We start from the raw sequence: 111,368 nt of genomic DNA on the forward strand, positions 1-111,368 counted from the left end.
CATGCCGCCATGCTTTTCGCAGGCGCCGCATCGTTGCTGGCGGCACTGTTGCTGCTGTTCCTCGCGCGCGGCGCAAAGAACGTCCTGCACGCCGCATGACTCGCGGATTCCGGCGCGCGGAATTCCATCGGCCGGAATCAAAACAGCCTGTTTTTAAGCGTTGGTAACAAACGCTCGCGCCGTCTTGCGCTTCGGTAAGATCCTCGTCCAATAACAGGTTAACAACCACGAGGAGAGCAAAGCATGCCTTACCGCAAACCCCTGTTCCGCCTGGCCCCGCTGGCGCTCGCCGCCCACCTGCTGATGGCGGGTCCGGCCGCCGCGCAAAGCGCGCCCGGCACGCAAGGCCCGCTGGTCCCCGCGCCCAATCCGGCATTGGCCGCGCAGATCGATCAACGCGCCAAGGCCATCGAAGACAAGCTCATCGCCTGGCGCCGAGATATCCACGAACACCCCGAACTGGGCAACCAGGAAAACCGCACCGCCAAGCTGGTCGCCGATCACCTGCGCGCGCTTGGCATGGAAGTGAAAACCGGCGTTGCCGGCACTGGCGTGGTCGCCGTGCTCAAGGGCGGCAAGCCCGGGCCGGTGGTGGCGCTGCGCGCCGACATGGACGCGCTGCCCGTCAAGGAGCAAGTGGACCTGCCCTTCGCGTCCAAGGCCAAGGGCACCTACCTGGGCAAGGAAGTGGACGTGATGCATGCCTGCGGCCACGACACCCACACCGCCATCCTGATGGCCACGGCCGAAGTCCTGGCCGGCATGAAGGACCAGCTCCCCGGCAGCGTGAAGTTCATCTTCCAGCCCGCCGAGGAAAGCCCCGCCGACTTCGAGCCCGACGGCAAGAAGATCTGGGGCGCCAAGATGATGGTGCAGGAAGGCGTGCTGGAGAATCCCAAGGTGGACGCCATCTTCGGCCTGCACGTGTCCAGCGCCTATCCGGCGGGCAAGCTCAGCTGGCGCAGCGGCCCCGCCATGGCCGCCGCCGACCAGTTCTGGATCGACGTCACCGGCAAGCAGACGCACGGCGCGCGGCCCTGGTCCGGCATCGACCCCATCGTGGTCAGCTCGCAGATCATCCTGGGCCTGCAGACCATCCCCAGCCGCCAGATCAACAGCATGCTGGAGCCGGCGGTCATCACCGTGGGCGCCATCCACGGCGGCAACCGCATGAACATCGTGCCGGACAACGTGGCCATGACCGGCACCATCCGCACGTATGACGAAGGCATGAAGAAGGACATCCACCAACGCATCGCGCGCACCGCGGACATGATCGCGCAGAGCGCGGGCGCCAAGGCGGACGTGCGCGTGGTGGAGCTGTACAACGCCACCGTCAACAATCCCGCGCTGACCGAGCAGATGGGCCCGACGCTGCGGCGGGTGGCGGGCGAAGGCAACTACGGCCTGCAGCCCAAGTCCACCGCGTCGGAGGACTTCTCGTTCTATCAAGAGAAGGTGCCGGGCATGTTCTTCTACCTGGGCGTGACGCCCAAGGGCACCGACGTCGAGAAGGCTGCGCCGAACCATTCGCCGCGCTTCTACGTCGATGAGTCCGGCCTCATCAACGGCGTGCGCGCGCTGTCGAACCTGACCGTGGACTACATGGCGCAGGCGCAGAAAGGCAGCTGATCCGCGCGCCCCGCGCGCGTTTGAAAAATGCCCGCCGCGCGATGCGGCGGGCATAAGCAAACGGCTACAAATTCTTTGTCAGGCCCGGCCCGGCTTTCTACAGTACGCCCCTTTGCCGCCCCCGCGGCAGTCACGTAGAAGCCACGCCATGCCGATCTCCCGTCGAACCTTCATGCTTGCCGGCGCACTGGCGCTGCCGCTGGCGCGGCCGCGCATCGCGCGCGCATCCGCCTGGCCCGAGCGTCCGATCCGGCTCATCGTCACCTTCCCGCCCGGCGGCGCGAGCGACATCGCCGCGCGCCTCATCGCGCCCACGCTGGCCGAACGGCTGGGCCAGCCCATCGTCATCGAAAACAAGCCCGGCGCGGGCTCGACCATAGGCGCGAGCCTGGTCGCGCAGGCGCCCAACGACGGCTACACGCTGCTGATGTCGAACTCGGCGCCGCTGTCCATTTCTCCCGCCCTGATGCCGCAAGGCGGATACGACGCGCTCGCCAGCTTCGACCATATCGCGTACCTGGGCGCGGTGCCCACCGTGTTCGTCGTCCATCCTTCCGTGCCGGTATCCAGCTTTGCGGAGCTGACCGCCTGGATCCGCGCGCAGGACCAGCCGGTGCAGTACGGCAGCGGCGGACTGGCGTCGGTGGGCCAGATCGTGGGCGAGCTGTATGCCCGGCAAACCGGCGCGCGCCTGCAGCACATTCCGTACAAGGGATCTGGCGCCATGCGCAACGATCTGCTGGGCGGCCAGATTCGCTTCGCGGTGGACGCGTTGCCGCAGAACCTGCCGTTCCTGCGATCCGGCCAACTGCGCCTGTTGGCGGTCACCACAAGCAAGCCGGTGCCGCAGGCGCCCGACATCCCCGCAGTGGGCGAGCTGGGCTATCCGGGCCTGATCGCCGAGAACTTCGTCGGCCTGTCCGGTCCCGCCGGCTTGCCGGCCACGGTCTCTCAGCGCTTGAACGAAGCCATCGCGCAGGTGCTGGCCACGGCGGAAATCCGCGGAAAACTGGAAGGACAGGGCTTCGTGCTGGCGCAAAAATCCCCCGCCGAGTTCACCGACTTCGTCCGCCGCCAGGCCGCAGCCTGGGGACCGGTGGTGCGCGCCACGGGAGCCAGCCTGTGAGCGCCCGCCGCGTGCTTGTGCTGTTCGGCCATCCGGGCCGTGGCGGCTTCAACGAAGCGGCCGTGCGTGGCGCGGAACGCGCCGCGCAAGCGGGTCAGCCCTTGCAGCTGGAATGGATCGCCGACCACGACGCCGCCGCGCGCGCCGAACGCCTCGCACAGCTTTGCGCCACCGCTCCCGACCTGGTCATCGTGCATGGCGGCCAGGGCGATGCGCCCGTGGCCGAGGTGGCGCCACGCTATCCGCGCACGCAGTTCGCCATCACGCAGGGGCACCACACCGCCGCCAACGTCGCGTCATACGAGATCCAGCAAGAGCACTCGGCTTTTCTTGCCGGGGTGTTGGCGGGCCTGCGCGCGGCCAACGGGCGGGCCGCCCATCTGTCCGGCGAAAAAGTGCGGCCCGGCCTGAAGGGCCGCGCCGCCTATGCCGATGGCGTGCGGCGCGTCACGGGCCAGGATCCGCTGACCGCCTTCTGCGGCAACCAGCACGATCCGGCGCTGGGCGCGGCCTGGGCCCGCGCGCTGTCCGCACGCGACGCCCGCGTACTGTTTGCCATGATGGACGGCGGCCGCGATGGCGTGACGCGCGTGTGCCGCGAAACGGGCGTGTGGCAGATCGGCAATGTGCTGGACTGGGTGGCGCGCGACCCGCAGGTCTATCTGGCATCGGCGCTGGCCGATTCGGGACTGTGCGTGCAGCGCGCCGCCGCCGACCATGCCGCGGGCGCGCTGGCGGTGAGCCGCGTGACCCGTTACGGCCTGGAGGAAGCCGCGTCGCTGCGGCTGGTGCTGGGCACGAAAGTCGGCGCGGAAGAACGCCGTATTTTGGATGAGTGGGCGGGCCGGCTCGCAGCGGGAACCCTGGACATTGCATCCGACTACGCGGGGCCGGAATTCACGCTGCCGCCCCCTGCCCGCGCCGGCTACGCGGTCGCTTCGAACGCCTGGTGATAGGAAACGTCCCCATGCGCCGCACCCGTGTAGACCTGCGCCATGAAGTACTCCGGCGGCACGCCGGGATACGTCAGCGCGGGCGTCTGCGCAAAACCGAATCGCGTGTAGTACGCCGGATCGCCCATCACCACGCAGCCCGCCGCACCCAATGCCTTCAAGCGCGCCAGACCGTCCCGGATCAAGGCCGCGCCTATGCCCCGGCCTTGCAGTTCCGGCAGCACCGCGACCGGCCCCAGGCCGTACCAGTCCGCCGAACCGTCGCTGATCGTCACCGGAGAAAACGCGACATGGCCCGCGACACGCCCGTCCACCCGCGCCACCAGCGACAGCGTCAGCGCGCCGGCCTCGCGCAGCGCGTTGGTGATGTAGCCCTCGGTCTGCTGGCTGTGGGGATTGTCTTTGAAGGCGGCCTGCGTCAGCGTGAAGATCGCCTCGCGGTCGTCCGGTGTTTCGGGAAGGATGTGCATGCCTCGACTCCTGTAGGCTCAAGCGCAAAGTGTAGCCGGGCATAGTCGCCATTCCGCATTGACGCCTGCCGGCACGGTGGCTACAGTGGCCGGCAGCCCGGCGCCGCGTCATCGCATCGGCGCCCAGCCCCTTTCCGAACCGCCCGCGGCGCGCCGCGGCCCTACTCTGGACCCCTATGAACAGCTACCGTGTCGGCATCGCCGGCTTCGGCGCCATCGGCCAGGCCGTGGCGCAATCCCTGGATGCCGGCGTGCCCGGCCTGACGCTCACCGCCGTCGCGGTGCGCGATCCCAAGGCTCCGCCGGCCTTTGCCTGGACTCAGGCCGCGCCCGCCTACACCACCATAGATGCGCTGCACGAACACTGCGACGTGGTCGTGGAATGCGCCCCCGCCGCGGTGTTCCGCGACATCGCCGAACCCGTGCTGCGCGCCGGCAAGAAGATGGTGGTGCTGAGCTCGGGCGCGCTGCTGCGCCATGACGACCTGATCGAACTGGCCCGCCAGCACCACGGCCAGATCCTGGTGCCCTCGGGCGCCATCCTGGGCCTGGACGCCATCACGGCCGCCGCCGAGGGCGTCATCCATTCCGTCACCATGATCACGCGCAAGCCGGTGCGCGGCCTGCTGGGCGCGCCCTACCTGACGGACAACAACATCGATATCGCGGACATCACCGAGCCACGCCTGATCTTCCGCGGCTCGCCACGGGAAGCGGCGGTGGGCTTTCCGGCCAACCTGAACGTGGCGGTCAGCGTGTCGCTGGCCGGCATCGGCCCGGACAAGACCACGCTGGAAATCTGGGCCGATCCCTCGCTGGAACGCAATCTGCACCGCGTCGAGGTCGTGTCCGACTCGGCCTCGTTTTCGATGGAAATCCAGAACATTCCGTCGGCCAATCCCAAGACCGGCCGCATCACCGCGCAAAGCGTGGTCGCCGCGCTGCGCAAGCTGACCGGTCCGCTGCGCGTGGGTACCTGAATCGCGGCGGGCGCCGCGCTAGGCCGCCGCCCGCCGCGGCCCGTCCACCGGGCGCAAGCGCTCTACCGGAGCGCCCGCCCGCGCCATCGGTCCCGCCCGCCAGTTCCCGGCGCCATCCAGGTCCAGCCTGTGCGTATGGAACACGTCCAGCGTGCTGCGATGTCCCACGCTGACCAGCATGCATGAGGGCAGCGCCTCGCGCAGCAGACTGTACAGCGCATGCTCCAACCCTTCGTCGGTGGCGGACGTGGCCTCGTCCAGGAACACGATGGCGGGCCGGTTGTAGAGCACGCGCGCGAACGCCACGCGCTGCTGTTCGCCGATGGAAAGCATGCGCGACCAATCCGCGACTTCATCCAGGCGCCCGGCCAGATGTCCAAGGTTGACCAGCCGCAGCGCGTCGGCCAGGCGCGCATCGTCCTCGGGCTGCGCCAATCCCGGATACGCGACCGCGCCGCGCAAGTCGCCCAGGGGCAGATAGGGCCGCTGCGACAGGAACAAGGCAGAGGCGCCCTGCGGCCGGCGCACCGCACCCTGCGCATAGGGCCACAGGCCCGCCAGCGCGCGCAGCAAGGTGGTCTTGCCGCTGCCCGACGGTCCCTTGATCAGCAGGGCCTGGCCCGGCCGCAAGTTCAGGTTCAGGTCGCGCAACAGCACCGTGCCGTCGGGGCGCGACACTTGCACGGATTCGATATCCAGGCCGTCCGGCAGGCTCTCCGTCCGCACCGAAGGCAACACGCGCGCAGCTTCGTTGGCGTCCAGAAAGCCGTTCAACCGGTCCAGCGTCGCGCGGTACTGCGCGAAGGTGTCGTAGGAGGTGCGGAAGAACGACAAGGAATCCTGCACCTGCCCGAAGGCCTGCGAAGTCTGGATCACGTCGCCCAGCTTGATCGCGCCGCTGAAAAAGCGCGGCGCCTGCAGGATGAATGGGAACACCACGGCCACCTGGCTCACCGACAGGTTGAAGCCGTCGAACTTCAGCCCCCGGTACACGCGCGCCCACAAGTTGGCGATGTAGGCCGAGAAACGCGTCCACAAGGTGGCACGCTCCACGTTCTCACCCTGATAGAACGCCACGTTCTCGGCGTTCTCGCGCAGGCGCACCAGCGCGTAGCGGAAGTTCGCCGTCAGGCGCTCGGACAGGAAATTCAGCTTGATCAACGGACGCCCGATCTTGAACGCGAACAGCGTCGCCACGATCACATACAGGTACACCATGAACACCATGGCGCGCGGGATCTCCACGCCCGCCACCGTCAAGGCGCCGGACAGGCCCCACAGGATGGACGTGAACGCCACCAGCGAGACGACCGCGCTCAGCGCGCCGATCGCCAGCGTGCGCGACCCCGTCACGAACATGGCGATGTCCTGTTCGATGCGCTGATCGGGGTTGTCGACCGGAGAGTCGACGAAATGGCCGCGGTAGTAGGCGCCCGCGCCCAGCCAGTCGCGGGTCAGCCTGTCGTTGAGCCACACGCGCCAACGGATGTCGAAAGCCTGCCCGGCATAACTGTCGGCCAGGGTGCGCATCACGTGCACACAGGCCAGCACCGAGAAGATGCCCAAAAAGCGCCAGAAGGCGCTCTGATCCAATGCCTGCAACGCGCTGTAGAAGCCGTTGTACCAAAACGAAAACAACACCGTCATGCGCACGGCGAACATCGCCAGGAACAACAGCAGCGCCAGCGTCAACAAGGGCCGCCAGCTGCGCCTGGGATCGAGATACGGCCGCGCCAACCGCCAGAACTTGCGTCCCCAGTCCGTGTAGCGCGCAAGCAAGCCCCCGACCAGCACCAGCGCGACGGCCGAAATGCCGAACGCGCGCGCCAACCAGAGCCCGCTTTCCGCCAGTTGCTGCTGCCAGTTCAGGTCCATGAGTCGATTGCCCTCCGATACGCGTTTCTGGTTAGACGAGACGCACGCATCGAGTTCCGGCGCAGGAGCCGTTTTAAGCCTGGCTTAAGCGTTCCGGCGGGGCGATCGAAAGCCGTCTGACAGCAAGACGGGCCACGGCGGCTATCATGAGCGCCTGAGCAGCAATACCGGCAGGTAAGGAACCATGGACAAGATCCGGCTAGACAAGTGGCTATGGGCCGCGCGCTTCTACAAGACGCGCAGCCTGGCCGTGCAGGAAATCGGCAAGGGCCGGGTGTTGGTGAACGACCAGCCCGCCAAGCCCGCGCGCGAAGTCGCGCCAGGCGATCTGGTCACAGTGCGCAAGGAGGACCCGGCGCTGCATGTACGGGTGATGGCCGTCAGCGGCGTGCGCGGCCCCGCCCCCGTCGCGCGCCAGCTCTACGAGGAAACGCCCGAAAGCGTGTCGGCGCGTGAGCGCGCAGCGGAAATGCGCCGCCTGGCGCCCGAGCCCGCGCTGGGCATAGAAGCCGGACGCCCGACCAAGCGCGACCGGCGGCTGATAGACCAGATGCGGGGCAAGTAAGTCCCCGGGCGCCGCCGGAACGCGTACGCATGTCCCGGCCGTCTTCCACGGCGCTCAAGCAGCCTCGTCCCCCAACACCGCCACTGTCTGCACGCTGGTGTACTCCAGCAGCCCTTCCAGCCCATTCTCCACGCCCAACCCGGACTGCTTGCGCCCGCCGAACGGCACGTCCGGCGACATGGCGTGGATATGGTTGATCCATACCGTGCCGGTTTCTAGGCGCCGCGCGATGGACCGCGCCAGCGCCAGGTCCTTGGACCACACCGACCCGCCCAGTCCATAGTCTGTGTCATTGGCGCGTTGGACGACCTCGTCGATGTCCCGGTATTTCAGCAAGGGCAGCACCGGTCCGAACGCCTCTTCCACCACGCTGCGCGCATCGTCCGGCGGATTGTCCAGAATGGCGACCGGCACGAAATAGCCCTTGCCTTGCGGAATGTCGCCACCGGCCAGAAAGCGCACGCCGTTGCGATGCGCATCCGCGATGAGATCCTTGACCCGCTCGTACTGCGGGCGGTTCTGGATCGGCCCCAGGCCAGTCCCCGGCTGCGCGCCATCTCCCATGACGACGCCCCGGGCGTGTTCCACCAACGCCGCGGCGAACTCGTCATAGATGGATTCATGCACATACAGCCGTTTGGTGGCCAGGCAAAACTGCGACGAATTTCGGAACGCTCCCCAGAACAGCTTGGCGGCCGTCTCGCGCACGTCCACGTCCGGCAGCACGATGGCGGCATCGTTGCCGCCCAGTTCCAGCGTGATGCGTTTGAGCCTGCCGGATGCGCTCTGCATGACGCGCCTGCCCGTCGCGGTCGAGCCGGTAAAGGCGATCTTGTCGATGCCCGGATGCTCGGTCAGCCAGGGCCCCAGCCGGTCTCCGCCGCACACCACGTTCAGCACGCCTGGCGGCAGCAGGTCGCGAAACAGTTCGCCCATCTTGAGCGAAGTCAGCGGCGTGAATGGCGACGGCTTCAACACGACGGTGTTGCCCGCCAGCAAGGCCGGGGCGATCTTCCAGATGGCCAGCGTCATCGGAAAATTCCAAGGCGCGATCGCCGCCACCACGCCGATAGGCACATGGCGAGTCTCGAACACGCGGCCGGTGCCGTCGTCCAGCCGCGTGGCGGGCAGATCGCGCGCCGCGGTCGCGCGCAGCCAGGCGACGCAACGGCCGACCTCGGCGCGCGCGTCGGCGTGAGGCTTGCCCTGCTCGCGCGTGAGCAGGCGCATGAAGCCTTCGGTGTATTCCTCCAGTCTGTCAGCCATGGCAAGAAGCGCTGCCTGGCGCCGTTCCAAGGCCGTCTCGCTCCATTGCGCAAATGCGCGCGTCGCGGCCGCGACTGCTTCGTTCAACTGCGCCAGCGACGCGTCCGGCACGGTGGCAATGCGTTCCTCCGTGGCGGGATTGAGCACATCGAAGGTTTGCACCGACGTTTCCGCGCGGCCATCCACCGTCATGGTGTAACCGGAATCCAGATTCAGCTGCATGGTTCTATGCCTGTTTCGCGTTGGGTTGTTCGGGACAAAGGACCTGGCGCCCCACCACGCGGCCAGCCGCCAGATCGAGTAGCGCTGCCTGGGCGTCCTGCAGGCAACGGCAGGAAATCGGAATGGCGCGCGGCCCGCGTTCCCGCACCAAGGTCATGAGTTCCTGCAATTCGGCCAGCGTGCCGATGTAGGATCCTTCGATGCTGATGGCGCGCATGGGCACCAAGGCCGGCGACAGCGGCAATTCCCCGCCGAACAGCCCGATCAAAATCAATTGCCCGCCTTTGGCCAGCAGATCCATGCCCTGCTTCACCGTGCCCGCCGCGCCCACGCAATCGATCACCGCCCAGATCTCGCCCGCGGCGCGTCGAACCTCGTCCAGCGCGTTTGCGGCATGCGCGTCCACGGCAAGGCTGGCGCCGGCGGCCAGCGCGGCGCCCCGGCGCGCCCCATCGGGTTCCAGCACGATCACCTGCGGACACCCCAAGGCGCGCAGCAAGCTCACGCACATGAGGCCCAGGCCGCCTGCGCCGACCACTACGACAGTTTCCGCCTGCAGCACCTCCGGCGCAATCTTGCGGATGGCGCTGTAGGACGTCAGGCCCGAGCATGCGTAGGGCGCGGCCTGCTCTGGTCGCAGGTCGCCGATATCGATCAGGTAGCGGGCGTCCGGCACCAGAATATGGTCGCTATAGCCGCCCGGCCGAAAGATCCCCAGGAAGCGCGGTGCGGCGCACAGGTTTTCGCGACCGCGCCGGCAGACCTTGCAGTCGCCGCAACCGATCCATGGATACACCAGAAAGCGCTGTCCCGCGACAACCCCATTTGCGTCTGGCCCGGCGGCGACCACCACGCCCGCTGTCTCATGGCCCAGAGTCAACGGCAGCGTGACGCCGCGCTGCTCCACGCGCAGGCGCTTGTCGCCGCCCAGATCGTAGTAGCCCTCCCACGTATGCACGTCGGTATGGCATACGCCCGCGGCAAGCACCCGCAGCAACACCTGCGCGCCCTGCGGTTCGGGCGCCGGGCGCTCGATGGGAACCAGCGGCTGACCAAATTCGGTTACGTCATAGCTGATCATCGCATCGCCTGCTTGATCAATGGGCAGCCGCCGCGGTCTTCGGGCCGGAATGCGACGTCGCCCGGGATGACCGCCACCTGTTTGTACAGATCCCACTCGCCGCGGGATTCCTCCGGCTTCTTCACTTCGAACAGATACATGTCGCGCACCACCCGCCCGTCCGCGCGCAGTCGTCCGTTGCGCGTCATGAAATCGTTGATGGGCGTCTCCCGCATCTTGGCCATCACGGCGTCGGCGTCCTTGGTGCCGGCCGCCTTGACCGCGTTCAAATAATGCAGCACCGCGCCGTAGGTACCGGCCTGGGTCATGGTCGGCTTGCGCCCGACCTTGTCCTGGAAGCGTTGCGACCAGGCCCGCGTGGCGTCGTTCTGGTCCCAATAGAACGCCTCGGTCAACAGCAGCCCCTGGCCCAGGGGCAGTCCGATGGACTTCACGTCCGAGAGGAACGCCAGCAGCGCCACCAGCTTCTGCTGGCCGCCCGGCCGGCCGATACCGAAGTCCGCCGCCTGCTTGATCGCGCTGATCACGTCGTTGCCGCCCAGCGCCAGGCCGATGATGCCCGCTTTGGAAGTCTGCGCCTGCAGCAGATAGGAACTGAAGTCCGGCGTATTCAGGGGCGAACGCACAGCCCCCAGCACCTTGCCGCCGTTCTTCTCGATGACCGCGGAGGCGTCGGCCTGCAGCGCGTAGCCGAACGAGTAATCCGCAGTCATGAAATACCATTCCTTGCCGCCCTGTGCGGACACCGCCGCGCCCGTACCGTTGGCCAGCGCGTAGGTATCGTAGGTCCAATGGACGGTGTAGGGCGAACACGCCTTGGCGGTCAATTCCGAGGTCGACGCGCTCGTCACCATGACGATCTTTTTCTTTTCGCGGCCGAGTTCGCTGATGGCCAGCGCCAGCGCCGACGTGGGCAAGTCGGTGACCATGTCCACGCCATCCTGGTCGAACCAGCGCCGCGTCGCCGCGCTGGCGACGTCGACCTTGTTCTGGCCATCGGTGTACACCAGCTCGACCGGCTGGCCCAACACGCTGCCGCCGAAATCCTGCACCGCCATGCGCGCGGCCTCTACCAGTCCCTTGCCGCCGATGTCGGAATACGCCGAGCTCATGTCCGCCATTACGCCGATCTTCACTGGGCCGCCGGCTGGCTGCGCTTGTGCGCCTGCCGCAACGATAGCGGCGCCCGCCAACGCGTACACCGTTTTCACGATTGCCATCGATATGTCTCCGTTATGAGTAAACGCCATTTGCGCAGCAACTGGCCTATTGCCCCGGCCCGAGTCCTTTTGTATCGTAGGCACGCATTTTTCAGCTTCGTCCAAAGCGACGATTTTCGTGTTGCTTGCGGGTTTCCCCCGAGCCGGCGCGCAGTCGTTCCTCACCCAACAGGCAGATCATGCGCCCTCTGTTTTCGCCCGGACATGCGCTGGCCAGCGGCAAGCTCGGCATCCCCGCTGCCCACGCCGACCACATCCCGCGTGAATCGCTGTGTGCACTGGTCTGTGCGCCCGGCAGTCCCAAGATCGTCCTCGCGCGCGGCCCCGCCGGCTATGGCAAGACCACGCTGCTAGCCCAGTGCCTGGCCCGCTTGAGCGCGCAATCCGTGCGCGGTGCGTGGCTGACGCTGGACCGCGGCGATAACGATCTGCCGCGCTTTCTGCGATGCCTGACCGCCGCGCTGGAACCCTTGGCCGCACCGCCCGGGGCGCTGGCGAACATGGAGGCCGACGACGCGCTGGCGCTCGCCCTCATCGAAGCCATCGCTACGCAAACCGCCCCCTTTGCGCTGGTGCTGGACGAGTTCGAGTCCATCGTCGCGCCAGGCGTGCTGGACTTCGTGCAGAACCTGATCAACCGCCTGCCGCCACAGGGCCGGCTGCTGATCGGGTCGCGTCACGCCACCGGCCTGGAACTGGGACGCTTGCGGGCCGACGGCCGGCTGCTCGAAATCGACGCCGCCCAGCTTTGCTTTTCGCTGGACGAGACCACCCTGTTCTTCGCCCGGCGCAACCCTGCGATCACGCGCGCCGAAATCGGCCAGCTTCATCACAAGACCGAAGGCTGGATCGCCGCGCTCTGGCTGGCCTGCGCCTCGCTGGCGCGACAGGACTCCGCCTCGGCGTTCATCGAACGCTTTTCGGGCAGCGACCAGTCCGTCTCCGACTATCTGGCCCAGGATGTGCTCGCCGGACAGACGCCCGAGTTGCGGCGCTTTCTGTTGCGCACCAGCATCCTGAAGCAACTGAACGCGGCGCTATGCCAGGCTTTGCTGCCGGACCTGGACTGCGGCAGCATCCTGCGCGAACTCGAAGACGGGCAGATCCTGCTGTCGCGCTCCTCCGCGGATGCGGCTCAATACCGTTACCACGGCCTGTTCGCGAGCTATCTGCAATCCAGACTGCGGCAGCAGGATCCAGCGGACATTCCCGCGCTGCATCTGGCGGCCTCCCGCTGGTACGCCGAGCAGGGCCGTCCTGTTCCTGCCATCGATCATGCCATCGAAGGCGGCGACTTCGATCAGGCCCTCGCCTTGCTGGCGACACACGCGGAAGCGCTGCTGGCCGAGGGGCGCATGCGGCTGCTCTCCCGCTGGTTCACGCAATTGCCCGCGGCCGTCCTGGCCCGCCGCCCGGCGCTGCAGGCGGTGCAGGTGTGGGCAACCTGTTTTACGCGGGGCGCCAGCGAGGCATCGCTGCAGATGGACGAGCTGAGGCTGGCTTGCAGCCCCGATCCCGACGTCCGCGCGCACGTGCAGGCCCTGCGGCCCTTGCTGCTCTCCATGACCGATCGCCACGAAGAGGCCTACGCGCTCGGCATGCCCGGCATCGCCGCCGCGGCGAACGCATCCACCTTCGCCGCGACTGCCTTGGCCAATGCCATGGCCAACGTCGCAGCCGTGCTTGGCCGCTACCAGGAAGCGCAACAACTGCTGGATGCCGCCCGCCGCGCGCAGAGCCTGGCCGCCAGCGCCTTCAATCAGATGTATTCCGAAGCGGTGGAGGGCATCATCGACCTGCAGGAGGGCCGCATGCGTCAGGCTGGCGCGCATTTCCGCATGGCGGTCCACTCCACCCGCAAAGGCGCGTACGGCCAGGCCAACGGCAACGCCTGGGCCGGCGTGCTGTACGCGGCCGGGGTATACGAAGCCGGCGATCTGGAGCAGGCTGCCCGGCTGTTGCGCGTCTACGTGCCGCTGGGGCGGGACACGGGACACCCGGACCATCTGATACTCGGTTATGTGATGCTGGCGCGCATCGCCTTTCTGTCGGGCGACATCGTGCAGACCTTTTATCTGCTGGGCGAACTGGAGTACCTCGGCCATCAACGCCGCCTGCCCCGGATTGCAGGCAGCGCTCGCGTGGAGCGCGCGCGCGTGCTGCTGCTGCAAGGACACCCGCAGGCCGCGCACGACGAGCTCAGGCGCGCGGAAGACGACGATCTGTGGGCTCGCATCGAAACGCTGCGCCTGCCTTCCAACGACTTGCTGTACCCGCGGCTGGGGATGCTGCGCGTGCAGTCCTACACGGGCAGGCCCGGGGATGCGTTGCGCCAGCTGGATGCGGACATTGCGCGCGCCGTATCGGCCCGCCGCGTCCGGCGCGCCTACAAGTTGGGGATATTCCGCGCCGTCGCCCTGGCGCGCGCGGGCGATGAAGCGCAAGCCCACCAGCAGCTGACAACCTTGCTGGACACGGCGCAGCGCGAGGGACTATGCCGCGTGCTGGCTGACGAAGGCAGCGCCTTCCTCTCGCTATTGCCGCGCTTTTTCTCCTCGCCAGTCGGCTGCGCATGGTTGAATGGCTGCGCGTCAGCCCAGGCCTGGTTCAACCGTTTCCAACGCCATGCCTGGATGCCCGTGGACGCCAGCCCGGCCGCGCCAGCCGCCGAGCGCGCGCCGGCCGACGCCTTGACGGCCAAGGAACTGAACGTGCTGCGCCTGGTCGCGGACGGCCATTCCAACAACGCCATCGCCCAGCGCCTGTTCGTATCCGAAAGCACCGTGCGCACCCATCTGCGCAACCTGAACGTAAAACTGTGCGCCGACAGCCGCACCCGCGCCGTGGCCCTGGCGCGCGAAGCCGGTCTGCTGTAAGGCCGGGACTGGCTGGCCTGCCGGCGATTAAGATAGGGACTTTTGCGCGTGTCCATCATGAAAAGCAGTTCTACAGGCGGCCTGGTCTATTCCACCGACGGCGGCCGCATGTGCCCCGAATGCCGCAAGCCGCTGGCGCAGTGCCTGTGCAAACAGGCACAGACGATTCCCGCCGGCGATGGCGTGGCCCGCGTGTCGCGCGAAACCAAGGGGCGCGGCGGCAAGAGCGTCACCGTGATCAAGGGCCTGGCACTGGACGGCGCGGCGCTGAATGCGCTGGGCAAACAGCTGCGCAACGCCTGCGGCTCCGGCGGAACGGTAAAGGACGGCGTGATCGAAATCCAGGGCGACCACTGCGAGCGCGTCATGGAATCCCTGCAAAAACAAGGCATCCGCGCCAAGCGCGCGGGCGGCTGACACCGACGGAGCACCAGCGATGACCGAACCCCAAACCAGCGCCGTCGCCAGTTGGCACGCCCATGTCTATTTCGACGCCGCCAGCCGCGACGCCGCCCACGCCCTGCGCGAACGGATCGCCGCGCGCTTCGCCGGCCAGATGGAGCTGGGGCGCTTCCATGAGCGCCCCGTCGGCCCGCATCCCCAGTGGAGCTACCAGATTGCCTTCACGCCCGAGCGCTTCGCGGAGATCGCCACCTGGCTGACGCTGCACCACGGGGCGCTGGATGTCTTCATGCATCCCAACACAGGCGACTCCCTGCGCGACCACCGCGACTGCGCGGTGTGGATCGGACGCAGCTACACGCTGAACCTGCAGGCGCTGGGCGCCTGAGCAGCTACAGCGCGCGGCCCACGATCAGCGAATCCAGCGCCATCATGGGATCGCTGCTCTTGCCTTCGTACGGCAGGCGGCTGAGCACGTAGCGCATCGCGTTGATACGCGCGCGCTTCTTGCAGTCGGACTTGACCACCACCCAGGGCGCATCGGCCGTGTCGGTGTGCGCGAACATCGCCTCCTTGGCCCGGGTGTAGTCGTCCCATTTGTCCAGCGAGGCCAGGTCCACCGGGCTGAGCTTCCACTGCTTGAGCGGATGCACCTTGCGCTGCAGGAAACGGCGGCGCTGCTCTTCCTGGCTGACCGAGAACCAGAACTTGATCAGGTGAATGCCGCTGCTGACCAGATGGCGCTCGAAATCCGGCACCTGGCGCAGAAAGTCCAGGTATTCGTTCTGGGTGCAGAAGCCCATTACGCGCTCCACGCCGGCGCGGTTGTACCAGGAGCGGTCGAACATGACGATCTCGCCCGCGGTGGGCAGATGCTGCACGTAGCGCTGGAAGTACCACTGGCCCTTTTCCGTATCGGAGGGCTTCTCCAATGCGACCACGCGCGCGCCGCGCGGGTTCAGGTGTTCCATCATGCGCTTGATGGTGCCGCCCTTGCCGGCGGCGTCGCGGCCTTCGAACAGGATCACGACGCGCTGGCCGGTGGCCTTGACCCAGGCCTGCAGCTTCAGCAGTTCGACCTGCAGGTTGTACTTCTGCTTTTCGTAGTTACGGCGCAGCATGCGGTGGCGATAGGGATAGATGCCTTCGCGCCAGTCCGCGGCCAGTTCATCGTCAGGATTGCGGCGCGTGCGCGGCGCTGCCGAATTGGCTTCCAGCAGCGCGCGATGCACGGCCTGCGCGTCGTCCGGCGACAGTTCCTCGATGACCGAGCGCAGCGCCTCGCGCGCCTGGGCCGGTGCGCTGACGTTGTAGCGACGGGCGATATCGGCCAGCACGGCCACCGTCTCCTGACGCGCGGCGTCCTGGCGCGCGACGACGCGCTTGCGCACATCGAGAGCCGGCTCGGCGGCGGCCGCGGCCGACACGGCGTCGCCCGCCGCGGGCGTCTTGGCCGCGCGCGGCTTGCGGCTGGTGGTCACTGGCGTGACGACGGTCTTGACTACCGTCTTGACGGCCGGCTTGGTGACCGCCCTGGTGTCAGCGCCTGCGGTCCGCTTGGCCGCGCGCTTGCGCGGCGTCTCGGCTACGGCTTGTTCGGTGGCTGGCGTTGTCTTGTCTGTCATCGATCCTGTCCTCGCTACGCTGATCGTCCTGCCCGCGCCTGTCAGGCTTGCGCCTGGGGCCGCTGTCGGGAAAAGCGCAAACGCTACTCCGAGCCCAGCCCTGCGGATTTGACTTCGATCAAACGTTGTAACATTTTTGCAGAGCGCAAGGCCGCTACACTGGCCTCCCGTCACCCGCCCCTGCGCCATGTGGTCATTCATCAAACGGCTATTAGCTGGCCCGACCCCGCCCCAAGATCCCCTGCGCGAAACCCTGAGCTTCGATGAAGCCGGCTTCACGCGCAGCAGCGAACTGGCGCGCGCGCTGGGCCAGCGGGAATTCTGGCCCTGGAGCGAGATCCATGAATTCGGCTTCCGCTATACGCAGGCCGTCTTTCCCGACCCCTGGTCGGGCGACTACATGGAAGGCCTGTGGTTCCTGCGCGTGCCCAGCGACGGCGGCGGGCTGATGGCCATGGAGTTCGACGAGGCCACGCTGGACGCCGAACGGCTGCCTCCCGCCCTGCAACGGAACATGCCCGGGCTGGACATGAACGCACTGCGCGCGGGGCTGGCCGCCGCCGCGCGCGGGCCACGCAACTTCGAGGACAGTGGGGAATGGGTGGCGTGGCGGCGCGCAGCCGCTACACCCGGTCCAGGCCCTGCTTGAGATCGGCCAGGATGTCCTCGGGCGTCTCCAGGCCCACCGACAGCCGCAGCAAGCCCTCCGACAGCCCGTAGCGTTCGCGATCCTCGGCCGAGTAGCTGGCATGCGTCATGGACGCGGGATGCTGGATCAGGGTTTCGGGATCGCCCAGGCTGACCGCGATGCGCGCGAGCTTCAGGTTGTTGAGCAGCGCGCGCCCCGCCGCCAGTCCGCCCTTGAGTTCGAACGCGACCAGGCCGCCGCCGGCCGATTGCTGGCGACGCGCGATCTCCGCGCCCGCCGTATCCGCCAGGCCGGGATAGAACACGTCGGCCACCGCGGAATGCTCGCGCAACAGCCTGGCCACCTTCAAGGCGGATTCGCTGTGGCGCGCCACGCGCAGCTCCAGCGTCTTGATGCCGCGCAGCACCAGGAAGGCGGTGAACGGCGACAAGGTGGCGCCCGTGAAGTAGCGCAGCCCTTGCAGCCGGATGGCGTCGATGTGTTCCTTGCGCCCCAGCACGGCGCCGGCCAGCAGGTCGCCGTGGCCGCCCAGGTACTTGGTGGCCGAATGCAGCACAATGTCGGCGCCATGCTCCAGCGGACGCTGCAGCACCGGCGTCGCGAAGGTGTTGTCGACGATGGTCAGCAGCCCCTTGCCGCGGGCAATGGCGGACACCGCCGCGATATCCACCAGGCGCAGGTTGGGATTGGCCGGCGTCTCGAAATAGACCGCGCGTGTCTTGGGACCGATGGCCGCGGCTACGGTCTCGGGGCGGGTGAAGTCGGCGAATACCGCGCGCACGCCAAAGCGCGCCAGTCCCTGCGTGAACAGGGTGAAGGCGGTGCCGTACACAATCTGGTCCACGACGATTTCATCGCCGCTTTGCAATAGCGAGAACAGGGTCGCCGAAATCGCCGCCATGCCGGACGCGGTCACCACGCCGGCTTCGGCGCCTTCCAGCGAAGCCAGGCGCTCTTCCAGCAGCGCCTGCGTCGGATTGCGGGTGCGGCCGTAGACGTAACCCTGCTTTTCGCCCAGGCGGATCTGGTCGAAGGACTCGATGCCGTCCTGGGTGTATGTGGAAGTCAGGTAGAGGGGCGGAGACAAGGCGCCCTGCTCGTCCAGCGGGTCATAGCCCAGGTGGATCGCGCGCGTGGCAAAACCGTGTTGCGGGGACTCGGACATTTCAGCGTTCCTGTATGTTCGGGTAAGGCCGGGGCGCACAGCCCCGGCGCGGAATCAGCGTTTGTGGTCGGCGCGGCGCGACAGCCATTCACCGGTGAATTGCACGATGGAGACCAGCGCGATCAGGATCACGATCACCTCGAACATCACGCGCGTCTCGTAGCGTTCGTAGCCATAGCGGATCGCCAGATCGCCCAGGCCGCCGGCGCCTACGGCGCCTGCCATGGCCGAGGCGTTGATCATTGCGATGACGCTGACGGTCATGCCGCCGATGATGCCCGGCAAGGCTTCCGGCAATAGCACGTGGCGCACGATGTGCCAGCGACGGCACCCCATGGCCCTGGCGGCCTCCACCAACCCGTGGTCCACGTCGTTCAGGCTGACCTGGGCGATGCGCGCGAAGAACGGCACCAGATTGGCCGACAGCGGCACGATGGCGGCCCACGTGCCCAGCGTGGTACCCACCAGGAAGCGCGTGAACGGCAGCATCGCCACCAGCAGGATGATGAAGGGGATGGCGCGGAAGGTATTGACCGTCACCGACAGGACCTTGTTGAAGCGCGGCCTGGGATAGAGATTGCCCGGCGCGGTGACGGTCAGCACCACAGCCAGCGCCAGGCCCAAAACGATGGCGATGACGGCAGAGACGCTCACCATCGCCAGGGTCTGCAGGAACGCCTGCAGGTATTTATCAAGCATCGGCAGCGACATAACCCAGCACCTTGATCTGATCGGCCACCAGCGCGGCGCGCGCGGCCTCTTCCTGTAATGCGTCCGCAGGCACGGACACCAGCAGGCTGCCCTGCGCATGGCCGCGCAAGCGGTCCAGTCCGCCATGCAGCAGCGTCGCACCGGCGCCGAGCGCGGCCAACGCCTGCAGGGACACGCCATCCGGACGCCCCTGCCCCGTAAAGCGCAGCCGCAGCACCGCTATGCCCGCGCGGCCCTGCAGGTCGGGCACCAGCCTGCCGGCAAGATCGGCGGGCAAGTCGTGCTGCAAGGGCCGCAGCAAGGCCCGCGTGGCATCGGCCTGGGGATTGCCGAACACGCGCCAGACCTCGCCTTCCTCGACCTTGCGGCCGCCATCCAGCACCAGCACCCTGTGGCAGACCTCGCGGATCACCGCCATGTCGTGCGTGATCAGCACCACCGTCAGGCCCAGCTTGCGGTTGATGTCCAGCAACAAGGCCAGGATCGACTGCGTGGTTTCCGGGTCCAGCGCCGACGTGGCTTCGTCGCACAGCAGGATCTCCGGTTCATGCACCAGCGCGCGGGCGATGCCCACCCGCTGCTTCTGGCCGCCGGACAGCTTGGCCGGATAGACATCGGCCTTGTCGCGCAGCCCCACCAGTTCCAGCAGTTCCTCCACCCGAGCCCGCGCCGCGGCGGGCCTGACGCCCGCCACGCGCAAAGGCAAGGCCACGTTCTCGGCCACGGTCTTGGCCGACAGCAGGTTGAAGTGCTGGAAGATCATGCCGATGCGACGGCGCAGCCCCACCAGCGCGTTCTCGTCCAGGCCGCCCACATCCACGCCGTCCACCCGCACCCGGCCGGCGCTGGGCCGCTCCAGCATGTTGATGGAACGCAGCAGCGTGGACTTGCCTGCGCCGCTGCGTCCGATGATGCCGAAGACCTCGCCGCGGGCGATGGAAAACGACACGTCGGACAGCGCGGCCACCGGCCCCTGCGCGCCCTCGTAGCGCTTCTGCAGCCCTTCGAACACGACGTGCGCATCAACGGCCTGCGGTCGCGGTGCGGCGTCGGCCAGCTCGGCCATGGAGAATTCGTGTTGCATCATTGCCCGATTCCGATCTCAGAAAACCGGAATCACCGAGCCTTCGTACTTGCTCAGGATGAACTGGCGCACTTCCTCGGAGTGATAGGCCTTGACCAGTTCAGGCACCCAGGGCGCGTTCTTGTCCTGTTCGCGAACCGCGATGATGTTCACGTAGGGGTTGTTTTCCTTCTTCTCCACCGCGATGCCGTCGCGCGTGGCGATCAGCCCGGCCTGATAGGCGAAGCTGTTGACGATGGCCGCGGTGTCCACGTCCGGCAGCGAGCGCGCCAGCACCACGGAGGCGCTTTCCACGAAATTGAGCTTCTTGGGGTTGGAGGTCACGTCCGCCAAGGTCGCCGTGCCGGTGGCCGGATCGAAACCGTCCTTCAACGTGATCAGGCCCTGGTCGCGCAGGATGACCAGCGCGCGCGTCTGGTTGCTGGGGTCGTTGGGAATGCCGACGCGGGCGCCTTCGGGCAGCTCATTGAGCGACTTGTACTTCCTGGAGTAGAACGCGATGGGCGAGATCAGCGTGTTGGCCACGGATACGAGCTTGTAGCCGCGCTGCTTGATCTGGTCGTTCAGGAAGGGGATGTGCTGGAAGGCGTTGGCGTTCAGGTCGCCATTGTTGAGCGCCTCGTTCGGACTGGCGGTGCCTGTGATCACCACGGGCTCCACGGCCAGGCCGTTCTTCTTGGCGACCTGGGCCACCACCTCCCAGATCTGCTCGTCGACGCCACCGCGCACGCCCACCTTCAGGGGTTTGGGATCGGCCGAGAAAGCCGGGCCATGGAACATTGCCGCCGAAGCCAGCACCGCGCCCAGCAGGCGCTTGAAGAAACGGGAAGTCATGTTGGAATCGCCTCTCAGGCTATGCGGTTATGAGAGAAACGATTCTAGGGAGGGGGACGGACCCCGCGAACGAATAGTTCGTTGAGTCCTTATTACAGGGGCGTTTGGTTATGGCGGCTGGGCATATGGTCCCGGCACATGCGCCGCCGCGCAGATCAGAAGGGTTTGACGACCACCAGCGTCACGATGGCCGCGGAAGCGATGACGGTGAAAGGCGCGTACAGATCCACCAGCGGCGGACGCTTGGCGCTGCCATTGGCCATGCGCCGCAATGCCGCGCTCTGGATGCCGAGCAGCGCCGACAGCGCCAGCGCGAAGCCAACCTTGATCCAGATCCAAGTCATCGCGAACCAGCCGAAAGTCAAGGCCAGGTGCAGGCCGACCAGCCAGGTCAGCACCATGGCCGGCGTGGTCACGTAGAGCGTCCAACGGCGCAAGGCGCCCAGCATCTTGCGTTCTTTGGGCGCTTCTTCGCTGTCCTGCGGCTGCGAGGACAACAGGAACAAGGACACGAACAGCGATCCGCCCAGCCAGGCGACCACGGCCGCCACGTGGAGCATTTTCAGGAGTTGATAGGTCATGATGCCCGCGATTATCGCCGGATGCGGACCGCGCCGCGAGTCGGCGCGGCGCATCCGTTTGCGCTACGGCAAGCGGTGCCCCGCAAGGCTGCCTTACTTGGCCGCCTCGGGGCTGGCCGGGGCGGCCGCGCCGGATGCAGGGGCCGACGCCGGAGCGGGAGCGGTCGAAGCGGGCGCGGCGGATGTCGGCGCGGCGGATGTCGGCGCGGCGCTTGCCGGCGCGGCGCTTGCCGGAGCGGCGGACGCGGGCCCACCAGGTGCAGGCGCTTTTGGAGATTCGCTACCGCCGTTGGCCGCGGCCGGATTCAGGGTATCGGCTGGCTTGTCCGGAGATTCCGCGGGCTCGGCCGGCGCGGCCTTGGGCTGCGCCTTGGCACGGCTCGCGGGCGGATGAGGCGCGGCGGCCGCCTGCGCGTCCGGCAGGAAACGCTGCAGCAACTGGAAGAAACCTTCGTAGAACTTGGGTCGTGCAACCGTCTGGCTGCCCGTCTTCACCAGCGAATCGTCGCTGGAGCCGAACGGCATGGACACCTGCCCCAGCACGCTCACCCCCACACTGGCCGAGCTGTTGGTTCGCTTGATCGAATAGCGGTCCTGCACCGCGTTGGCGAACACCGTGGCGCGCTCGTTCGCGCTGCCGTCGGAGGCGCATTCGATGTTGAAGGCGATCTGCGTATGCTGGCCGTTCTCGTCCTGGAAATTCTTGTGCCCCGTGACCCGCGAACCCTCGAACTTGTCGATGTTGTAGCCCTGGCTCAGCAAGGCGCGGCGGCCCGCGTCGCAGGCGGCGACGTTACTTGCTTCGACGGTGCGCGAGTAGGTGTTGTTCTGGGTGAAGTCTTCTTTTTCGAACTCTGGCTTGGGGGATGAGCATCCCGCCAGGACGCCCACCAGGGCAACGGACAGGGCCAGCGACGAACTGCGGGAAAAACGGGGCATGAATTGGAGGAACAGTAATGCGTCAAGCGTCCGTTATAGCGCATCCCCGGCACCATTTCTTTTACGAGGAATGTGCAGTTCAACGGAGAGGTAACAGAGTTCAAAAAAGGGCCGCATCGCGACCCGGGCAGCCGCGTTCAGGGCGACACGCGCGCCGGCGCAAGCGGCGGCGCCTCCTGCGCCTCCAGGTTCAGGCTGCGCCGGTAGTGCTTGCAGCCAGCGGCGAGCAGGCCGATGCACAACACCGCGGCCACGCCAATCAGGACCGAGATGGATTGCCCGACTGCCGCCGGGTTCTTGAACAACCGATCAGTCAGCATGGCCACGGCGGTGGTGCCCAGGCCCAGCCCGATCAGGTTCGAGATCAGCAGGAATAGCGCCGACACCTGGGCGCGCAGCTGATTGGGGGGCAGGATCTGCATCGCAGCCGTCGAGGTCGGCATGGGGAACGAGGCGAAGAACATGGCCGGCAGCAGCAAGCCCACCGACCACCACAGGGAATCGACCTGGGTGAAGATCACCGCCGGCAAGGCCATGCCGGCCGCGCCGATCACGCCGGCGCGCAGCGGCGCATCGCTGTAGCCGCGCTTGGCCAGCCAGTCCATCAGCCAGCCGCCGCAGAACACCCCGGCGGTGTTGGCGACGAGCACCACCACGCCCAGCATGTAGCCGGCTTCCGAAGGCGACATGCCGAACTTGCGCATGTAGAACGCGGGCGTCCAGCCCAGCAGCGCGAACAGCACCATCGCATAGAACGAGAAGCCCAGGTAGTGGCAGAAAAAGGTGCTGCGGTGGCGGCCCAGGAAGCGGAAAGTATCTTTCATGGCGGGCTTCTGCACCTGCCCCGAGGCATTGCGCCGCAAGCCCAGCCGCTGCGGATCTCGCACCGTCAGCAGGATCAGCAGCGCGATCAGCAGGCCTGGCAATCCCACAATGAAGAAGGTCACCTGCCAGGGCCGCATCGCGCCTATCCAGGGCAAGGCAACGGTATCCACGCTCTTGAGCAGGTTGATGACGTAGCCGCCGATCAGGAATGCCATGCCGCCGCCGATGAACGAGCCGATCGAATATATCCCGACTGCGCGCCCCAGCTTTTCACGCGGAAACATGTCGCTGAGCATGGAGTACGTGGCAGGCGACAGCGCCGCCTCGCCCACGCCCACGCCGATCCGCGCAAGAAACATCTGCGCGAAATTGCGCGACAGGCCACAGGCCGCCGTGGCCAGGCTCCAGAATGCGACGCCGATCGCGATGATCTTGGGCCGCGAATAGCGATCCGCCAGCAAGGCGATCGGTATGCCCATGAAGGCGTAGAACAAGGAAAACGCCAGGCCGTGCAGCAAGCTGAATTGCGTGTCGGACAGCTGCAGGTCGTGCTTGATGGGCTCGATCATCAGCGCCAGGATCTGCCTGTCGACGAAGGAAAATATGTACGCTAGCATGCATATCACCACGACATACCACTCGTAGGCGTAGCTAGGTTTTGATCCGTGCCGCGGGCTGCCGTCAGTCATGGTTTGTTTCCCTTGTATGGTGGTGAGATCTGCCCATGCCCAAGGACCGGGTCGCGTCTCACTTGCTTGCAGGCCCATCTTTTGTAGGTCTTTGCGCAGCCAGCCTCTATACGCCTGACGCAATGACTGTTCCCGCTGCGCAGGAAAGCATGTTCAACGACACCAATCCGCTGGACCGCCATTGCTTGCTGGACTCGGGCAACATCGCCGAGATCAAGGACCAGGTCAGCCAGCACCTCTGGTCGCACCGCATGTGCGTCCCCCCGGGAAAACCCCTGCAATCCCGCCTGTACGGCGTCTTCTTCGGCAATGCGGCCTTGTTCGATCTGCACTATGGCGCGGAAGTCGAGATCGACGCCGGCGATATCGCCAGCTACTACCTGATCCGAATCACGCTGCAAGGCTCCGGGCTGATCACGCTGGGCAAGCGCAGCGCGTCGATGAGCGCGGGCAGCTTGACCATTTCCTCGCCGTCCGAGCGCAGCGTGATCCGCATCGGCCGCGACTGCCGCAACCTGATCCTGCGCATCGAGCGCGAGGCGCTGGAGCGCCAGCTGCAGCGGCTGCTTGAACGCCCTATCAAGCAGGCGCTGGTGTTCGACCTGCAAATGGATGCCGACGCTTCCGGACCGGTGGCGGTGCGCGAAACGCTGGACTATCTGTGCCGGCTGTACCGCCATCCCGCCATTGAAGGCGTCACGCAAACGCTGGCCGCCGGCTTTTCAGACTACCTGCTGACGCTGCTGCTGACCCAGCTGCCGCACAACTACTCCGAGGCCTTGCAGGCAGACCGCCGCCAGCCGTTGCCGCTGCACGTGCGGCGCGCGCGCGATTACATAGAAAGCCATCTGGACCAGCCGCTATCGCTGATGGACCTGGCGGCCTACTGCGGCGTCTCCGTGCGCACGCTGCAAAACGGCTTTTCGCAGTTCCTGAAGCAGAGTCCCAGCGACTACGTGCGCAACCAGCGGCTGGCCCAGGTGCACGCGGCGCTTGCGCAAGCCGGCGAAGGCGATAGCGTCACCGACATCCTGCTGCGGCACGGCATTTCCAGCTTCGGGCATTTCGCCACCCACTACCGCAAGCGCTACGGCTGCCTGCCGTCGGACACCCTGCGCCAAAGCAGGCATTAGGCGTCGGACGGCAGCGCCAGATTCGCTTGCCGGATCGGAACGCCGCTTGCGCGTTCGGCGCAGCCCCGCCTGCGCGCCGCCGCTAGGATCAAGGCTCCATCTGACGGAGCTTGACCATGAGAATCAGCGTCATAGGCGGCGGCCACGGCTGCTACGCGGCAGCGGCCGAGCTGTTTGAGAAAGGCCATCACGTGCATTGGTGGCGCAGGGACTGGTCGGCCTTCCAGGGCTTGCGGGATGCGGGCGCGCTGACGGTCACCGACTATCGCGGCAGCCGCCAGGTTCCGCTGGGCGACGGACCGCGGCAGTTGCAGCTGGTGCGCGACCTGGCCACAGCCGTGGAGCATGCGGAGCTGCTGGTCATTCCCCTGCCTTCCACCACCCACGAAGCGCTGGCGCGGGAATTGGCGCCGCTGCTGCGCGACGGCCAGGTCGTGTTCCTGCCGCCTGGCACCTTCGGCTGCTACGTCTTCGCCCACGCCATGAAAGACGCGGGAAACGTCGCGGATACGGCCTTCGCCGAAACCGGCACCCTGCCCTATCTGGCCCGCAAGCATGGCGAAAAGGTCGTGATCAGCGGCTACGCCACCCGTCTGCCCACCGGCGTCTTTCCGCGGCGGCTGTCGAAGCAGGCGCTGGCCGTGGTCCAGCGCGCCTACCCCAGCATCGAACCGATAGAGGACGGACTTTCGGGCGCACTGATGAACGCCGGCCCCATCATCCATCCGCCGCTCATCATGATGAATGCAGGGCCGCTGGAACACTTCGACAAATGGGACATCCACAACGAAGGCACCCAGGCCTCCATACGGCGCGTGACCGACGCGCTGGACGCGGAGCGCATCGCCATCCGTGTGGCCCTGGGCTATGCCGCGCCCCACTTCCCGTTGGCCGACCACTATGCCGCCGAAGGCGATGAATGGATGTACGGCCGCGGCGCCCATGGCAAGCTCACCGACAGCGGCGACTGGCGCGAGGACATAGACCTGCACACGCACCGCTACATGCTCGAAGACACGCGGCTCGGCCTGTCATTCCTGGTGTCCGCCGGCCGCTGGGCGGGCGTGCCGACGCCGGTCGCGCAAGGCCTGCTGAGCCTGGCCAGCGCGGTCACCGGCCGCGACCTCTACGCGGAAGGACGCACATTCGAACGCCTGGGCCTGGACCGCCTGTCGCACGCGGACATGCGCCAGCTTCTGGCCGAAGGCTGCTGACACGGAGATACAAGCCATGAATGAAAAAATGTGCGTAGTCGGCGCCGGCCGCATGGGCGTGGGCATCACGCTGTCATACATCCATGCGGGACTGGACGTCACGCTGATAGACATCAAATCGCGCACGTCCGCCGAGCAGGCCGGGTACTTCGCCCGTGTGCGGGACGATCTGCGCCGCGAGCTCGGCATCCTGTGCAGGCTGGGCTTGCTCGACGCCGCGCAGGCGGAGGTTGCGCTGGCGCGCGTGCGCCTATGCACGCGCGAGGATGCGGAGGCAGACCTGCGGCAGGCGCGCGTGGTGTTCGAAGCCGTGCCTGAACGCCTGGACGCCAAGCGCGATGCCTTTGTATGGCTGGGAGCGGCCTGCGCGCCGGACAGCATCATCGCGTCCACCACGTCCACCTTTCTGGTCACCGAGCTGGCGGAACTGGTGCAAAACCCGCAGCGCTTCCTGAACGCGCACTGGCTCAACCCCGCCTACCTGATACCGCTGGTGGAAGTGAGCCGCGGCCCGCAGACCAGCGAGGCCGCGACGCAAGGGCTGCTGGCAGCGCTGCGCCTGGCGGGCAAGAAGCCCGTGCAGTGCGCCCCCGCCGCGGGCTACATCGTGCCCCGCATCCAGGCCCTGGCCATGAACGAAGCGGCCCGCATGGTGGAGGAAGGCGTGGCCAGCGCCGAAGACATCGACACGGCCGTGCGCCTGGGCTTCGGCCTGCGTTTTTCGGTTCTGGGGCTGCTGGAGTTCATCGACTGGGGCGGCGGCGACATCCTCTACTACGCCTCGCGCTACCTCGCCGATGCCATCGATCCGCGCTTCGCCTCGCCTGCGGTCATCGCCCGCAATATGGAACAAGGGCGCAACGGGCTGCGCGACGGCCAGGGCTTCTATGACTACGCCGGCATGGACGTGAATGCCTACAAGATGGAGCGGCTGGCGCAATTGTGCAAGCGCCTGGAAGTGATGGACCTGCTGCCCCGCTACGGCGCGGCGAGGCAGCCGCCCGCGCGATAGCGGGCCTATTGCTCCAGCTCGCCCAGGATCCGGTACGCCAGCCGGACCCTGGCCTCGTTGGGATAATTCCGGTTGGCCAGTATCACGATGCCCAGCTTCTTCGACGGCACGAACGCCACATAACCGCCGAAGCCATTGGTCGAACCCGTCTTGTTGATCCACACGGTCTCCTGCGGCGGCAGCGGCGGGTTCAACGCCGCCACAGGCTGGCTCTGGCTGTTGTAGTTGCCGGCATTGGCCGTCAACAGCGCGTCCAGCGTTGCCGGATAGCGCAATTGCTCCCAGGCCAGGTCCTGGGTCATGTCGCCCAGCTGGTAATAGCCGACGTGTGTCTGCGCGATTGCGCCGCGCAGTTCGGCATCCGCGAGGTTCAAGCCCATGTTCGCGTCGACGAAACGGATCAGGTCGCGTGCGCTGGTCTTCACGCCGTAGGCTTCGTCGGCCAGCACGCCGGGATTCACGCGCACGGGCGCATTCTGCTTGTTGTAGCCCTGCGCGTAGTCCGCCATCCTGGCGGCGGGCACGTCGATGTAGGTGCTGGTCAGGCCCAGCTTGGGAAACAGGTCCCGCTCCATGGCCGCCTTGAACGGCCGGTTCAGGCTCTTGGCCGCCACCATGCCCAGCATGCCGATACTGGGGTTGGCGTAGGTGCGATACGTGCCAGCGGCATGCTCGGGCTTCCAGGCCTTGAGATAGGCCATCAGCTGCGCCTGGGTCTTGATCGCGTCGGGCACCTGCAAGGGGAAGCCGCCGGTCGTGTGCGTCCCCAGGTTGATCAGGCTCAGCTTGGCGAAGTCGCTGCCGGCGAGCTCCGGCAGGTACTTGGCCGGACTGTCGCTCAAGGCCAGGCGGCCGCGCACCTGTGCATAGGCTGCCAGGGTTGCCGTGTAGGTCTTGCTGATGGAGCCGATCTCGTACAGCGTATCGCTGCCGGCCGGCCTGCCGGTCTGCCTGGACGCCACGCCATAGTTGTAGAAATGCTGTGCCCCGTTGCGGGTCACGGCGATCGACATGCCCGCAATGCCGTGTTCGCGCATGACGGCCTGGACCGCCTCGTCGACCTTGCGGTCCGTCTCTGCCTGGCCGGCCTGCGCCAGCGCGCAGCCTGCGGCCATCAGCGCAAACAATCCCGTGCGCAGCATGCTGTTCAAGCGCATTCTCGTCATTCCCTGTCGTGTCGGATCCGTGGCGCCGCGACGGCGGCGCGCATGCATCGTAGCGCGATGCGACGCCTTATTGGTACTAACCCTTGGTCTCATCCCAGGGGAATTTGGCTATTCTCGCCTCGTCGATCCAAAACCCCGCAGAAGAGACCTGCCCCCGCGGCAGGCGCCGACGGAGCAACCGCCCCGGAAACTCTCAGGCAAACAGGACTGCGCGGTCTAGACAATCTGGAGAGAGGCGCCAAGCGCGCCCACCGAAGGGGAACCCGCCGCCGTCTGCGCCGCGGGTGAAGCTCTCAGGTACAGAGACAGATGGGGTGCTGCGGCCGGGTGGCCGCGGCCACTCAATCTGGAGCCATCATGCCCCGCATCGCCATCATTGGCGCCGGTATCACCGGCGTCACGTCCGCCTATGCCTTGAGCAAACTGGGATATCACGTCACTGTCTATGACCGCCAGCGCTATCCGGCCATGGAGACCTCCTACGCCAACGGCGGCCAGTTGTCGGCCAGCAACGCCGAGGTCTGGAACAGCACCGCCACCATCATGAAAGGCCTGCGCTGGCTCGGCCGCCACAACGCGCCGCTGCTGCTCAATCCCCGCTTCAGCTGGCACAAGTACTCCTGGCTGGCGCAGTTCATCGGACAGATCCGCAACTACCGCCGCAACACGATCGAGACCACCCGGCTGGCCATCGCCGCGCGCCAGCATCTGTACGCCATGGCGGAAGAAGAAGGCATAGATTTCGACCTGGAGCGCCGCGGCATCCTGCACATCTACCACGACGCCGCCAGCTTCGAGACCGCGCGCCGCGCCAATGCCCTGCTGCAGGAAGGCGGGCTGGAGCGCTACGCGGTGTCGCCCGAGGAAGCGCGCAGCATCGAGCCCACGCTGCAAACCGCCTGCCATGGCGGCTTCTACACGCCTTCGGACGCCACCGGCGACATCCACAAGTTCACCAGCGGCCTGGCCCGCGCCTGCGAACGCCGCGGCGTGCGCTTCGCGCAGGACGCGGACATCCGCAACATCAGCCTGGACGGCGCGCCCTACGTGCTCGACGTCGTACGCGAAGGCGGCACGCGCCGCGAACAGCACGAGGCCGACGCCATCGTCGTCTGCGCCGGCGCCGTCAGCCGGCAGTTCGCCAGGCAGCTGGGCGACACGCTCAACATCTACCCGGTCAAGGGCTACTCCATCAGCGTGCATCTGGACGACGCCGCCAGCCAGGCGGCCGCGCCGCGCGTCAGCCTGCTGGACGAAGCCGCCAAGATCGTCACCAGCCGCCTCGGCGACCGCTTCCGCGTGGCCGGCACGGCGGAGTTCAATGGCTTCAACATGGACATCCGCGCGGAGCGCGTGCAGCCCCTGGTGGACTGGACCCGCAAGCACTTCCCCGGCATCCGAACTTCGCGCGTGGTGCCGTGGTGCGGGCTGCGGCCCATGACTCCGAGCATGATGCCCCGCGTCGGCCCGGGCAGGCGGCCCGGCGTGTTTTACAACACGGGGCATGGGCACCTGGGCTGGACCTTGTCGGCGGCGACGGCGCAGATGCTGGCAGCTAGCGTGAGGGAGGGGGTGGGAGAGGCTTGAGCGGGTGAACGCGGCGCCTGGAAAGGCGCCGCCAGACTCACAACACCAGCGCAGCTTCCCTGCCCGCCTCGGCACGCAGCGGCTCCGCATCCAACCCCTGCCGGGAAATGTCCTTACACACCTCCCCATCCTTCATCACCAGCAAGATCCGCTCCGGATCCACCAGCAACGACAGATCCTTCAGCGGATCCCCATCGACCATGACCACGTCCGCCAGATAGCCAGGGCGCAGCATGCCCAATTCGTGCGGACGTTGCATGATCTCGCCGCCCAGCCGGGTGGCGGACACGAGCGCTTCGGTCGGGGTCATGCCGATGTAGTCCACGAAGTACTGGAGGTCTCGGGCGTTGGTGCCGTGGGGCATCCAGGCAAAACCGTAGTCGCCGCCGGGCAGGATGCGGATGCCGCGCTTGTGCATCTTGCGCAGCGACTCCGAGGCGATTTCCAGCTCGCGCTTGTAGCCCATCTGTTCGGCGATGGCGGGCGTGATGCCGTACTCGGACGCGTTGAAGGCGGTGCGGATCAGCCAGCCTATGCCGGGCGCAACGAAATGGCGGTCCTTGTTGGCTTCCAGCATGTCGAGCGCCTCTTCGTCGGCGAAGCTGGCGTGGTAGATCATCTCGATGCCATGGCGCACGCATTGCTTGACTGACTCGCTGGAGCGCGCGTGCGCCGCGACCCGCTTGCCATAGCGCTTGGCCTCGTTCGCCAGCATGGCGATCTCGTCTTCGGCGAAGGGCGACATCTCGGCCGGCAGGCCGGCGATGTACTCGCCCGACAGGTTGATCTTCAGGTGGTCGACGCCGTACTTGATGAAGGTGCGCGCCGAGCGCCGGATCTCTTCGGGGCCACAGCACACGCTGCCGAAGCTCAGTTCGTCGAACGGCATGTGCGGCAGCGAGTTGTCGCCCAGCGCGCCTATGGTGGTGATCTCCTGGCTGCCCGCCAGGTAGCGCGGCCCCGGGCATTCGCCGGCATTGATGGCATTGCGCAGCACCACGTCCAGGCGCGGCTTGGCCGCGGCCGCGCCGATGGCCGAGGTCCAGCCCATTTCCAGATAGCGTTTGGCCACGCGCACGCACCAGAGTATGTGCTCTTCCGGCGGCATGAACTGGATCGCGGCCAGCGTGGGCTGGTCGTTCCAGGAAAAATGCGTATGCGCTTCCGTCATGCCCGGCATCAGGAAGCGGCCGCGCCCATCGATGATGCGCGCGCCCTCCCGGCTCACCTGCTCGGGCGTGCGCGCGACCTGCGAAATGCGCGCGCCGTCGATCAGCACCTCGCCTTGAAAAGGCTGCTTGCCGCTGCCATCGAAGATGACGACGTTGGTAATGGCAATTCTGGACATGACAGGTCTCCTCCGGCCCGCGTTTGGGGGCCGATTTCTTATGTTGAAACGCCAGGAAAACGTGGCTTAGCGCAGCGCCGCGTGGAACTCCCGCAGGGCCTCGGTGCAGGCCTGGGGCTTTTCGTAAGTGGTCCAGTGGCCGCATCCGTCCAGCACGATGCGGCGGCTGCCTGCCATGCGCGCGGCCAGGGCTTCGACATTGCCGGGCGGCGCCACGCCGTCCTGATCGCCGGTGACCAGCAGGGCCGGTGCGCCGATAGTCTCGACGGCGGCCGGCTGCGCATCCGCCAGCGCCTCGCAGCTCTGCGCATAGCCTTGCGGCGGTTGGCGCATCACGCTCTCGCGCACGAGCGCCAGCACGGCGGGTTGATCCTGCTTGGTCTGGGCGCTGGTCGCGCCTTTGACGATGGCGTCGGCGATCTCCTGCATGGCCGCGTCGCCGCCGCGCGCCAGCTCCGCACGCGCGCGGATGCCGGGCCGGCCCGCGTCGGGCGGAGCGGCCAGCGGGCCGAACAGGGCCAGCGACTTGACCCTGCCCGGATGCGCCACGGCAAGATGCTGGGCCACGACGGTTCCGAGCGAATGGGCGGCGACATGCGCCACATCGATATCCAATGCGTCCAGCAGTCCGACCAACGCGTCCACGTAGGTAGCGATGGACAGGCGCTTTTCGCCCAGCGGCGAACGAGCGCTGCCCGGTAGATCAGGACGGATCACGCGGAAACCGTCGAAGGCGCCCATGACGGGCGTCCAGGTATTCGAGGAACCGCCCAGGCCGTGTATGCACAACAGTGCCGGCCCCTCGCCGTCGATTTCCACGGCCATGCCGTTGACGTGTTGCGTGCTCATGCTGCCGCCTCCCTTTATCTGAACAGTCGCTGTTTGCATCGGCACCGCGCCGGCAATTTTTCAGGACTGTATCGGCGCAGGCGGTGGCGCGCTTATCGCTGCGTGCGCGGACTTATCGCAGAGTCAGATTTTGTGCCTAGTGAATACACCTAGCGCGGACAAACGCGTAAACGCCCATAAAATTCCCTGAGCGCCGCACCCGCCCGCACGCAGGCCCAGGCTTGCGCGACGAGGCGATAAGAAAAACGGGAGACAGACATGCAGGAGACCTACGCCTTGCACGAAGGCGCGTTCGGCCGCGCCGTCGTGCTGGAACTGCGCGACGACCTGATCGCGCACGCGCATGCGGAAGTGCAGCTGGCCCTGTGGCTGGGCGGCGCGCGCGTGCTGGGGCATGTCGGCCAGACTCCGGTCCCCTACAGCGAACACCTGGCGCTAGGCACCAATACGTACGAATCGCACGACGCCAGGCTGCTCGAACGGTCGGGCCCGGCCATCTTCCTGGTGCTCTACATCGCCAAGCCCTGGCTGGACGAACGGCGGGCCGCCACGGGGCGGCCATTCCACTTCGCCGCGCCGGGCGTGCCCATCGACGCGGCGGTGCGCCAGGGCTGTTGGCGCTTGCTGGACAAGATCGTGGCGCCGCAGGACCACCCCGGCGCGGACCTGGATGCCGAAGTCGAGGCCTTGCTGCAAGCGGCAATCGAATCGTCGATCGAACCGGAGCGCCCACGCAACCAGATGCCCGCGACGCCGGCGCTGGACCGCCGGCTGCGCGCGGCGATCGCCTACATGCGCGAGCACGCCCATGAACCCATCACGGCCGAAGAAGTCGCCAGCCGCGTGGGCCTGTCGCGCGGCCATTTCTTCGCGCTGTTCCGCGATCAGCTCAACACCACGCCGCAAGTTTTCTGGAGCGCCGTGCGCGTCGAAGAAGCCGTGCGCCTGCTGGTACACCAGGAGCAGCCCCTGACCTCCGTAGCGCTGGACCTGGGCTTCTCCACGCCCGGCAATTTCTCCCGCTTCTTCCGCGAGCACATGGGCGTTTCGCCGTCGCGTTTCAGGCGCGCGGCGACGGGCGCCGCGCAGCATCTGCTGACCGGGGTTTCCTGAGCCGCTGGCCGGCCGGACACTGCCCTGCCCGCGCCTAGGCGGTTGCGGCAGGCGCGCGCAGCCGCAAATCCACGGCGTCCTGGCCCGGACGATCGCGGTTGAAATGCGCCCCGCGGCTTTCACCCCGCGCACTCGCCGCCCGCACGATGAGATCAGCCGCCAGAGCCAGGTTGCGCAGCTCCAGCAGTTCCAGGCTCAAGCCCTCGCGCAACAGCCGCGCTTCCGTCTGTGCTCGCAGCGGACCAATGAAGGCCGCCGCACGCGCCAGCGATGCATCGCTGCGCAGCACGCCCACGTCCCGGCTCATCAGTTGTCGCAGGTCGCGCCGCAGCCGCGCCAGATCGGGCGACGCCGGCACGGCGATTGCGTCGGGTGCCGGAGTTCTGCGGGAAACATCGGCCCGCTTCTGCCCGAGTATGTCTTGCGCCGCAGCCCGCCCCGTCACCACGCATTCCAGCAACGAATTGCTGGCCAGGCGGTTGGCGCCATGCAGCCCGGTGCAGGCGGCCTCGCCCACCGCGTACAGGCCGGGCAGGTTGCTGCGCCCGGCCATGTCGGCGGCGATGCCGCCGCAGGTGTAATGCGCGGCGGGCGCAACCGGGATGGAAGCCGTCGTGATGTCGATGCCCAGCGCCAGGCAGCGCGCCTGGATGGTGGGAAAGTGTTCCCGCAGGAATTGCGGCGATTGGTGGCTGATGTCCAGCTGCACGCATTCCAACCCATGGCGTTCCATTTCGCCCTGGATCGCGCGGGCCACGATGTCGCGCGGCGCCAGTTCGGCGCGCGCATCGTGCGCCGGCATGAAGCGCGCGCCGTTGGGCAGGCGTAGCACACCGCCCTCGCCGCGCACGGCCTCGGAGATGAGGAATCCGCCCGCCTGCGCGTGGTGCAGGCCGGTAGGATGGAATTGCGTGAACTCCATGTTGGCGATCTGGCAGCCCGCGCGCCAGGCCATGGCGATGCCGTCGCCGGTCGCGGCCGGCGGCGCGGTCGTCGTCTGGTATGCCTGCCCCGCGCCGCCCGTGGCCAGCACGACATGGCCGGCCGTTGCGTCGAAGATCCGCCCGCTGCGCAGGTCCAGCAGGCGCACGCCGCGGCAGCGCGCCGCGGCCGTACCCGCGGCGCCGTCCAGAATCAGGTCCACGGCGCAATGCGCCTGCAGCAGCGTGATGCCGGATTGCCGCCGCACTCGGTCCTCCAGCGCCGCGACGATGGCGCTGCCGGTCGCGTCCGCCGCGTGCGCGATGCGGCGCAGGCCGTGCCCGCCTTCGCGCGTCAGATGCAAGCCGCCTTGCTCCAGGGTAAACGCGACGCCCTGCTCCTGCAGCCAGGCGATCGCGCCGCAGGCCCGGGAGATGATGTGCCGCGTGGCCGGCAAGTCGCACAGGCCTGCGCCCGCGACCAGGGTGTCGCTGACATGCGCCTCGATGCTGTCGTCCGCGCCCAGCGGCGCGGCGATGCCGCCCTGGGCGCGGTTGCTGGCGCTGTCACGCAACTCGCCCTTCGACACGAGGGCGACCCGCCTGCGCGGGGCCAGTTCCAGCGCCGCGGCCATGCCGGCCAGCCCGCTGCCGATGATGATGACGTCGAATTCCATGAGCGGACCTCCGGTAGTCCTTAGGCCGGCCCGACGCTGGCGTATAGCGCCGTGTCGCGTGCGAAGTCGCCGCTGGCCTGCACGCGGCGCTTGCGTTGTTCCGCGAAGTCCAGCATGCGGTCGATCGGCGCCTTGGCGCGCAGGCCCAGCGCGGGGTCCAGCGTGATCTCGTTGCGGCCGTGCTCCAGTGTCTCGGCAAGGTTGCCCAAGGCGTTCATCGCCATCCAGGGGCAATGCGCGCAGCTCTTGCAGCTGGCGCTGTTGCCCGCGGTGGGCGCGGCCAGGAAGGTCTTGCCGGGCGCCTGCGCGCGCATCTTGTGCAGGATGCCCTGGTCGGTCGCGACGATCAGCAGCCCGGCGTCGAACTTGCGCGCGGCCTCGATCAGCTGGGTGGTCGAGCCCACCACGTCCGCCTGCGCCAGCACCGCCGCGGGAGATTCCGGATGCGCCAGCACCTTGGCCTGGGGATGCTCGGCGCGCAGCAGCTCCAGTTCGGTGCCCTTGAACTCGTCATGCACCAGGCAGGACCCCTGCCACAGCAGCATGTCGGCGCCGGTCTGGCGTTGCACGTAGTCGCCCAGATGGCGGTCCGGCGCCCAAAGGATTTTCTCGCCGCGCGCATGCAGGTCGGCGATCACGTCGAGCGCGATCGACGAGGTGACGACCCAGTCCGCGCGCGCCTTCACCTCTGCGCTGGTATTGGCGTAGACCACCACCGTCCGGTCCGGATGGGCATCGCACCAGGCGGCGAAATCGGCGGCCGGACAGCCCAGGTCCAACGAGCAGGTGGCGTCCAGGTCCGGCATCAGGATGCGCTTGTCCGGGCTCAGGATCTTGGCGGTCTCGCCCATGAAGCGCACGCCGGCCACCACCAGCGTGCGGGCCTCGTGGTCGCGGCCGAAGCGAGCCATTTCCAGCGAGTCGCCGACGCAGCCGCCGGTCTGTTCGGCCAGCTCCTGCAACTCCGCATCGACGTAATAGTGGGCGACCAGCACGGCGCGTTCACGCGCCAGCAGTTCGCGTATGCGCGCCACGCAGGCGGCGCGTTCATTGGCTGGCAAGGGTTCGGGCACGCGGGCCCAGGCCTGGCCGACGGCGCTGGGGCAGCTAGTCGTGGCAGGCAGATCGAATTCGACGTACCGGCGGTTGGGGGTGTCCATGGACGCGTCTCCTCGCGAAATATTATGCTCATGTTGAGCATTTAATGGTCAAAAAAAGAGCACGGTTTATGCTAGTGTTGAGCATAAACCGTGTCAATGTCTCTTTTGTTACGCCGCCGCGCGCCTGCGCCGCGGCCCGTCAGGCTTCAGATGAAGATCGAGCCGCGCAGGTACAACGCCGCCTGGCCGCTGATGATCACCCGGCCGTTATCCAGCACCTCGCATTGCAACTGGCCCTTGCGCGCCCCGCCCTGCTGCGCGCTCAGGCTGCGCTTGCCCAGGCGCTGGGCCCAGTACGGCGCCAGCGAGGTGTGCGCCGATCCAGTCACCGGATCCTCGTTCACGCCCACCCGCGGCCCGAACCAGCGCGTCACGAAATCGAATTGCGCCGACGGCGCCGTCACCGCCACGCCGCGCGTCTCGAAAGCCGCCAGCGCGGCGAAGTCCGGCTTCAAGGCATCGATCCGCGTTTCATCGTCGATCACCACCAGATAGTCGTCCGTCTTGTAGAACGCCTGCGCGCCCGGCAGGCCCAGCGCCTGCAGCAGACCCGGCGGGATCTCCTGCGCTTCGGGCCGCTTGGCCGGAAAATCCATCGCCAGCCGGTCGCTTGCACGGCGCACCTGCAGTTCGCCGCTGCGCGTGGCAAAGCGCAGCACGTCTTCCGTTGCGCCCAGCTGTTCGAACAGCACCCAGGCCGACGCCAGCGTGGCATGGCCGCACAGGTCCACCTCCACCGCGGGCGTGAACCAGCGCAGCTCGTAGACATCGCCCTTGCGCACGAAGTAGGCGGTTTCGGACAGGTTGTTTTCTTCCGCGATGCGTTGCAGCGTTTCGTCCGGCAGCCATGCCTGCAGCGGCACGACCGCCGCCGGATTGCCGCCAAAGGGCGCGGCGGTGAAAGCGTCTACCTGATAGATGTCGAGTTGCGGCATGGCGGATCCTGGTTGATGGCTGAGGTTACGCGTCGGAACGCAAGCCGGCATTTTCCTATGAAAACGCCGGCTCCGGCCGTGGCGGCCCGCCCGCTACACCGTCCGCACGAACAGGCCGCGCAGCTTGCTCCAGAAATCCCCGCCCAGCACGAAGAAGCTGGCGATCAGCATGATGTCTCCGACCAGCTGGGCCTGCCACAGATTGGGCCGCAGGCCCGGCCACATTTCGTCGATGTAGGGTTCCAGCACCGAGGTCAGGATGGGCAGGAAGAACATGACCAGGCCGATGGCATGGCGCACGGGGCCGACCTTCTGCACGGGCGCCAGCTTCTTGGCATGGCCGAACACGATGGACTTCAGCCGCTGAAAGCCTTCCTTGCCCATGACGGCGATGCAGCTCAGCAGCAGCACCTTGTTGGCGATGAAGATGGTGCCGGTCAGCGCGGCGATGCGCGGGCCTGGCACGTCCAGGTAGCCTGCCACCGGGATGAGGAACCACAGGGCGAAGGCGATGATGAACAAACCTATCCCGCATTTGAAGCGCCAGCCCGCTGCGGGCGCGGGTTGGACCGGTTCGTCTGGCAATGGCATGGCTGCCTCCTGGTCAAGCGTTTGAAGGGACTGCGGTTGAAGGATTCGCTCCAGGCTTCGGGCTGCCCGACGCCCGCGATTCGAGCAGGCGCAGCATCAGGCAGGCGTAGAGCGTGACGCCGATGAACAAGCCCACGCGCACCGCGAACGCGGTATAGACGTCCTTGCCGGCGGCGCTGTCCTGCACCGACTGGCCCAGCAGGATGATGAGCGTCACCAGCGTGTTCAGCCAGAAGCTGGGCGGATGGCGGGTCGGACTCAGCCGGTAGAGCTTGCGCGCGGCGATGAGGCCGAACAGCAGCATCCAGAGAAAGAACATCCAGAGGTTCACGAACAGGCTGAGGGCGCACCAGAAAGCCACTGCCAGCGCGCCGCCCAGCAGGGTCGAGCCCAGCAGTTCGCGGGCCGCGCCCTGCGCGGCGGTGACGCAGCTCTGCCGCCCCAGGCTGACCGATTTCAGGATGATGGGCATGTAGCCCAGCGGGTCGGTCAGCGCCAGCAGGAACGCCGGCATCACAACGAGCGAGGCGCGCAAGGCCAGGCGGCTGGCCTGGTCGGGCGGCAGCACGGGCGCCGCCGGCGGCGCGGGCGCGGCCGCCGGCTCGGGAAACAGCAGGTGGCAGCCGCCCAACACCAGGACCGCGACCAGCAACCCTTTGCCCAGCGCCTCGATCACCAGGGAAGCCAAGGCGAAGTCGACGGTGCCGGCGGCGGAGATCATGGTCAGCCCGATGATGAGGAAGGTCGACAACAAGCCATTGCCGCCGCGCAGCCCGTGGCGAAAAGCGAAAAAAAGGCAAAGGGCGATGAGCAGCACGCCGCTCAAGGGGTAGTAGCGCAGCAAGGGACTCAGCAGCAATCCGATCGCGGTGGTAAGAAGCGCCATCAGCATCAGGCCCAGCCCGCTCCTGAACGAGAGGGGCCGGTTCATCGACGCCAGCAACATGACGCCCAGCACCGGCGCGACCATGGCGATGGGCAGGTCCAGGCCATAGCTGATGGCCGTGCAGAAAGCCGCGCCCGCGCCCACACGCAGCGCGCGGCGTCCGCGAGGATCGGGATCAGTACGCATAGGAAAGCCAGCTCATCAGCCGCATGTACGCGCGGCCCAGCAGGTTGAGCGGATTGCCGGAGCTGGGAAACGCCATGACCTCGGCCTGGCCGCCCACGCGCACGCCGCTCAAGGCCGGCAGGTCGTCGCGATCGAATTCCACGATCACGGGAAAGCGCTGCGCGGGCCGCAGCCAGTCGCGGCTGTTCTGCACCGTGGGCAAGGCGCCGGGCGGCGTGCCCGGTCCCACATTGACGCCATACCCGACGCTGCGCACGCGGCCCTTGAAGATCTGCCCGGGCAGCGCGTCCAGGATGATGGACACCGGCGTGCCGGGCTCTACGTGGCCCAGGTTGTTCTCGGTCATTTCAGCGCTGATCCAGACGTCGTGGATCGCGATCAGCGTCATGACGGGGTTGCCGGCGGCCGCGAACTGCCCGGTGTCGGTGCGCAGGTCGGTGATCAGGCCCGCCGAACGCGCCCGCACCTGCGTGTTGGCCAGGTCCAGCTCGGCCTTTTCCAGGGCAGCGGCGGCGCTGCGCAGCTTGGCGTTGTCTTCCTCGCTGCCGCCTTCCTGTTCGCGCGCGCGCTGCACCTCGGCGCGCGCGGCCGCGACCTGGCTGATGGCCTGCGTCAGATTCGCCCGCGCGATTTCCAGCCGCCGCAGCGATACGGTGCCCTGGTCCTCGCGGTACAGCCGTTCGAGCCGCGTGCTGTCCTGGCGGGCCTTCAGCTCATTGGCCTGCGCCGCGCGCAAGGAAGCCTGTGCCGAATCGATGCCCGCCGTGCCGGCGCCGATCTGCCGGCGCGTGGACTCCAGGTCGGCGCGGGCGCGATCCACGGCGATGCGGTAGTGCTCCGGGTCGACGTCGAACAGCGCCGCGCCGGCCTCGACATCCTGGTTGTTGCGCACGTACACCCGGGTCACGCGCCCCGATACCTCGGAAGCCACCGGCACGACAAAGGCCTGCACCCGCGCCTGCTGCGTGTAAGGCGTATAGCGGTCGGCCAGCAGATACCAGGCCAGGCTCAGCACGATGAACAGAACCGTCCATCGGACGCCCTTTTTCGCGGGATCCGGCGCGGGGGCTGCGGCGGGCTGGGACGGCGAGTCACTCATCGGGTCGCACCTTTTGCGCGGACAGGGCAGTTGGGGAAGCAGGCGCCGGCTCGGATAGCAGATCGCCCCAATCGGTACGCTGCCGCATCTGTTCGCGGGTCGCCGGGTCGAGCACCGGTTCCGCGCTATACCAGCCGCCACCCATCGCCTTGTACAGCGCGATGAGATCGCTTACGGCGCCGCCCCGGTTCACGACGTAGGCGTCCTGCTGGACGGCCAGTGCCTGCTGCGCGTCCAGCACCCGCTGGAAATCGGTATAGCCTTCGCGGTAGAGCGCGTTGGCCAGCGTGAGCGAACGCCCCGCGGCCTGCGCCGACTGTTGCAGGATGCCGTCGCGCTCCAGCGCCTTGATCAGGCCGCTGGCCGCGTCGTCGGCTTCGCGCGCCGCCTGCCGGACGTCGTCCTGGTAGGCCACGATCAGTTGCTGCAGGCGGGCATCCTGCACCCGCACATTGTTCTGCAGGCGGCCGTGGTCGAATACGTTCCAGCTGAGGACCGGGCCGGCCAGCAGCGCCGCGCCGCCCGCCGTGCCCGCCAGCGAGGTGGCGGACCAGGCGATGCTGCCCAGCAGGGTCAGCGAAGGATAGAGGTCCGCCGCGGCCACCCCCACCTGTGCCGACTGTGCGGCGATACGCAGTTCGGCTGCGCGGATGTCGGGACGGCGCAGCAGCAGGTTGGCGGGCACGTCCTGCAGCACGGCGCGGTCGATCAGCGGCACCTCCGCCGTCTTGTTGTCCAGTTCCGGCATGGGTCCGGGCGGCCGGCCGACCAGGACCGCCAGGGCGTTGCGGGTCCGCATGATCTGGCTTTCGAATTCGGGAATGGTGCCCAGCGTGCTCAGGTACTGCGTGCGGGCCTGCTGCAGGTCCAGTTCGTCGGTCTCGCCGCTGCGGAACAGCTTTTGCGTGATCTCGTAGCTGCGCTTCTGGATGGCGGCATTGTCGCGGGCGATCCGCAGCCGCGCCTCGGCGGTGCGCAGCGCGTAGTAGCTTTCGGCCACCTGGGCGTGCAGCAGCACCAGCACGTCGTCGCGATTGGCCTGGGCCTCGAAGTACAGGGCGTCGGCCGACTCGATGGCGCGGCTGAACCGGCCCCAGAAGTCCAGCTCCCAGCCTATGTCGAATCCGGCGCTGTATTGCCAGAAGCTGCTGGGGCGCGGATTGCCTTCGGCCGAGCGCGAGGACCGGTGCTGATACAGGGCATTGGCCCCGATCACTTGGGATTGCGGGTAGCGTCCGCTTTGGGCGATGCCCAGCTGCGCGCGCGCTTCCATGATGCGCAGGCCGGCGATGCGCAGGCCCGCGTTGTTGGCATCGGCCTGGGCGATCAGGGCTTCCAGGACGGGGTCGCCGAAAATCTGCCACCACTGCCGGGCATCCGGCTGCTGTTGCTGGAGGCTGGCCTGCTGCAGCGCGGGAGTGCTCCAGTCCGCGACCCAGCTGGTGCGCTGGGGCTCGAAGTCCGGCCCCACACGCATGCAGCCGCCCAGGCAGAGCATGCCGATCAGCAACAGCCGATTCAAACAGATCAGCGGCGACATCGGTTATCGGGTCCGTGTAGAGCCTGACCGCCATGGTCCACGACGCAGCTCCGACCTTGCCGGAGCGCTGTGCGCGAATTGATTCTATTGGCCTTTTCCGCTTCTCGCCAGAGGATAGTTTCGACGCAAGCACTAAATAAAACGAACTGCTCCTACCTGCCTGTGTACAAGGGGCAACGGTCGGCGCTAAAGTGAAAAATTCCAACGTTCCGACCGTTTCCCCGCAGCATATTCTGGAGTGCCATCATGAACGCTCAGAAGAAGGCAGCAGCAGAGGACAAGCAGCCGGCGCAAGCCAAGCTTTCGGGAAAGCAATACGCCGAGGAACTGGCCCGGCTGCACGTGGAGCTGGTCAAGCTCCAGGAATGGGTCAGCCAGACGGGCGCCAAGGTCTGCATCATTTTCGAAGGACGCGACGGCGCCGGCAAAGGCGGAACGATCAAGGCGATCACGGAGCGGGTCAGCCCGCGCGTCTTCCGCGTGATCGCCCTGCCCGCCCCTTCGGACCGCGAGAAAACCCAGATGTACATGCAGCGCTACCTGCCTTACCTGCCGGCGGCGGGCGAGGTCGTGATCTTCGACCGCAGTTGGTACAACCGGGCCGGCGTCGAACGGGTAATGGGGTTCTGCTCCAAGGACGACGTCAAGATCTTCCTGAAAGGCGTGCCGCTGGTCGAACGGGCCATCGTGGGCTCGGGCATCATCCTGCTCAAGTATTGGCTGGAGGTCAGCGAAGAAGAACAGACCCGCCGGCTCCAGGCCCGCATCAACGACGAGCGCAAGATCTGGAAGCTGACCAAAATGGACCTGGATTCGTACAGCCGCTGGTACGACTACTCGCGCGCCCGCGACGACATGTTCGCGGCCACCGATACCGGCGTGGCGCCCTGGTATGTTGCGCAATCCGACGACAAGAAAAAGGTGCGCCTGAACATCATCAGCCACCTGCTCGCCCGCATCCCGTACAAGCGCATGCCGCGGGCCAAGGTGAAGCTGCCCAAGCGGCAGAAAGCCGGCGGCTACCGCGACCCGGGACATCCCTTGCGCATGGTCCCCGCCAAATTCTGAGCGGTGCGCCTCTGACGCCCGCAGGCTTCCAAGGAGAACGCTCATGGCCGCCCTGCTGATCAACCATGTGGAAGAAAGCACCTCCGACGAGGACATCCGCGGTTTTCTCATGAAATACGGCTTTCCATCCTGCGACCGCATCCAGCGGGTGCCTAGCGAGGGCGAACGGCCCGCGGTCCTGGTGACGTTCGATGGCGCCGGGCCCGAGGAGCTGCGCGCGCTGGCGCCCCGCATACACCAGGTGTTCTGGAAGAACCATACGATCGCCGTGCTGGTGATGCGCGAGCCCATCGAATAAAGGTCCGCATCGGCCCGGCCAATCGTGACCAGATGTGCCGTTTAAGGGTTTCCCCCAGGATTTCGGTTGTCGATTTCCGGTCAACTCGTACGTCGTGTCAGTACGCACAACTTTCCTGAAAGGCGGACTTACCATGACTACCGGAACCGTAACCCTGCATCGCGTCATGCGCGCGCCGGCCGAACGCATCTATCGGGCCTTCCTGGAACCCGACGCGATCGCGCGCTGGCTCCCTCCTTACGGCTACACCTGCCAGGTCCATCAACTGGATGCAAAGGTCGGCGGCATGCACAAGATGTCGTTCCGCAACTTCGGCACGGGCCACAGCCATGACTTCGGCGGCGAGTACCTGGAATTGTCGCCGGGCCAGAAGATCCGGTACTCGGACCAGTTCGACGATCCGAACCTGCCCGGCCGCATGCAGACCACCGTTACGCTGCGGCAGGTCGCCTGCGGCACGGAGGTAAGCATCGTGCAGGAAGGCATACCGGCGGCGATACCGCCGGAGATGTGCTACCTGGGCTGGCAGGAGTCGCTGGCGCAGCTGATGCGGCTGGTCGAACCGGAGATTCCCGATTGAGGAGTGGGCCTGGCCGCCCTCACGTCTTTCTGGCGATGAACTGCACCACGCATGCCGGACCCGTGTGGAATATGCCTTCGACCACGTCGCGTTCGATTTCCTGCGAAAGCAGCACCTGGCAATTCGGGAAGTCCTGCTCCAGGTCCTCGCGCGCCATGAGCATGTCCGCATCTGGAGGCCCGCCCGTGCCGCGACCCAACTGCGCTTTCCGGTATGCCTCCAGCAGGATGATGCCGCCTGGCCGCAGGGAGCGTTCCGCCAGGCGGTGCAGCCTCCTGCGCACGTGGCTGGGCATGTGGGCGAAGATCGACACCACCGCGCCGAAGGATGCCGGCGGCGGCTCGTACCCGGCGAAGTCCGCCGTTTCGGTGCGGATCGATACGCCCTTCGCCCCCGCCAGCCTGCGCGCCTTGGCGAGTCCAACGGCGGAGCCGTCCACACCAAGCACGTCCAGGCCCAGCGAGGCCAGGAAGACGGCGTTGCGCCCCTCTCCCTCGGCCAGGCTGAGCACCGGCCCGGACAGCAAGCCGGCGTTTTCCGCCAGGAAAGCGTTCGGCTCGGTTCCATACACGTATTCGTCGACGGCGTAGCGTTCATCCCACATATGCTTGAACTCCCAGGTTGTTGGTCACGGCTCAGGGCAAGGGAACACTCCCGTCCATCTCGTGCCGGAATGCAGATAGTCTTTCACTTCAAGTCGACTTGAGGTCAAGCGAAAGGAGCCCACGCATGGCAGAAAAATCCACGGCGAAATCCGTGAAGGCCACCAAGAATGCAGGTTCGCAACCCGTCCTGCTGTCCGGCGGCAATCCGCAGATCGCCAAGGGCGCGGGCGACGCGCCGGTGCAGGCCTATATCGCGGCCATGCCTGGCTGGAAGAGCGATCTCGGACGCCGCCTGGACACCTTGATCGAGCGCGCAGCGCCCGGCGTGCAGAAGGCGGTCAAGTGGAATTCGCCGCTGTATGGCATGGACGGCCAGGCCTGGTTCCTGAGCATCCATTGCTTTACCAAGTACGTGAAGGTGGCGTTCTTTCGCGGCGCGCAGCTGCGGCCCGTGCCGCCCGGACCGTCCAAGAGCCAGGACACGCGCTATCTGGATATCCGTGAGGACGATGAGCTGGACGAAGCGCAGTTCATGGACTGGGTGCAGCAGGCCAGCGCGCTGCCCGGCGAGCGGATGTAGGCGCGGCCCCAGGCATTCAGCCCCCTTGGGCCGCGACGCTAGCGCCGCGCCCGGCGCGTTTTCCCGGAGACGGCCTGCGGCGCGGCCGCGCCCGACAGCAGGTCCTGCACCAGCTCGATGACCCGCTCGGCGGTCGGGGACAGGGTACGGCGCGCGCGGTGGATGACGCTGTAGGTCAGCGGGCCGGCGGCGGGATAGGACAGCGGCAAGGGCTCCAGCACACCCTGCGCAAGTTCGGACGCGATAGCCTCGCGCGTGCAGAACAGCACCACGTCGCTGCCCAGCGCCACCTCGCGCAACGTCGCGACGCTATCGCATTCGAAGGCGATGGGCAGGTCTTCCGGCCGTGCCACCTGATACAGCCGGGCCAGGTACTCGCGCGCCCGCAGCGGCAGGTCGGTGGCGGCCAGCCGGTACTGCGCCAGCGCGGCGCGCAGGCGCGGCTTGCCCAGGCCCTGCAGCGGATGGCCGGCGCGCGTGAACAGGCCGCCATGCTGCGGAGGCAAGGGCCGCACCGCAAAGTCGTCGGGCGGCGGCAGGCTGTGCGTCACGGCCACCGCGAAATCCAGCTTGTCCTGCAGCAGCTTGTCCAGCAGGCGCTGCCAGCTTTCGATCTCGACGTGCACGCTCAGGCCCGGATGCTCGCGCGCGATGCGCACCAGCAGCGGCGACAGGAATCCGGCCGCCGGAAACGCCCCCACGCCCAGGTTCACCCGGCCGGTGTCGTGGCCGCGGATCAACTCGGCTTCGCGCCGCAGGTCGCGGGTTTCTGCCAGGATGCGCTGCGCGCGCTCCAGCACCATGCGCCCGGCCTGCGTGGGCGTGACGCCCGTGGACGCCCGGTCCACCAGCACCAGGCCCAGCGAGTCCTCCAGCGACTGGATGCTGCGCGTCAGCGCGGACTGCGTCAGATGCAGCCGCTGCGCCGCGCGGGAGTAGTGTTTTTCCTCGACGAGCACGGCGTAGTGCTGGAGCGACCGTATTGTGAGGCTCATGTATTTTTCTCATCAATATTGCGCCAAATATGCATTTGATTGAGCGCAAAGGCAAGACTACAAAAGACTTGCAGCGACGGAAGATTGCAGCGCCGGCGCCCTGTGGTGAACCTCATTCCAGAGCAATGCCAGACATTGCCTACCCCCAGGAGGAGACAAGATGAACCGCAAGTCGTTCTTGAAGCTGTTGGGTAGCGGCGGGGCTGCCATGCTGGGCGCCCTGGCCTGTCTTTCGGCGGCCGCCGCCCCCGTCACCCAGGCGCCGCCCTGGCCTGGCGGCGGCAAGCCCATCCGCCTGGTAGTGCCGTTTCCGGCCGGGTCCGGGTCCGACGCGCTGGCGCGCATGCTGGCGATGAAGGTCACCCAACGCACCGGGGCGCCGGTCATCGTCGACAACAAGCCCGGCGCGGGCACGATGATAGGCGCGCAGGAAGTGGCGCGCGCCAACCCCGATGGCTACACCCTGCTCTACACCATCGTCGTCACGCACACGCAGAATCCGCATCTGTACAAGAAGCTGCCCTACGACCCTGTCAAGGACTTCACTCCGGTCATCCAGGTGGTGCGCTCGGCCACCGTGCTGGTCGCCAACAAGGACGCGCCCTTTTCGACCACGGCGCAGATGATCGACTACGCGCGGGCCAATCCTGGCAAGCTGAACTTCGCTTCCTACAGCCCGGGGTCCACCTCGCATCTGAACGGCGAAATACTCAAGCAGCAGACCGGCATCGACATCGTGCACGTGCCCTACAAGGGCACGGCCGACGCCAGCCGCGCGCTGCTGGCGGGCGAGGTCCAGGTCTACTTCGACGGCACGGCCACCGCCGTGGAAAACGCGCGCGCCGGCAAGGTCAAGCTGCTGGGCCCGGCCACCGACCGCCGCCTGAGCGTGCTGCCGGACCTGCCCACCCTGAAGGAGCAAGGCATACCCGGGCTGGACATCGTCGGCTGGCAAGGCATCTTCGGCCCCGGCGACATGCCGCCCGCGCTGGCCGAGCGCGTGGCCCAGGTGTTCCGCGAGGCGCTGGACTCGCCCGACGTAACCCAGAGCATCGTGTCCCAGGGCAATGAAGTCAGCGGCGCGGGTCCCAAGGAGTTCGCGCAGATCGTCCAGCAGGACAGCGAACGCTGGGGCGCGGTGATCAAGCGCATCGGCCTGGTCCTCCAGTAACCGCGGCACGTATCGAAAGGAGAGCGCAATGCATGATCTGGTCATACGCGGCGGCACCATCGTCGATGGATCGGGACGGCCCCGCTACCAGGCGGACCTGGCGATCGAGGACGGACGCGTGGTCCAGGCCGAAGGCCGGGCCGGCGCGGCGCGCCGCGAGATCCGCGCCGACGGCTGCCTGGTGGCCCCGGGCTGGGTGGACATCCACACCCACTACGACGGCCAGGCCACCTGGGACCCGTATCTCAGCCCTTCCACCTGGCACGGCGTCACCACGGCCATCATGGGCAACTGCGGCGTGGGCTTCGCCCCCGTCAAACCCGAACGGCGCGAATGGCTGATCAAGGTCATGGAGGGCGTCGAGGACATACCCGGCTCGGTGCTTTCCGAAGGCATCCAGTGGGATTGGGAGACCTTTCCCGAATACCTGGACGCGCTGGACCGCCGCCCCAAGGCCCTGGACGTGGGCGCACAGATCCCGCACAGCGCGGTGCGCGCCTACGTGATGGGCGAACGCGCCATCCACCACGACGAGGCCTCGCCCAGCGACCTGATCGCCATGCGCGAAGTGGTGCGCGAAGCGCTGACCGCCGGCGCGGTGGGCTTCTCCACCTCGCGCACCTTCCTGCACAAGTACGACGAACGCAAGTATCCGCCCGGCACCTTCGCCACCGGCGAGGAGATCACCGCCCTGGGCTCGGTCATGGGCGAAGTCGGGCATGGCGTGTTCCAGATGACCGCCAACCATCCCGCCATGGAAGGCGAAATGCCGTGGCTGGAGCAGCTGGCGCGCCACAACCGCCTGCCCGTGCTGTTCAACCTGCAGCAGACCGACGCCGCGCCCGACGTCTGGAAGCAGATCGCCGGCAGCCTGGACCGCGCGCACCGCGCAGGCGTGCCGCTGCTGGCAGGCATCAGCGGACGTCCGCTGGGCATCCTGTTTTCGTGGCAGAGCACGCTGCACCCGTTCATCGCGCATCCCAGCTATCAGGCGCTGCATGCCCTGCCGCTGGCGGAAAAGCTGGCCCGCCTGCGCGACCCCGCCACGCGCAGCCGCATCATGAACGAACAGCGCGGCCTTCTGGACCGCCGCGCTGAAACGCTGTTCAGCAGCTTCCACAAGATCTTCCGCCTGGGCAGCGATCCCGACTACGAACCGCTGCCCGAGGAAAGCGTGGCCGCAATGGCGCAACGCAGCGGCCGCGCGCCGCTGGAGATCGTCTATGACCTGATGCTGGAGAACGAGGGCCAGGCGATCCTCTACTACCCGTCCTTCAACTATTCGTACGAGAACCTGGACCACCTGCACCAGCTGATGCAGCAGCCCTACACGGTCAACAGCCTGTCCGACGGCGGCGCGCATTGCGGCTACATCTGCGACGTGAGCATGCCCACCTTCATGCTCAGCCACTGGACCCGCGACCGCCGCCGCGGCCCGCTGCTGGAACTGGAGCATGTGGTCAAGCGCCAGACGCGCGACACCGCCAGCGTGTACGGGCTGCTGGACCGCGGCCTGCTGCAGCCCGGCTACAAGGCCGACGTCAACATCATCGATCCCGATGCGGTGCGCGTGCACTGCCCGGAGATGGTGTTCGACCTGCCGGGCGGCGGCCGCCGTTTGATCCAGCGCGCCGACGGCTACGTGGCCACGCTGGTCAATGGCCTGCCGATCTTCGAAGGCGGCGCGGCCACCGGCGAACTGCCGGGCAAGCTGCTGCGCGGAGCGCGCAGCCAGCAGGCTTGAAAGACGCGAAGCCGGCCCGCGCCGCGCGCCAGTCTCAGGCGCGCGGTCGGTCCGGCGTGTACTGCCCCAACAGCCCGGCGACCCAATCGATGAACACGCGCAGCTTGGCGCTCACGTGCCGGTTGGGCGGAAACGCCACGTACATCGGCATGGAATCCAGGCGCCAGTCCTGGAACAGCGGCACCAGCTCGCCGCTGTCGACGTGGGCGCGTGACATGTAGTCCGGCAACCACAGCACGCCCAGCCCGGCCAGGCCGGCCGCCAGATAGGCGTTGCCGTCGTCGACCGCCAGCACATAGCGCCCGTGCACCTTGAGGCTTTCGCCGCCGCGGCGCATGGCGTAGGGCAAAGCCTTGCCGTTGCGCGCCCACAGAAAGCCCACGATACGGTGATGCGTGTCCTCCAGCTCGCGCGGATGCGCGGGCGTGCCTGCGCGCTTCAGGTACTCCGGCGCCGCGTACACGCCAAGCAGCAAGTCGCCCACGCGCCGTGCCATCAGCGACTGGTCGGTGAGTTCGCCGCCGCGCACCACGCAGTCGACGTTCTCGCCGATCAGATCGACGATCCGGTCGCTCACGCCCATGTCCAGCTGGATGTCGGGATATTGCGCATGGAACGCCGGCAAGGCCGGCACCAGGATCATGCGCGCCAGCGGGCTGGGCACGTCCACGCGCAAACGCCCCCGCGGCACCGCCGACGCCCCGGACAGGCTGGTCTCGGCATCGTCCATGTCGGCCAGCAGCCTCAGCACGCGCTCATAGTAGGCGGCGCCGTCGGCGGTCACGTTGACCTTGCGGGTGGTGCGGTTCAGCAGCTTGACGCGCAAGCGCGCCTCCAACTGCTGCACCAGTTGCGTCACGCTGGTCTTGCTCATGTGCAAGGTCTCGGCCGCCTTGGTGAAGCTGCCGGTTTCCACCACGCGGGCGAAGGCCTGCATCGCGTCGAAACGGTCCATCTCTGCTCCCGCTCTTCCTGATTATTTGGATTCTACAAACAGTGATGGACGGACTTGCCCGTTTATCGCGGCAACGGGGGCACCTAAAGTGCCTACATCGTCAATCCCGGGCCGGATGCGGCCCATAGATGGAGATAGCCATGACCCAACGCGACGTTGTTTTCCCCCCGGGGCGTCACGCCTTGTATGAGCGCGACCGCTATTCACCCGCAATTCGTTCCAATGGATTCCTGTTCGTCTCGGGACAGGTGGGCAGCCGCGAGGACGGCACGCCCGAGCCCGACCTGCAGGAGCATGTGCGGCTTGCGTTCCGCAATCTGCAAGCCATCCTGGCGGCGGCCGGCAGCAGCTTCGATGACGTGGTCGACGTGACCGTGTTCATGGTCGATCCGGCATCCAGGTTCGAGACGATCTGGCAGGTGGTGCCGGAATTCTGGGGCGTGGCGCCGTACCCGGCGCTGACCGCGGTGGGCGTGACCTGGCTCAACGGCTTCGACTTCGAGATCAAGGTGATCGCGAAACTGCCGCGGACGGCCGAGGACTGATCCGGGCCGCCGCGCTCACACCACGCCGACCCGGATCACGCCGGCTATGGTCTGCGCCGCCTGCTGCAAGGCGGGAACCATGTCGGCTTCCAGCCGATTGCCTTCCACTTCCGGAGCGGCCACCGATATCCCCACCGACAGCAGGCGCGAGCCGGCCTGCGGCACGGGCACGGCCACCGACACCTGGTTGCTGTCCGGATAGTCGAACCGGGTCCACTGCCCCGGCCCCAGGCGCAAGCCGCCGGCCAACGCGCTCGCCGGCGGCAGCACGCTGCCCACGCGCAGGTTCATCACCACCAGGCGGCGGCGCTCGGCCGGCGCCATGGCGCGGCCGATGATGATCACGCCTTCGGGGTTGGCCTCGCCCAGGTTGGACGTGCCTGAATAGGCGTCGGCCAGGTTCTGCAGGATCTCCTGCACGGCGTCCGTCACTCCCAGGCTCTCCATGGCCGCGAACCCCAGCTCGAAAACCAGCGGCGTAAGCCGCCAGCGGCTGTCTTCGCGCGCCGCGTAGCCCTCTTCTTCCAGCGTCTGCAGAAACCGCAGCACGGTCGCGTGCGGCAGGTCGACCGCGCGCGCAAGTTCGGCCAGCGTGGGTCGGCCGTTGCCGCGGAAGGCCCGCATGATGGATAGACACCGCTGAATCGATCTATTATTCTTCAATCGTTCACCTGATAAACGTATTGATCACTAGGTGAACAATACACATAAACGATGCTCCCGGCAAGACCGGCGAGCCCGGGAAGGAGACATAGCTATGAAACGCATCGCACTCGCCTTGGCGGCGGGTCTCGTGTTCTGTACGGGATCCGCCGCAGCGCAAGCAAGCTGGCCCGCGCAGCCGGTCAAATGGGTCGTGCCCTACCCGCCGGGCGGATCGACCGACATGCTGGCCCGCTTGGTCAGCCACAAGCTCGGCGAACGGTTGGGCCAGCCAGTCATCGTCGAGAACAAGGCGGGGGCCGGCGGCAACATAGGCACCGATTTCGCGGTCAAGCAGCCGGCCGACGGCTACACCATCGTGATGGGCAATATCGGCCCCATTTCCATCAACCCCGCCCTCTACCCGGACCTGCCCTACAAGCCGCAGCGGGACCTGGCGCCCGTCACGATGCTGATGAGCGTGCCCAACCTGCTGGTGGTCAATCCCGCGTTGCCGGTGCGTTCGGTGCAGGAACTGATCGCCTACGCGAAGAAATCGAAAGCGCCGCTGGACTACGCCACCCCCGGCGCGGGCACCTCGCTGCACCTGGCGGGCGAATTGTTCGCCGCGTCGGCGGGCGTGCGCCTGACCCACGTGCCCTACCGCGGCAGCGCGCCGGGCCTGAACGACACCGTGGCGGGCCACGTGCCGATGATGTTCGACAACATGCCCTCGGCGCTGCAACTGGTGAAGGCCGGCAAGCTGCGCGCGCTGGCGATCACCAGCACGGCGCGCTCGCCGCAGCTGCCCGACGTGCCGACGATGGCCGAGGCAGGCCTGCCGGGCTACGAGATCGCCGGATGGTTCGGCGTGCTGGCGCCTGCCGCCACGCCCAAGCCCATCATCGAACGCCTGAACAAGGAACTGCTGGCCGTGCTGGCCATGCCCGACGTGCGCGAACAGATAGGCGCCATGGGCGGCATCATTTCGGCCGAAGGGCCGGCGGACTTCGGCCGCTACATCGCGGCGGAAACCGACAAGTGGGGCGCGCTGGTGAGCAAGGCGCAGATCAAGCTTCAATAGGCAAGGAGACAAGCATGACCACGTATCGCCATCTGGAAACCCAACCGATAGCCGGCGCGCTGGGCGCCGAGATCCGCGGCATCGACCTGTCGCGGCCGCTATCGGACGATCAGTTCGACGAAGTGCGCAACGCACTGCACGAGCACCTGGTGGTGTTCTTCCGCGACCAGCAGTTGACGCCGCAGCAGCACATCGATTTCAGCTCGCGCTTCGGCGAGCTGCTGGAAGTGCCCTTCGTGCGGGCGCTGGAAGGACACCCGACCATCCTGCCCGTGATGAAAGGCCGCGCGGAAACCACCCGGCGCCTGTTCGGCGGCCTGTGGCACACGGACATGAGCTATGCCGAAGAGCCGCCGCTGGGCTCGGCGCTATACGGCCGCGTCATTCCGCCCTACGGCGGCGACACCATGTGGGCGAACATGTACCGCGCCTACGACGCGCTGTCGGACCGGCTGAAGCAGATACTGGACGGGCTGGGCGCTGTGCACAGCGCGGTGCGCTCCTATGGCGCGGGTGGCGCGGTGGTGAACAACGGCGACCCGGCCCACAAGATGGACGTGCGCACCGACGACCGCGCCGCCAGCGAAGTGGTCCACCCCGTGGTGCGCGTGCACCCGGCCACCGGCAAAAAGGCGCTGTATGTGAACAGCACCTATACATTGCGCTTTGACGGCATGACCCAGGAAGAAAGCGAACCCCTGCTGCAGTTCCTGTACCGCCACGCGGCGCGGCCGGAGTTCACCTGCCGCTTCCGCTGGGCGCCGGGCTCGCTGGCGCTTTGGGACAACCGCTGCACCCAGCACCTGGCCATGAACGACTATGACGGCTTCGACCGCGAGATGCACCGCACCACGATCTCGGGCGACCGGCCGATCGCGGTCGCGCGCTGAACGGTCGGGCCGGTCAGGCGGGATGACTCAACGCGGCGGCTTCAGCGGCAAGAGCCGCCGGTAGCCCGCCGGCAGCGGCTGTGCGGCGTGCTCCGTGACGGTGCGCGCCAGCCGCTGCGCCAACTCCGGCGGAAACGGCTTGGCGCGCCGCGTTTCCAGATCCACATGCAGCGACAGCTGCTCCATGGTGGCCGCGACGTAACCGTCGCGGGTCTGCATCAGCTCCATCAGACACAGCAGGCGCTTGTCGTCCGCTTCCAGCAGCCGGATGCGCAACGCGAGCGGATCGCCCGCCAGCACTTCACGCAGATAAGCCACGTGCACGTTCATCGTGTAGATGCCGCAGCGCGTGGCCTCGGTGTAGTCCAGCCCCACCCCGACCTCGCGCAGCAACTGGAAGCCGACGCGGTCGAAGATGCCCACGTAATGGGCGGCATTCATGTGGCCGTACTCGTCGATCCAGGCGGGATCCACGCTCAGGGTCGTGGACGGAAGGGCTGATGTCATGGTTTCCTCGGCGGCGGGGTTGTAATCAGCCCATGACCTTAGCCGACGTCCGCTGGCGGATCAACGTCTGCGTCGTCGCGGCGGAAGGTCCGCCGAAGGTGGTCCGTCCTGTGCGCCGCGCGCCAGCCGGCCATCGCCCATCGAACTACTTCTTTGCGCCAGCCGGCGCCGGCCAGACGGCCGATGCATCGCTGCGCCGCCGGAACAATAGTCCATACGTGCACGGTCACCTTGCCGATAGGCGAACGGCGTCATATCCCGCACCCTGGCGGACAGGCGTAAATAGACAAGTTCGCGTCTTGATTCTCAAGGCGACGCTGACAACGCGCGGGGGCGCGCGCTCGAGGTCGGGGAACCAAGATGAATATCCTGTTGGCGTTCGCGCCGTTCATCGTGTTTGTCATCATTGAAAGAACCGTCGGTGTGCTGGAAGGGCTTGCTGCCGGCACCTTCGTATCCGCCGGGCTGGTGCTTCGCGACTGGCTCAGCCCCGAACGGCGCATCAAGATCCTGGAAACCGGCACGCTGCTGCTGTTCACAGGACTGACCCTGTATGCCCCGATGGCGGACGGGGATTCCTGGACGATCGCCCAGGCGCGCCTGCGGGTCGACGCCGGAATACTGGTCCTGGTGTTGCTGACCCTGGCGCTGCGCCGGCCGTTCACACTGGAATATGCGCGGGAAAAAGAGCCGGAATACGTCTGGAAGAACCGCCGCTATGCCCGCATGAACTATGCCGTGGCCACGGCCTGGGCGCTGGCGTTTGCGAGCATGGTGGCGGCCGACGCGCTGCTGCTGTACAAGCCCCAATTGCCGCAGGCGGTCGCCATCGCAGTGACGGTGGCGGCGCTGGCCGGCGCGATGAAATTCACCGCTTGGTATCCGGACAGGGTGTCGGCGACCACGCTAAGGTAGCGCGCCCGAACCCGCGGATGTCGCGGCGCGCGATACCCGGTCGCACCGCATTGCGCTAAAGCCGCTACTGGAAGTGGTAGCGCTCGCGATAGCCCACCGGCGACATGCCGCAGTACTTGTTGAAAATATCGCGGAAGGCCTTGGTGTCGTTGTAGCCGACTTCGTACATGACTTCGGCCACGCTCTTGCGCGAGGTCTCCAGGCGCTTCTTGGCCGCTTCCACCCGCACCCGCTGCACGTACTCGACGATGCTGTTGCCGGTTGCCTGGCGAAAGCGGCGCTCCAGCGTGCGGCGTCCCATGGCGTGGCGGTCCGCCAGTTCCTCGACGGTGATTTTTTCCGTGTAGCGGCCTTCGATGTAATCCTGCACCGCGCGCACGACCTCGTCGGCGTGGGCCTTCTGCCCCACGAACACCGCGAATGGCAACTGGCTCTGGCGGCTCCAGTCCAGCTGGAAGTACTTGGCGCACCAGATGGCGGTGTCGCGGTCGGTGTATTTTTCGATCAGATGCAGCACCAGGTGCGCGGCCGAGAACGCGCCGCCGCTGGTGTAGATACCGTTGTCCGCCATGACGACGCGGTCGCTGACCCATTGCACGTTGGGAAACAGGCTGGCGTAGAGGTTCTGCGCCACCCAGTGGACCACCGCCTGCTGGCCGTCCAGGACGCCGCCCGCCGCCAGCAACGCGGCGCCCATGCACAGGCTGGCGACTTCGCCGCCATCGCGGTGATGGCGTGACAGCCATTCGATCAGTTCGCGGTTGGACAACACCGCGTCGGACACCGAGCCCAGCAGCGGCGGCGCGATGCAGATGTCGATGTCGTGGGCATCGGCCAGGACCATGTCGGCCTGCACCGTGATGCGGCCTTGGTCCAGGCGGACTTCGCGGTTCACGGCCAGGGTGCGCACCGTGAACCGGGGTTCGCGCCCGTGCGCAGCCAGGTATTCGTTGGCGACCAGGAAGCCATGCCTGGCGGTTTCCAGCGAGGCGATGTTCGCCCCCAGGGGCAGTAGGAAGGCGACGTTTTTCATCCTGCAAAGCATACGCCTGCCAGCTGTCGCAATCCACCCTCAAGATTGTCGCAATCGCCTATCTGAGATCGCCGCCGATCCCGATACAGTGACACTTACCGGAATGAGATCCGGGCAGCGCCAGGGGCGGCTTGCGGGGCGTCCTGGCGCGGAACAGAACAACGTGGATCAAGGAGTTACTGATGGAAAAGTATGTAGACGGCTTCCTGCTGCCCGTGCCCAAGGCCAACCTCGAAACCTACCGGAAGATGGCGCAGCAGGCGCAGACAGTGTGGCTGGAGCACGGCGCCCTCGACTACCGGGAATGCGTGGCCGAAGAGATCGACAAGGAAGGTTTCGCCGCATTCAGCGCCGCTGCCGGCGCGCGCGAGGACGAGACGGTGGTGTTCGCCTGGATCACCTACGCCAACAAGGCGGAGCGCGACCGGATCAACGCCAAGGTCATGTCGGACCCGCGCCTGGCCGAGAACTGCTGCGAAGGCGTGTTCGATTTCAAGCGCATGTGCTGGGGCGGCTTCGCCACACTGGTAGGCAACTGAGGCGGCAGGATCTTTCCCGCCCGTTCAAACGCAACAATCTGGAGATACCTCATGGCTAACCCTGCAAGCAAACCCATACCCGAAGGCATGCATACGCTCACCCCGCACATCGTGTGCGAAGGCGCGGCGCAGGCCATCGACTTCTACAAGAAAGCCTTCAACGCCGAGGAGCTGGCCCGGCTGCCCGGCCCCAACGGCAAGATCATGCATGCCGCCATACGCATCGGCGATTCCGTCATGATGCTGATGGACGACTTCCCCGAATGGGGCAGCCTGGGCCCGAAGGCGCTCAAAGGCACGCCCGTCACCCTGCACCTGTACGTGGCCGACGTGGACGCGGCGATGAAACAGGCGGTGGCGGCCGGCGCCCAGGTGACCATGCCCGTGGCGGACATGTTCTGGGGCGACCGCTACGGCCAGGTGGTGGACCCTTGCGGACACCGCTGGTCCATCGCCACGCACAAGTTCGACCTGACGCCGCAAGAAGTCCAGGAGAACATGGCGAAGATGGGGCCGATGGAAGGCTGCGGCGACGCGACCAAGAAACAGAGTTAAGCGGCCGGCTGCGGATACGGCCCCAGGAAATCCAGCTTGCCGATCTTCACGCCCGCGTGGCGCAGGATGGCGTAGGCCGTCGTGACATGGAAGTAGAAGTTCGGCAGCGCGAACGTCAGCAGGTAGTCGTCGCCGCGGAACTCCTGCTTGAAGTCGCCGAACGCCAGCGAAACCTTGCGGCCTTCGGCGCCATCCAGCCGGTCCGCCGGCACGTCCTGCAGATACGCGAGCGTGGCGGCGATGCGCTGCTGCAATTGTTCGAACGTGGTTTCCTCATCCGGAAACTTGGGCGCTTCCACCCGCGACAGGCGCTGCACCGCGAACTTGGACGCGTCGCTGGCGCGCTGGATCTGGCCGCTCAACGGATACATGTCCGGCGCCAGCCTGGCATTGATCAGTTCGGCCGGATCCATGCCGGCGGCGGCCGCGTGGTCGGCGGCCTTTTGCAGTAGCGCGGCCAGCACCTTCAGGCCGCGGACGAAGGCAGGCACGCTGGCCTGATACATGGATAGTGACATGTCGGAGCTCCCTACAGGGACGAGGCGGTAGGCGCGGAATACGCCGGGAACACGCTGATCTTACTGCCGAGGCGGTTACGGAACCGCCACCCGCTGCGCGGGCTGCCCCAGGCCTATTCCGCCTGCCCGCGCGCCACGCGACGGTGCGTCTGGAAGAAGCGCCAGATCAGCGCCGAGGCATCCGGCCCGCTGCGCGCGTGATAGCGTACCGAGGCGTCGCCGCCGCTCCAGGCGTGCTCCACGAGCGTGATTTCGCATAGCCGCAGCAGCGTGCGGCTGCCGCGCAGCATGTCGACGCGGCGGTAGGACTTATCCGTGCCCAACCCCAGCACGCGCTCGACCGGTACGCTTTCGGGCGGCAGATCGTTCACGGCGCGAAACTGTTCGAACAACTGCCGCGCGTTGCGCGGCGCCACCGTAGGATCCAGCTGCCCCTGCAGAATCATGGCGGGCATGCCCAGGCGGAACACCGCCGGGTCCGCGACCTTTTCCAGCAAGGGCAATAACGGCTTGAGCGCGCCGCGCCGCATGGTGCCTATGCCCCCGGTGGCGCTGTGGGCGTCCCCCGCGACCGGCCCGGAATGCATGGCCACGGCGGCAATCAGGCGCGGATGCCGCAATGCCACCAGCGCGGCCATGCCGGCCCCGGCCGAAAGCCCCGCGATGTAGACGCGTTCGGGGTCCAGCGCATGCCTGGCGCACTCCGCGCGGATCAGGGCGGCAATCAGGTCGGCTTCCGCCCCGCCGTGCGCGTCGTCGGGCTGGAACCAGCGCCAGCAACGCTGCACCTGACGGGTCATGGATTGCTGCGGATACAGCACCATGAAGCCGCCCGCGTCGGCCCATTGATTCATGCGCGAACCGCGGGCGAACGACAGCGCCGTCTGCCTGCAGCCGTGCAGCATCACCACCAGCGGCATGCCGGCGCGCGGCGCCGCGGCGGGCGTGTAGCGCGCAAAGGTGAGACGGCGGCCCTGGGCGTCGGAGAATTGCCGGGAGGCTTCCCAGCGGCCCGTCCCCAGCGAAGGCGCGGCGGCGCTGCGGGAAGCGGAGGCCGCGGCAGGCTTGGCGGCCCGGCGCTTGGGCGCGCTGCGCTTCTTGGCGGCCTTGGGCGTGGCCATGCGCATGGCGGCGCGCTGCAGCTTGCCGATCTTTTTCGCGGCCTTGAAAAACAAGTTGGTGAAACTGCGCGCCATTGCTAGGCCTCGGCCAATAAACCTGCGTTTGCTTGCGCGCTGAATGTATCACAGAGTAACTTCCAGCCAGCGCTTTCGGGCCACCGGCGCGCAGGTCGATTTGCAGTAGATCAAACGGATACCGCCTCGACCGCGGCCAACCGGCACGCCGCCTTGAGCCGCCGCCCCAAAGCGCCTAAGGTGTAGGCTAAACCAACCTAGACGCATTCATGTTTCCCAACGACAGACCCCAGACCCTGGGCGAGGAAATCGCCAACGCCATCAGCCACGGCGTCGGCGCCGCGGGCGCCGTGGCCTCTGCCCCCATCCTGATCCTGGCCGCCGTGCGCCAGGGCGATGCCGCCTTCATCGCGGGCGCCGCGGTCTTCGCCGCGACGATGTGCCTGCTGTACCTGGCGTCCACCATCTATCACGCGCTGCCCAAAAGCCGTGCCAAGCAGCTCTTCAACGTGCTGGACCATTCCGCCATCTATCTGCTGATCGCGGGCACCTACACGCCCTTCGCCCTGGGCGCCCTGCGCGGCCCCTGGGGCTGGACCCTGTTCGGCCTGGTCTGGGGCATGGCCCTGCTGGGAGTCGGGCTGAAAGCCAGCAAGCGGCTCAACCGCCCGGCCATCTCCACGGGCCTGTATCTGGCGATGGGCTGGCTGGTGATCATCGCAGTCAATCCGCTGATCGAGCGCGTGCCCACGGGCGGCCTGTGGTGGCTGGTGGCGGGGGGACTGGCCTACACCGGCGGCGTGGCCTTCTTCGTGCTCGACAACCGTTGGCGCTACAGCCATTTCATCTGGCATCTGTTCGTGCTCGCCGGCACCGTGTGCCACTTCTTCGCCGTGCTCTGGTACGCGGCCTGAGGGCCGCCGCGCGGCCGCTCAGCCGCGGCCCGATTCCCCCGGCTGCGGCATGGCGAGCAGGCCGCGCTTCATCAATGACTTCATCCCCGGCACGAGCAGCCCGCCGCCGAACAGCAGGTCGCGCCACAACCCCGGCCCTGAAGCCTGGAAGCACGGTGTCAGCGCCCGGCTGAGGCTCTGGTACAGGCGCGAAGGCAATAAGCGGCTGCGGGCGTAGCGCGCGGGTCCCGCGGCGGCGCCATGCTGCCCCAGGGCCCGCGCCAGCGCCATCGCATCCAGCACCGCCAGCGTCGTTCCCAATCCCAGCTGAGGACTCATCGCGTGGCCCGCATCGCCCACGGCGCAATACGGGCCCGCCGCCAATCCGCGCGGCCAGGTGTGCCGGTAGGTGGCCACCGCCAGGTCGTCGTGCCGCGAAATCTGATCGACCACGGGCGCGGCCTCCGGCCACAGCGACAGCATGCGGTCTTTCCAGGCGCCGATGGGCGCGGCGCGCCAGGCCGGCAAGGCGTCGTGCCGGATGCTCCAGAACAGCGACAGCCGCACGCCCTGCGGGCCGATCTCGGTGGGCAGCAAGCCCATCATTTCGCGGGTGCCGCGAAAGCGCTGCAACAGCTGCGTCGCGCCGTGCCATCCGGGCGTCCAGAACTGGCCCCACAACGCGCCCCAGGCGTAGGCGCGCGAACTTGCCGCCAATCCGACCTGCTCGCGCAGCGCGGACGCGGCGCCGTCGGCCACCACGAACACATCGAAACTGGACTCGGCCCGGGCTGCGCCCGAGCCATGCGTCACGTGCGCCCTGCCCTCGCGGGTCGCAAGCGTCTCGACCGGACAGCCGAACGAGAACTCGGCGCCCGCGCGCCGCGCGGCCTCGAACAGCACCCCGCCCAGCGCCGCCCGCGTCACGGCCCGCGCGCCGTCGCCCACGTAATCGATGTCCACGACCCGCCAGCCGCGATGCGACAGGCCCAGCAGGCGGTCGATCGGCGCGCCTACGTTCAGCGCCGCGACGTCGACGCCCAGCGATTTGAGCGCGCGCACGCCGGGCGGCTGCAGCAGCAGCCCCGCGCCCAGGGTGGTGAACCCCTGGTGCTTTTCAAAGACGCGTACCTGATGGCCAGCTTGCGCCAGCGCCAGCGCGGCGGCCAGTCCGGCGCTGCCCGCGCCGGCGATGCCGATGGATAGCGGCGTATGTGTAATGGTCATGGAATGGCGTGGCCCGGCGGCCCGAAGGGGCCGCCACGGGAGCCGGCATAGTACCAACTGCCCTCAGCCCTCGCGCAGATACTCCGTGGGCGGACGGCCCAGCACCCGCCGGAACATCGTCGAAAACGACGCCGGGCTCTGATAGCCGAAATCCAGCGCAATGGCGGTCACCGACTCGCCCGAGGCCAGGCGGGCCAGGGCCAGCACCACGCAGGCGCGCTGCCGCCATTCCGAAAACGCCATGCCCGTCTGCTGTCGGAAATGGCGACTGAAGGTGCGCGGACTCATGTGCAGGCGCTCGGCCCAGGCCTGCGGCGCCGCGCGCGCGTCAGGCGCGGCGATGAAGGCCTTGCACAAGGGCGCCAGGCGCCTGTCGCGCGGCAGCGGGATATGCAGCGGCAGCACCGGCGCGCGCTCGACCTCGTGCAGCAGCAGCGCTGCAAGCGCGCCGTCACGCCCCGCCAGATCGTAGGCGGGTGGCATGTCGACCGCGTCCAGCAGCAGCTGCCGCAGCAGCGGCGACACCTCGATCACTTCGCAGGCCTCGCGGTCCGCGCGCGCCGCTCCCGGCTCGATGTAGGCGCTGCGCGTGCTGACGTCCAGCATGCGGACCTGGTGCGTCACGCCCGCCGGGATCCATACCGCGCGCTGCGGCGGCACCACCCAATTGCCGTCGCGCGTGACCACGTGCATGACGCCGGTGGCGCCATACAGCAGTTGCGCGCGGCGGTGGGCGTGGGCCGGCAGCAGCCGGCCAGGCGGATAGTCGTTGCCGATGGCGACGACGGCGCGGTTCAGATGGTCGTAGCGGTCGATGTGGGTATTGCGCATAGCCTGGGGCGCATAGCCTGGGAATCATGGCCCGTTCAAGCGCCTTCACGGCAGGTCGATTGGCCGAAACTCGAACATTATTGTCTCATCCTCGAAAGCGGGCCAAGGCCGGCCGCCGTATCGTGGCGTTTTCCCCTGGAAGGACGCAGCAATGCTTTATCTGGTTCTGGCCCTGTTCGGCTGCTTGAGCGGCGTGACGACCGTGCTGTTCGGCTTTGGCGGCGGCTTTGTCGTGGTGCCGGTGCTGTATGCGGTGTTGACGGCCGCGCACGGCGCGCACGACGCCATCGGCCTGGCGGCCATGCACATCGCGGTGGCCACTTCCACCTGCGTCATGATCGTGAATTCGGTGGCGGCCACGCGCAAGCACCAGCGCGCCGGCAACATCCTGCGGGCCTATGTCTGGCCCCTGGCCGGCTTCATCGCCGCAGGCGCGGCGCTGGGCGCGCTCGCCGCCACGCGCGCCAGCGGCGACTTCGTGCGCTACGCCTTCATCGCCTACCTGGGCGTGACCATCCTGGATTGCCTGCTGCGCCAGGGTTTCATGGCGCAGCAGGACGCGTCTCCCCAGCCCCTGGACCGTGGGGTCCTGGTCGGCGGCGGCGTGATCATCGGTGCGGTGGCGGCCTTCCTGGGCGTGGGCGGCAGCGTCATGACGGTGCCATTGCTGCGCCGTCGCGGCCTGCCCATGGCCAAGGCGGCGGCAATGGCCAACCCGCTGACGCTGCCGGTGGCGGTGGTGGGAACGCTGGCCTACATGGCTGCGGCCGGCGGCCTGGCCGAACCGCTGGCGCCCTGGATCGTGGGCTATGTGGACCTGCTGGCCTTCGCCGCGCTGGCGCTGGGCTCGCTGGTCGGCATCCGGTTGGCCGCGCCGCTGATCCCGCGCATCCCCGACCGCCTGCACGCCCGCGTCTACGTGCTGCTGCTGGCGCTGGTAATGCTGAGCATGCTGATCGTGTAGACCCGTCCCGCATAAATTTAAGGAAACATCGCGGCCAGCAGCGACTACGAAACCGCGCAAAACGTTTCCGCCGCGCCCCGGGGGACTCCCTCCCGGGGCGCGCGCCGATCCCGTGGCCTGCCGAAACAGGAAAACACATCGCGAAACTTGCCCCCGCACCGCCCCGGTCGTCATCATGGCCCGACATTCAACCGGAACAAGGAGGTTTCATGCAGCGTTCCACTTATGCATTCCTGTCCGCCGCCGTGCTGGCGACGGCGCTGTCCGGTGCTCCCGCCCTTGCGCAGCAAGCCAGCCAGGCGCAAGGCCAGGCCCAACCGCGCATGGCGCCCCCACCCGCGATCCAGCCGACCGACCAGCAATTGCAGCGTTTCGCTTCGGCTTCGCAGAAGATTTCCGGCGTCGTCGACGAATACCGTCCCAAGGTCGACGCCGCCAAGACAGATGCCGCCAAGCAGAAGGTCGTCGAGGAAGCCGACGCCAAGATGGTGAAGCTGGTGCAGGCCGACGGCCTGAGCGTCGAGGAATTCAACGGCATCGGCCAGGCCATCCAGCAGGACCCCCAGCTCAAGCAACGTTTGATGAGCATGGGCAAGGGCGCCCCCGCCGCGAAGTAGGGTAAGGCTCTCCGAGAGCTAGTGTTGGCGCCATCCGTCCTCAGGAACGGATGGCGTTTTTTTTCTTTGCGGCGGCCGGAGCCGTTCTGCTTTGCTTCACCCTGCCGGAAGCCGCCTTCAGCAAGCGCTGGAAAGTCGGGCATTGCGCATGGTTGGCGGCAGGACATACCGCCGCATGGCGCAGGCCCTGACTCATCGCCCGCAAGCGCTTGATGGTCGCATCTATGCTGTCGGCCTTGTCCAGCAACAACTGCCTGTCCACCCGCAACGCGCCGTCGGGCGCAAGCATGGCCTGGATCTCGTCCAGCGACAGGCCGCCGGCCTGCCCCAGCGCAATCAGCGCCAGTTGATCCAGCACGCCGGGCGCAAAGCGCCGGCGCTCGCCGGCGGCGCTGACCGCCGCGATCAAGCCCCTGTTTTCATAGAAGCGCAGCGTGGAGGCCGGCAGGCCCGTGCGCCGGGCGACTTCCGAAATATCCATGGCGTCCTCCTTGACTTGAAGTTGACTTCAACTTCTATCATGCCTGCAAACGATGCGGTCATCAACGGAAGGAACAGGACATGGAATCGATGGAATTGGCGGCGAAAGTGGCTTTGATCGGGATCGGCGCGACGGTCGTGATGGACCTGTGGGGCATGCTCCAGAAAGCGCTGGGCATGCCCACGCTGGGCTACGCGCTGGTCGGCCGGTGGGCCGGCCACCTGTGCCGGGGCAAGCTCGCCCACGCCAATATCGGCCGGGCCGAGCCCATCGCGGGCGAATCGGCGCTGGGGTGGACGATCCACTACGCCGTGGGCGTAGCCTTCGCCGCGCTGCTCGTCGGCGTCCAGGGCGCGGCATGGTTGCGTGATCCCACATGGCTGCCCGCGCTGGCCGTGGGCGTGGCAACCGTCGTCATGCCGTTTTTCGTCATGCAGCCCGCCATGGGCGCGGGGATTGCAGCGTCCCGCACGCCCACGCCCTGGAGGAACCGCCTGCGCAGCCTGGCGACGCATGCGGTGTTCGGCTGCGGCCTTTATCTGTCGGCGGCGGCGCTCAGGTTGGTGTGGGCCTGACTGACGCTACTGGCGGTCGCATCTACGATGAAGCCTGTCGGGATACCCTTAGCAATGCAGACGTGGAGGAATTGTGACCTTGAAGGCAAAAGAAACGAACGAGCTGACGATCCGCCGCGCGCGCGTGGAGGATGCGCCCGCGGTGCTGCGGATCTTCGACCAGGTGATAGCCTGGTTTGTAAGCATGGGCAACGAGGGGCAATGGGGCAGCGAGCCCTGGTCCACCCTGCCCAAGCGCATCGCGGGCGTGACCGAAGCCTGCGCGCTGCCCGGCGCCTGGGTCGCCGAGGACCCGGAAGGCGGCATCCATGGCGCGCTGGTGTTGGGCGCATCCATGCCTTATGTGCCCGCGGCAACCGAGCCGGAAATCTACGTGCGACTGCTGGTCGCCTCGCGCGACGAGCGCGCGCGCGGCCTGGGCCGGCGCTTGCTGGCCTTTGCCGATGACCAAGCGCGCGCCGCGGGCGTGGATCGCTTGCGCGTGGACTGCTATGGCGGCGGCAATGGCGCCCTGGCGCGCTTTTACGAATCCTGCGGCTACCAACGGATTTCCACCTTCGACGTGAATGGCTGGCCCGGCCAATTGCTGGGCCGCACTCTTGGTGAACTTGAATGACCGCAACTCCAGACCCGGCGTTCCTGGCCCGCTATTTTGGCCGCATCGGCTATCAGGGCCCTGCCGAGCCCACGCTCGACGTCTTGCGGCAGCTCCATCTGCTGCATCCGCAAGCCATCCCGTTTGAAAACCTGGAGCCGTATTCTGGCCGCAGCGTTGCGCTGGATCTGGAGGCCATCGCCGACAAGATGTTCACGCAACGGCGCGGCGGATACTGCTTCGAGCACAACACGCTGCTGCTCGCGGTGTTGCGGCAGATGGGCTTTCATGTCACTCCGCTGATCGCACGGGTGCGCTGGCAAGTGCCGGCGAAAATCCATACGGGACTGACCCACATGCTATTGCGCGTGGAACTGGAGGGCCGCAGCTGGTTCGTCGATGTGGCCTTCGGATCCACCACGCAGACCGCCCCCCTGGAATTGCTGCCTGACGTTCCCCAAGCCACGCCCCACGGCACTTTCCGCATCGCCCAGGCCGCAGGCGAACTGAGCCTGGACTTTCAGACCGTGAGCGGCTGGCAGACCGTGTATCGCTTCAAGCTGGAGCCCGCGGCGGATGTGGATTTCGAAATCGGCAACTGGTACACCTCGACGCATCCCCAGTCCGTCTTCCTGAACAGCCTGCTGGTCAGCCGCACCCAGCCCGGCGCCCGCGAACTGATGGTGAACGACACCTACACCCGCCGCGACAACGCCGGCGATCTGCAGAAACATCGCTATGCCGATGCCGCCAGTTGGGCGGATTGCCTGCGCGCACGTTTTGGCCTCGATCTCGGCCGGGACGAGGCCGCCGGCCTGTTCCAACGCGTGCTGACGCAAAGCCATGGCGCAACCAGCGCCGAACTCGCGCCAGGCTGAGCCACCGGACGGCGAAGGCGCGGGGCCGGCCCCCGCCGCCATGGGTCCCGCGCAACCGGTTATCCTGTTCCGGATTCCCTCACCGACACGTAGAAGGAGCGCAGTATCTTGACCCCGGATCTCACTCTCTATGACCTGGCGGGCGCCGACGCCTCGCTGCGCTTCAGCCCGCATTGCTGGAAGACCCACATGGCCCTGGCCCACAAGGGCCTGACCGCGGCGACCGTGCCCTGGCGCTTCACCGAAAAGGAAGCCATAGACTTTTCCGGCCAGAAGCTGGTGCCGGTGCTGGTGCACGGCGACCATGTCGTCAGCGATTCCTGGCAGATCGCGTGCTACCTGGAAGACACCTTCCCCGAGCGGCCCTCGTTGTTCGGCGGCGCCAGCGGCCGTGCGCTGAGCCTTTTCGTGAATTCATGGTCGGACACAACCCTGGTGCCGACGCTGGCGCGGCTGCTGCTGCCCAGCATCCACGGCCTGATCCATGAAAAGGACCGGGACTATTTCCGCGCCACGCGGGAGAAGCGCTTCGGCCGGCTGGAAGACCTGCCGGCGGGCTATGAAGACCAGATCGCCGCGCTGCGCGCGGCGTTGCTGCCCTTGCGGCAGATGCTGGGCAAGCAGCCCTATCTGGCGGGCGCGCAGCCGGCCTATGCCGACTACGCGGTGTTTGGCATGTTCATGTGGGCGCGCTGCACCAGCACGCTGGAACTGCTGGCCCAGGACGATCCGGTCCACGCCTGGCGTGAGCGCCTGCTCGATGCCCATGACGGCCTGGCCCGCCGCGCGCCGGCGGCCCAAGCCTGAGCCACCGTCCCCCTGTCCGTCTGCGCTAGGTCTTCAGCCGGTAGCCGGTCTTGAAGATCCAGCGCACGCCGATCAGGCAGGCCAGCAGGAACACCAGCGTCATGCCCACGCTGACGCCGACGCTGACGTCCGCCACGCCATAGAAGGCCCAGCGAAAGCCGCTGACCAGATACACCACCGGATTGAACAGCGTGGCGGTCTGCCAGAACGGCGGCAGCATCTTGATGGAATAGAAGGTGCCGCCCAGGAAGGTCAGCGGCGTGATGATCATCAGCGGGATGATCTGCAGCTTTTCGAAGCCATCCGCCCAGATGCCGATGATGAAGCCGAACAGGCTGAAGGTCACGGCCGTCAGCACCAGGAAACCCAGCATCCAGAACGGATGCGCGACCTCGAACGACACGAACAGGCGCGCCGTGGCCAGCATGATGAGCCCCAGGATGATGGACTTGCTGGCGGCAGCGCCCACATAGCCCATGACGATCTCCACGTAGGAGATGGGCGCCGAGTGGATTTCGTAGATGGTGCCCGAGAAGCGCGGCATGTAGATGCCGAAGGACGCGTTGGCGATGCTTTGCGTCAGCAGCGACAGCATGATCATGCCGGGCACGATGAAGGCGCCGTAGCTCACGCCGTCGATCTCGACCATGTGCGAACCGATGGCGGAACCGAACACCACGAAATACAGCGAGGTGGAGATCACGGGCGACAGCACGCTTTGCATCAGCGTGCGCCACGCGCGGGCCATTTCAAACAGGTAGATAGCGCGGATGGCGTAGAAGTTCATGATTGACCGTGCACCAGGCTGACAAAGATATCCTCGAGCGAGCTTTCCGACGAATTCAGGTCGGTGAATTCGATCTCCAGGCGCGAGAGCTCATGCAGCAGCCGGGAGATTTCCCCGCCGCCCTGGTTGTCGTAGGTGTAGACCAGCTTGTGGCCGTTGTCGGACAGGTCCAGCTGGAAGGCGTCCAGCGCCGTGGGGATGCCCGGCAGCGGCGCCTTCAGCGTCAGCGCCAGCTGGCGCTTGCCCAGCTTGGCCATCAGCGCGTGCTTCTCTTCGACCAGGATGATCTCGCCCTTGCGGATCACGCCGATGCGGTCGGCCATTTCCTGGGCTTCCTCGATGTAGTGCGTGGTGAGGATGATGGTGACGCCGCTTTCGCGCAGGCGCCGCACCATTTCCCACATGCCGCGCCGCAACTCGACGTCCACGCCGGCGGTGGGCTCGTCCAGGAACAGGATCGCGGGTTCGTGTGACAGCGCCTTGGCGATCATGACGCGGCGCTTCATGCCGCCCGACAGCGCCATGATGCGGCTGTCCTTCTTGTCCCACAGGGACAGGTCGCGCAGCACCTTTTCGATGTAGGCGTGGTCGGTCGGCTTGCCGAACAGGCCGCGGCTGAAGTTGACGGTGTTCCAGACGCTTTCGAACGCGTCGGTGGAAATTTCCTGGGGCACCAGGCCGATCTTGGCGCGGGCCGCGCGGAACTCCGTGAGTATGTCGTGGCCGTCTGCCAGCACGCGGCCGGCGGTGGGATTGACGATGCCGCAGATGATGCTGATCAGCGTGGTCTTGCCCGCGCCGTTGGGCCCGAGCAGGGCGAAGATCTCGCCGCGCCGGATGTCCAGGTTAACGCTCTTGAGCGCCTGGAATCCGGATGCGTACCGTTTGGATAGATCCTGAACTGAAATGACCGGCTGCACACGCGCCCCCGACTGGATGGATAGCCAGGGATTTTAACCGTCACGCGTGACAGGCTTGTTCGCCGTGACGGAACAGTGTGTTTGGCAGGCTGATCAATCCCTGCTCAGCGTGCCCAGCGCAGGACCAGCGGATCAAGGCGGCTCGCGGTCTCCAGCAGGCCCTGCCGGACCTCTGCGCGCATGGCCGGCCAAGGGTGGCGCGGCGCATCGCACGCGATCACGCCGCCGGCCTTCATCAAGGCCTTGGCCGTGAGGATGCCGCCCTGCCGGTTCTCGTAATTGATCAGGGGCAACCAGCGCTCGTACAGGCGGTAGGCCTCGTCGCGCCTGCCTGCGCGATGGGCCTCGATGATGGGCCGCAGGCCATCGGCGAAGCCGCCGCCGGTCATGGAGCCGGTGGCGCCAGCATCCAGGTCGGGCAGCAGGGTGATGGCTTCCTCGCCGTCCCAGGGCCCTTCCACGGCCTCGCCGCCCAGCGCGATCAGGTCGCGCAGCTTGCTGGCCGCGCCCGCGGTTTCGATCTTGAAGTAGGCGACGTGCTCGATCTCGCGCGCCATCCGCGCCAGCGCCGCCGCCGACAACGGCGTGCCTGCGACCGGCGCATCCTGGATCATGATGGGGATATCCACCGCGTCCGACACGCGCTGGAAGAATCCCGCCACCTGTTCCTCGGACACCCGGATCGTCGCGCCGTGGTAAGGCGGCATGATCATCAGCATGGCGGCGCCCTGCTCCTGCGCGCGCCGGCTGCGCGCGGCGCAGACCTGGGTGCTGAAGTGCGTGGTGGTCACGATCACCGGCACGCGGCCGGCGACGTGCTCCAGGATGGTCCGCGTCAGGATTTCGCGCTCGTCGTCCGACAGCACGAACTGCTCGGAGAAATTGGCCAGGATGCAAAGGCCGTCCACGCCCGAGTCGATCATGAAATCCACCGCGCGCTTCTGGCTGGGCAGATCCAGCTCGCCGGATTCGGTGAAGGTGGTGGGCACGACCGGGAATATGCCGCGATAACGCGGGTTCTGGTAGGTAGCCATGTTCATTCGATGATGTTGAAGTCTTTGAGGTATTCCGTCTTCAACGTCAGGCCCAGGCCGGGCTTGTCGTCGTCCAGGTCGATGAAACCTTCCTTGGCCACCGGCTCGCCGTCGAAGATGTAATAGAACAGCTCGTTGCCGACTTCCACGTCGAACATGGGGAAGTACTCGCTCATGGGCGAGGCCAGCGTGCTCATGGTCAGGTGGTAATTGTGCATCTGGCCGGCATGCGGCACCACCGGCACGCTGTAGGCCTCGCACAGCGCGTTGATCTTGTGCGCCGCCGTGATGCCGCCCACGCGGTTGGTGTCGTACTGCACCACCGACACCGCCTTGCGGTCCAGCAACTGTTTGAAGCCATAGAGCGAGAATTCGTGTTCGCCGCCGGAGATCGGGATCGAGGTCAGCTGGTTCAGTTCCGCGTAGCCGTCGATGTCGTCGGCGATGACGGGCTCTTCCAGCCAGCGCGGCTCGAACTTTTCCAGCTTGGGCAGGATGCGCTTGGCGTACTCCAGGTTCCAGCCCATATAGCACTCCAGCATCAGGTCGGTGTCGTAGCCGATCACCTCGCGCACCGCCTCCACCGACTTCAGGTTCTCCGACACGCCCTTCTGCAGGTGCGCCGGACCGTAGCCGAAGCGCATCTTGAAGGCCGTGAAGCCCTGGTCCAGATAGGTCTGGGCCTCTTCCTGCATGGCCTTCAGGTCGGTGCGGTAGAGCTTGGAGTAGTAGACCGGGATCTTTTCCTTGGTTCGGCCGCCCAGCAGCTTGAAGACGGGCTTGTTCACCGACTTGCCCAGGATGTCCCAGATGGCCAGGTCCACCGCCGAAATCGCGGCCATGGTCACGCCCTTGCGGCCCCAGGCGTGGGTGGAGCGGTACATGCGCTGCCACAGGTATTCGTAATCCCAGGGATCCTGCCCGATCACCAGCGGGGCCAGGTACTGGTCGATGATGGCCTTGGCCACGCGCGGCGCCAGCGCCACGTTGCCCAGGCCCACGATGCCGTCGTCCGTCTCCACCTCGACCACGGTCCAGCCGTGGAAGCGGAAGGTGCTCATGGTTTCCTGCTTGGAATACAGCAGGTCCATGGCGTTGGAGCAGAAATTGCCCTGCGGCGGCACGGTCTTGCCGGTCCACTCGTAGACGCGGGCGCGGACGGATTTGATCTTCATGAGGATATCCTGCTTGGAATAAGGGTATGGAATGAAAGCGGCGGATCAGCCCGCCCGCGTGCGCGATGCGCGGTGCGACAGGCCCATGCGGCAGGCGATGAGAAAGGCCTGCCAGGTGGCGTCCAGATTGGCGCGGCCCTGGCCGGCGATGTCGTAAGCGGTACCGTGGGCCGGCGTGGTGATGGGAATGGGCAGGCCGCCCTGCACCGTCACCCCACGCGAAAAGCCCAGCAGCTTGATCGCGATCTGGCCCTGGTCGTGATACATGGTGACGATGGCCTGGAACTCGCCGGCCTGGGCCTTCAGGAAGATGGTGTCGGCGGGGAACGGGCCCTGCACCGGCAGCCCCTCATCGTTCAGTTGCCGCACGGCGGGCGCGATGATGTCCACCTCTTCGCGGCCGCAGGTGCCGCCGTCGCCGCCATGCGGGTTGAAGGCCGCCACCGCCACGCGCGGCTCGGCAATGCCGTTGGCCTGCAACGAACGGTAGATCAGCCGGGTAGCGTCCTTGATGCCGTCGATGCTTAGCGCCGCCGCCGCGTCCTTCAACGGAATATGCGAGGACACGCGCGAAGTCCACAGGTCGCCCAGGGTATTGAACTCGCAGAAGTAGCCGGTCACGCCCAGATACTGCGCAAAGTGGTGCAGTTCGTCGTCGTGCCCCAGGCCGCCCAGCTTCATGGCGTACTTGTTCAGGGGCGCGAAACAGATGGCGTCGACGTGGCCGTCGCGCGCGGCGTCCATGCAGGCGTTGAGCACCCGCAGCACCGACGCGCCGCCCGCGGCCTCGGCCTGGCCGACATGCACCTGGCCGGGGTCGATGGTATCCATCCCCAGCCAGGCGGGCGCGCCGGTGTCCGGCCGGCCGCGCACCGCCTCGATGCTGTCCACGGGCTGGGTGGCGACCTGCACGCCTGCCACCCGCTGGCCTTCGCGCCACAGCCACTCGTCGCCCACCAGCACGATGTTCGCCTGTTGCATGGCTTCGGGTCTGGCCAGCAGGCGGGCGATCAGTTCGGCGCCGATGCCTGCGGGGTCGCCCAGGGTCAGGGCGATGACGGGTTTCTGCTGCTTGCTCATGTCTGGGTCATTCCACGGAAATGTTGTTCTTCTTGATGACGCCGGCGTAGCGCTGGTTTTCGCTCTTATGGAACTGCGCGAACTGCTCCTGGCTCATCGGGTTGATGTCGGCGCCGATCGCCTGCAGGCGGGCCTGCGTGTCGGGCAGGGCCAGGATGCCGTTGACGGCGTCATGGATGCGCTTCTGATTGGCGGCGGGCGTGGCGCTGGGCATGTAGATGCCGTACCAGGCGCTCATTTCCACGCCTGGGACGCCGGCCTCGGCCATCGTCGGCACGTCGGGCAACTGGGCGTTGCGCTTGGCGCTCAGCACGGCCAGCGCGCGCACCTTGCCGCTCTTGATGTGGGGGATCACGGAAGACGCGGTCTCGAACGCGATCTGCACTTGCCCGCCCATCAGGTCCACCAGCGCCGGGCCGCTGCCGCGGTACGGGATGTGGATCATCTGCACTCCGGTGGCGTCCTTGAACAGCTCGGCGGCGATGTGCTGGGTGCTGCCCGAGCCGCTGCTGGCAAAGTTGTAGGTGCCAGGCTTGCTCTTGAGCAGAGCGATCAGTTCCTGCACCGACTTGGCCGGCACGTCGTTGTTGACCACCAGGATGTTGGGAACGGCGCCCACGAACACCACCGGCGTCAGGTCGCGGTCGTTGTCATAGCCCAGCTTCAGCAGGTGCGGCGCGATGGCATGGGCGGTAGAGACCCCCATCACCATGGTGTGGCCGTCCGTGGACTTGGCCGCCAGGTCGGCCGCCAGCGTATTGGACGCGCCCGGCTTGTTCTCGACCACCACGGTCTGCTTGAGCAAGGGCCCCAGCTTGTCGGCCACGGCGCGCGCCATGGCGTCGGTGCCGCCGCCCGGCGCGGATCCCACCAGCAGGCGCAGGGGCTTGTTGGGCCAGTCGGCGGTCTGCGCCTGGACGGGCGCCAGGGCCGACAGGCACAGGGCGCCGGCCGCCATCGCGGCCAATAGCCTAGTCTTCATGGTTGTCTCCTTGGTTGGTTTTTTGCCCGTTGAAGAGGCAATCTTTTGTGAGTCCATCTTAGAAAGAAGCGCTGTTTCCGTAAAATGAAACTTTTGCACTAATCGTTCACCTGAGGCGATCAATCATGGAACGCGCGATCCACGTCCCTTCCCTGCTGGCCCGGCTGCGCATGCGGCAGATCGTCCTGTTGCTGGCGATCGAGGAACGCGGCACGCTGCGCGCCGCCGCCAGCCAGCTCAACATGACCCAGTCCGCGGCCAGCAAGATGCTGCACGAGCTGGAACTGGCCATCGGCCAGCCTCTATACGGACGGGTCGGCCGCGGGCTGGCGCTGACCGCGGCGGGCGAATGCGTGATGGGGTACTTCCGGGGCATGCGCGGCACGGTCTCGTCGCTGGCGCGCGAACTGGAGGAGCTGCGCCTGGGCAGCGCGGGCAAGCTGTTCATCGGCAGCATCATGGCCGCATCGCCCGGCCATCTGACCGACGCCCTGCTGCGCCTGAAACAGACCTATCCGCTGCTGGCGGTAGAAATCTCCACCGGCACCAGCGACCTGCTGATCGGCCGCATGAACGAAGGCAAGCTGGACGTGGTGATCGGCCGCATGCTGACCCTGTCGGACAGCCAGTACGTCTTTCGCCCGATCGGCGACGAGGCGCTGTCGGTGATCGCGTCGGTGGACCATCCGCTGGCCGGCCGCAAGCGCGTGAGCTTTGACGCCATGCTGGACTATCCCTGGGTGCTGCAGCCGCATGGCAGTCCGATGCGCGACGTCATCGAACAGGAGTTCCGTTCGCACAACGCCTCCACGCCCAGGGGCCTGATCGAATCAGCGTCCATCCTGACCACGACGAACCTGGCGATGAAATCGACGATGCTGGGCGTGATTCCGGAATCGGTGGCCAGCCGTTACGCGGCGCATGGCCTGCTGGCGATACTGCCCTACCAGATCCGGCAAAGCCTGACGGCCTTCGGCAGCATCGTGCCGCGCGACCGTCCGCTGAGCGCCGCCGCGCGGCATTTCGTGGGCTTGCTGCATGGCGACGCAACAGCTTGAGAGCGCGCGATGCAAAGGGGGAAAACTCTCGCGGCGCAGGGGAAAACAGCATGCCGCGCAGTACAATCGCGTGTTGCGCATCGCGCGTTTTTTACACTGAGGTCCACACGTGAGCGCACTGCCCGCCTGTCCCAAATGCCAGTCCGAATACACCTATGAAGACGGCGCCCTCTACGTCTGCCCGGAATGCGCGCATGAATGGCCGGCGCAGGCCGCGGAATCTGCCGATGAAGCCGCGCGCGTCTACCGCGACTCGGCCGGCAATGTGCTGCAGGACGGCGACACCGTCACTGTCATCAAGGACCTGAAACTCAAGGGTTCCGGCGGCGTGGTCAAGATGGGCACCAAGGTCAAGGGCATCCGCCTGGTCGATAGCGACCACGACATCGATTGCAAGATCGACGGCTTCGGGGCGATGAGCCTGAAGTCGGAGTTCGTGAAGAAGGTATAGGCCGCCGCTTGCGACGGCCCCGGGCCGCGGCCACGCCGCGCCCCGGCTACAGGTCCTCGGGTTCCTCGGCCTTGGGCATCAGGTAAGCGGTCAGCGTGCTGGACAACCCCGCCATCACCCACAGCACGAAGAAAGACACGGTGTAGAAGCCGGTGCGTCCGGTAGGCACATGCCCGAAGATCGCCACATCCAGGGGGTCGATCAGGGCGAAGATCAGCGCGCTCCCCGCCGCGGCCGCCATGAAGGACGGCCACAGGATCCACATCAATGATCGCAAGCCCATCTGTGTTCTCCCCGATTACGGATTGGCGCTGGACGCCGCCTGCTCGATGACCAGGCCGCGCTTGACCACGCCCTCCTGGATCGGCTGATTGCTGAAGTTGGTGAAAGCGAAATAGATCGTGACGAAGCAGCCTATCATGGCCACGAACGGGCCGGCCATCAGGATCCAGGGCCAGGGCTCGCGGTACCAGGGCTTGGCGGTCTTGGCGGGTTGGGCGGCGGTCATGGGCTTGTCCTTTTCAGTATTCAATCGGGTACGTAGAAGCTGGCGGGCTCGTCGGTCTCGACCGGACGGCTCTCGCCGTCCTGGCCGCGCGCGCGCAGCGTGATGGCATGGGCGCCCGGCTCGGCGCCAGCCGGCGCGCGGATCACCATGGGCACCAGCTTGTTGGCAGCCGCCTCGACGTCGACCGTGTCCGAGCCCTGCTGTCCCATCATCACCTTCAGGCCGGGCATGCCCTCGACCGAGAGCTGCAGGCGCATCGGCTGGTCGGAAGTATTGATGATCTGCAGGCGGTACACGTTTTCGATCATGCCGCCGGCCACTTCGCGCCCCAGCGCGCCGCGGTCGCGGATCACGTCCACCCGCAAGGGGTTGCGCATGGCCAGCGACGCCACGAAAGCGATGGCCAGCGCCAGGATCAGCGTGCCGTAGATCAGCACGCGCGGACGCAGCAGATGGGAGCGGGCGCTCTTGGCGGACAGCCCGTCCAACATGGCGCGTTCCGAGGTATAGCGGATCAGGCCGGGCTCGTACTGCATCTTGTCCATGACCTGTTCGCAGGCGTCGATACAGGCGCCGCAGCCTATGCACATGTATTGCAGGCCGTCGCGTATGTCGATGCCGGTCGGACAGACCTGCACGCACAGGCTGCAATCGACGCAGTCTCCCAGCCCGGCGGCCTTGTGGTCCACCTTGCGCGAGCGGCCGCCGCGCGGATCGCCGCGGCGCTTGTCGTAGGTGACCACGAAGGTGTCGGGGTCCACCATCACGCTCTGGAAGCGCGCGTACGGGCACATGTACTTGCACACGGATTCGCGCATGAAGCCGGCGTTGCCCCAGGTGGCGAAGCCGTAGAACAGCATCCAGAACCACTGCCAGGGGCCGAGTTGCAGCGCGAACAGCTCATGGCCCAGTTCGCGGATGGGTGCGAAATAGCCGATGAAGGTGGAGCCCGTCCACCAGGCCAGCGCGATCCACAGGAAATGCTTGGTGAGTTTCAGGCGCACCTTGCGCCAGGTCCAGGGCGATTCGTCCAGGCGGATGCGCGCGACGCGGTCGCCTTCGACCTTGCGCTCGATCCACATGAAGATCTCGGTGTACACGGTCTGCGGACAGGCGTAGCCGCAGAACAGCCGCCCCGCCACCGCTGTGAACAGGAACAGCGCCAGCGCCGAAATCACCAGCAGCACCGCCAGGTAGACCACGTCCTGCGGCCACAGCACCAGGCCGAAGAGATAGAACTTGCGCGCGCCCAGGTCGAACAGCACGGCCTGGCGGCCGTTCCATTGCAGCCATGGCAGGCCGTAGAAAATCAGCTGGGTCAGAAAGACGAACGCGATGCGCCAGCGCGCGAAGATGCCGCTGACGGACCGCGGGTAGATCTTGCTGCGCACGCCCGCCAGCGTCTGCTCCAGGGTTTCCGTCCCCGGACGCGGCGGCCTCACATGCGGCCGCCAGGGCGGCGGGTCACCGTCAGGCGTAGTGCCGACCCTTGCGGCTGACCCATCTTCCATTTCCTGCTCCCTGCTGTATGTCCAGTGATATGGGGGCCACGCCAGGCGCGGCCCCCAAAAACGCGCTGTAAAGCCTTTACTTCGTTGCCGTGCCCGGCGCGGCGCTGGCCGTCGCTTCGGGCTTGTTCGACAAGCCCCAGACCCAGGCCGTCAGGATCTTGATCTGCTCCGGCGTCAGGATGTCGCCATGCGCCGGCATGCGATTGTCGCGGCCATCCAGGATGGTCTTGACGATGGTCGCTTCAGAGCTGCCGTAGAGCCAGACGTCGTCCGTCAGGTTGGGCGCGCCCAGCGCCTGGTTGCCCTTGCCGTCGACGCCGTGACAGGCCACGCAGTAATTGGCGAACTCGCGCTTGCCGCGGAACACGCGGACCGGATCCGCGGTCAGGCCCGACAGCGAGCGCACGTACTGGGCGATATCGGCAGCCGTCTTGGCGTCGATCGCGGCCTTCCAGGGCGGCATCACGCCCACGCGGCCCTGAGTGATGGTCTGCATGATGGCTTCAGGCGAGCCGCCGTGCAGCCAGTCGCCGTCGGCCAGGTTGGGAAAGCTGGGGCCGCCCTTGGCGTCCGAGCCATGGCATTGCGCGCAGGTGTTCAGGAACAGGCGCTGGCCGATTTCGCGAGCGCCTGGATCCTGGGCGATCTGCGGAATGTCCATGGTCTCGAAGCGCGCGTAGATCGGACGCACGGCTTCGGCCATCTTGGCCTGCTGCCTGGCCACTTCCTCGGTGCTGCTGTAGCCCAGCTGGCCCTTGTACTCACCCAGGCCCGGCATGAAGAACAGATAGCCCAGCGCGAAGGCGCAGGCCAGCAGGTACATCCAGGTCCACCAGCCCGGCACCGGGTTGTTCAGCTCGGTCAGGTCGCCGTCCCAGACGTGGCCCGTGTCCTCGACCTTGCCGTTGGCCGGCTTGGTGCTGAGCCAGCGGCGCTGCGTGTACAGCAGCCACACGCACCAGACCACGCCGCCCACGGCGACGATCGAGATGAAATACCCCCAGAAGCCGCTAACGAAATCGCTCATGACCGATTCGCTCCATCTTGTTGTCCCTGCCCGAACTCATCGGGCAGTGCGAACGGCAGCATGGCCGATTCGCGGTTGGCGCTCTGGCGGCCGCGCGAGCAGGCCCACCAGACGATGCCGAAGAAAGTTGCCATCGAAATGGCGGTGACGACGGCGCTCAGATAGCCCAGCATGGTCAGCCTCCCGCGGCCGCGGGCGCGGCGGCTTGGGTGGCGGGTTGCGCCGCAGGTTGTGCGGCGGCCTTCTTGGCCTCTTCCGCCTTCTTGGCCTGCTCGGCCTGCTTCGCCTTGCGCACGCCCACGCCCAGCCCTTGCAGGTAGGCGACCAGCGCGTCTTCCTCGGTCTTGCCTTCGATGGCCTTGGGCGCCTCGGCGATCTCCTCGTCCGTGTAGGGCACGCCCAGCTTGCGCAGGGCGCGCATGCGGTCGCTCACGTTCTCGCCAGTGATGACGGTCTTTTCCAGCCAGGGATAGGCGGGCATGTTGGACTCCGGCACCACCTTGCGCGGGTCGCGCAGGTGGATGCGGTGCCAATCGTCGGAATAACGTTCGCCCACGCGCGCCAGGTCGGGACCGGTGCGCTTGGAGCCCCACAGGAAGGGATGGTCAAAGACCGATTCCGAGGCCAGCGAGTACGAACCGTAGCGCTGCACTTCGGCCGCCAGCACCCGCACCTGCTGCGAATGGCAGCCGACGCAGCCTTCGCGGATGTAGACGTCGCGGCCCATCAGGCGCAGCGGGCTGTAGGGTTCCACGCCCGCGATGGGCTGGGTCGTGCTGTGCTGGAAGAACAGCGGCACGATCTGGACCAGGCCCGCGAAGGACACCACCAGGATGCTGGCGATGATCATCCAGCCGATGTTCTTCTCGAGCGTCTGGTGCGAAAAGAAACCAGATTTATTGTTGGCCATGATGTCCTCGTCAAACAGTGGCCGGCACAGCGGTCGCGGGAACCGGCTGGCGTGCGGCATGGGGATCGTCTTGCGGAATGGCGGGGTTGACCGGCTGCGCCCCGCGCACCGTCATCCACACGTTCCAGGCCATGACGAACACACCCGACAGGAACAAGGTGCCGCCCAGCAAACGGATCAGGTAGTACGGGACGCGCGTCTTCAGCTCTTCCACGAAGCTGTAGACCAGCGTGCCGTCGCTGGCGGTGTCGCGCCACATCAGGCCCTGCTGCACGCCGGCGATCCACATGGCGGCGATGTACAGCACCACGCCGATGGTCGCGATCCAGAAATGCAGTTCGATGGCCTTGACGCTGTACATCTTCTCGCGGCCGTACAGGCGCGGGATCAGGTAGTAGAGCGAACCGAAGGAGATCATGGCGACCCAGCCCAGCGCGCCGGAGTGCACGTGGCCGATGGTCCAGTCCGTGTAGTGCGACAGCGCGTTGACCGTGCGGATCGACATCATCGAGCCTTCGAAGGTCGACATGCCGTAGAACGACAGCGCCGTCACCATGAACTTCAGGATCGGATCGGTGCGCAGCTTGTACCAGGCGCCCTGCAGGGTCATGATGCCGTTGATCATGCCGCCCCAGGACGGCGCCAGCAGGATCAGCGAGAAGGTCATGCCCAGCGACTGGGTCCAGTCGGGCAGCGAGGTGTACAGCAGGTGGTGCGGGCCCGCCCACATGTAGGTGAAGGCCAGCGCCCAGAAGTGGACGATGGACAGGCGGTAGGAATAGATGGGACGGCCGGCCTGCTTGGGCACGAAGTAATACATCATGCCCAGGAAGCTGGTGGTCAGGAAGAAGCCCACGGCGTTATGGCCGTACCACCACTGCACCATGGCGTCCTGCACGCCCGAGTAGGCGGAATAGGACTTCCACATCGACACCGGCATTTCAATGTTGTTGAAGATGTGCAGGATGGCGATGGTCAGGATGTACGAGCCGAAGAACCAGTTGGCCACGTAGATGTGCTTGGAACGGCGCTTGATGATGGTGCCGAAGAACACGATGGCGTAGGCCACCCAGACCAGGGTGATCAGGATGTCGATGGGCCATTCGAGTTCGGCGTATTCCTTGCTGCTGGTGAAGCCCATGGGCAAGGTGATGGCGGCGGCGACGATGACGATCTGCCAGCCCCAGAACGTGAAGGCGGCCAACGGGCCGCAGAACAGGCGCGCCTGACAGGTGCGCTGGACCACGTAGTACGACGTCGTAAACAACGCGCTGCCGCCGAAGGCGAAGATCACCGCGTTGGTGTGCAGCGGGCGCAGGCGGCCGTAGCTCAGCCATGCGGTGTCAAAGTTCAGCTGCGGCCAGATAAGCTGCGCAGCGAGAAAAACGCCCACAGCCATGCCGACGATGCCCCACACTACCGTCATGAGCGCGAATTGCCTCACGATCTTGTAGTTGAAGGTATCGGCCTTGCTTGCGATTGCGGCGCAATCGTTCATCGCCCTTCCCCTAAAGTTACAGATAGCTCCAGGCTGCAATGATGGGACTAGTCAAACAAGGCAGCGTTGATCTGGATCAAGCATCTGGTTACACGGTGGGGAACGCGGCGCCGGCGCAACGGGTCCAGGCGCGAAATCAAGCGCGCCGCTCAGCCGCGGCTGGCGGGGCCGCTGTCGTCATCGAGCAGGATGGCGCGGCCGGCGTCATCGGTGTCGTCATACTGGCCGTTGAACACGGCCCACCACAACGACACCCCGATGGCCAGCACGAACAGCAGGGACAGGGGCAGGAGCAGATAGAGGATGGTCATTGCGCCGCTTCCAGCGCGGCGGCGGGCGCGGGCGCGCCAGCCCAGTCGCGGCGGCACAGGCGCCACGAGTTGTAGGCGACCGCCAGCGAGGACACCAGCATGGTGATCGCGGCCAGCCATGGCGTGACCCAGCCGACCAACGCCAGCGGGGTCATCAGCAGGTGCCAGACCACCGATCCGTTCAGGTTCTGGCGAGCGCGGCGGCGCGCCTCGCCCAGCAGTTCGTCCAGCGCCGCATCGGACATGTTGGGATGGGCCGCCAGCGCCGAATGGGCGGAGGCCATGGCGGTGGGCACCGCCATCGACATGGCGCAGGGACAGCTCATCACCAGGAGCGCCACCATCACCGGGATACTGTGCGCCGGATCGATGTAGGCCCAGGCGGCCGCGGCGGCCAGCGCCAGCGCGACCTGGACCATGACGAAGCGCGAGGCCAGCCGGTCGGCGCGCGCGCCCAGTTCCAGGCGCTGCGCCTCCACGCGCTCGTGGCGCAAGCCGCCTGCCGCGCCGCCGAAGGACTGGCGGGCGCACAGCTCCAGGTAGCGCGCGGTCAACAGGAAGGCCACGAACATCGTGACCGAATCGAAGTAGACCTCGCCGCGCCCCGTGTAGGTGGCGTGGACGCTGGGAATGAAGGCGGCGACGATGCCCAGGGCCACCGGCACATCCATGCCGGCGCGGCCATGGCGCAGGTTGTCGCCGGCGTGGCGCCAGATCGGCCAGGCCGAATACACCACGACCGGCACGGTCAGCGCAAAGCTGGCCCAGTTCATCAGCACGATGGCCCAGTCCAGCGTTTCCAGCGCATCGGCGGGCATGCTTTCATGCCGCAGGTAGCCGGGCCAGGCGAACATCATCACCTGCATCATCGCCAGCCACGCCAGCGACAGGCGCACGAGCGCATGACGGCGCTGCTGGCGGTCGGCGTCGGACAGGCCGGCCGGGACGGCGAAGATCGATTTTGCTCGCATGCGCCGATGTTACTCAGCGCGTTACAAAGCCGCCTTGATCTGGATCAAGGCGGATCTGGCGGGTTTGCCTCGGCAACGCCGACCGGGCGCGATCCGGCTCAGGGACGCTGGCGGCGCAGCACGTCCACTACCGCCCGCATCAGGCTGGCGAGTTCGCCGTCGGCGATCGTCAACGCCGGCGTCAGGTAGACCACATTGCCGAACGGCCGCACCCACACGCCGGCTTCGACCAGGCGCCGCTTCAGGCCCTCGCGGTCGGCGATGCCGTCCAGTTCCACCACGCCGATCGCGCCCAGCACGCGCACGTCGCGCACCCAGGGCAGCTCGCGGCACGGTTCCAGGCCGGCCGTCAGGCTCGCGGAGATCGCTTGCGCCTGGGCCAGCCGCGGTTCGGTCTCAAAGAGATCCAGCGAGGCGTTGGCTGCGGCGCAGGCCAGCGCATTGCCCATGAAGGTGGGGCCGTGCATCAGCGCGTGCGAAGGATCGTCGGACCAGAACGCCTCGAATACCCGGCTGCTGGCCACCGTGGCGGCCAGCGGCAGGGTGCCTCCGGTCAGCGCCTTGGACAAGGTCACGATGTCCGGCCGGATGCCGGCCTGCTCGAAGGCGAACATGGTGCCAGTGCGGCCGAAGCCGGTGAAGATCTCGTCGAAGATCAGCAGCAGGCCGTGCCGGTCGGCCAAACGGCGCAGACGGCGCAGTACTTCCGGGTCGTGCAGCAGCATGCCGCCCGCGCCCTGAACCAGTGGCTCGACCAGGATGCCGGCCAGCCGCGATCCATGGGATTCCAGGTGGGCCTCCAGCGCAACCAGCTCCGCTTCGCCGCGCGGCAGGTCGACGATGTCGTGTTCGGCCAGCATGCCGCGGTACAGGCTGTGCATGCCCTCGTCCGGATCGCACACCGCCATGGTGCCGAAGGTGTCGCCGTGATAGCCGCCGCGGAACGCCAGGAAACGGCTGCGGCCGCGTTCACCCTGGTTGAGCCAGAACTGCAGCGCCATCTTCATGGCGACTTCCACCGCCACCGAGCCGGAATCGGTATAGAAGACGCGGTCCAGTCCCGGCCCCAGCATGCCGGCCAGGCGGCGGGCCAGGGTCAATGCGGGTTCATGGGTCAGTCCGCCGAACATGACGTGCGGCATGGCGTCCAGCTGCGCGCGCACCGCCTGGGCGATGTGCGGATGGTTGTAGCCGTGGCAGGCCGTCCACCAGGACGCGACGCCGTCGATCAGCCTGCGGCCGTCGGCCAGCTCAAGCCGGCTGCCATGGCTGCGCACCACGGGCAGCGGCGGCGTGGCCGTCTTCATTTGGGCATAGGGTAGCCAGATATGGGGCTGGCCCTGGGCCACCCAGTCGGGCGTGTGCATGATTCACCTCTCGATACCGGCGGCGCGACCCGGGTCCGCCCGGCGCATCCGGCCGGAACGGGGGCAGCGTCCGCCTCCACTACAATGGCCCGCATTCTACGGCCTGGCGCGGCCTCCCCCCTGCCCGGCCGCTGCCGGAAATATAGATGTCCAAGCTGGATCCGCTTTTCTCCTCCGAGCTGGCGCGCGCGGAAGCGCGCCGCGTGCGCCGCCGCCTGCGCACGGCCTCCGCCGCCGCCCCGGGACGCCTCGTCCTCGAGGGCGAGCCGGTCCTGAACTTCTCCAGCAACGATTACCTCGGCCTGTCGCGGCATCCGCTGCTGGTCGAGCGGTCGCGCGAATGGGCAGCCCGCCACGGCGCGGGCGCCCAGGCGTCGCGCCTGGTGACCGGCAACCTGGACCTGCACGAACAGGTGGAAGCCAAGCTGGCCCGGCTGAAAGGCACCGAAGCCGCGCTGCTGCTGGCCTCGGGCTGGCAGGCCAACGCCGCCGTGCTGCCCGCCCTGCTGCGCGCGGCCGCCAGCCAGGGCGAGGTCGAGCTGTATGCCGACAAGCTCAACCACGCCAGCCTGCACCATGGCTGCCAGGCGGCGGGCGTGAAGCAGATCCGCTTCCGGCACAACGACCTGGACCATCTGGAAAGCCTGCTGGCCGCCAGGGCGGACAGCGCGGCCGGCCAGCCCGTATCGCGATTCATCGTCACCGAAAGCGTGTTCAGCATGGACGGCGACCGGACCGACGTGGAACGGCTGGCAACCCTGGCCGACCGCTACCGCGCCTTCGTCTACCTGGACGAAGCGCACGCCACCGGCGTCCTGGGCCCCCGCGGCATGGGGCTGGCAGGGCTGGCGCCCGGCCGCATCGACCTGGCCATGGGCACGTTCAGCAAGGCGCTGGGCGGATTCGGCGCCTACGTCGCCGGTTCGCGCGCGCTGTGCGACTACCTGGTCAACGCCTGCTCGGGCTTCATCTACACGACGGCGCTGCCGCCCGCGGTGCTGGGCGCCATGGACGCGGCACTGGACCTGGTGCCCACGCTGGACGCCGAACGCGCCCGCCTGGCGGCCGCGGGCGACAACCTGCGCGCCGCGCTGCGCGGCATGGGGCTGGACACGGGGGCATCCTCCACCCAGATCGTGCCGGCCATCGTGGGTGACGAAGCCCGCGCGCTGGCGCTGGCCTCGGGACTGGAACAGCGCGGCTTGCTGGCCGTGGCGATCCGCCCGCCCACCGTCCCCGCCGGCACCAGCCGCCTGCGCGTCACGCTGAGCGCCGCGCACCGCGACGTGGACGTGGCGCGGCTGATCGACGGTTTCGCCGCCGCGCTGGCGTGACGGCCGCCGTTCCCATGCAAGCCGGCATGCCCCGCCCCACCCTGCTGTTCGTACACGGCTGGGCCTTCGACGCCTCCGTCTGGACGCCGCTGCGCGCCGAACTCGCAGACTGGCCGCAAGCCGTCTTCGACGCGGGCTACTTCGGGCTGGCGCAGGGGCCTGCCATGGCCGGCCCGGTGATCGCCATCGGCCATTCGCTGGGCGTGTTGCGCCTGTTGCGCGAACTGCCGCAAGACTGCCTCGGCCTGGTGTCGATCAACGGCTTCGCCCGCTTTTCCGCCGGCCCCGGCTTCGAGGCCGGCGTGGCGCCGCGCGTGCTGGATCGCATGTCCAGGCGCCTGTCCTCCGACCCCGCGGCGGTGCTGGGCGACTTCCGCCAGCGCTGCGGCGACGCGACCGATTTCAGCGAGCCGCAGCTGGCGCCGCTGGCGCGCGACCTGCAAGCCCTGCGCGACGAGGACCGGCGCGAGGCCCTGGCGGCGCTGCCCGTGCCGCTGTTGGTCCTGGCTGGCGCCGACGATCCCATCGTGCCCCCGGCCATGACGCAGGCAGTTTTTGCCGGCAAGGCCGACATGGAGATCCATGAGCGGACTGGCGGCGGCCACCTGCTGCCGGTGTCGGATGCGCCCTGGTGCGCGGAGCGGATCCGCGCCTTCTTTGCCGGACTGGTGCACGCCGCATGACGCAAGCCCCCCGCAACGCTGGCATCGGCGCGCGCTTTGGCGCCGCCGCCCCCGCCTATGAAAACCACGCGTCCGTCCAGCGGCTGGCAGCCGAACGGCTGGCCGGCGATATCGCGCTGCTGCCCCTGCCATCCCGCCCGCGCATCCTGGAGATCGGCTGCGGCACCGGCCTGCTGACCCAGGCGCTGGCGCGCCGCATCGGTCCCGCCGACTGGACCGTCACCGACATCGCTGCCGGCATGCTCGCGGCCGCGCAGCGCGGCCCCGCATTGCCAGGCCAGGCCCGCTATCAATTGCTGGACGGCGAGCACCCCGCGGGGCTCGAAGGCGGCTACGACCTGATCTGCTCCAGCCTGGCGGTGCAATGGTTTTCCGACCTGAATGCCGGGCTGGGCCGGCTGGCCGCGCTGCTCGCCCCGGGCGGCTGCCTGGCCGTGGCGACGCTGGCGGACGGCACATTCCAGGAATGGCAGGCCGCCCATGCTGTGGCAGGGCTTGCCGCCGCCACGCCGCGTTACCCGGCCGCCGCCTCCATCCATCCGGACAGGGGCAATCTGGCGGGTGGCGTGCGCAGCGAACGGCTGATACAAAATCATCCTGACGGGCTGCATTTCCTGCGCGCCCTGAAAGGCATAGGCGCCACCACGCCCGCTCCAGGACGCGCGCCGCTGGGCGCGGCGCAACTGCGGCGGGTGCTGGCGGCGTTTGACGAACAAGGAGCCGGGGTGACCTATCACCTGGCCTACGGTATGTGGAAAAAATCGAACCAGTCCCCCGCCGGCGTTTTCGTGACCGGCACTGATACCGGCATCGGCAAGACCCTGGTGTCCGCGATCCTGGCGCGCGCCTGGAACGCCGACTACTGGAAGCCCGTGCAGACGGGCGTGGCGGAAGAACCCGGCGACACCGAGACCGTGGCGCAACTGGCCGGGCTGCCGCCCGAACGCCTGCACCTGCCCGCCTACGTGCTGCAGGCGCCGCTGTCGCCCTGGGCCGCGGCCACGCTGGAAGACACCATCGTCGACGCCACCAGCATCGTCCCGCCGGCCACGCAGGCGCCGCTGATCGTGGAAGGCGCGGGCGGCCTCTACGTGCCGATCGACGACACCCACATGATGATCGACCTGATCGCCAGGCTGGATATGCCGGTGGTGCTGGCCGCCCGCAGCGGACTGGGCACCATCAACCACACCCTGCTCAGCCTGGAGGCCCTCAAGCGCCGCGGCATTCCGGTTCTGGGCGTGATCATGAGCGGACCGCTTTCGGCGGGCAACAAGGAAGCCATCGAGCGCTTTGGCGACGTCCGCGTGCTGGCCGAGATTCCGCCCTTGGCCAAGGTCGACGCGCAAACCGTCCAGGCCCTGGCCAGCGCCATTCCTCCGCTGGCGGAATGCCTGCAGGCGCTGGGCGGTGCGCCCGCGGTCGCCAGTTGAGATCCTGGCGCGGCCGCGGATGGCGTGATTTCCGGGGCCATAGCCGTTACGCATTCGTACAAAATAAATTCCGCTGACGGCCACCCGTCCCCCACGCGGACAGGTTCCGCCGCAGCACTTCGCGTGGCTGAGGATGGCGGCAAAAGTCTCATGCAAAGCATGAACTTCCCCGGCGTAAGCACGCCTCTCCTACATCTTTCAGCCACATCCGGATTCTCAAGCCGGCGCGGCCGCGGCGACAGCGGCCGCATGCTCGTGCGTTGTTGACTACTAACGCAACACAACGATAATTTTCGCCACATTGGCAGTTCGATTCGCAGGTAGCTGGACGTGCAGGATTTCGTTCCTGGGTTTCCTTATTTGCAGGAGAACTGGCATGGTCACCAGAAGGCTGAACATTCCTGTTTTGGCCCCCAATCCCAACCGTAATTTCTTCGACGGCACCCGCCCCGGCCATGCCGTGCTGCGCCCGGCCGATCTGCTGGCCTTGCGGCTGGAGCTGCGCAACCTGACGGTCACGCCGGGCCAACCTCCTCGCCTGAAAAAGGCTGGCGACGGGGCCGCCACGCTCATCGTTCACTTCCCGCCGCAGTCGATCAGCGAAGAGACGTTCTTCGAACGTCCGCCTCCCGACACCGCCAACCAGCCGCCGCCCCGTCCTACGCCGGGCAAGCCGGAACCAGGCGGCGTGGAAGATCCCACCGGTCCGCCGGTGCGCGCGCGCATCGCCGGCGAATCGCGGCTGGCCTTTGACGTTCCCGACGGCTTCGACGTGCCCTACACGCTGGAAGGCGTGCTGGCCGCGATCGAGTCGCTGCCGTTGACCGTGGCCGCCAATGCGCGCCCGCCCGGGCCCAGCGCGCCGCGCCTGAACCTGCGCGATCTGTTCGACACCCGCATCGACAAGCTCTCGCCGGTGCAACGCGCGGCGCTATCGAGCTTCGCGCTGCGCAACGCACGCATCGCCACGCAGCAGAACGCGCCCGGTGCGCTGTTGCTGCGGCAGGCCGGCGGCGCGCCAGGCCTGCGCGCATTGCGCCTGGGCGGCGGCGCGCCGGTTCGTGAGGTTCAGCGCACCAGCGCCCTGATCGAAATCCTCAGGCGCGGCCCCAAGCCCGCGCTGCCCGCCACGCAGCAGACGGCGATAGAACTGCCGTGGCGGCTGATCCTCAGCCCGCATGCGGACGAACGCTGGCGCCACGCCAAGGCGCCAGCGACTTCCGCCGCCACGCAGCACACCGAGCTCTGGCATACCCAGCTGCTGGCCGCGCAGCCGCAGAACAGCGCAACGGCGCCGCAGGCGGACGATCCCAAGCCGACCCTGCGCGCCATCTGGGCGCTGGGCGGCGAAGGCACGACCAAGCCCATGCAGGCAGCATTTCCCGTGCCGGCGACGACCTATCTGCCGCAACCGAACACCTCGCCCTTCCGCATGCCGATGGACGATTTCGACCGGTTCCAGATCGCGCATCTGTCGTCGAATTTTTCCGTCGCCAACTACACGCCGCAGCCGGTGGACGCCAAGCTGCTGATGCTGTCCGCGCTGGGCGCCTGGCTGGACTCGCGCGGCAACTGGGACGCGCCCGGGCTGTCGCTGGAAGAATGGACGCATCGCGGCGCCATGGGCCGCGACCACTACGTCCGCGTGGTCTACAAGGGCCTGCTGTTCCCCTTCGGCCACCGCGCTTCGCTGGTGAAGGTCAGCGAACGCAAGTTCCATACGGCCAGGGCGGGTAACCCGGCCTACCTGCGCCAACGCCTGTTCATCATCGTGCGCCAGCGCGAACGCGTGTATGCCGATCCGCAGCTGCAGGCGCGGGACGACTCGGGGAACATGATCTTCCTGCATCGGCAGATGCCATTCTCCAGCGTGCGCATCCTGACCACCGTCACGCCAAGTTTGGATGCCCCTACCTCCCAGGCCAGCAACATCGATGGCCTGGGACAATTGCTGTTCTGGCCGTGCATAGGCGGAACCCCCTTCCGCTTCGCCTGTTCGGCCACCGACATCGATGGCCGCATCGTGCAGTTCGACCTGCCCATGATCTTCATGGACGGCGGCCATGCCTGCCCGCGCAAGCTCAGCGGCCAATGGCTGACGCCAGACTACGTGAACGCGGAGATTTTCGCGAAGCAGACGCGCAAGGCCTGGCGCGATGCCGAATCCGGCCGCCGCACCGCGCAGTTCAAGCAGCAGCGCGTCACGTTCGCCTCCCCGCTCAAGCCCGGCGATACCACCGCGCAAGCGGAGACGATCGAGTTCGACGGTTTGGTCGATCCGGGCAATACCCAGCTGCGCGCCTACAGCGACTCCTTGAACGGCCCGCTGTTCTATCCCGGCATCAAGCGCGCCGAGATCCGCATCGCCGCGCTGGCTGAACTGACCGGCAGCGACAGCAACAGCGTGCTGAGCTGGAACGACCATTACCTGCGGTTCGGATTCGATTCCGGCAACGTCGGCCAGGTCTTCGGCAACATAGACGCCGAGCCCGGCTATCGCGGCGACGCGGTGCTGAACTTCTCCGCACAGGGCGACCGCGCGGGCGGCTTCGTCCAGCCGAATCTGCGCCCCACGGCGCTGTCGCGCATGGCGGGTCCGGTCAGCGGCAAGGTCTCGGACTTCGTCGCCGGCAAGATGAGCGGCCCGGACATCTTCCCCAAGGTCATGTCCTCGGACCTGCCCTTTCCGCTGCTGTTCGGCTGCATACCGCTGGGCGACGTGATTGAAGCGGTGTCCAACGCCGCCGGCACGCCGGAGCGGGTGCCGCGCTTCGTATCGGAAGCCTGCTCCCAGCTGGAAAGCCTGGTCAACGAAATGGGCCGGCTCTACGCCCTGGTGGCGGACCTGGCGCAGCAACCAGGCCGCATCGCCGAGGCCGCGTTGCAGGTGTTGAAAGACACCTTGCAGGATCTGCTCGGCCAGGCGCAGGCCTACGCGCAGAACCTGGTGCAGGACGCAAAGGCCCGCGTCAACGATCTGATCGCCGCGCTGGACGCCGTGCGCGCGCAGGTCGCGCTGCTGGCCGGACTGTCCTTCGACGCCGCGCCCGCGCTGCCGGGATTGCCCGCCGTGCTCACCGCCGCGCGCGATGCCGCGCGGGCGTTGAGCACCGCGGCGGACGCGCAGGTGAACGGCGCGCACTTGCCTGATGGCCTGCGGCAATCGCTGCGCCAGGCCGCCAACACCGCCCAGACGCTCCTGGACAGCGTCGGCGTCGTGCCGGCGCTGCTGGTGCAGGGCAAGGCGCTGTATGACGCGCTCGACGCGGTTGTGGGCCACCCCGACCAGCTGGACGACCTGTTCGCCGACGCCGCGACGCTCAGGCCGCGTCTGCAGGCCATCACGGCCGCGGTCGATCCGCTGTCCGGCACCATAGGCGGCGCACGCCTGCTGGAAGGCGCGCCGCGCCAGATCGCGCAGACAGCGCTGCAGGCGGTCAAGCTGGCGGTCGATGCGGTGCTGGCCAGCGCGGAGCTGCTGGAACTGCTGACCGGCGATGAGCTCACCCTCCGCTTCGACTGGAATCCGGTGATCAAGAGCTGGTCGATCAAGCCTGGCGACCCGCCGCTGTTCCGCGTCAACGATACGCATGGCTTTCGCGTGGCGGTGGAAGCGCGTGTGCGCAAGAACGGGCAGAGCGCGCCCAAGATGTCGGTGGTCTGCTCGCTGAAGGACTTCGACCTGGTCCTGATCGCGCCTGCCAGCTTCATGGAGCTGAACTTCGAGAAGATCGAGTTCCGCATCGACACGGCCGCGAAGATGGACGTGGACGTGCTGCTGACAGACATCAAGTTCGTGGGCCCGCTGTCCTTCGTCGAAACGCTGCGCGACCTGATCCCGCTGGACGGATTCTCCGATCCGCCTTATCTGGATATCTCGGCCAAGGGCGTGGACGCCGGCTTCGACCTGGCGCTGCCGGCCGTCGCCATCGGCGTCTTCAATCTGTCCAACCTCAGTCTGGGCGCGGGCTTCACCGTGCCCTTCATCGGCCAGCCCCTGTCCGTGCGCTTCAATTTCTGCACGCGCGAACAGCCTTTCAACCTGTCGGTATGCATGTTCGGCGGCGGCGGGTTTTTCGGTATCACCCTGGATCCCAGCGGCATCCAGCTGATGGAAGCGGCCTTCGAGTTCGGCGCCAGCGTGTCGGTGAATCTGGGCGTGGCCTCCGGCGGCGTGCACGTCATGGCCGGCATCTACTTCCGCATGGAAAAGAACGCCTGCTCGCTGGCCGGCTACTTCCGCATGGGCGGCTGCGTCAGCGTGCTCGGCATCGTCAGCATTTCCATCGAGATCTACCTGGAACTGCGCTACGAGTTCGAAAGCGGCAAATGCGCGGGGCGCGCCACCATCACCGTCGAGATCGAAGTCTTCATGTTCTCGATGAGCGTGTCGCTGTCATGCGAACGCAAGTTCGCCGGGTCCAATGGCGACCCCGGCTTCCGCGACCTGATGGGGCCGCATCCCGACCTGCCGCTGGCGCAGGAGCTGGCGCAGATCGACGACAGCAGCGAGTACGCCTGGCGCGAATACGCCGAAGCCTTTGCCTGAGGAACGTCCATGGCCAAGCAAACGATAGTCTGGACCGCGATCCCCAACGGCCGCGTGCCCGCCGGCCCCGACGCCGGCCGGCTGCGCATCTCCATCGTGGCCTCGCCGCGCCTGACGCCGCAGGCCGTCAACGAGCAGCAGTTGCACGCGTTCGCCGACTGGGTCAACTGGCCGCGCACGCTGGAGCGCGTGCGCTTTGCGCTGAACACCGGCGCGGCGGAGATCGAACTGGAGCCGCAGGCGCAGGCCGACGCGGCGCTCTGGGAACGGCTGCTGCCCAAGACCACGCCGGTCGCCGGCTTCGTGTTCCGCGACATGAGCAAGGTCAACCTGTTCTCGTATTCGGTGGCGGGTGTGCTGGGCCTGGCGCGCAAGCACTACGGCAGGCTGGCGGTGCAGGCCACCGGCACGCCGCCCACCCTGCTGCCCTGGCGCGACGCGCATCCGGGCCTGAAGGACATGCTGGGCGACTGCGGCACGCGCACGACCTTCATCTCGCTGGGCGACCGGCGCGTCGAAATGCCGCTGCCTGGCTTCGACCGCTTCTTCGACGACGGCGGCGACGGCGCCGAGCGCGTGCTGCGCTCGCAGGTCTACGGCCCGCACAGCGTCTACGAAGGCCACGCCGCCGCGCCGGGCGTGAACGCCGAAGGCAATCCCCAGCCCGGGGTGAGCTTTCCGCTGCGCGCCCTGCCCACCCGCTGGAACGACGGCGGGCTCGCCGGCCCCGACCAGAACCTGATGAAGCTATGGAACTCGCAGGCCGAGTACACCCTGTTCCAGGCCAACCGCTTCTATCGCCGCGATCCGCCCACGGCGCAACAACGCAGCATCCGGCGGCCGGACGGCGAGAACGTACCCGCGCCGCCCGTCCAGCCGGAAATGGATTTCCACGCCATCGTGGCGTCCTACGGCGATTACCCGGCGCTGCTGCGCCAGCTCGGACTGGTCATTGATTGCCTGGTCCCGGCGGGCTCGGCCTTGGAACAGCAGTTGGCGGCGGCGCCCGCCGCGCAGGGCTATTTCTTCCTGACCCTGCGCTGGGAGGACGGGCACGACGCCGGCGATGACGCCTGTCCCGCCACCGCCTGGACGGGCGACGCGGAACGCTTCACCACGCGTCCGCGAAACCCCGCCGACCATGAGCGCGGCATGCTGAAGCTGCGCCGCGCCGACGACAGCTGGAACCTGTACGAACCCCGCACGCCGTTCGACGTCTACCAGGTCGACGCCGACGGCGCGGCGCTCAAGACTGTGGACTTCGTGCTCAGCGCACAAAATCTGATCGCCAGGAGCCTGGCGCTGGGCGCCGACGGCGCGGTGACCTACACCACCGGCGACAAACAGGGCGTGGCCGCGCTGCGCTCGGGCGGCCTGGGCGTGGCGCGGCGCGGCCGCGCCTGGGAAGTGGCGCAGAACGCGGCGGCCGCGGCCCTGAAGAATGCCGCCCTGTCGGGCGCGCCGGGCAGCATCGTGCTCTATGCCGAGGATCTGCTGCGCGGCTATCGCGTGGATGCGCAAGCGCAGGCTCCAGGCGATTCCCCGAAATGGCGCTCGTTGTGCCAGCGCGCCGGCACCTACCGCTGCACGGACGGCGGCGCGCCGCTGCAATTTCCTGATGACGAGGGCTATGTGAAAGGCGCCTCCACCAGCGGCGGAGAGAATCCGGACGACCAATACCTGCATGAATCCCTGTTCCGCTGGACTGGCTGGAGCCTGGTGGCGCCGCGTCCGGGACGCACCCTGCGCGACCGCGTGGATCCGGACAGCGGCGTGCAGGGCGAAACGCCGGAAGACGTGCAGGACACGGCCACGGAAAAAGGCAACGGCCTGGCGGTCAGCTTCGCGGCGGCCAAGGGCAGCCTGCCGCGCCTGCGCTTCGGCATGCCCTACCGCTTCCGCGCGCGCCTGGTGGACCTGGCCGGCAACAGCCTGGCGCATGACGATCCATCGCTTGAGCGCGACGACAACGCCACCCAGCCGGTCGTCTACTGGCGCTTCGAACCGGTGGATCCGCCCGCGCTGGTGCAGCGCGCCCGCCTGAGCGAAGGCGAGTCGCTGGAACGCATGGTGATCCGCAGCAATACCGGCATGGACCCGGCGGCCTACCTCGACAGTCCCGATTTCAAGGCTGCACGCCAGGAGGACGCATCCAAGGACTACGCGTATACCGCCATCAATGAACGCCACGTGGTGCCGCCCAAGGCCTCGCAGCTGCAATGCGAAACACATGGCCTGTTCGACGGCATGATGGGCAACCCCGCCAACATCAAGCAGGCCTATGAAATCGCAGCCCGCGACGCGGGCACGCTCTACGACCAGGGGCCAGGCACGGACATAGAACTCGTGACGCCGCAGGCGTTGGACCAGGTCGCCACCACCGCACAGGTGCCGCCGAAAGAGCCCTCGCCCGAGCACCCCACCGGCGAGCGCCTGGCCGCCGGGCAATATGTCATCCACCGCGAAGCCCAGGTGCTCACGCCCTATTTGCCGGACCCCGCTGCGGGCGGCATCGCGCTGCGCGCCCAGCCCGGCCATGCCTTGCCTGGCGTCACGGGACCGAAGGTGCTGGGACCCAGCGCGGTGATCGCGCTAACGCCCGCGCAAGAACTTGTGCTGCTGGTGGCGCATGCGTCCAAATGGCCGGACACGCTGGGCTTGCGCATCGTGCTGGAAGAGCGCCGCGCCACCCTGGCCGACCCGCCCTGCTCGGAGGATTTCCTCGACGACGGACTCCCAAGCTGGGACGAGGCCAAGCGGGTCCTGACCTTCTACCTGCCCAAAGGGCGCATTGCCCGCTTGCGCTATTCCAGTTTTGTGAATCCCGGCCTGGCCAACACCTTCGGCATCCCCGCCTGGGCGAGCAACGAAGGCGAGCGCGCGACGCTGCGCCTGTCGTCCGTGCTGGGCGGCTGCTGGATGGTCACGCCGTACCGCTCGCTGGTGCTGGTCCATGCGACCCAGCAGCCGATCTGCGAGCCCCTGCTGCTGATGGCCGAGGAACCGCAGCGCGGACCTGGCGATGCCCATGCAAACCTGTATGCCCGCGTGCGGTTGCACGGCCCCACCACCGGCAAGGTCGAGATCGAGGCCGACTGGCACGAATGGGTGGATGACCTGCAGAAGCCGCGTCCGGAACGCCAGGCCGGCCATGGCGTGCTGGCGGAGGTTCCCTTGTCCGAGAACTACGCAAACCTCTTCACCCTGAGCAATGCGGTGAAGGAACAACTGAACGCGGACGGCAAGCTGCGCGCGCGCGGCGACCGCCATGAATTCGGCGACACCCGCTTTCGCCTCATCCGCTACCGCCTGCGCGCGGCCACGCGGTTCCGCGAATACCTGCCGCCCTCGCTGTACGCGCAGACGGACAAGGTCACGCGGCTGGGGCCCGTTGCCGACGGCCCGCTGGTGGAAACAGGCGCGGACGATGACCCGGGCGCTCCGGTGCTCAGGCGCGACGGCACGGCGCAGAACACCATCGTGCGCGCCAGCGCGCCGCCGGACGCCCCCGTCCTGACCTACGTCGTGCCGACCTTCCGCTGGGAGGAAACGGCGAGCAACGGCAAGCTGGACGTGACGCGACTCGGCAACGGCCTGCGGGTCTGGCTGGAGCGGCCCTGGTTCTCCTCCGGCGACGGCGAGCTGCTGGGCGTGGTGATCGCGGGCGACGGCCAGAACTTCACCGACATCACCAACCCGCTGACGCCGTTGGTGACGCAATGGGGCATGGATCCGCTCTGGGAGACGCCCCCGCCCAAGCACAAGGCGCGCGTGTCGGACTTCTCGGCGCGCGTCACCGACGAGCAGGTCTATCTGCAGGAAATCCCGGCCCAGCTGGTCCACGTGGTCGGACACCGCGTGCGCTGGAGCGAGGAACGCGCGCGCTGGTATTGCGACATCGAGCTCGATCCCGGCCGGACCTACATGCCCTTCGTGCGCCTGGCGCTGGCGCGCTATCAGCCCAACGCCATCGGTTCGGCCAAGCTGTCGCGGGTGGTGCAGGCCGAGTTCTCCCAGGTGCTGCCGCGCCGCCGCGCGGTGTTCGAGGTCAAACGCGGCCGGCTGGCGTTCAGCCTGCGCGGCGTGGCGCCCAAGCATGGACCCATGAAGTTCCCGCTGGACTCCGAGTACCTGAACATCTCCTTCATCCCTGGCATAGGCCAGACCGCCGAAAGCGGCCGCAACCGCGTAGAGCTGGTGCTGCAGACGCGCGACCCGGCGCTGGACAGCGACCTGGCCTGGAGCGACGCCGCCGTGCTGGCGTCGGGCCTGCTGGACCCGTCCGGGCCGGCGCCCCAGCCGCCCGGCCCGATACCTGGCCCCATACTGATAGACCGCATGCGCGAACTGCCCATCCTGGAAACCGCCACGCCCGCGACGCTGGCCGATCTATCGCGCCTGGGCAACGTGGCGGTCGGCCCGGTGGTGCGTTTTCCGCCGGTACTGGAGGGGCCTCTGCTGGGCGAACTGCTGGACCCGGTCATCTGGTCCGCCAGCGTCACGCTGCCCGACCGCGGCGGCAAGCCCGCGCGCATCGCGGTGCGCGAGTATGAACGCTATTACACCGACAACGCCGTGCCCGAACGGCGCGCCGGCGCCATCCAGCAGCGTCGCGTGGTGGAGGAAAGGCTGGTGTATTCGGCGTTCTTCGGGCTCTAAAAAAAAGGGTGCCCGAAGGCACCCGAATCCACCCTACAACAGCAACTACAACTGCATAACTCTCCTGCGATGCTTACGCGGCCTTCTGTTCCTTGCCGTGTTCGAACTGCGCTTCCTCCGTCGAACCGGTCAGCGCGGTGGTCGAGGACTGGCCGCCTTCGATGGTCTGCGTCACGGCGTCGAAGTAGCCGGTGCCGACCTCGCGCTGGTGCTTCACGGCGGTGAAGCCCATTTCAGCGGCAGCGAATTCCTTCTGCTGCAGTTCGACGAAGGCGCTCATCTGGCGGCGGGCGTAGCCGTGGGCCAGTTCGAACATGCCGTAGTTCAGCGCGTGGAAGCCGGCCAGCGTGATGAACTGGAACTTGTAGCCCATGGCGCCCAGCTCGCGCTGGAACTTGGCGATGGTGCCGTCGTCCAGGTTCTTCTTCCAGTTGAACGAGGGCGAGCAGTTGTAGGCCAGCAGCTTGCCCGGGAACTGGCGATGGATGGCCTCGGCGAACTTGCGGGCGTATTCCAGGTTGGGCGTGGACGTTTCGCACCAGATCAGGTCGGCGTACGGCGCATAGGCCAGGCCGCGCGAGATGGCCTGGTCGATGCCGGCCTTGGTGCGGAAGAAGCCTTCGACGGTGCGCTCGCCGGTGATGAAGGGACGGTCGTTCTCGTCGACGTCGCTGGTCACCAGGTCGGCCGCGTCAGCGTCGGTGCGGGCCAGCAGCACGGTGGGCGTGCCCATCGTGTCGGCCGCCAGGCGCGCCGACACCAGCTTGGCGACGGCCTCGCGGGTCGGGACCAGCACCTTGCCGCCCATGTGACCGCACTTCTTGACTGAAGCCAGCTGGTCTTCGAAGTGCACGCCCGAAGCACCGGCCTCGATCATCGCCTTCATCAGTTCGAACGCATTCAGCACGCCGCCGAAGCCGGCTTCGGCGTCCGCCACGATCGGGGCGAAGAAATCGATGTAGCCTTCGTCGCCCGGGTTCTTGCCTTCCATCCACTGGATCTGGTCGCAGCGGGTCAGCGAATTGTTGATGCGGCGGACCACTTGCGGCACCGAATTGGCGGGGTACAGCGACTGGTCGGGATACATCTCGCCGGCCAGGTTGGCGTCGCCGGCAACTTGCCAGCCGGACAGGTAGATCGCCTTCAAGCCGGCCTTGACCTGCTGCATGGCCTGGTTGCCGGTCAGGGCGCCCAGCGAATTCACGAAAGGCTCGCTATGCAGCAATTCCCACAGACGGGTGGCGCCGCGGCGCGCCAGCGTGTGTTCCACGCCGATGGAGCCGCGCAGGCGGATGACGTCCTCGGCGCTGTAGTCGCGCTTGATGCCTTGCCAACGGGCGTTTTCAGCCCAGTCCTTCTGCAGATTGCGGATTTCGGTTTCGCGGTTGCTCATGTTGATGCTCCTGGTCAGTGATGGGAAGACTTCAAAAGATTCGCGTCCTGCGTTGCGTGAATCGTTGGACAAAGTCTATGCCTCTGCTGCGGAGCAATGTGGACTGATGTCTTATAGAAGACGAAAAATATTATTCTTATAAATCAATAAATTACAAACTTGATTTCGTATTGCGGAACGCAATTATCATCTGTGAAATGGGCTCCCGCTGCTGCGCAGCAGTGGCTTTCACATGACGAAGGTTACATTTCACAATGTGGAAAATCGGCCTTTTTTACGACCGCCTACAATGCGTTCATTCTTCAAGTTTCCGATGACTCCGCTATGACGCTGTCCCACGGCCCGCTGGGCCAGAGCGTGGCCTACGCCTCGCAATACGACCCCTCCCTGCTCTTCCCCATCGCGCGTTCGCACAATCGCGCGGCGCTGAACCTGGAAGCCGGCAAGCTGCCCTTTACCGGCGTGGACCTGTGGAATGCCTATGAGCTGTCCTGGCTGGACGCCAAGGGCAAGCCGCGCGTGGCCATGGCCACCTTCTCGGTGCCGGCCGACAGCCCCAACATCATCGAGTCCAAGTCCTTCAAGCTCTATCTGAACTCGTTCAACCAGACCCGCCTGGTCAATTCGGCCGCCCTGCGCGGCCGCCTGGAGCGCGACCTGAGCGCCGCCGCCGGCGCGCCGGTGGGGCTGGATTTCTTCCTGCCGCAGCGCTTCTCCGAATTGCAGATGGGCGAAATGGATGGCGTCTATATAGACAAGCTGGATATCGAAATCGATACCTACGAGCCCGCCCCCGAAGTGCTGCGCACCCGCGCGGGCGACGTGGTCGAGGAAACGCTGGCGTCGCGCCTGTTGAAATCGAACTGCCCCGTCACGGGCCAGCCCGACTGGGCCAGCGTGCAGGTCCGCTACCGTGGCGCGCCCATAGACCGCGAGTCGCTGCTGCGCTATGTGATCTCGTTCCGCCAGCACGCGGAATTCCACGAGCATTGCGTGGAACGCATCTTCAGCGACATCATGCAGGCCTGCCGGCCGGAGCAACTGACGGTCTACGCGCGCTATACGCGCCGCGGCGGGCTGGACATCAACCCCTGGCGCAGCAATTTCGAAGCCGGGCCGCCGGCGGACGTGCGTACCGTCCGCCAGTAGGCGCCGGAAACCGCGTTACTTCACAAAAGGCTCAGGCCGCGGCGTATCGTCCGCCGACGGCGGCAACACCGGGTACTGGATCGCCGGCTGATCGCCCGTCAGGGTCTTCAGGAACGCCACGATCTGCGCGTTCTCATCGGGCGTGAAGGTCCGGCCCAGCTGCAACCGGCCCATCACGTCCACGGCCTGCGTCAAGGTAGCTGCCTCGCCATCATGGAAGTACGGATAGGTCAGCGCCACGTTGCGCAGCGTCGGCACCTTGAAGTTGAAGCGGTCGGCGTCCTTGCCCGTCACCGCCGCGCGGCCCTCGGCCTTGTTCTCGGTGACGTAGGGCGTGACCAGGCCCATCTTCTGGAACGAATTGCCGCCCACCGCCACGCCGTTGTGGCAGGCCACGCAGCCGCTGTTCTTGAAGAGTTCGTAGCCGGCCAGCTCGCGCACCGTCAGCGCCTTCTGGTCGCCGCGCAGCCACTGGTCGAAGCGCGAATTGGGCGTCACCAGCGTTTCCTCGAACGCGGCCAGGGCGCCGGTGACCTCGTCGATGGTGATGTCGTCTTTGCCGAAGACCTGCTTGAATTCCGCCCGGTAGCCGGGAATGGAATTCAGCACCTGCACCGCTAGTTCGTGAGTGGACGCCATCTCCATGGGATTGGCGATGGGGCCGCCCGCCTGCTCGCGCAAGTCCTTGGCCCGGCCGTCCCAGAACTGGGCGATGTTCAGACTGGAGTTGAGCACCGTCGGCGAATTGATCGAGCCCTGCTGCCACTTGTGCCCGATCGAGGCCTTGAGATTGTCCGAACCGCCCATGCCCAGGTTGTGGCAGGAATTACAGGAAATCGCGCCGGACCGGGACAGGCGCGGATCGAAAAAGAGCTTTTTGCCCAGTTCGACCTTGGCCGGCTCCTTGATGACCGCCGGCTCCACCGGCTGTATCGGTTCCTGCGAAGCCGCCTGGGCCAGACCCATCCAACTGCCCAAGGCGACCCCGGCCGCCAGCAACGCGCTTGCCCTTCTCATTTCGCTTCTCCTGTGAATAACCTTTATCCCATAAAGGTCATTACATCAGAGGGAAACGGGTCGAACCTTGCGCCGGGTCAAACCGCCGGGCCCGTGCAGGGCCCGCCATGATCAGGAACGCACAGCCGCCGAAGCCGCAGCGGCGGGTTCCGCACGCCGCGCCTGCACCGCGATCCATTGCGCCAGGAAGGCGGCGGCAGCGAATGCCACGCCCGCGCCCACCCAGGGGCCCTGCCGCAGCCCGGCGTCCAGCAGCAGGCCGAAGGCCAGCGGCCCCAGGGCCGAGCCCACGTCCATGCCGGAGTACACCAGTCCGTAGACCGAGCCGGTGGAACCCTTGGGCGTGACGCGGCGGATCAGCATGTCGCGCGACGGCGCCGCGACGCCGGAGCAGAAGCCCGCCAGGGCCACCACCGGTGCGGCCACCACAGCCGGCACCAAACCCAGCGCCAGCACCACCAGCGTCAGGCCCGCCAGGATCAGGGCCACCATCACGGTGCGTTCGGTGCGCGGATTGGCCGACACCAGAAAGCCGCCCGCGGCCATGCCGACGGCCGAAGCCACCATGTAGCCGGACAGCGCCGAACTAGCCGCGACCTTGGACAGGTCGTACAGCTGGCCCAGCAAGGGGATGGTGTAGTTCTGCACCGAGGACAGCGCAATGGAGGTGCAGGCGAAGAAAAGGAACGCGCCCCACAGCGCCGGCTTGGACAAGAGCGTGGTCAGCGTCGTCAGGACGCTTTCCTGCGGCTTTGCCGCGGGCTTGGGAGCGGCCTTGCCGACTTCCACGTCCGCGTGGCCTTCCAGCGGCGACGGGCCGCCGATCAGATCGCGACCCAGAATCGTCAACAACAGCACCAAGGCCACCAGCCCGGCGGCGCTATAGGCCGCTACGCGCCAGTCTGCGAGCAAGGTGATGCTGGTCATGAAAACCGGAGTAAGCGCCCAGCCCAGATTGCCCGTCAGCCCGTGCGTGGAGAAGGCATGTCCCAGGCGCGGCGCGGAAATGCGATGGTTGATGATGGAATAGTCGGCGGGATGGAACACGGAGTTGCCGATGCCGCCCACGACGGCCGCCACAATCAGCATGGCGTAGCCGTTGGCCGATCCGATCAGCACGCCGGACAACACGAAGCACGCCAGCCCGAACCACAGCACCGGCCGCGCGCCGATGCGGTCCACCACGAAGCCCGAGGACGCCTGGCCGATGCCGGAAACCACATAGAACGTGGACACCAGCAGCCCAAGGCGGGCGAAGTCCAGGCCGAACTCGTTGCCCAGCGAGACATAGAGCGAGGGCAGGACCAGTTGGAAGAAGTGGGAGGAAGCGTGGGCGACCCCGATCAGCAGAATGATCTTCCAGTCGCGCCGGCGGGCGGCGGCGTCCAGGGCCAGGGTATTCGCAGCGGTGTTCATTGCAGGCGGCCGCGGTCAGCGGCAGGTGGCGCGGCGCCGATGCGGCGGTGCGCGGGTTGTCTCCGGCAACGTCCGGATGTTCCGGGCGTTGGACTCTAGGCGCCGTCCCGGACACGCCGGCGGATCGCTCTTGGTATGTAACGGCGGCCGCCTTGCGCGAGCCGTGCCGCCGCTCTGTCAAACAAAAATACGGACTCTGGACTACATGGCCTTTTCGCGGATGGCGGGCCACGCGCGCTGCAGGTAATACAGCATCGACCACACCGTCAGCACCGCCGCCACGATGATCAGCACATCGCCCAGCAGACGCGAACTGACGCCGTAGATCGGCTGGTTGTACAGCAGGCACGGAATCGCCACCATTTGCGCGGCCGTCTTGAACTTGCCCAGCCGGTGCACCGCCACGCTGGCGCTGGCGCCGATCTTGGCCATCCATTCGCGCAGCGCGGAAATCGTGATTTCACGGCCGATGATGATCAGGGAAATAAAGGCGTCGACGCGGCTGAGGTCCAGCAGGACGATCAGGGCCGCGCAGACCATCAGCTTGTCGGCGACCGGATCCAGGAAGGCCCCGAACGCCGAGGTCTGGTTCCAGCGGCGGGCCAGCCAGCCATCGAACCAGTCGGTCAGCGCCGCAATAATGAAAGCCCAGGCGGCGAAAGTGTCGCGCACAGGGACCGACATCCAGCTTTCGGGCAGGTAGAACAGCCCGACCACCAGCGGAATCATGGCGATGCGCAGCCATGTCAGGATAATGGGTACATTAATTGGCATAGTGTCCGTATGCTAACAGTAAGACGCCCCCCCGAAGCGCCTGAGGCGCTTCCCCCCCAGGGGGGCGCCGCTGCGGACCGGCGGAGCCGGATCCGCGCGGCCCGGCGGGCGCTACGCCGGTTGCTGCGTCTGTAACCGAGCAGAGGGTGAGTAACCGCCGGCATTTATGCATGGCGGCTACCGCAGGGCTTCATAGATGCGGATCGCCAGGTCTTGGGAGATGCCGTCGACCGAGGCCAGGTCTTCGATGCTGGCCGAAGCCACGCCGGAGAAGCCGCCGAAACGGGCCAGCAGGCGCTGGCGGCGGCGGGCGCCGATGCCTTCGATTTCTTCCAGGCGAGAAACGTTGCGGGCCTTGGCGCGGCGGGCGCGCATGCCGGTGATGGCGAAGCGGTGCGCCTCGTCGCGCACTTGGGCGATCAGCATCAGCGCGGCGGATTCGCCGCCCAGCGCCACCGGCGGGCGGGCGTCGGCGAACACCAGGGTCTCCAGGCCGACCTTGCGCCCTTCCCCCTTGGCCACGCCTACCAACGTCTGGATATCCAGGCCCAGTTCCACGAACACCTGGCGGGCGACTTCCACCTGGCCCTTGCCGCCGTCGATCAGCACCAGGCCGGGCATGGGCGCCTCGCCGTCCGCCACCTTGGCGAAGCGGCGGCTCAGTACCTGGCGCATCGCGGCGTAATCGTCGCCCGGCGTGATGCCGGCGATGTTGTAGCGGCGGTACAGCGACGGCTGCATGTCGTGGTGTTCGAACACCACGCAGGACGCCTGGGTTGCTTCGCCCGCCGTGTGGCTGATGTCGAAGCATTCGATGCGCAACGCGTCGAGCGCGGCTTCGTCCGTGTCCAGGTCCAGCGCCTCGGCCAGCGCCAGTGTCCGGGCGGCGCGGGCGCCGGACTCGGTCAAGGCGCGGGCCAAGGCCATTTCGGCGTTCTTGGCCGCCTGCTCCAGCCAGGCGCGGCGCGCGCCTTGCGGACGCGTCAGCACCCGCGACGGGCGTCCGCCCGCCTGTTCCACCAACAGGCCGATCAGGTCAGGATCCGGCAAGGCGTGCGAACAGACCAGCACCGGCGGCATGGCATTGTCGGTGTAGTGCTGGGCCACAAAGGCTTCCAGCACCTGCGGCGCGGCCTCGCCCTCGGCATGCGTGGGAAAGAATGGCTTGTCGCCCAGATGGCGGCCGCCCCGCACCATGGCCAGATTGACGCAGACCTTGCCGCCCGCGATCGCCACCGCAATGATGTCGGTGTCCTCGCCGCTGACGTTTTCCATGGTCTGCTGGTGCAATACGCGGGCCAGCGACCCCATCTGGTCGCGCAGCGCCGCCGCTTCCTCGAAGCGCAGTTCGCTGGCCGCCTGCTGCATCCGGCTTTCGATTTCGCCCATCACCTCCTTGGCTTCCCCGTTGAGGAAGCGCACGGCGCGCTGCACGTCGCGTTCGTAGTCGGCGGCTTCGATCGCGCCGACGCAGGGCGCCGAGCAGCGCCCGATCTGATGCAGCAGACAGGGTCGCGAACGGTTGGCGAAGACCGAGTCCTCACAGGTCCGCAGGCGGAATACCTTCTGCAGGATCTGGATGGTCTCGCGCACGGCCCAGGCATTGGGGAACGGCCCGAAGTACTGCCCGCGCTTGTTGGTGGCGCCGCGGTAATAGGCAATGCGCGGCCATTCGTGGCCGGTGATCAGCAGGTAGGGATAAGACTTGTCGTCGCGGAACAGGATGTTGTAGCGCGGCTTCAGGGTCTTGATGAGGTTGTTTTCGAGGATCAGCGCTTCCGCTTCGGAGCGCGTCACCGTCACCTCCAGCCGCGCCACCTTCGCCACCATCTGGGCGATGCGGGGGCTGGCCAGGTTCTTCTGGAAATACGACGAGACGCGCTTCTTCAGGTCGCGCGCCTTGCCGACATACATGACCTCTCCGGCCGCATCCAGATGCCGGTACACGCCCGGCAGATGCGGCAGGTCAGCCAGGAACGATTTGAGATTGAAGTCGTCGGGCATTCTGATAACGGCTTTCAGCCTGCAAGGTATCCCAGTCCGGCGCGTCAAAGCGCGGCATCAGGCGGCGGATGCGCGCCACGGACTCGGGCGCGTGCTCGAACTTCAGGCGTTCGAGCAATTCGTCCGCCAGGTCCGGCCGGTTGCATACGAGCACCATGTCGCAGCCGGCGCCCAGCGCCGCGTTGGCACGGTCCAGGATGTCGCCCGCGACCGAGGCGCCTTCCATGGTCAGGTCGTCCGAGAACACCACTCCATCGTAGCCCAGGCGGGTGCGCAGGATGTCCTGCACCCAGCGCTTGGAGAAGCCGGCCGGGTGCTTGTCGACCTTGGGATAGATCACGTGCGCAGGCATCACCGACGGCAGCACTGCATCGCCCAGCCAGGCGTACGGCGCGGCATCGTCCTGCAGGATCTTGTCCAGCGGACGCGGGTCCACCGGGATCTCGTGGTGCGAATCCGCCTCCACGAAACCATGGCCGGGGAAATGCTTGCCGCAGGCCGACATGCCCGCCAGCTGCAAGCCCTGGATCAGCGCGCGCGACAGCATCGTGACCACGCGCGGGTCTTGGTGGAAGGCGCGGGTGCCGATCACCTTGCTGACGCCGTAGTCCAGGTCCAGCACCGGCGTGAAGCTCATGTCCACGCCGCAGGCGCGCAGCTCGGCGGCCAGCACGTAGCCGGCTTCGGTCGCAAGGCGCATGGCCTGCAGCGGATCGCGGTCCCACAACGCGCCCAGGTCGCGCATGGCGGGAAGCGCCGTGAAGCCGTCGTCGCGGAAGCGCTGCACACGGCCGCCTTCGTGGTCCACCAGGATCAAGAGCGGCTCCTTGCGGGCCTTGTGGATCTGGCGCGTCAGCTCGGTCAGTTGCTTGCGGCTTTCGAAGTTGCGCGCAAACAGGATCACGCCGCCCACCAGCGGATGGCGCAGGCGCTTCTTCTCCGCCTTCGTCAGCGAGTATCCCGCCACATCGACCATCACGGGGCCGGGCGGCAGGACCGCCCTGGATTTCTTCTTGGCCATGTCAGGCTGTCCTTCTGTCTAAGTCTGGCAAGCCGGCGGCGGACACGAGTCCGCCGATCAGGGCTTGCGTTCGACCACCACGTAAGCGGCGGCCATGTCGGATTCGTCGGTAATGGAAACGTGGGCCGCACCAAAGCGCTGCTCGTACCATTGCAGCAGTTCGGGCGCGATCACCAGCACGGGACGCCCGCCGGGCGCATTCAGCGTCTGCACGCGCCGCCATGTCATGGGCATGCGCATGCCCAGGCCTATGGCCTTGGAAAACGCCTCCTTGGCCGCGAAGCGCGTAGCCAGGAAACGCAGGCCGCGCACCGGGTCGCGGGCGCGGCGCGCGTGGAACTTCTGCAGTTCTTCGACGCCCAGGATCTTTTCGGCAAAACGGTCGCCGTGGCGCGCCAGCGCGCGCTCGATGCGGTCGATGCGCAGCAGGTCCATGCCGATGCCGGCAATGGCGCCTGCGGGCGCAGCGGGGCGGGAGGCGTCAGACATGGGAATCAGCGCGCGGCCGCAGGAAAAAACGGGATACCGGGCTCGCGGTCACAGCCCGCGCAGCGCTTGCAGGCGGGCCTGCACCATCAGCGCCTTCATGTCGCGCACCGCTTTTTCCCAGCCGTCGAACACCGCCTGCGCCACGATGGCGTGGCCGATGTTGAGTTCGGAAATGCCTTCCAGCGCGGCCACCGGCTTGACGTTGCCGTAATGCAGGCCGTGGCCTGCGTTCACGCGCAAGCCGTGGCGCAGCCCTTCGGTCACGGCCAGGCGCAAGCGCTGCAGTTCGGCCTCGGCGGCCTCGCCTTCAGCTTCGGCGTAGGCGCCGGTGTGCAATTCGATCACCGGCGCGCCGGCCTTGGCCGCGGCCGCGATCTGCACGGGATCCGGATCGATGAAGAGCGACACGCGGATGCCGGCCTCGGCCAGCAGGCCCACCGCATCCGACACCGGCCCCATGGCGCCCGCGACTTCCAGGCCGCCTTCGGTCGTCAGTTCGGTGCGCTTTTCGGGCACCAGGCAAACGTCGCTGGGCTTGACCGCGCAGGCGATCTCCAGCATTTCCGCCGTCACCGCGCATTCCAGGTTCATGCGCGTACGCAATTGCGGACGCATGGCGTAGACGTCCTTGTCCTGGATATGGCGCCGGTCTTCACGCAGATGCAGCGTGATCAGATCGGCGCCGGCGTCCTCCGCGCGCAGCGCGGCGAGCACCGGGTCCGGATAGGTCGTGTGGCGCTGTTGCCGCAGCGTGGCAACGTGATCGATGTTTACACCAAGTTCTATCATTGCACTTTCGTTGTTTCTTCCCAGCCGCCGCCCAGGGCCTTGTACAGCTCCACGCGGTTGATCAGCGCGGCCAGGCCAGTCTGGACCAGGGCGAGCTGGGCATTGAAAAAGTCCACCTGCGCGGTCTGCACCTGCAGGTAGCTGTCGATACCATTGGTATAACGCAGATTCGACAGTTCCAGCGTGCGGCCGGACGCGTCCTGCAGGGCGCGCTGGGCATCCAGTTGCGCCCCGTAGGTAGCTTCGCCCGCCAGCGCGTCCGACACTTCGCGGAACGCCTGCTGGATGGACTGTTCGTACTGCGCCACGGCGATATTGTCGCGCGCCTTGGCCAGGTTCAGCCCTTCGCGGATGCTGCCGCCGGCAAACAGCGGCGTGGTGATCGACGGCGAGAAGCTCCAATAGCCCTGGCCGCCCTTGAACAGGTCGCCCAACGAGGGGCTGGCCACCCCTAGCAGGCCGGTCAGCGAGATGGTCGGGAAGAACGCCGCGCGCGCCGCGCCGATATTGGCGTTGGCGGACAGCAGCTGGTTTTCCGCGGCCATGATGTCCGGACGGCGCTCGAGCAGATCGGACGGCAGGCCGGCTGGCACCGTCGCCAGAAGCTGGTCGCGGCCGAACACGGCCGGCGCCGGCAGGTCCGGCGGCAAGGGCGTGCCGACCAGCAGCACCAGCGCGTTCATGGCCTGGGCCTGGGCGCGGGCCAGTTGAGCCAGATCGGACGAGGCCGTATCCAGCAGCGACTTGGCCTGGTTCAGGTCCAGCTCCGAAGCCACGCCGCCGTCGAAACGCCGCTTGACCAGGTCATAGGATTCCTGGCGCGACGCCAGGGTGCGCTGCGTCAGGTCCAGCTGGACCTCGGCGGCGCGCAGGTTGAAGTACGACTGCGCGACCGCGCCGACCAGCGTGATCTGCGCACTCTTCTGCGCCTGCTCGGTCGACAGGTACTGCTGATACGCCGCCTCGGAGAGGTTGCGCAGGCGGCCGAACAGGTCGATCTCGAAGGTGGTCAGGCCGATGCCTGCCTGGTACGAGCTGCTGATCGAACCCGCGCCGGGCTGCCGCATGTTCTGGGGCAGATGCTGACGCTGGCCCTGGATGCCGGCGCCGATGCTGGGCCATTGCGCGCCGCGCTGGATGCCGTATTGGGCGCGAGCCTCTTCCACGCGTTCCACCGCCACGCGCAGGTCGCGGTTGTTGACCAGCGCCAGCTCGATCAGGCTTTGCAGGCGCGGATCGCGGAAGAACTCGCGCCAGCCCAGATTGGCCGCCGGCGTGCCGTCCTGCGGCATGACCGCGGTGGACGGCTGGGTGCCCAGCGAGGTGGGCTTGGCGTAGCCGCCATACTGCACCTTGGGCTGATCGGGCCACGTACCGGAAACCGGCGCATCGGGGCGCTTGTAATCGGGCGCCAGCGAGCAGCCGGCCAACGCCACCGCCACGAAAGCGGACAAGGCGGTCTGTTTGAACTTCAGGGCTTTCATTCCTTGCCCTCCTGGCCACCGTTGGGTTGTGCGGGGTGTTGCGCGGGCGCGTCCGGCGCAGCCTGTCCGGCTGCGGCCTTCTTGGCCGCCTGCTCTTCTTCGAAGGCGCGCAGTTCAGCGCCCAACAGGCGCGGACGGGTCTTGAACAGGCCCAGCACCACCACGAAGAAGGTCGGCACGAAAATCACCGCGAACGGCGTGGCGGCCAACATGCCGCCCAGCACGCCCAGACCCACGGCGCGCTGGCTGGCGGCGCCTGCGCCGGTCGCCATGGCCAGGGGCACCACGCCCAGGATGAAGGCCAGCGACGTCATCAGGATGGGACGGAACCGCAGCCTCGCGGCTTCCACCGCGGATTCATACAGCCCCATGCCGCGAGCGTACTGGTCCTTGGCGAATTCCACGATAAGGATGGCGTTCTTGGCCGCCAAGCCGATCACGGTCACCATGCCCACCTGGAAGTACACGTCGTTGGACATGCCCAGCGCGCTGATCAACGCCACCGCGCCCAGCATGCCCAGCGGCACCACCAGCATCACCGAAATCGGGATGGCCCAGCTTTCATACAGGGCGGCCAGCACCAGGAACACCACCAGCAGCGACAGGCCCATCAGGATCGGAGCCTGGTTGCCGGCCTGGCGTTCCTGGTAGGAAAGGCCGTTCCACTCGTAGCCGAAGCCCTGCGGCAACTGGCCCACCAGACGCTCCATCTCGGCCATCGCCTCGCCCGTGGTGTAACCAGGGGCGGCGTCGCCGCCGATACGCATGGACTCGTAGCTGTTGTAGCGCACCACCTGCACCGGACCCTGCTTCCACTCGGCCTTGACGAAGGTGGACAGCGGCACCATGCCGCCCTGGCTGTTGCGGGCGTTCAGCTGCAGCACGTCATTGAGCTGCATGCGGTACGGCGCGTCGGCCTGCACCCAGATGTTCTGCATCCGGCCCAGGTTGGGGAACTTGCTCAGGTAGGCGGAGCCGACCGCGGTGGAAATCAGCGAGGCAGCCTCGTTGAAGTCCACGCCCAGCGCAGCCGCTTTCTCGCGGTCGATGGTCAGGCTGAGCTGCGCGCCCGGCCCCAGGCCGGTGATGCGCACCTGCGACAGCACGGGGCTCTTCATGACCAGGCCCATGAGTTCGCCGGTGGCCGCGGCCAGGGCGGCGGAACCCGCCGCGCCGCGATCCTGCAGGCGGAAGTCGAAGCCGGTCGCGTTGCCCAGGGACGAAATGGCGGGTGGCACCAAGGTGAACACCTGCGCGTCATGGATGCCCATCAGCTGCTTTTCGAAGGCATGGAAGGCAATGGCGCCCGCCGAGTCCTGGCGCGACTTGCGCTCGCTGAAGTCCTTCAGCGTGACGAAGGCGATAGCGGCGTTCAGGCCGTTGCCGTTGAAGCTGTAGCCCTGCACGGCGATGATGTTCTCGACCGCGGGCACGTCCGAGAAGTACTTCTCGACCTGCTCGATGACCTCGACCGTGCGGTTGGCGGTAGCGCCGGTGGGCAGCTCGATGTTGCTGACCACGTAGCCCTGGTCTTCCTCGGGCAGGAAGGACGAAGGCAGGCGCAGGTACAGCCAGCCCAGCAGCACGACCAGCAGCAGGAACGCCAGCATCATGCGGCCGCCCTTGTGCAGGATGCGCGACACCCAGTTCTGGTAGTTGTGGGTGGTGGCGTCGAACTTGCGGTTGAACCAGCCGAAGAAGCCCTTCTTGTCCTCGTGGTGGCCCTTGGGCACCGGCTTGAGGATGGTGGCGCACAGCGCCGGGGTGAAGGTCAGGGCCAGCAGTGCCGAGAAGAAGATCGACACGGCCATCGCGATCGAGAACTGGCGGTAGATCACACCCACCGAACCGCTCATGAAGGCCAGCGGCAGGAACACCGTCACCAGCACCAGCGTAATGCCGATGATGGCGCCGCTGATCTGCGGCATCGCTTTCTTGGTGGCTTCCTTGGGTGGCAAGCCCTCTGTGGACATGATCCGCTCGACGTTTTCCACCACCACGATGGCGTCGTCCACCAGAATCCCGATGGCCAGCACCATGGCGAACATGGTCAGCACGTTGATGGAGAACCCGAGCGCCAGCATCACCGCGAACGCCCCCAGCATGGCCACCGGCACCACCAGGGCCGGGATCAGGGTGTAGCGGACGTTCTGCAGGAACAGGTACATCACCAGGAACACCAGCACCATGGCTTCCGCCAGGGTGTGGACCACCTGCTCGATGGACACCTTGACGTAGGGCGCCGTGTCGTACGGAATGGAGTACGTGATGTTGCCCGGGAAGTACTTGGACAGCTCTTCCATCTGCTGGCGCACGCCCTGGGCGGTGGCCAGCGCGTTGGCGTTGGGCGACAGCACGATGGCGAATGCGGCCGTCGGCTTGCCGTTCAGGCGGGCGCCGAACTGGTAGTTGTCCGCGCCGACTTCGATGCGGGCGACGTCGCGCAGCAGCACCTTGGAGCCGTCGGTGTTGGCGCGCAGGACGATCTTGCCGAAGCCCTCCACCGTGCTCAGCTGGCCGTTGGCCGTGACCGTGGCGGTGATGCGCTGCGAATCCGGGTTGGGCGGCGCGCCGATGCTGCCGCCGGAAATCACCACGTTCTGCTGGGCGATGGCCTGGTTGACCTGCGACATGCTTAGGTTGAACCCGACCAGCTTGGCGGGATCGACCCACACGCGCATGGCGCGCGGCGCCGCGAACAGCTGGAACTGGCCCACGCCGGGCACGCGGGAAACCGGGTTCTTGATGTTGCGGGTGATGTAGTCGGCCAGCGCCGTCTGGTCCAGCGAACCGTCCGTGGACGACACCGCCGCCACCATCAGGAAGCCGGTACTGGTCTGCTCATATTGCAGGCCCTGCTGCTGCACGGCGGTGGGCAACTGCGCGACCACGTTGGACACGCGGTTCTGCACGTCCACCTGCGCCAAGTCTGGATTGGTGCCAGGAGCGAAGGTCGCGGTGATGGTCGAGGTGCCGTAGGAATCGCTGACCGACTCGTAGTAGATCAGGCCCTTGGCGCCGTTGAGCTGGTCTTCGATGATACTGGTGACCTGCTCGGCCACTTCGTTGGCCGACGCGCCGGGGTACGTGGCCGTGATCGTGATCGCGGGCGGCGCTACGTCCGGGTACTGCGAAATCGGCATGTTCGGGATCGCCAGCACCCCGGCCAGCAGGATGAACAGGGCGACTACCCAGGCGAAAATCGGTCTATCAATAAAAAATTGCGGCATGTGGGCTGACTCTGAAAGCGATGCTCACCAAAGAGGAACGCGGCGCTTGCGCCGCGTGCCGCTTAAGATTTCTGGCCTGCGGCCTTGTCCTGCTGCGCAGGTTCGGCCGGCTTGGCGCCAGGCTGCGGGGCGGATTCCGCTGGCTTGGCACCCGGTTGCGCGGGCGCCTGGCCGCCCGGGGCGGGCGTGCCGTTCTTCCATTCGCTGGCCTGAACCGGAGCGCCCGGGCGAACCTTCTGGAATCCTTCCACCACGACCACGTCGCCGGCCTTCAGGCCGCTGGTGACGATCCAGTTGCTCTTGAGGGCGCCGCCGGTGGTGACCGGAATCTGCTCGATCTTGTTGTCCTTGACCAGCATCAGGCTTTGCAGGCCGTCCGCGGTACGCTGCAGCGCTTGCTGCGGCACCATCAGGGCCTTGTCGTCCACGCCCTGCTCGAGGCGCACGCGCACGTACATGCCGGGCAGCAGGATGCCATCGGGGTTGGGGACTTCGGCGCGCAGGTTCACCTGGCCCGTGGTCGGATCCACGGTGATGCCGGTGAACAGCAGCTTGCCCGGCTGGCCGTATTCGGAGCCGTCTTCCAGCACGATGGTGGCGCGCGCCGTATCCTTGCCGACCTGTTGCAGTTGGCCGCTGGCGAAGGCGCGGCGCAAGGATGCGAGTTCCGCGGTGGACTGGGTGAAGTCGACGTAGATCGGATCCAGCTGCTGCACCGTGGCCATCTGCGTGGCCGAAGTGGCCTCGACCAGCGCGCCTTCGGTGACCAGCGGCTTGCCGATGCGGCCGGTAATGGGCGAGGTGACGTCGGTGTAGCCGAGGTTGATGGCGGCATTGTCCTGCGCCGCCTTGGCGGCGGCGACGGAGGCGTCGGCCTGGCGGTACGAAGCCACGGCGTTGTCGTATTCCTGCTTGCTGACGGCGTTGGCCTTGACCAGCGGGGCGTAACGGTCGGCCAGCAGCTTGGCGCTGAACAGGTTGGCCTGCGCCTGCTTGAGCTGCGCCGTCGCCTGATCGTAGGCAGCCTTGTAGGGCGCCGGATCGATCTTGAAGAGCAGTTGGTTTTCCTTGACGTCGCCGCCTTGCTCGAAGGCGATCTTCTGGACGATGCCGGTGACCCGCGAACGGATCTGCGCATCCCGGACGGCGTCGACGCGGCCGGGCAATTCGGACACGATGGGCGCGCGCTGCGGCTGGATCGTAATGACGCTGACCTGGGGCATGCCTGGATTCATGTGCGGCTTTTCGCCGCAACCAGCCAATATCAGTGCGAGGACCCCGCCGGAAAAAGCCAGCCCTGAAACACGTTTAGGCGAAAACCGCATTGAAACCCCCGCGTAGCGTAATTAACCGTAATCGCGTCATGTAATCGCAGTATTTAAGCGCGGCATTGGCCACGTTAAATAAGAAGCATGCGTCATCAAGGCACGTAATCAGCCCAGTAATGTAACTCAGTTATTGGGGAAATCACTGATTTTTAGTGCTTCAAATGCCACGCGCGCGGGGATTTCATACAACAGATCAGCTCTCGGAAAGCTCCCGCAACTTGCCCAGGAACACATAGCCCATGCCGTGCACGGTATGCAGCGGCAGCCTGGCGCCGGCCAGCAGGACCTTGCCGCGCAGGCGGCAGATCGCCACATTCAGTGTGCGCATGGTGGTGCGTTTGCGCACCGCCATGAATTCATCGCGCCGCAATTCCCTGGCGGGATTGCCCGCCAGGCAAAGCAGGCAGGTACGCTCCAGGGCTGTCAGGCCGATGCGGGCTCCATGGGGCGTAAGCAGTGTCCAGCCCTGGTAGACCAGGGACCACCAGCCGTCCATGGCGTAAGAAGTGTCGGCCGCGCGGGCGGGCGCGACCTGTGCAAGGCGAGCGGGGGCATTCACGACGGATCTCCACCAGGAAGGCCCGCGCCGCACGGGGTGGCGGCCGGTTCCCGGAACAAGGTTGCAATTGGCCCCGAAAGCCTACCGCTGGAACCCGTGGGCGTTGAAATTGCAAGGCATCTATAAGACCAATCCGGCAGGAAATCCGTCCGGACTTTGTCCAGATGTGCCGCACTCGCCCCCCCCTGCCCGCCAGCTCAGGTGCGCTTGCCGTTGCGATGGATATCGTGAGTGACGAAACAACTGTCCTGGGTCGGACGGGCCAGGATCCCGGGCTTGGCGAGCGTCGCGCGGATGTCGGCCAGGCCCGACTCCCAGTGCTCGCGCATGGCCTCGGTGCCGAATTCGTAGTCCTTGGAAAAGCGCTCGCGGTGCTTGGACTCGTAGATGAGGTTGATGATGTTGGTGGCCGGCGTATGGGACAGCTTGCGGATCTCGGCGAACTCCGCCGCGTTGCGCTCGGCCGCCGGCAGCTTCGCCAGCAGGCGTTGCAGGCCGTGGCGCAGCTTGAGCACGCGCCGCAGCTGGTCCGTGACCAGGCGGGTGCGGCTGGAGTACTGGATATCCTTCTGGCGCTCGGCCACTTCCTCCAGGTTGCTCGGCAGACCGCCGCGCGCGGGCCACAGATCGACCTGGAACGCCAGCGTGTCCCGCATGCTGTCGGTGGTCAGCACTTGTGCCAGCGGCGTGTTGGACACGACGCCGCCGTCCCAATAGTGTTCACCGTCGATCTCGACGGAAGGGAAGCCTGGCGGCAAGGCACCCGAGGCCATGATGTGCTCGGGCCGCAGCGTGTCCTTCAGGCTGTCGAAGTAGGCGAAGTTGCCGGTCCGCACGTTGACCACGCCAAAGCTGGCGCGCACGGCCCCGCTATTGAGCAGATCGAAGTCCACGAACTCCCGCAAGGTCGCAGCCAGCGGCGTGGTGTCGTAGAAGCTGGTGGACGCCGCGCCCCTGCCATGCACCAGGTAGGGCGGCGGAAAACGCGGTTTGAAGAAGCCTGGCTGGCCCGAGAACAAGGCCTGGAAGGCTGACACATGCCCGTTCATGACC

Annotated in this window: 105 protein-coding genes and 2 riboswitches (2 of these 107 only partly in view); of the genes, 42 read left to right on the forward strand and 63 right to left on the reverse strand. The window is 67.0% G+C overall.

From position 1 onward, the window contains the following. The 4 genes from IB259_RS09725 to IB259_RS09740 form a co-directional block, all read left to right on the forward strand. Positions 1 to 99 carry the final stretch of an MFS transporter gene (locus tag IB259_RS09725; protein ID WP_192328669.1) on the forward strand. It extends 1,395 nt beyond the left edge of the window, so the window shows 99 of its 1,494 coding nt (coding positions 1,396–1,494); its start codon lies off the left edge, out of view; its stop codon occupies positions 97 to 99. Positions 100 to 243: 144 nt separating this feature from the next. Beyond that, on the forward strand, positions 244 to 1,632 hold the full coding sequence (locus IB259_RS09730; protein ID WP_088156934.1) for an amidohydrolase: 1,389 nt from the start codon (positions 244 to 246) through the stop codon (positions 1,630 to 1,632). A 148-nt stretch (positions 1,633 to 1,780) separates the two neighbouring features. After that, positions 1,781 to 2,758, forward strand: coding sequence for a tripartite tricarboxylate transporter substrate binding protein (locus IB259_RS09735; RefSeq protein WP_192328672.1), 978 nt, complete (start codon positions 1,781 to 1,783; stop codon positions 2,756 to 2,758). Next, positions 2,755 to 3,711, forward strand: a complete 957-nt coding sequence (locus tag IB259_RS09740) for a BMP family ABC transporter substrate-binding protein (protein ID WP_192328675.1) — start codon at positions 2,755 to 2,757, stop codon at positions 3,709 to 3,711. The genes IB259_RS09735 and IB259_RS09740 overlap by 4 nt, the downstream gene beginning before the upstream one ends. On the opposite strand, the gene IB259_RS09745 is transcribed toward IB259_RS09740, so the two are convergent. Next, positions 3,684 to 4,181 carry a GNAT family N-acetyltransferase gene (locus IB259_RS09745; RefSeq protein ID WP_192328677.1) on the reverse strand — a complete coding sequence of 166 codons (498 nt, stop codon included), beginning with the start codon at positions 4,179 to 4,181 and terminating at the stop codon, positions 3,684 to 3,686. The genes IB259_RS09740 and IB259_RS09745 overlap by 28 nt on opposite strands. A 176-nt stretch (positions 4,182 to 4,357) precedes the next feature. Here IB259_RS09745 and IB259_RS09750 point away from each other — a divergent pair, with 176 nt between their 5' ends. After that, positions 4,358 to 5,161: an aspartate dehydrogenase gene (locus tag IB259_RS09750; protein WP_054452684.1), complete on the forward strand. Its 804-nt coding sequence runs from the start codon at positions 4,358 to 4,360 to the stop codon at positions 5,159 to 5,161. A gap of 18 nt (positions 5,162 to 5,179) precedes the next feature. Here the strand turns inward: IB259_RS09750 and IB259_RS09755 are convergent, their stop codons facing one another. Continuing rightward, positions 5,180 to 7,036: an ABC transporter ATP-binding protein/permease gene (locus tag IB259_RS09755; protein WP_054452686.1), complete on the reverse strand. Its 1,857-nt coding sequence runs from the start codon at positions 7,034 to 7,036 to the stop codon at positions 5,180 to 5,182. A 184-nt stretch (positions 7,037 to 7,220) separates the two neighbouring features. Here IB259_RS09755 and IB259_RS09760 point away from each other — a divergent pair, with 184 nt between their 5' ends. After that, positions 7,221 to 7,601 carry an RNA-binding S4 domain-containing protein gene (locus tag IB259_RS09760; protein WP_175164246.1) on the forward strand — a complete coding sequence of 127 codons (381 nt, stop codon included), beginning with the start codon at positions 7,221 to 7,223 and terminating at the stop codon, positions 7,599 to 7,601. 54 nt (positions 7,602 to 7,655) lie between these two features. On the opposite strand, the gene IB259_RS09765 is transcribed toward IB259_RS09760, so the two are convergent. Genes IB259_RS09765 through IB259_RS09775 form a run of 3 tightly spaced genes read right to left on the reverse strand, consistent with a single transcriptional unit; the run spans position 7,656 to position 11,390 of the window. Beyond that, complete coding sequence (locus IB259_RS09765) at positions 7,656 to 9,089, reverse strand: aldehyde dehydrogenase family protein (protein WP_192328680.1); 1,434 nt, start codon at positions 9,087 to 9,089, stop codon at positions 7,656 to 7,658. A gap of 4 nt (positions 9,090 to 9,093) precedes the next feature. Next, positions 9,094 to 10,170, reverse strand: a complete 1,077-nt coding sequence (locus tag IB259_RS09770) for an alcohol dehydrogenase catalytic domain-containing protein (protein WP_192328683.1) — start codon at positions 10,168 to 10,170, stop codon at positions 9,094 to 9,096. After that, the gene (locus IB259_RS09775) at positions 10,167 to 11,390 is read right to left on the reverse strand and encodes an ABC transporter substrate-binding protein (protein WP_054452695.1); all 1,224 of its coding nucleotides are present in this window, start codon (positions 11,388 to 11,390) and stop codon (positions 10,167 to 10,169) included. Before IB259_RS09775 ends, IB259_RS09770 begins: the two co-directional genes overlap by 4 nt. Before the next feature lie 179 nt (positions 11,391 to 11,569). On the opposite strand from IB259_RS09775, the gene IB259_RS09780 reads away from it, so the two are divergent. From IB259_RS09780 to IB259_RS09790, 3 genes are read left to right on the forward strand one after another with little or no spacing between them, the layout of a single operon-like run. Beyond that, complete coding sequence (locus IB259_RS09780) at positions 11,570 to 14,266, forward strand: LuxR C-terminal-related transcriptional regulator (RefSeq protein ID WP_225596790.1); 2,697 nt, start codon at positions 11,570 to 11,572, stop codon at positions 14,264 to 14,266. Between the two features lie 57 nt (positions 14,267 to 14,323). Further along, entirely contained in the window at positions 14,324 to 14,683 is a 360-nt protein-coding gene (locus IB259_RS09785) for a translation initiation factor Sui1 (RefSeq protein ID WP_054453658.1), read from the forward strand. Between the two features lie 19 nt (positions 14,684 to 14,702). Continuing rightward, positions 14,703 to 15,056, forward strand: a complete 354-nt coding sequence (locus IB259_RS09790; protein WP_119449945.1) for a DOPA 4,5-dioxygenase family protein — start codon at positions 14,703 to 14,705, stop codon at positions 15,054 to 15,056. A 4-nt stretch (positions 15,057 to 15,060) separates the two neighbouring features. Here IB259_RS09790 and ppk2 (IB259_RS09795) read toward each other — a convergent pair whose 3' ends face one another. Beyond that, positions 15,061 to 16,293: a polyphosphate kinase 2 gene (gene ppk2 / locus IB259_RS09795; protein WP_054452704.1), complete on the reverse strand. Its 1,233-nt coding sequence runs from the start codon at positions 16,291 to 16,293 to the stop codon at positions 15,061 to 15,063. A 187-nt stretch (positions 16,294 to 16,480) separates the two neighbouring features. On the opposite strand from ppk2 (IB259_RS09795), the gene IB259_RS09800 reads away from it, so the two are divergent. Then, complete coding sequence (locus IB259_RS09800) at positions 16,481 to 16,942, forward strand: hypothetical protein (protein ID WP_166738276.1); 462 nt, start codon at positions 16,481 to 16,483, stop codon at positions 16,940 to 16,942. Here IB259_RS09800 and IB259_RS09805 read toward each other — a convergent pair. The 7 genes from IB259_RS09805 to IB259_RS09835 all read right to left on the reverse strand — a co-directional run bounded on the left by IB259_RS09805 (position 16,917) and on the right by IB259_RS09835 (position 23,770). Continuing rightward, positions 16,917 to 18,107 (reverse strand): PLP-dependent aspartate aminotransferase family protein, encoded by a 1,191-nt coding sequence (locus IB259_RS09805; protein WP_192328686.1) that lies wholly within the window; start codon positions 18,105 to 18,107, stop codon positions 16,917 to 16,919. The two genes, IB259_RS09800 and IB259_RS09805, sit on opposite strands and share 26 nt — an antisense overlap. 54 nt (positions 18,108 to 18,161) lie before the next feature. After that, positions 18,162 to 18,818, reverse strand: a complete 657-nt coding sequence (locus IB259_RS09810; RefSeq protein ID WP_059372625.1) for a methionine ABC transporter permease — start codon at positions 18,816 to 18,818, stop codon at positions 18,162 to 18,164. Beyond that, a complete protein-coding gene (locus IB259_RS09815; protein WP_054452714.1) occupies positions 18,799 to 19,905 on the reverse strand; it encodes a methionine ABC transporter ATP-binding protein in 1,107 nt (368 codons plus the stop codon). Before IB259_RS09815 ends, IB259_RS09810 begins: the two co-directional genes overlap by 20 nt. 15 nt (positions 19,906 to 19,920) lie before the next feature. Further along, positions 19,921 to 20,736 carry a MetQ/NlpA family ABC transporter substrate-binding protein gene (locus IB259_RS09820; RefSeq protein WP_054452716.1) on the reverse strand — a complete coding sequence of 272 codons (816 nt, stop codon included), beginning with the start codon at positions 20,734 to 20,736 and terminating at the stop codon, positions 19,921 to 19,923. 155 nt (positions 20,737 to 20,891) lie between these two features. After that, complete coding sequence (locus IB259_RS09825; protein WP_192328689.1) at positions 20,892 to 21,317, reverse strand: CopD family protein; 426 nt, start codon at positions 21,315 to 21,317, stop codon at positions 20,892 to 20,894. A 93-nt stretch (positions 21,318 to 21,410) separates the two neighbouring features. Continuing rightward, the gene (locus IB259_RS09830) at positions 21,411 to 22,256 is read right to left on the reverse strand and encodes a DUF2242 domain-containing protein (RefSeq protein WP_192328692.1); all 846 of its coding nucleotides are present in this window, start codon (positions 22,254 to 22,256) and stop codon (positions 21,411 to 21,413) included. A 137-nt stretch (positions 22,257 to 22,393) separates the two neighbouring features. Next, positions 22,394 to 23,770: an MFS transporter gene (locus tag IB259_RS09835; RefSeq protein ID WP_082400869.1), complete on the reverse strand. Its 1,377-nt coding sequence runs from the start codon at positions 23,768 to 23,770 to the stop codon at positions 22,394 to 22,396. 122 nt (positions 23,771 to 23,892) lie between these two features. Between IB259_RS09835 and IB259_RS09840 the strand changes: the two genes are divergently transcribed. The 3 genes from IB259_RS09840 to IB259_RS09850 all read left to right on the forward strand — a co-directional run bounded on the left by IB259_RS09840 (position 23,893) and on the right by IB259_RS09850 (position 27,129). Next, positions 23,893 to 24,903, forward strand: coding sequence for an AraC family transcriptional regulator (locus IB259_RS09840; protein ID WP_225590295.1), 1,011 nt, complete (start codon positions 23,893 to 23,895; stop codon positions 24,901 to 24,903). Positions 24,904 to 25,019: 116 nt separating this feature from the next. After that, positions 25,020 to 26,117: an NAD/NADP-dependent octopine/nopaline dehydrogenase family protein gene (locus IB259_RS09845; RefSeq protein ID WP_192328695.1), complete on the forward strand. Its 1,098-nt coding sequence runs from the start codon at positions 25,020 to 25,022 to the stop codon at positions 26,115 to 26,117. Positions 26,118 to 26,133: 16 nt separating this feature from the next. Further along, positions 26,134 to 27,129 (forward strand): 3-hydroxybutyryl-CoA dehydrogenase, encoded by a 996-nt coding sequence (locus IB259_RS09850; RefSeq protein WP_175163114.1) that lies wholly within the window; start codon positions 26,134 to 26,136, stop codon positions 27,127 to 27,129. A gap of 5 nt (positions 27,130 to 27,134) precedes the next feature. Here IB259_RS09850 and ampC read toward each other — a convergent pair whose 3' ends face one another. Beyond that, positions 27,135 to 28,295 (reverse strand): class C beta-lactamase, encoded by a 1,161-nt coding sequence (gene ampC / locus IB259_RS09855; RefSeq protein WP_370528696.1) that lies wholly within the window; start codon positions 28,293 to 28,295, stop codon positions 27,135 to 27,137. 128 nt (positions 28,296 to 28,423) lie between these two features. After that, positions 28,424 to 28,515, forward strand: a riboswitch (glycine riboswitch). Position 28,516: 1 nt separating this feature from the next. Further along, positions 28,517 to 28,608, forward strand: a riboswitch (glycine riboswitch). 44 nt (positions 28,609 to 28,652) lie between these two features. On the opposite strand from ampC, the gene IB259_RS09860 reads away from it, so the two are divergent. Then, entirely contained in the window at positions 28,653 to 29,882 is a 1,230-nt protein-coding gene (locus tag IB259_RS09860; RefSeq protein ID WP_119449954.1) for a D-amino acid dehydrogenase, read from the forward strand. A gap of 37 nt (positions 29,883 to 29,919) precedes the next feature. Here IB259_RS09860 and IB259_RS09865 read toward each other — a convergent pair whose 3' ends face one another. Both IB259_RS09865 and IB259_RS09870 read right to left on the reverse strand, forming a co-directional pair. Then, the gene (locus IB259_RS09865; protein ID WP_175181816.1) at positions 29,920 to 31,230 is read right to left on the reverse strand and encodes an amidohydrolase family protein; all 1,311 of its coding nucleotides are present in this window, start codon (positions 31,228 to 31,230) and stop codon (positions 29,920 to 29,922) included. Positions 31,231 to 31,296: 66 nt separating this feature from the next. Further along, complete coding sequence (locus tag IB259_RS09870; protein ID WP_192328701.1) at positions 31,297 to 32,079, reverse strand: alpha/beta fold hydrolase; 783 nt, start codon at positions 32,077 to 32,079, stop codon at positions 31,297 to 31,299. 258 nt (positions 32,080 to 32,337) lie between these two features. On the opposite strand from IB259_RS09870, the gene IB259_RS09875 reads away from it, so the two are divergent. Beyond that, positions 32,338 to 33,192: a helix-turn-helix domain-containing protein gene (locus IB259_RS09875; protein WP_054452761.1), complete on the forward strand. Its 855-nt coding sequence runs from the start codon at positions 32,338 to 32,340 to the stop codon at positions 33,190 to 33,192. A gap of 34 nt (positions 33,193 to 33,226) precedes the next feature. On the opposite strand, the gene nadB is transcribed toward IB259_RS09875, so the two are convergent. The 7 genes from nadB to IB259_RS09910 form a co-directional block, all read right to left on the reverse strand. Next, positions 33,227 to 34,789 carry an L-aspartate oxidase gene (gene nadB, locus IB259_RS09880; RefSeq protein WP_192328704.1) on the reverse strand — a complete coding sequence of 521 codons (1,563 nt, stop codon included), beginning with the start codon at positions 34,787 to 34,789 and terminating at the stop codon, positions 33,227 to 33,229. 20 nt (positions 34,790 to 34,809) lie between these two features. Next, the gene (gene nadA, locus IB259_RS09885; RefSeq protein WP_125470548.1) at positions 34,810 to 35,949 is read right to left on the reverse strand and encodes a quinolinate synthase NadA; all 1,140 of its coding nucleotides are present in this window, start codon (positions 35,947 to 35,949) and stop codon (positions 34,810 to 34,812) included. 146 nt (positions 35,950 to 36,095) lie between these two features. Continuing rightward, positions 36,096 to 36,884, reverse strand: a complete 789-nt coding sequence (locus IB259_RS09890; protein ID WP_119449959.1) for a PhzF family phenazine biosynthesis protein — start codon at positions 36,882 to 36,884, stop codon at positions 36,096 to 36,098. Between the two features lie 93 nt (positions 36,885 to 36,977). Continuing rightward, positions 36,978 to 37,475: a transporter suffix domain-containing protein gene (locus tag IB259_RS09895; protein WP_119449960.1), complete on the reverse strand. Its 498-nt coding sequence runs from the start codon at positions 37,473 to 37,475 to the stop codon at positions 36,978 to 36,980. Between the two features lie 13 nt (positions 37,476 to 37,488). Further along, entirely contained in the window at positions 37,489 to 38,547 is a 1,059-nt protein-coding gene (locus tag IB259_RS09900; protein WP_192328707.1) for a DUF2955 domain-containing protein, read from the reverse strand. After that, positions 38,537 to 39,646, reverse strand: coding sequence for an HlyD family secretion protein (locus IB259_RS09905; protein ID WP_054452774.1), 1,110 nt, complete (start codon positions 39,644 to 39,646; stop codon positions 38,537 to 38,539). The genes IB259_RS09900 and IB259_RS09905 overlap by 11 nt, the downstream gene beginning before the upstream one ends. After that, on the reverse strand, positions 39,639 to 41,186 hold the full coding sequence (locus tag IB259_RS09910; protein ID WP_054452776.1) for an efflux transporter outer membrane subunit: 1,548 nt from the start codon (positions 41,184 to 41,186) through the stop codon (positions 39,639 to 39,641). The genes IB259_RS09905 and IB259_RS09910 overlap by 8 nt, the downstream gene beginning before the upstream one ends. Before the next feature lie 246 nt (positions 41,187 to 41,432). On the opposite strand from IB259_RS09910, the gene ppk2 (IB259_RS09915) reads away from it, so the two are divergent. From ppk2 (IB259_RS09915) to IB259_RS09925, 3 genes are all read left to right on the forward strand, one after another. After that, positions 41,433 to 42,254, forward strand: coding sequence for a polyphosphate kinase 2 (ppk2, locus tag IB259_RS09915; RefSeq protein WP_119449962.1), 822 nt, complete (start codon positions 41,433 to 41,435; stop codon positions 42,252 to 42,254). A gap of 43 nt (positions 42,255 to 42,297) precedes the next feature. Beyond that, on the forward strand, positions 42,298 to 42,552 hold the full coding sequence (locus IB259_RS09920; RefSeq protein ID WP_054452780.1) for a hypothetical protein: 255 nt from the start codon (positions 42,298 to 42,300) through the stop codon (positions 42,550 to 42,552). A 133-nt stretch (positions 42,553 to 42,685) separates the two neighbouring features. Further along, positions 42,686 to 43,132, forward strand: coding sequence for an SRPBCC family protein (locus IB259_RS09925; RefSeq protein WP_054452782.1), 447 nt, complete (start codon positions 42,686 to 42,688; stop codon positions 43,130 to 43,132). Positions 43,133 to 43,151: 19 nt separating this feature from the next. On the opposite strand, the gene IB259_RS09930 is transcribed toward IB259_RS09925, so the two are convergent. After that, a complete protein-coding gene (locus IB259_RS09930; protein ID WP_119449963.1) occupies positions 43,152 to 43,736 on the reverse strand; it encodes a cyclopropane-fatty-acyl-phospholipid synthase family protein in 585 nt (194 codons plus the stop codon). Between the two features lie 125 nt (positions 43,737 to 43,861). Between IB259_RS09930 and IB259_RS09935 the strand changes: the two genes are divergently transcribed. Continuing rightward, positions 43,862 to 44,317 carry a DUF1801 domain-containing protein gene (locus IB259_RS09935; protein WP_192328710.1) on the forward strand — a complete coding sequence of 152 codons (456 nt, stop codon included), beginning with the start codon at positions 43,862 to 43,864 and terminating at the stop codon, positions 44,315 to 44,317. 38 nt (positions 44,318 to 44,355) lie between these two features. Here IB259_RS09935 and IB259_RS09940 read toward each other — a convergent pair whose 3' ends face one another. Beyond that, positions 44,356 to 45,312: a LysR family transcriptional regulator gene (locus IB259_RS09940; RefSeq protein ID WP_175181809.1), complete on the reverse strand. Its 957-nt coding sequence runs from the start codon at positions 45,310 to 45,312 to the stop codon at positions 44,356 to 44,358. Positions 45,313 to 45,472: 160 nt separating this feature from the next. Here IB259_RS09940 and IB259_RS09945 point away from each other — a divergent pair, with 160 nt between their 5' ends. After that, the gene (locus IB259_RS09945) at positions 45,473 to 46,483 is read left to right on the forward strand and encodes a tripartite tricarboxylate transporter substrate binding protein (protein WP_119449964.1); all 1,011 of its coding nucleotides are present in this window, start codon (positions 45,473 to 45,475) and stop codon (positions 46,481 to 46,483) included. A gap of 28 nt (positions 46,484 to 46,511) precedes the next feature. Next, positions 46,512 to 48,227 carry an amidohydrolase family protein gene (locus tag IB259_RS09950; RefSeq protein ID WP_119449965.1) on the forward strand — a complete coding sequence of 572 codons (1,716 nt, stop codon included), beginning with the start codon at positions 46,512 to 46,514 and terminating at the stop codon, positions 48,225 to 48,227. A gap of 34 nt (positions 48,228 to 48,261) precedes the next feature. Here the strand turns inward: IB259_RS09950 and IB259_RS09955 are convergent, their stop codons facing one another. Beyond that, positions 48,262 to 49,182, reverse strand: a complete 921-nt coding sequence (locus tag IB259_RS09955) for a LysR family transcriptional regulator (RefSeq protein WP_192328713.1) — start codon at positions 49,180 to 49,182, stop codon at positions 48,262 to 48,264. Positions 49,183 to 49,322: 140 nt separating this feature from the next. Here IB259_RS09955 and IB259_RS09960 point away from each other — a divergent pair, with 140 nt between their 5' ends. After that, positions 49,323 to 49,727: a RidA family protein gene (locus IB259_RS09960; protein WP_192328717.1), complete on the forward strand. Its 405-nt coding sequence runs from the start codon at positions 49,323 to 49,325 to the stop codon at positions 49,725 to 49,727. Between the two features lie 15 nt (positions 49,728 to 49,742). Here IB259_RS09960 and IB259_RS09965 read toward each other — a convergent pair whose 3' ends face one another. Then, on the reverse strand, positions 49,743 to 50,390 hold the full coding sequence (locus IB259_RS09965; protein WP_225596791.1) for an IclR family transcriptional regulator: 648 nt from the start codon (positions 50,388 to 50,390) through the stop codon (positions 49,743 to 49,745). A gap of 94 nt (positions 50,391 to 50,484) precedes the next feature. On the opposite strand from IB259_RS09965, the gene IB259_RS09970 reads away from it, so the two are divergent. Then, positions 50,485 to 51,453 (forward strand): tripartite tricarboxylate transporter substrate binding protein, encoded by a 969-nt coding sequence (locus IB259_RS09970; protein ID WP_192328723.1) that lies wholly within the window; start codon positions 50,485 to 50,487, stop codon positions 51,451 to 51,453. 14 nt (positions 51,454 to 51,467) lie between these two features. Then, on the forward strand, positions 51,468 to 52,343 hold the full coding sequence (locus IB259_RS09975; protein ID WP_054452803.1) for a TauD/TfdA family dioxygenase: 876 nt from the start codon (positions 51,468 to 51,470) through the stop codon (positions 52,341 to 52,343). A gap of 27 nt (positions 52,344 to 52,370) precedes the next feature. Here the strand turns inward: IB259_RS09975 and IB259_RS09980 are convergent, their stop codons facing one another. Then, positions 52,371 to 52,850, reverse strand: coding sequence for a thioesterase family protein (locus IB259_RS09980; RefSeq protein ID WP_119449968.1), 480 nt, complete (start codon positions 52,848 to 52,850; stop codon positions 52,371 to 52,373). Between the two features lie 360 nt (positions 52,851 to 53,210). On the opposite strand from IB259_RS09980, the gene IB259_RS09985 reads away from it, so the two are divergent. Beyond that, the gene (locus IB259_RS09985; RefSeq protein WP_054452807.1) at positions 53,211 to 53,765 is read left to right on the forward strand and encodes a hypothetical protein; all 555 of its coding nucleotides are present in this window, start codon (positions 53,211 to 53,213) and stop codon (positions 53,763 to 53,765) included. 64 nt (positions 53,766 to 53,829) lie between these two features. Here the strand turns inward: IB259_RS09985 and IB259_RS09990 are convergent, their stop codons facing one another. Continuing rightward, a complete protein-coding gene (locus tag IB259_RS09990; RefSeq protein WP_054452809.1) occupies positions 53,830 to 54,810 on the reverse strand; it encodes a GlxA family transcriptional regulator in 981 nt (326 codons plus the stop codon). Positions 54,811 to 54,980: 170 nt separating this feature from the next. On the opposite strand from IB259_RS09990, the gene IB259_RS09995 reads away from it, so the two are divergent. Further along, entirely contained in the window at positions 54,981 to 55,337 is a 357-nt protein-coding gene (locus IB259_RS09995) for a DUF1428 domain-containing protein (protein WP_054452811.1), read from the forward strand. A gap of 51 nt (positions 55,338 to 55,388) precedes the next feature. Beyond that, positions 55,389 to 55,892: a VOC family protein gene (locus IB259_RS10000; RefSeq protein WP_125470560.1), complete on the forward strand. Its 504-nt coding sequence runs from the start codon at positions 55,389 to 55,391 to the stop codon at positions 55,890 to 55,892. Here the strand turns inward: IB259_RS10000 and IB259_RS10005 are convergent. After that, on the reverse strand, positions 55,889 to 56,410 hold the full coding sequence (locus IB259_RS10005) for a DUF1993 family protein (protein ID WP_119449970.1): 522 nt from the start codon (positions 56,408 to 56,410) through the stop codon (positions 55,889 to 55,891). The genes IB259_RS10000 and IB259_RS10005 overlap by 4 nt on opposite strands. Positions 56,411 to 56,523: 113 nt before the next feature. Continuing rightward, complete coding sequence (locus IB259_RS10010) at positions 56,524 to 57,606, reverse strand: PHB depolymerase family esterase (protein WP_054452817.1); 1,083 nt, start codon at positions 57,604 to 57,606, stop codon at positions 56,524 to 56,526. 209 nt (positions 57,607 to 57,815) lie between these two features. Here IB259_RS10010 and IB259_RS10015 point away from each other — a divergent pair, with 209 nt between their 5' ends. Further along, positions 57,816 to 58,460: a hemolysin III family protein gene (locus IB259_RS10015; RefSeq protein WP_054452819.1), complete on the forward strand. Its 645-nt coding sequence runs from the start codon at positions 57,816 to 57,818 to the stop codon at positions 58,458 to 58,460. 18 nt (positions 58,461 to 58,478) lie between these two features. On the opposite strand, the gene IB259_RS10020 is transcribed toward IB259_RS10015, so the two are convergent. Together IB259_RS10020 and IB259_RS10025 are read right to left on the reverse strand one after the other, a co-directional pair. Then, entirely contained in the window at positions 58,479 to 59,666 is a 1,188-nt protein-coding gene (locus IB259_RS10020; RefSeq protein WP_192328726.1) for an NAD(P)/FAD-dependent oxidoreductase, read from the reverse strand. A 63-nt stretch (positions 59,667 to 59,729) separates the two neighbouring features. Beyond that, positions 59,730 to 60,497 (reverse strand): helix-turn-helix domain-containing protein, encoded by a 768-nt coding sequence (locus tag IB259_RS10025; protein WP_119449973.1) that lies wholly within the window; start codon positions 60,495 to 60,497, stop codon positions 59,730 to 59,732. Positions 60,498 to 60,648: 151 nt separating this feature from the next. Here IB259_RS10025 and IB259_RS10030 point away from each other — a divergent pair, with 151 nt between their 5' ends. Both IB259_RS10030 and IB259_RS10035 read left to right on the forward strand, forming a co-directional pair. Further along, the gene (locus tag IB259_RS10030; RefSeq protein WP_119449974.1) at positions 60,649 to 61,461 is read left to right on the forward strand and encodes a sulfite exporter TauE/SafE family protein; all 813 of its coding nucleotides are present in this window, start codon (positions 60,649 to 60,651) and stop codon (positions 61,459 to 61,461) included. A 209-nt stretch (positions 61,462 to 61,670) separates the two neighbouring features. After that, entirely contained in the window at positions 61,671 to 62,078 is a 408-nt protein-coding gene (locus IB259_RS10035; RefSeq protein ID WP_125470564.1) for a DUF4168 domain-containing protein, read from the forward strand. A gap of 40 nt (positions 62,079 to 62,118) precedes the next feature. Here IB259_RS10035 and IB259_RS10040 read toward each other — a convergent pair whose 3' ends face one another. Next, on the reverse strand, positions 62,119 to 62,559 hold the full coding sequence (locus tag IB259_RS10040) for a helix-turn-helix domain-containing protein (RefSeq protein ID WP_119449976.1): 441 nt from the start codon (positions 62,557 to 62,559) through the stop codon (positions 62,119 to 62,121). 80 nt (positions 62,560 to 62,639) lie between these two features. Here IB259_RS10040 and IB259_RS10045 point away from each other — a divergent pair, with 80 nt between their 5' ends. The 4 genes from IB259_RS10045 to IB259_RS10060 all read left to right on the forward strand — a co-directional run bounded on the left by IB259_RS10045 (position 62,640) and on the right by IB259_RS10060 (position 65,414). Continuing rightward, complete coding sequence (locus IB259_RS10045) at positions 62,640 to 63,134, forward strand: DUF2938 domain-containing protein (RefSeq protein WP_192328729.1); 495 nt, start codon at positions 62,640 to 62,642, stop codon at positions 63,132 to 63,134. Between the two features lie 79 nt (positions 63,135 to 63,213). Next, positions 63,214 to 63,750, forward strand: a complete 537-nt coding sequence (locus IB259_RS10050; protein WP_208949706.1) for a GNAT family N-acetyltransferase — start codon at positions 63,214 to 63,216, stop codon at positions 63,748 to 63,750. Next, the gene (locus IB259_RS10055; RefSeq protein WP_192328732.1) at positions 63,747 to 64,607 is read left to right on the forward strand and encodes an arylamine N-acetyltransferase; all 861 of its coding nucleotides are present in this window, start codon (positions 63,747 to 63,749) and stop codon (positions 64,605 to 64,607) included. Before IB259_RS10050 ends, IB259_RS10055 begins: the two co-directional genes overlap by 4 nt. A 108-nt stretch (positions 64,608 to 64,715) precedes the next feature. Next, on the forward strand, positions 64,716 to 65,414 hold the full coding sequence (locus tag IB259_RS10060; protein ID WP_054452837.1) for a glutathione S-transferase family protein: 699 nt from the start codon (positions 64,716 to 64,718) through the stop codon (positions 65,412 to 65,414). A 25-nt stretch (positions 65,415 to 65,439) separates the two neighbouring features. On the opposite strand, the gene IB259_RS10065 is transcribed toward IB259_RS10060, so the two are convergent. From IB259_RS10065 to IB259_RS10090, 6 genes are all read right to left on the reverse strand, one after another. After that, positions 65,440 to 66,201 (reverse strand): ABC transporter permease, encoded by a 762-nt coding sequence (locus IB259_RS10065; protein WP_042794334.1) that lies wholly within the window; start codon positions 66,199 to 66,201, stop codon positions 65,440 to 65,442. Then, entirely contained in the window at positions 66,198 to 67,121 is a 924-nt protein-coding gene (locus IB259_RS10070; protein WP_054452839.1) for an ABC transporter ATP-binding protein, read from the reverse strand. The genes IB259_RS10065 and IB259_RS10070 overlap by 4 nt, the downstream gene beginning before the upstream one ends. A 104-nt stretch (positions 67,122 to 67,225) precedes the next feature. Continuing rightward, positions 67,226 to 68,155, reverse strand: coding sequence for a dihydrodipicolinate synthase family protein (locus tag IB259_RS10075; RefSeq protein WP_054453666.1), 930 nt, complete (start codon positions 68,153 to 68,155; stop codon positions 67,226 to 67,228). 2 nt (positions 68,156 to 68,157) lie between these two features. After that, positions 68,158 to 69,330, reverse strand: a complete 1,173-nt coding sequence (locus IB259_RS10080) for an L-rhamnonate dehydratase (protein WP_118932506.1) — start codon at positions 69,328 to 69,330, stop codon at positions 68,158 to 68,160. 45 nt (positions 69,331 to 69,375) lie between these two features. Then, positions 69,376 to 70,410, reverse strand: coding sequence for a 4-hydroxythreonine-4-phosphate dehydrogenase PdxA (locus tag IB259_RS10085; RefSeq protein WP_054452843.1), 1,035 nt, complete (start codon positions 70,408 to 70,410; stop codon positions 69,376 to 69,378). A gap of 7 nt (positions 70,411 to 70,417) precedes the next feature. Further along, complete coding sequence (locus IB259_RS10090) at positions 70,418 to 71,392, reverse strand: tripartite tricarboxylate transporter substrate binding protein (RefSeq protein WP_119449980.1); 975 nt, start codon at positions 71,390 to 71,392, stop codon at positions 70,418 to 70,420. Positions 71,393 to 71,517: 125 nt separating this feature from the next. Here IB259_RS10090 and IB259_RS10095 point away from each other — a divergent pair, with 125 nt between their 5' ends. Together IB259_RS10095 and IB259_RS10100 are read left to right on the forward strand one after the other, a co-directional pair. Then, complete coding sequence (locus IB259_RS10095; protein WP_054452847.1) at positions 71,518 to 72,450, forward strand: LysR family transcriptional regulator; 933 nt, start codon at positions 71,518 to 71,520, stop codon at positions 72,448 to 72,450. A gap of 109 nt (positions 72,451 to 72,559) precedes the next feature. After that, positions 72,560 to 72,901, forward strand: coding sequence for a zinc ribbon domain-containing protein YjdM (locus tag IB259_RS10100; RefSeq protein ID WP_119449981.1), 342 nt, complete (start codon positions 72,560 to 72,562; stop codon positions 72,899 to 72,901). A 46-nt stretch (positions 72,902 to 72,947) separates the two neighbouring features. On the opposite strand, the gene IB259_RS10105 is transcribed toward IB259_RS10100, so the two are convergent. From IB259_RS10105 to IB259_RS10150, 10 genes are all read right to left on the reverse strand, one after another. Further along, positions 72,948 to 73,184, reverse strand: coding sequence for a hypothetical protein (locus IB259_RS10105; protein ID WP_054452851.1), 237 nt, complete (start codon positions 73,182 to 73,184; stop codon positions 72,948 to 72,950). 15 nt (positions 73,185 to 73,199) lie between these two features. Further along, on the reverse strand, positions 73,200 to 73,409 hold the full coding sequence (locus tag IB259_RS10110) for a FixH family protein (RefSeq protein WP_054452853.1): 210 nt from the start codon (positions 73,407 to 73,409) through the stop codon (positions 73,200 to 73,202). A 20-nt stretch (positions 73,410 to 73,429) separates the two neighbouring features. Then, positions 73,430 to 74,920 (reverse strand): cytochrome c oxidase accessory protein CcoG, encoded by a 1,491-nt coding sequence (ccoG, locus tag IB259_RS10115; RefSeq protein ID WP_054452855.1) that lies wholly within the window; start codon positions 74,918 to 74,920, stop codon positions 73,430 to 73,432. 76 nt (positions 74,921 to 74,996) lie between these two features. After that, positions 74,997 to 75,947 carry a cytochrome-c oxidase, cbb3-type subunit III gene (ccoP, locus tag IB259_RS10120; RefSeq protein WP_054452857.1) on the reverse strand — a complete coding sequence of 317 codons (951 nt, stop codon included), beginning with the start codon at positions 75,945 to 75,947 and terminating at the stop codon, positions 74,997 to 74,999. Beyond that, positions 75,944 to 76,120 (reverse strand): cytochrome oxidase, encoded by a 177-nt coding sequence (locus IB259_RS10125; RefSeq protein WP_054452859.1) that lies wholly within the window; start codon positions 76,118 to 76,120, stop codon positions 75,944 to 75,946. Before IB259_RS10125 ends, ccoP begins: the two co-directional genes overlap by 4 nt. A gap of 2 nt (positions 76,121 to 76,122) precedes the next feature. Further along, a complete protein-coding gene (gene ccoO / locus IB259_RS10130; protein ID WP_054453668.1) occupies positions 76,123 to 76,857 on the reverse strand; it encodes a cytochrome-c oxidase, cbb3-type subunit II in 735 nt (244 codons plus the stop codon). Between the two features lie 10 nt (positions 76,858 to 76,867). Next, positions 76,868 to 78,355, reverse strand: a complete 1,488-nt coding sequence (gene ccoN / locus IB259_RS10135) for a cytochrome-c oxidase, cbb3-type subunit I (RefSeq protein ID WP_054452861.1) — start codon at positions 78,353 to 78,355, stop codon at positions 76,868 to 76,870. 149 nt (positions 78,356 to 78,504) lie between these two features. Then, complete coding sequence (gene ccoS, locus IB259_RS10140; protein WP_042794347.1) at positions 78,505 to 78,666, reverse strand: cbb3-type cytochrome oxidase assembly protein CcoS; 162 nt, start codon at positions 78,664 to 78,666, stop codon at positions 78,505 to 78,507. Continuing rightward, the gene (locus tag IB259_RS10145; RefSeq protein ID WP_119449982.1) at positions 78,663 to 79,637 is read right to left on the reverse strand and encodes a hypothetical protein; all 975 of its coding nucleotides are present in this window, start codon (positions 79,635 to 79,637) and stop codon (positions 78,663 to 78,665) included. Before IB259_RS10145 ends, ccoS begins: the two co-directional genes overlap by 4 nt. A 98-nt stretch (positions 79,638 to 79,735) precedes the next feature. Beyond that, the gene (locus tag IB259_RS10150) at positions 79,736 to 81,004 is read right to left on the reverse strand and encodes an adenosylmethionine--8-amino-7-oxononanoate transaminase (protein ID WP_192328735.1); all 1,269 of its coding nucleotides are present in this window, start codon (positions 81,002 to 81,004) and stop codon (positions 79,736 to 79,738) included. 146 nt (positions 81,005 to 81,150) lie between these two features. Between IB259_RS10150 and IB259_RS10155 the strand changes: the two genes are divergently transcribed. The 5 genes from IB259_RS10155 to IB259_RS10175 all read left to right on the forward strand — a co-directional run bounded on the left by IB259_RS10155 (position 81,151) and on the right by IB259_RS10175 (position 93,662). Then, positions 81,151 to 82,338 carry an aminotransferase class I/II-fold pyridoxal phosphate-dependent enzyme gene (locus tag IB259_RS10155; protein ID WP_054452865.1) on the forward strand — a complete coding sequence of 396 codons (1,188 nt, stop codon included), beginning with the start codon at positions 81,151 to 81,153 and terminating at the stop codon, positions 82,336 to 82,338. 26 nt (positions 82,339 to 82,364) lie between these two features. After that, the gene (locus tag IB259_RS10160) at positions 82,365 to 83,021 is read left to right on the forward strand and encodes an alpha/beta fold hydrolase (RefSeq protein ID WP_225596792.1); all 657 of its coding nucleotides are present in this window, start codon (positions 82,365 to 82,367) and stop codon (positions 83,019 to 83,021) included. After that, positions 83,018 to 84,454, forward strand: a complete 1,437-nt coding sequence (gene bioD, locus IB259_RS10165) for a dethiobiotin synthase (protein ID WP_192328738.1) — start codon at positions 83,018 to 83,020, stop codon at positions 84,452 to 84,454. The genes IB259_RS10160 and bioD overlap by 4 nt, the downstream gene beginning before the upstream one ends. 376 nt (positions 84,455 to 84,830) lie before the next feature. After that, complete coding sequence (locus tag IB259_RS10170; RefSeq protein WP_192328741.1) at positions 84,831 to 89,003, forward strand: hypothetical protein; 4,173 nt, start codon at positions 84,831 to 84,833, stop codon at positions 89,001 to 89,003. Positions 89,004 to 89,012: 9 nt separating this feature from the next. Continuing rightward, a complete protein-coding gene (locus IB259_RS10175) occupies positions 89,013 to 93,662 on the forward strand; it encodes a hypothetical protein (protein ID WP_192328744.1) in 4,650 nt (1,549 codons plus the stop codon). Between the two features lie 73 nt (positions 93,663 to 93,735). Here the strand turns inward: IB259_RS10175 and aceA are convergent, their stop codons facing one another. Next, positions 93,736 to 95,055, reverse strand: a complete 1,320-nt coding sequence (gene aceA, locus IB259_RS10180) for an isocitrate lyase (RefSeq protein ID WP_042794353.1) — start codon at positions 95,053 to 95,055, stop codon at positions 93,736 to 93,738. Between the two features lie 324 nt (positions 95,056 to 95,379). Here aceA and queF point away from each other — a divergent pair, with 324 nt between their 5' ends. Continuing rightward, the gene (gene queF, locus IB259_RS10185) at positions 95,380 to 96,204 is read left to right on the forward strand and encodes an NADPH-dependent 7-cyano-7-deazaguanine reductase QueF (RefSeq protein ID WP_119449988.1); all 825 of its coding nucleotides are present in this window, start codon (positions 95,380 to 95,382) and stop codon (positions 96,202 to 96,204) included. A gap of 15 nt (positions 96,205 to 96,219) precedes the next feature. Here the strand turns inward: queF and IB259_RS10190 are convergent, their stop codons facing one another. From IB259_RS10190 to IB259_RS10245, 12 genes are all read right to left on the reverse strand, one after another. Beyond that, positions 96,220 to 97,221, reverse strand: a complete 1,002-nt coding sequence (locus IB259_RS10190) for a cytochrome-c peroxidase (RefSeq protein WP_054452876.1) — start codon at positions 97,219 to 97,221, stop codon at positions 96,220 to 96,222. 111 nt (positions 97,222 to 97,332) lie between these two features. Then, entirely contained in the window at positions 97,333 to 98,637 is a 1,305-nt protein-coding gene (locus IB259_RS10195; protein ID WP_192328747.1) for an MFS transporter, read from the reverse strand. A 201-nt stretch (positions 98,638 to 98,838) separates the two neighbouring features. After that, a complete protein-coding gene (pgsA, locus tag IB259_RS10200; protein WP_119449989.1) occupies positions 98,839 to 99,411 on the reverse strand; it encodes a CDP-diacylglycerol--glycerol-3-phosphate 3-phosphatidyltransferase in 573 nt (190 codons plus the stop codon). 177 nt (positions 99,412 to 99,588) lie between these two features. Then, positions 99,589 to 101,415, reverse strand: a complete 1,827-nt coding sequence (uvrC, locus tag IB259_RS10205) for an excinuclease ABC subunit UvrC (protein ID WP_054452880.1) — start codon at positions 101,413 to 101,415, stop codon at positions 99,589 to 99,591. Beyond that, positions 101,378 to 102,436, reverse strand: coding sequence for a beta-N-acetylhexosaminidase (nagZ, locus tag IB259_RS10210; protein ID WP_175181792.1), 1,059 nt, complete (start codon positions 102,434 to 102,436; stop codon positions 101,378 to 101,380). The genes uvrC and nagZ overlap by 38 nt, the downstream gene beginning before the upstream one ends. A gap of 57 nt (positions 102,437 to 102,493) precedes the next feature. Next, positions 102,494 to 102,925, reverse strand: coding sequence for a holo-ACP synthase (gene acpS, locus IB259_RS10215; RefSeq protein ID WP_054452884.1), 432 nt, complete (start codon positions 102,923 to 102,925; stop codon positions 102,494 to 102,496). Positions 102,926 to 102,973: 48 nt separating this feature from the next. Continuing rightward, positions 102,974 to 103,714 (reverse strand): pyridoxine 5'-phosphate synthase, encoded by a 741-nt coding sequence (pdxJ, locus tag IB259_RS10220; RefSeq protein WP_054452886.1) that lies wholly within the window; start codon positions 103,712 to 103,714, stop codon positions 102,974 to 102,976. Continuing rightward, on the reverse strand, positions 103,711 to 105,198 hold the full coding sequence (locus tag IB259_RS10225) for an efflux transporter outer membrane subunit (RefSeq protein ID WP_054452888.1): 1,488 nt from the start codon (positions 105,196 to 105,198) through the stop codon (positions 103,711 to 103,713). Before IB259_RS10225 ends, pdxJ begins: the two co-directional genes overlap by 4 nt. Continuing rightward, positions 105,195 to 108,428, reverse strand: a complete 3,234-nt coding sequence (locus IB259_RS10230) for a multidrug efflux RND transporter permease subunit (RefSeq protein ID WP_054452890.1) — start codon at positions 108,426 to 108,428, stop codon at positions 105,195 to 105,197. The genes IB259_RS10225 and IB259_RS10230 overlap by 4 nt, the downstream gene beginning before the upstream one ends. Before the next feature lie 62 nt (positions 108,429 to 108,490). Beyond that, the gene (locus tag IB259_RS10235; RefSeq protein ID WP_054452892.1) at positions 108,491 to 109,753 is read right to left on the reverse strand and encodes an efflux RND transporter periplasmic adaptor subunit; all 1,263 of its coding nucleotides are present in this window, start codon (positions 109,751 to 109,753) and stop codon (positions 108,491 to 108,493) included. 196 nt (positions 109,754 to 109,949) lie between these two features. Beyond that, positions 109,950 to 110,315: a winged helix-turn-helix domain-containing protein gene (locus IB259_RS10240; protein WP_054452894.1), complete on the reverse strand. Its 366-nt coding sequence runs from the start codon at positions 110,313 to 110,315 to the stop codon at positions 109,950 to 109,952. A 197-nt stretch (positions 110,316 to 110,512) separates the two neighbouring features. Beyond that, positions 110,513 to 111,368: the 3' portion of a patatin-like phospholipase family protein gene (locus tag IB259_RS10245; protein WP_054452896.1), read on the reverse strand. It continues 338 nt past the right edge of the window; the window shows 856 of its 1,194 coding nt (coding positions 339–1,194); its start codon lies beyond the right edge, outside the window; it ends in the stop codon at positions 110,513 to 110,515.

The organism is Achromobacter sp. ACM04 (assembly GCF_014851465.1).
Classification (GTDB): Bacteria; Pseudomonadota; Gammaproteobacteria; order Burkholderiales; family Burkholderiaceae_B; genus Achromobacter; species Achromobacter aegrifaciens.

Excerpts from the sequence above, each read along its gene's own strand:
- IB259_RS10230 (WP_054452890.1), bottom strand. The coding sequence starts at position 108,428 with ATGCCGCAATTTTTTATTGATAGACCGATTTTCGCCTGGGTAGTCGCC.
- IB259_RS09755 (WP_054452686.1), bottom strand. The coding sequence starts at position 7,036 with ATGGACCTGAACTGGCAGCAGCAACTGGCGGAAAGCGGGCTCTGGTTG.
- nagZ (WP_175181792.1), bottom strand. The coding sequence starts at position 102,436 with ATGGCCAAGAAGAAATCCAGGGCGGTCCTGCCGCCCGGCCCCGTGATG.
- IB259_RS09765 (WP_192328680.1), bottom strand. The coding sequence starts at position 9,089 with ATGCAGCTGAATCTGGATTCCGGTTACACCATGACGGTGGATGGCCGC.
- bioD (WP_192328738.1), top strand. The coding sequence starts at position 83,018 with ATGACGCAAGCCCCCCGCAACGCTGGCATCGGCGCGCGCTTTGGCGCC.
- IB259_RS09835 (WP_082400869.1), bottom strand. The coding sequence starts at position 23,770 with ATGACTGACGGCAGCCCGCGGCACGGATCAAAACCTAGCTACGCCTAC.
- IB259_RS09805 (WP_192328686.1), bottom strand. The coding sequence starts at position 18,107 with ATGTCCGAGTCCCCGCAACACGGTTTTGCCACGCGCGCGATCCACCTG.
- IB259_RS09730 (WP_088156934.1), top strand. The coding sequence starts at position 244 with ATGCCTTACCGCAAACCCCTGTTCCGCCTGGCCCCGCTGGCGCTCGCC.
- IB259_RS10235 (WP_054452892.1), bottom strand. The coding sequence starts at position 109,753 with ATGCGGTTTTCGCCTAAACGTGTTTCAGGGCTGGCTTTTTCCGGCGGG.
- IB259_RS10030 (WP_119449974.1), top strand. The coding sequence starts at position 60,649 with ATGCTTTATCTGGTTCTGGCCCTGTTCGGCTGCTTGAGCGGCGTGACG.
- IB259_RS09875 (WP_054452761.1), top strand. The coding sequence starts at position 32,338 with ATGCAGGAGACCTACGCCTTGCACGAAGGCGCGTTCGGCCGCGCCGTC.
- IB259_RS09910 (WP_054452776.1), bottom strand. The coding sequence starts at position 41,186 with ATGTCGCCGCTGATCTGTTTGAATCGGCTGTTGCTGATCGGCATGCTC.
- IB259_RS09975 (WP_054452803.1), top strand. The coding sequence starts at position 51,468 with ATGACCACGTATCGCCATCTGGAAACCCAACCGATAGCCGGCGCGCTG.
- IB259_RS09950 (WP_119449965.1), top strand. The coding sequence starts at position 46,512 with ATGCATGATCTGGTCATACGCGGCGGCACCATCGTCGATGGATCGGGA.
- IB259_RS10175 (WP_192328744.1), top strand. The coding sequence starts at position 89,013 with ATGGCCAAGCAAACGATAGTCTGGACCGCGATCCCCAACGGCCGCGTG.
- IB259_RS10055 (WP_192328732.1), top strand. The coding sequence starts at position 63,747 with ATGACCGCAACTCCAGACCCGGCGTTCCTGGCCCGCTATTTTGGCCGC.
- IB259_RS10065 (WP_042794334.1), bottom strand. The coding sequence starts at position 66,201 with ATGAACTTCTACGCCATCCGCGCTATCTACCTGTTTGAAATGGCCCGC.
- IB259_RS09930 (WP_119449963.1), bottom strand. The coding sequence starts at position 43,736 with ATGTGGGATGAACGCTACGCCGTCGACGAATACGTGTATGGAACCGAG.
- ccoP (WP_054452857.1), bottom strand. The coding sequence starts at position 75,947 with ATGAGCGATTTCGTTAGCGGCTTCTGGGGGTATTTCATCTCGATCGTC.
- IB259_RS09830 (WP_192328692.1), bottom strand. The coding sequence starts at position 22,256 with ATGCCCCGTTTTTCCCGCAGTTCGTCGCTGGCCCTGTCCGTTGCCCTG.
- acpS (WP_054452884.1), bottom strand. The coding sequence starts at position 102,925 with ATGTCTGACGCCTCCCGCCCCGCTGCGCCCGCAGGCGCCATTGCCGGC.
- ppk2 (WP_119449962.1), top strand. The coding sequence starts at position 41,433 with ATGAACGCTCAGAAGAAGGCAGCAGCAGAGGACAAGCAGCCGGCGCAA.
- IB259_RS10015 (WP_054452819.1), top strand. The coding sequence starts at position 57,816 with ATGTTTCCCAACGACAGACCCCAGACCCTGGGCGAGGAAATCGCCAAC.
- IB259_RS10145 (WP_119449982.1), bottom strand. The coding sequence starts at position 79,637 with ATGCGAGCAAAATCGATCTTCGCCGTCCCGGCCGGCCTGTCCGACGCC.
- IB259_RS09935 (WP_192328710.1), top strand. The coding sequence starts at position 43,862 with ATGGCAGAAAAATCCACGGCGAAATCCGTGAAGGCCACCAAGAATGCA.
- IB259_RS09820 (WP_054452716.1), bottom strand. The coding sequence starts at position 20,736 with ATGACTTCCCGTTTCTTCAAGCGCCTGCTGGGCGCGGTGCTGGCTTCG.
- IB259_RS10085 (WP_054452843.1), bottom strand. The coding sequence starts at position 70,410 with ATGAGCAAGCAGCAGAAACCCGTCATCGCCCTGACCCTGGGCGACCCC.
- IB259_RS10170 (WP_192328741.1), top strand. The coding sequence starts at position 84,831 with ATGGTCACCAGAAGGCTGAACATTCCTGTTTTGGCCCCCAATCCCAAC.
- IB259_RS09785 (WP_054453658.1), top strand. The coding sequence starts at position 14,324 with ATGAAAAGCAGTTCTACAGGCGGCCTGGTCTATTCCACCGACGGCGGC.
- IB259_RS09925 (WP_054452782.1), top strand. The coding sequence starts at position 42,686 with ATGACTACCGGAACCGTAACCCTGCATCGCGTCATGCGCGCGCCGGCC.
- IB259_RS10190 (WP_054452876.1), bottom strand. The coding sequence starts at position 97,221 with ATGAGAAGGGCAAGCGCGTTGCTGGCGGCCGGGGTCGCCTTGGGCAGT.
- nadB (WP_192328704.1), bottom strand. The coding sequence starts at position 34,789 with ATGGAATTCGACGTCATCATCATCGGCAGCGGGCTGGCCGGCATGGCC.
- queF (WP_119449988.1), top strand. The coding sequence starts at position 95,380 with ATGACGCTGTCCCACGGCCCGCTGGGCCAGAGCGTGGCCTACGCCTCG.
- ampC (WP_370528696.1), bottom strand. The coding sequence starts at position 28,295 with ATGACGAGAATGCGCTTGAACAGCATGCTGCGCACGGGATTGTTTGCG.
- ccoS (WP_042794347.1), bottom strand. The coding sequence starts at position 78,666 with ATGACCATCCTCTATCTGCTCCTGCCCCTGTCCCTGCTGTTCGTGCTG.
- IB259_RS10110 (WP_054452853.1), bottom strand. The coding sequence starts at position 73,409 with ATGACCGCCGCCCAACCCGCCAAGACCGCCAAGCCCTGGTACCGCGAG.
- pdxJ (WP_054452886.1), bottom strand. The coding sequence starts at position 103,714 with ATGATAGAACTTGGTGTAAACATCGATCACGTTGCCACGCTGCGGCAA.
- IB259_RS10195 (WP_192328747.1), bottom strand. The coding sequence starts at position 98,637 with ATGAACACCGCTGCGAATACCCTGGCCCTGGACGCCGCCGCCCGCCGG.
- IB259_RS09745 (WP_192328677.1), bottom strand. The coding sequence starts at position 4,181 with ATGCACATCCTTCCCGAAACACCGGACGACCGCGAGGCGATCTTCACG.
- IB259_RS10025 (WP_119449973.1), bottom strand. The coding sequence starts at position 60,497 with ATGCGCAATACCCACATCGACCGCTACGACCATCTGAACCGCGCCGTC.
- IB259_RS10075 (WP_054453666.1), bottom strand. The coding sequence starts at position 68,155 with ATGGCTACCTACCAGAACCCGCGTTATCGCGGCATATTCCCGGTCGTG.
- aceA (WP_042794353.1), bottom strand. The coding sequence starts at position 95,055 with ATGAGCAACCGCGAAACCGAAATCCGCAATCTGCAGAAGGACTGGGCT.
- IB259_RS09825 (WP_192328689.1), bottom strand. The coding sequence starts at position 21,317 with ATGACCTATCAACTCCTGAAAATGCTCCACGTGGCGGCCGTGGTCGCC.
- IB259_RS10150 (WP_192328735.1), bottom strand. The coding sequence starts at position 81,004 with ATGCACACGCCCGACTGGGTGGCCCAGGGCCAGCCCCATATCTGGCTA.
- IB259_RS09895 (WP_119449960.1), bottom strand. The coding sequence starts at position 37,475 with ATGCCATTGCCAGACGAACCGGTCCAACCCGCGCCCGCAGCGGGCTGG.
- IB259_RS09995 (WP_054452811.1), top strand. The coding sequence starts at position 54,981 with ATGGAAAAGTATGTAGACGGCTTCCTGCTGCCCGTGCCCAAGGCCAAC.
- IB259_RS10155 (WP_054452865.1), top strand. The coding sequence starts at position 81,151 with ATGTCCAAGCTGGATCCGCTTTTCTCCTCCGAGCTGGCGCGCGCGGAA.
- ccoG (WP_054452855.1), bottom strand. The coding sequence starts at position 74,920 with ATGGAAGATGGGTCAGCCGCAAGGGTCGGCACTACGCCTGACGGTGAC.
- IB259_RS09955 (WP_192328713.1), bottom strand. The coding sequence starts at position 49,182 with ATGGACCGTTTCGACGCGATGCAGGCCTTCGCCCGCGTGGTGGAAACC.
- IB259_RS10095 (WP_054452847.1), top strand. The coding sequence starts at position 71,518 with ATGGAACGCGCGATCCACGTCCCTTCCCTGCTGGCCCGGCTGCGCATG.
- IB259_RS09840 (WP_225590295.1), top strand. The coding sequence starts at position 23,893 with ATGACTGTTCCCGCTGCGCAGGAAAGCATGTTCAACGACACCAATCCG.
- pgsA (WP_119449989.1), bottom strand. The coding sequence starts at position 99,411 with ATGCCAATTAATGTACCCATTATCCTGACATGGCTGCGCATCGCCATG.
- IB259_RS09985 (WP_054452807.1), top strand. The coding sequence starts at position 53,211 with ATGAATATCCTGTTGGCGTTCGCGCCGTTCATCGTGTTTGTCATCATT.
- IB259_RS10005 (WP_119449970.1), bottom strand. The coding sequence starts at position 56,410 with ATGTCACTATCCATGTATCAGGCCAGCGTGCCTGCCTTCGTCCGCGGC.
- IB259_RS09770 (WP_192328683.1), bottom strand. The coding sequence starts at position 10,170 with ATGATCAGCTATGACGTAACCGAATTTGGTCAGCCGCTGGTTCCCATC.
- IB259_RS09980 (WP_119449968.1), bottom strand. The coding sequence starts at position 52,850 with ATGACATCAGCCCTTCCGTCCACGACCCTGAGCGTGGATCCCGCCTGG.
- IB259_RS10040 (WP_119449976.1), bottom strand. The coding sequence starts at position 62,559 with ATGGATATTTCGGAAGTCGCCCGGCGCACGGGCCTGCCGGCCTCCACG.
- IB259_RS09860 (WP_119449954.1), top strand. The coding sequence starts at position 28,653 with ATGCCCCGCATCGCCATCATTGGCGCCGGTATCACCGGCGTCACGTCC.
- IB259_RS10000 (WP_125470560.1), top strand. The coding sequence starts at position 55,389 with ATGGCTAACCCTGCAAGCAAACCCATACCCGAAGGCATGCATACGCTC.
- IB259_RS10010 (WP_054452817.1), bottom strand. The coding sequence starts at position 57,606 with ATGGCGCGCAGTTTCACCAACTTGTTTTTCAAGGCCGCGAAAAAGATC.
- IB259_RS09990 (WP_054452809.1), bottom strand. The coding sequence starts at position 54,810 with ATGCTTTGCAGGATGAAAAACGTCGCCTTCCTACTGCCCCTGGGGGCG.
- IB259_RS10225 (WP_054452888.1), bottom strand. The coding sequence starts at position 105,198 with ATGAAAGCCCTGAAGTTCAAACAGACCGCCTTGTCCGCTTTCGTGGCG.
- IB259_RS10105 (WP_054452851.1), bottom strand. The coding sequence starts at position 73,184 with ATGGGCTTGCGATCATTGATGTGGATCCTGTGGCCGTCCTTCATGGCG.
- IB259_RS09750 (WP_054452684.1), top strand. The coding sequence starts at position 4,358 with ATGAACAGCTACCGTGTCGGCATCGCCGGCTTCGGCGCCATCGGCCAG.
- nadA (WP_125470548.1), bottom strand. The coding sequence starts at position 35,949 with ATGGACACCCCCAACCGCCGGTACGTCGAATTCGATCTGCCTGCCACG.
- ppk2 (WP_054452704.1), bottom strand. The coding sequence starts at position 16,293 with ATGACAGACAAGACAACGCCAGCCACCGAACAAGCCGTAGCCGAGACG.
- ccoO (WP_054453668.1), bottom strand. The coding sequence starts at position 76,857 with ATGGCCAACAATAAATCTGGTTTCTTTTCGCACCAGACGCTCGAGAAG.
- IB259_RS09960 (WP_192328717.1), top strand. The coding sequence starts at position 49,323 with ATGACCCAACGCGACGTTGTTTTCCCCCCGGGGCGTCACGCCTTGTAT.
- IB259_RS10080 (WP_118932506.1), bottom strand. The coding sequence starts at position 69,330 with ATGAAGATCAAATCCGTCCGCGCCCGCGTCTACGAGTGGACCGGCAAG.
- IB259_RS09900 (WP_192328707.1), bottom strand. The coding sequence starts at position 38,547 with ATGCGTACTGATCCCGATCCTCGCGGACGCCGCGCGCTGCGTGTGGGC.
- IB259_RS09790 (WP_119449945.1), top strand. The coding sequence starts at position 14,703 with ATGACCGAACCCCAAACCAGCGCCGTCGCCAGTTGGCACGCCCATGTC.
- IB259_RS09905 (WP_054452774.1), bottom strand. The coding sequence starts at position 39,646 with ATGAGTGACTCGCCGTCCCAGCCCGCCGCAGCCCCCGCGCCGGATCCC.
- IB259_RS09970 (WP_192328723.1), top strand. The coding sequence starts at position 50,485 with ATGAAACGCATCGCACTCGCCTTGGCGGCGGGTCTCGTGTTCTGTACG.
- IB259_RS10125 (WP_054452859.1), bottom strand. The coding sequence starts at position 76,120 with ATGCTGGGCTATCTGAGCGCCGTCGTCACCGCCATTTCGATGGCAACT.
- IB259_RS09845 (WP_192328695.1), top strand. The coding sequence starts at position 25,020 with ATGAGAATCAGCGTCATAGGCGGCGGCCACGGCTGCTACGCGGCAGCG.
- IB259_RS09850 (WP_175163114.1), top strand. The coding sequence starts at position 26,134 with ATGAATGAAAAAATGTGCGTAGTCGGCGCCGGCCGCATGGGCGTGGGC.
- IB259_RS09940 (WP_175181809.1), bottom strand. The coding sequence starts at position 45,312 with ATGAGCCTCACAATACGGTCGCTCCAGCACTACGCCGTGCTCGTCGAG.
- IB259_RS10045 (WP_192328729.1), top strand. The coding sequence starts at position 62,640 with ATGGAATCGATGGAATTGGCGGCGAAAGTGGCTTTGATCGGGATCGGC.
- IB259_RS09800 (WP_166738276.1), top strand. The coding sequence starts at position 16,481 with ATGTGGTCATTCATCAAACGGCTATTAGCTGGCCCGACCCCGCCCCAA.
- uvrC (WP_054452880.1), bottom strand. The coding sequence starts at position 101,415 with ATGCCCGACGACTTCAATCTCAAATCGTTCCTGGCTGACCTGCCGCAT.
- IB259_RS09945 (WP_119449964.1), top strand. The coding sequence starts at position 45,473 with ATGAACCGCAAGTCGTTCTTGAAGCTGTTGGGTAGCGGCGGGGCTGCC.
- IB259_RS09810 (WP_059372625.1), bottom strand. The coding sequence starts at position 18,818 with ATGTCGCTGCCGATGCTTGATAAATACCTGCAGGCGTTCCTGCAGACC.
- IB259_RS10160 (WP_225596792.1), top strand. The coding sequence starts at position 82,365 with ATGCCCCGCCCCACCCTGCTGTTCGTACACGGCTGGGCCTTCGACGCC.
- IB259_RS09760 (WP_175164246.1), top strand. The coding sequence starts at position 7,221 with ATGGACAAGATCCGGCTAGACAAGTGGCTATGGGCCGCGCGCTTCTAC.
- IB259_RS09815 (WP_054452714.1), bottom strand. The coding sequence starts at position 19,905 with ATGATGCAACACGAATTCTCCATGGCCGAGCTGGCCGACGCCGCACCG.
- IB259_RS09890 (WP_119449959.1), bottom strand. The coding sequence starts at position 36,884 with ATGCCGCAACTCGACATCTATCAGGTAGACGCTTTCACCGCCGCGCCC.
- IB259_RS09735 (WP_192328672.1), top strand. The coding sequence starts at position 1,781 with ATGCCGATCTCCCGTCGAACCTTCATGCTTGCCGGCGCACTGGCGCTG.
- IB259_RS10035 (WP_125470564.1), top strand. The coding sequence starts at position 61,671 with ATGCAGCGTTCCACTTATGCATTCCTGTCCGCCGCCGTGCTGGCGACG.
- ccoN (WP_054452861.1), bottom strand. The coding sequence starts at position 78,355 with ATGAACGATTGCGCCGCAATCGCAAGCAAGGCCGATACCTTCAACTAC.
- IB259_RS09870 (WP_192328701.1), bottom strand. The coding sequence starts at position 32,079 with ATGAGCACGCAACACGTCAACGGCATGGCCGTGGAAATCGACGGCGAG.
- IB259_RS10020 (WP_192328726.1), bottom strand. The coding sequence starts at position 59,666 with ATGACCATTACACATACGCCGCTATCCATCGGCATCGCCGGCGCGGGC.
- IB259_RS09780 (WP_225596790.1), top strand. The coding sequence starts at position 11,570 with ATGCGCCCTCTGTTTTCGCCCGGACATGCGCTGGCCAGCGGCAAGCTC.
- IB259_RS09775 (WP_054452695.1), bottom strand. The coding sequence starts at position 11,390 with ATGGCAATCGTGAAAACGGTGTACGCGTTGGCGGGCGCCGCTATCGTT.
- IB259_RS09920 (WP_054452780.1), top strand. The coding sequence starts at position 42,298 with ATGGCCGCCCTGCTGATCAACCATGTGGAAGAAAGCACCTCCGACGAG.
- IB259_RS10090 (WP_119449980.1), bottom strand. The coding sequence starts at position 71,392 with ATGAAGACTAGGCTATTGGCCGCGATGGCGGCCGGCGCCCTGTGCCTG.
- IB259_RS09865 (WP_175181816.1), bottom strand. The coding sequence starts at position 31,230 with ATGTCCAGAATTGCCATTACCAACGTCGTCATCTTCGATGGCAGCGGC.